Origin of the sequence: Sphaerochaeta sp. (genome assembly GCF_050256055.1) — a bacterium.
Taxonomy (GTDB): Bacteria; Spirochaetota; Spirochaetia; order Sphaerochaetales; family Sphaerochaetaceae; genus Sphaerochaeta.
Map to the genome: position 1 here is coordinate 57672 of NZ_JBFWIJ010000002.1, position 86226 is coordinate 143897.

Below are 86226 nucleotides of genomic sequence, written 5' to 3' on the forward strand. Positions count from 1 at the left end.
CCCGAAGGAATGCAGGCTGAGAATTTGTTCATACGCATGGGTTTTGCTTACCGCCATCAGTTGGACTTCTTCCGGTTTCCTCCCGGCTTTTTCCACTGCTTCTGCCAATGAATCCAACACGGTTTTCCAACGTTCATACAAATCAGTCATGGTTTCTTTTCCTTTTGGCAAATGCTCGTACATCCTGTCTGAATTTCATCCGTTGCTCACGTCGCCGATTCATCCAATCTCTTTGTTCCATCCGCAACAATTCAAATTGGACTCTCCGTTCCTCGATTGCACTGGTGATGGATGGGAATGCATCGAGGATATGATTAGCCGAATCATGCAGGTGACTTCTCAACTGTTCACGGTCTGCGACCAGTTTTTCTTTCAGCAGCTCAATGCCCTGCGATGACGGAAGCTTGGAAAGCAAGGAGAGCCGTTGCTCGATCTCTTGCGTCTTTTCCTTGAATTCAAGCAACTGTCTCTGGAATGCAGTCATCCTGAATACGGAACTGGTGGCATCTATGCCCATCACCAATACGATTGCCTTGGACAGATAGGACAGCATGCTTGCAGAACCATGGGAAAGCAAGCGTTCCATGAATGGTTGGATGCCGTACAACACGACCAGCCCGAGCAATCCGAATAGAGTCGAATTGAGCAGGCATACCCTTCCCTGCAGATTGAACCGATGGGTGCTGTAGTCCCAGAGTTTTGCATGAAAGAACAGTTCCAACGCAAAACTGGTGACGTATTCCAACAAGCTGGTCACCAATAGTGCCAAGAGGAAAACCAACAATGGATGGGCCGTGAATCGGGAAAACAGTTGGATGATCAACAAGGCGCCGAATCCATAGATGGGAAGATAGGGACCATGGAGGAACCCCCGGTTCACAAGCCGTTTCTGAGGTATCGAGCAATAAGCTACTTCCACAACATACCCGAGCAAAGCATAGCAAAAGAAATAGCATACCAAGAGATCAAATTGCATGGCACTCCTCATCCCTGCTCACTATAGCGGTTACCTGGTCTTGGGGCAAGAGATAAAAAAAGCATACCCGAAGGTATGCAAAATGACCGGAGAGGGATTTGAACCCCCGACCAGTTGCGTGTAAGGCAACCGCTCTCCCGCTGAGCTATCCGGCCGACGAACATGAACGTACCATAAAGCATCTTTACCTGTCAACCACCGCTGATCAGTTTCAAAAAAGAGGATTGGTCCATCGGTTGGTTGTACAGAAATCCTTGGACATACTCGCACCCTAGACTGAAAAGTTGTTCCTCCTGATGCTTGGTCTCCACCCCCTCGACCACGACCGGCATGCCCAGGTTCTTCCCAAGTTGCAGCAACGAGGAAAGGATTGGAATGGATCGTGAATTCTCGAAGATATCCTGAATGAACGATCGATCGATTTTCATGATGTCCAGGGGAAGATCTGCCAGCATGTTCAAAGAGGAGTAGCCGGTACCAAAATCATCCATGAGAATGGTAAATCCAAGATCCTGCAGATGTTTGATCACCTGCAGCACCTGCCGGGGATTCTCCATGTAGGCGGTTTCGGTTATCTCCAGCTGGATCAGATGATGGGCAAGTCGGTATTTGTCAATGATCTCGATGAGTGTGGAAACGAATTGACGATTCCCAAGGTCAAGTCGTGAAAGGTTCAAGGCGATCGGGACCAAGGGAAGGCCTGCATCGCGTACAGAGGCGAGGAAGCTGCAAATCATACGAAGCATATACATATCAAAGGTGGTGATAAAGCCGAATCGTTCAAATACGGGAATGAATTGCTGGGGCGGAAGCATCCCCCGTTGTGGATGGTCCCATCGGGCCAATGCCTCCACCGAGACCATTGTCATGGTCGAAAGGTGATAGATCGGTTGCAGGTAAAAAGTGAACTGATTCTGCTCAAGCGCGGCTGACATGTCGTTGAGCACTTCCTGTTCGTTCAGCGTATCGCTCCTGAAGGAAGGTGTGTAGAAAGCGTAGGGCGTTTGGAGATTGAATCGAATCGTTTTTGCCGCACTCATCGCCCGGTCCAATATCTGGTTGATCGGCATGTGCAAATCCTCGATTTCGTAGATGCCGTACACCAGAGAAACCACAAACCCTATCCGATCGGAAATCTCTGAGCAATCCATCGCCGTCGATACCTGAACAAGATCGGAACGGGAGAACGGGATGCATGCGGCAAAATGGTCGCCCTCCAAATGAGCATACACCCCCCTGTTCTGGCAGAACCGGCGCAGACGCTCTGCAAGGTAGAGCAACACCTCATTTCCTGTCTCAAACCCAAGTAGTTCGTTGATGACCGAGAAGCGTTCCACATTCCAGAAAATACAGACAAATCGCTCATCCTCATGGGCATCAAGCAACATTCTGGCTTTGGTGTAGAACCGCTGTCGAGTATAGAGTAGCGTCAATGCATGATGTTCCTGTGCTACATGCAGTTGCATGAGCGCTAGTTCACGTTCCTGTTCAGTCTGCATGGTCTTGGTAATATCGGCAATGAGCAGGCTGAAAGGCTGGCCTATTCCCACCACTCCGGTCTGTCTGAAGGTGATCTCACACCAGATATCGGTTCCATCCTTCCGCCGGAGCCGCAATTTGAAGGCCACGTGCAAGGTACACATACTTTGCAACTCTATTTCCCGCAACAACAAGGCCCTGTCTTCAGGATGGAATATTTCAAGCACGTTCGCACTCAAGCGAGCTGACAAATCCATGCGCGAATATCCCAACATGCCGGCAAGCGTCTCATTGACATACTGTAAGACCAGACGGGCATTTACCATCTGCAGAACCACAATGCCCTGCAGACTCTGCTCAACAAAATTCTGCATTCTTGTATTCAGTTCAAACAATTGGCGTTCCCGACTGATATCCTGCAATGAAATGCTTACAACTTGCTCCGTCCCGAACAAGGGACCGGCTTGCACGTGTGCTGCATAGCACCGATGGTTCACATCCTCAAGCAACACCTCACTTTCAAACACTTCCTCATTGAGTTTTTCCAACAGATGGGATTTGGATGCAGGCGCCAACCAACCCAACGGATCGAATTCTGCTCCATCCTCACAGGATCCTATGGTTTTCCCGAATTCAGCGTTGGCAAAAATGAATCGAGGAGAGGAAGAACGAGTCAGCACCAAAACCGGGATGCAAAGTGCGTTGATCAAGTGTTCCAAGGATGAATAGGCAGTGGTGAAACGGTAATCCAGGAAGGGCACAAGCTCTCCACCTATTCGCTGTATCGCTCCCTGCGCATTTCGTGACAGCATGCAGGTACCTTGATACGGAACATATGTTTGCATCTTCTCTGTTTCCCGTAACCGAAAGAACAGGGTTTCACTTTTTCCGGTCTTTCGGATTGACCGCAGCGCATCCAGAAATGACTTTGCATCCTCACTTTGAAACCAAGTGAGCTGCTTTGGATCATCATGCAAATTGCTGAATAGTAGCGGCATGGCAAATCCGGTAAGGGTCAGGATATCACCTTCACAATCATAATCCCAACTTTTTGCATACAGGAAAAGCCGTTGGAAATAGGTTCCCATGGGAAGTGTAGTCTGTTGCAAGTCTTTTGACTGTTGATTGGCTGAAATATTCTTCGCCTGCTTCACTTGATCGACCATCACCGTCATTTTCGCAGAACGATTGTTCCAGTGGATCAGCTTTTCCTTGAAGAGCAGAGTTTGTCCATCCTCCGTGGTGATGACCCGATGGGTATATGTTTCATAATCCAATTGCCCGAGGCTACAGAAAGGGCAGACACTATCCCTACCAAACAGGCGTGTATGGCATCGTCCCAAACCGATCCCCGGAGGAACAGCAAACCGTTCACGACCTGCTCGATTGAGAAACAGCAGAGCATGGGTTTCTGCATCGCACACATAGATGGAATCAGGCAGATTGTCCAGCACCCATTCAGGATTCATCCAGCCCATGGCTTTCTGCATATCCATGGAAGCTTCGTAATGCAAGCAACGATTTCTGCCAAGTTCCTTGGAGCGATACAAGGCAATGTCTGCATGGTGATACAGTTGGTCGAACGCTGTTCCATCCTCCGGTACCAGACAGAACCCGACCGAGCAATGAACTTCCATGCCAAGGCTGGTATCGGTTGCAATCTGTTTGCAGAAGGAAGTCCCCAATGTCCCAAATTGACCAAACTCATCGGTTTTCGGCACAAAAGCTATAAATTCATCACCACCCAACCGCCCGACTATCGATTCGAACGGGAAGAAGGTATACAGACACGATGCGACCATACGCAATACTCGATCACCCATCTCATGCCCAAATGTATCATTGATCCCTTTGAACCGGTCGATGTCAATCAAATAGAAGCCATAGGCTCCGGCATCGGTCTGTCTGAGTTGGGCCTCAATCATTTCTTCCAAAGAGAATCTATTGAACAATCCGGTCAATGCATCTCGCTGGGAACGTTCCAACAATTTCGCTTCCCGTTTTTTTTCTGCATCAATATCTTTGATGGCGATATAGCCGATGGTATTTCCCCCGGTGGTGGAGATGCTGAGCGTGAACCGAACCCAGGGATATCCTTTCGCCGGGAAGAGCGGATGCTGCATCTTTGCTTCCACTGTAAAGTCCTGGTTAGATTCGGAAATATAGGTTCTCAGCGCATCCTCAGTGCTGATTTGGGCAAACAACCCTAAGAAATCCGCCCTGATGGAACGTTTGAGCAGTTGCTCATACACGTCATACAGGGAAACCGAACCCCCGAGGAGTTTTCGTACCGTGGTATTGGCCAGCAAAGGTCTTCCGTTTTCCAGGTTGAAAGCCGCAAAGAATGCGTAATCTTCACCCAAGGAAGCAAGACGGGTTTCAATCTCATCATGCACATCGCTGAAAATACCGATTGCGCTGGTGCACGCACCATCCGACGTTCTGAGAAAGGAATAGCTGGAACGCAACCATCGATACGAAGCAGGACCGGTCCGTACCAGAAGGATGGAATCAGGTTCCAAACCTTCCTTGAGCATTGAGAAATCCTGTCGAAGTGTCTCACTAAACGAAGGATGGATCAAATCATGTTCCAGCAGATACCCCAATGGATTTTTGGTTATAAGTGAAGGATGCCCTCCAAGGATGGTCCTGGTGAGTGTGGTTACCTGGTCGGTTCCCAATTCATATTCCCAGATTTCCAGATTGGAATGGGAGAAGGCAAAATCCAGTCTGGCATGTTGCTGTTCCAGCTTCAGCCGGGTGAGAAATGCCTCAGTCGTATCACTGACGACCAGATAATAGACGGGAAATTGGCCGTGAAAGCGAGCAAACTTCCCCAAGACTCGAACCCATCGCATTTCTTTGGATGCAATACGGAATTCAACATCAAATTCCCGATGGGTTCGCTTCAGACTGGAAAACAGTTTACCCACACGTTTTCGATCACTCTCATGTACCGATGCCAACAGATTGAGTTCCGTATAGGTATGATACTGCCAGGTTTCGTAGCTCAGCAACTTTGCAAGTCCCCGGCTGAGGTAGGTGGCTCGAATCTCATCACCGAACTCATACACACCCACCCCACCGGGAAGATTATTGATCGAGAGAAAAGCCCGATACTTTGGGACATTTTCCTGCTCTTCTTCCATACCTCGTACACCTCAAACCGATAAATTACCTCATCATAGCATATAGTGTGTACGAAGCAGAAGCGAAGTTTTACTTTTTGGGAAGATCATTGGAGTCCTTCAACAGGACGTCGTGCGCGCCCCCTTCAATGATTGAGGTGGAAGAAACAAGGGTAAGTTTTGCTTTTTGCTGCAACTCCGCGATGGTCAACGCACCGCAGTTGCACATGGTGGATTTCACCTTGCTCAACGACAACTGCACATTATCCTTCAATTTGCCGGCATACGGGACATACGAATCGACACCTTCGACAAAACTGAGCTTGGTATCCCCTCCGAGATCATAGCGCTGCCAATTTCGGGCACGTGCCGACCCTTCACCCCAATACTCTTTCATATACGAACCTTTGATATTCACTTTCTCGGTCGGGCTCTCATCAAATCGAGCGAAGTATCGACCAAGCATGAGAAAATCTGCTCCCATGGCCAATGCCAACGTCATGTGATAATCCAATACGATGCCTCCGTCCGAACAAATCGGAACATAGACACCGGTCTTCTCGTAATATTCATTACGGGCCTTCGCAACCTCGATGAGGGCGGTAGCCTGTCCCCGCCCTATGCCTTTGGTCTCACGGGTGATGCAGATGGAACCACCGCCGATCCCTACTTTGACAAAATCGGCTCCGCTCTCGGCAAGGAAGAGGAATCCTTCCTTGTCCACGACATTGCCGGCTCCTATTTTCACCTGATCGCCGTACTCGGTGCGAATCCAGGCTATTGTTTGGCGCTGCCATTCAGTAAATCCTTCGGAGGAATCAATACAGAGCACATCGGCTCCGCTTTGCAGCAAGGCGGGAACCCGCGTTTGGTAATCCCGCGTATTGATGCCTGCACCCACCAGATACCGTTTTTGATCATCCAGCACTTCAGCAGGGTTTTGTTTGTGGCTGTCATAATCTTTTCTGAATACAAAATACCGGAGCCTGTTTTCTTCATCAACGATGGGAAGACTATTCAGCTTATGCTCCCATATGATGTCATTCGCCTCTGAAAGGCTCACTCCTTCGCGGGCATAGATGAGGTGGTCGAATCCAGTCATGAAGGATGCAATCGGGGTATCCTCGCTCATCCTGCTCGGTCTCCAGTCACGGGAGGACACAACACCGAGTAATTTCCCGTTTGGATTTCCATCATCAGTCACTGCAATGGTGTTGTGGCCCTTCAGCTGCTTCAGTGCAATAAGGTCTTTGAGCGTCTGATCAGGTCTGAGGTTGGAATCAGAGGGAACGAATCCGGCTTTGAAGGCTTTCACTTTCGCCACCATCGCACTTTGGTTCTCTATGCTTTGCGATCCGAAGATGAAGCTCAGCCCACCCTCCCTGGCCAACGCTTTCGCCATCTCTTCCCCGCTGACCGACTGCATGATCGCACTGACCAAAGGGATGTTCAATTGCAATGCACTTTCCTCCCCCTTCCTAAATTTCACCAAGGGGGTTTTCAAGGAAACGTTTGTAGGAACACAAGTGATGTCCGAATACCCGGGAACGAGCAGGTATTCACTGAATGTACGTGAAGGTTCTTCAAAAATATACGCCATTACGCAACTCCTGGGAGGGTTTTGGCACCATATTTTGCCGGTTATCTTACTTTTACACAAGCTTGACGCAACATAAAAACCTAAATTTGTTGCATTATTTATCGTATTCCAACCAAGAGAGCTGATTCCTTACCTTTCAGTATAATCTTAAGTGCATCATCGTTCACCGTACAAACTGTCCCGTAGGTCTTTACCAATGAGGTAATCTGTAACATTTCATTGGGAAGCATCAGTTCCTGCATGGACTCTCTCCGATTGAGGATGCAGACGATCGCTTCCTTGCGGCTGTACCGGGCGAATGCACATACTTGCTCATCTGCATATATGATCGCCCAGCTCCCGTTTCCCAGGGTATCTGCATGCTCTATCCTGAGCGCTCCCAATTCAGTGTACAAATCAAGGAACGAGCAATTCCATTGCCTCTGGTCCCATTGCATGGGGTATCTTGCCTGTTCGACCGAACCATATGGCCCGGCAAGGGCAATTTCCTCTCCATAATAGATGTTCGGCATCCCAGGCAGAATATACAGCAGCCTGACCACCCCCTTGTACAGATTCCAATCGAAGAGTTCAGTGTTGTTATACAGTCTTGCCGTGTCGTGGCTGTTGATCAGATTCATTTGCATGGGCAGCATCTGTCCGTTTACGGCAAGCAAATGGCGCTTGAGCGCCTCAGCCATTTCGATTCCGGTAAACGGCCTGGTAGGCTTGGGCAGATGACCCCAGCCGTCACAAAGGTACCGGTCCGTCTCCCCCATCCACGAACGTATCAGACGGCTGCTTCCGATATAATTCATCGTAGCATCCCACATGTCGCCTTGCAAAAACGGGGTGGAATCGACCCAGTCCTCGCCGACCAGATAGGCTTGGGGATTTTCTGTTTTGACTGCATCTCTGACTTCCCGCCAGACTTCCTCACACAATTGGTCGCTTCCCCTTCTGCCCACTTCACTGGCGACATCCAGACGCCAACCATCCTGTAAATAGGGCTGTTTCAAAAACGATCGCATGACCGAATCCGCTGAACGATACATGATATTCCGCAGTTCCTGATTCGAGTAATTCAGTTGGGGAAGCGTAGGCACATCCTGCCAGTACGCAACCTTTCCCTGTGCATCAGCATAGTAATACGAGGCTTCCTTGCTGAGAGGATCTGTGATCGCCGTTTGGTACCAAGGATGTCCGGTTCCCGTATGATTGATGGATATATCCACCACAATCCTGATCCCGTTCTCATGTAAGCGTGCACAAAGGCGATGGAAGGCTTCATCACCTCCAAGCTTTTCGTCCACATGGAAGAAATCGGTACAGTCATACCGATGGGTGGTCTGGCTTCTTCCGATGGGATTGAGATACAGGACGGTCACCCCCAATCGCTTGAAATGATCGATTGATTGCAAGATCCCATCAAGATCGCCATTGAAGAAATCCAAACATCTACCGCTCTGGTAATCCAAGGGTTCCTCGGTAAAATCATGGACGGTAACCGTACCACCATCAAATTGATATGCTCCATCGGTCGCACCCACGTTCGGATTCCCGTTTCGAAATCGATCAGGGAAGATTTGATAACAGGTGGCCGTCTTCACCCATTGAACCGGCTCAAGATTGGGTTTCAAGCTGAAACATTCGGCAAGCGGCGGCACCGATGCCTTCAATCCGACCTTGCTGTAGCTGTAGGCTCTATCCTTGCATACCAAGAAAAAATACCATTGGATGGGATCATCAAGCACGGCAAGGCGACAGCGATGGAAAGTCAAGGATCCTTTTGGAAATGGTTGCATCAGTATTTGTTTTTCCCGTCCCAATTGAAAACTTACCAGTCTAACCTCGACGATCTCATCCGTTGTCGCTGTTTGGATGGTAATCTCAATGGACTCCCCACGTTTGGGATACAAGGGATATACATAGAGGGGACTGACAGTAAAATCTATTGATCGGACGAGGGATGGTTTGGGCACTTTGTATCTTCCTTTTCAGTAAAACAAACGTTGACTGGGTTAGAAAACCGGTTTAGTATTAAGTTTATACGAGCTTTTGCAAGTATGCAACCGAATTGCTTTCATTTTTTTCAGGAACTGTGCTACGATACCGCCGATTAGCAGAAGGAGAAGAACACGAGTATGAAACGCCCTACGATCAAAGATATTGCTCGGGAGAGTGGATACTCGAAGACTGCTGTTTCCTTCGCCTTCAACGATCCCTCGCGCATCAGCGACAAAGCATGCCAGCAAATCCTTGAGACCGCTGAACGGCTTGGTTATATCCCCGATCCCATGGCCCGCAATTTTTCATTGCGTAGACATCTTTCCATCGGGTTCCTTCTGCCCCAGGTCGTCCAATATTCCTTACAGAATCCCTATACCATGCAAGTCATTCTGGGCATCGGATCGGTATGTGAGAAATATGGGTACACCCTCAACCTGATACCTCCCCTGCACAAGAGCATTACCGAGGCGGTTCGTGCTGCAGCGGTGGACGGTCTGATAACCATGGGCCTGCAAGTTGATATGGATATTGTTTCTGTTATGAAAACGAGGTTGCTTCCGTATGTCACCATAGATGGAATTCCGCATGAGGAAATGCCCAGTGTGAACATAGACGATGAAAAGGCATCCTATTCCTTGATGAAAATGGTATTGGATGCAGGACATACCAAGCTGGTCATCATTGGACTCAGCGACGATGCATTCGCCACCGAGCAGAACAGCAACAGTGTCCCAGCCAATCGCCTTGCCGGGTACAAGCGGGCGCTCGGCGATGCAGGAATTGCTTGTCAGGCGTATCAACAGTTCGTTTGTGAATGCACCTTGGCTGACGGCATACGCATAGGAAAGCAAATCCTCGAACTTGCCGATCGCCCGTCCTGTATAGTAACCATGAGCGACATCGTGGCGATCGGGTGCATCCAGGCATTCAAGGCAGCAGGTCTTCATGTCCCCGATGATATTTCGGTGGTCGGGTTCGACAATATTGATGAGGCATCCTGCATTTCCCCTGCCCTTACCACCGTTGATCAACCGGCGAAAGAAAAGGGGCGACTTGCTGCAGAGGCCTTGTTCAAAATCCTGAACAAGGAATCATTGGCAAGCGCCCATATGCAGATCCCCTATACCGTAATCAAACGGGAATCACTGAAAACGCTCTCCTCTATTTCTTGAGGATTTCGAGTAAGGAAGCGGTCACTTCATCCGGAGATCGGGAAGCATCAATATCAACTAACAGTCCCTTGGAACGATAATAGTCGATCAATACAGCGGTCTGCGCTTCATAGACTTTCAGGCGATTGAGGATGGCCTCAGGCTTGTCGTCGTCACGCTGGATCAAGGGTTCTCCGGTTTCGTCGTCAATACCTTCGGTCTTGGGAGGATTGTACAGGATGTGGTAGGTTCTTCCAGTTGATTTGCATACGCGTCTTCCGCTCAACCTGGCAACGATTTGTTCGCGCTCAAGTACGAAATTGACCACTGCATCCAAACCTTTCATCGATGCAAGGGCATCGGCTTGTACAATGGTACGAGGAAAGCCATCAAGAATGAACCCCTTTTGGGCATCCGCTTCCTTAAGCCGTTCTTTCACCATAGCGATGGTAACGGAATCGGGAACCAGTTCCCCGCTGGCGAGAATCGCCTGTACTTGTTTGCCGAGTTCCGTACCGCCTTTTATATGACTTCGGAACAGGTCCCCGGTCGAGATATGGGGAATGTCAAGCTTGATTTTTGCTTCGGACGCAATGGTCCCCTTTCCGGCTCCCGGAGGGCCGAGAAAAACTAGATTCATGATACACCTCACAACAGAAGATGGGCGTATGGTACCACAGACGGGAAATTATTTACACCACTTGGACAAGAGCCTGTGCGAGGTTTCCTTGTATAAAGGCCGGTCATGGAGTAGAATCGCTAACGAACAGGAGAACAGAACCCATGAACAAGATTATCTTACACGCAACCGACCTTGACGGATATCTGAAGGATACGGACAAGGATAAAATCGCCCATGTAGATGAGCTGTATAAGAAATCACTCAATCATTGCTCAGTCCTCGACAGCGCCAGTGATGTGATGCAACTCGAGGAAGCCAGGAAAGGTTTGGTGGACAGCGCAGCTGAGATCGGAAAATACTTGAAGAACATCTGCGCCGAGGAACCGAACATCCATGTCTATTCCTTTGAAACTCCGCAGGAGCAGCATGGGCAGGCAAGCCGCCTCATAGCCAAACTCAGGGATCCTTCCACCGGGCACGAGGAATTCCTCTACTACATTCAGCGGGCGTATGAAATGCTCTTCTCCCATGTCTGGGCCGATGCTGCACTTCCCACCAAGCGCTCGATCATCACCAAGACTCCGGTAACCAGCCCGGTCAGGAACTATGCGGTCCACCGCATTCCCGACGTCGATTCTCTGATCCATAACAGCGTAATGTGCGTGATGCTCCGTGGGGCGTTGCTTCCCAGTATGATTCTCAGCAAGGAAATCCAGGAATACTCGGCCGATGATTTTGTTACTCCGTTTGCGTTGTTCAAGATCAAGCGGGACGATTCCAAACGTGAATCGAACATGGATTACATCCTTGATTTGGATAAATCATATTTTGACCTGCAAGCACTTGACGGCAAGGACCTCATTTTCGCCGATCCGATGAATGCAACTGGAGGTTCATTGGTAACCATCGTCAAATATTTGAAGGACAACGGAATACATCCAAAATCGGTGAAATTCATCAATGTGATCAGTGCACTCAAGGGCTCGCTCAGGATCGCCCGGGCCATTGAAGGAGCCGAGGTATATACCCTTTGGATGGATCCCGTACTCAATGATGCAGCGTACATCCTTCCGGGTCTTGGAGATGCCGGGGACCGTCTGAACGGACAGGACGAACATGACAATCCACGAAACATCATACAGTTGATCGCTGATTACGGTTCGGCCATCACCAACCTCTATCGTTCACAGGTTCGTGAGATTGAATGCACGGTGCTGGATCGGTGATGAAACGGTTTTTGCTGCTCTTGATCGCATCCCTTTTCTTGTTCAGCTCGTGCCAACTCCAAAAGGCACGGGCTGCTGCATATTTGGGATCAGAGGCCTTCGCCGAAGGCCTCTATAGTCAGGCAGCCTACCAGTATGGAAAAGCTGCATCAGCACAGCATGATTCTGCCGAATACCGTTACAATCAGATACTCAGCCTGCTTTTGGATGCATCGTTGGATGAAGTGATCGTCCAAAGCGACAAGGCTTTTTCCGATTTCCCCTTCCATACGGAATTCCTCCTGCTCAAAGCACGCGCATATGCCACGCAAAAGGCTTACAAGAAAGCGCTTGCCGTCTATCAGCAGGTTTTTGCCTTGGATCCCGGCTCATACACCTTGCAGCAGGCGGTCATGGAGCAGGCTGTCGCATGGAACGAGAACGAAACGGCCAAAAACCTTGCCCTCACACTGCTCTCCCATCCCCAAACCGAACAGAAGGCACTTCAGGTGCTGACCGAATTGGAAGGAAAGCAGAGTTGGTATGCATATGCCCTGAACTATCTTACGAAGGAAGCTGGAACACAAGCCCCAGCAGAGCTCCAACCACAATCCAAATAAAGGGATGCACCTTTTTGAAGGAAAGCACCAAGACCACCATGAGAACAGTGAGGATTGTTTCCTCAACTCGTAATGAGCCTTCCTTGAGAATGATGATCCCCAGCAGCTTCAACGCGGCAAAACTGATAAGACCGACGACCGCAGCCCGCAACCCATAGAATGCATCCTTCACTCGTTGGTTTTTGTCAAACTGGGTCAAGAAACGCGCGATCAGAATAATGATGATGACACTCGGGGTGATTTCCCCCAGGGTTGCGACAACGCCTCCGAGCAGGCCCGACGCCTGATACCCGGCAAATGTCGCCATATTGATGCCGATTGGCCCCGGTGTCGATTCACTGACGGCAATCATATCGGCGATTTGTCGGGCACTCAGCCATTGCGGATGGGTTTCCGCCAAAGCGGAGAGAAACGGAAGGGTCGCCAATCCGCCGCCGATCGAGAACAATCCAATTTTAAAAAACTCCCAGTACAAGGCAAGGTAGATCATCTTTTTCTCCGTTTCCCGGCTTGGACGGACAGGCCGAACAGTATGGACAAGGGAATGATCCATAGGGGAGAGAGCTTGAGCAGCAAGGTTGCCGTGATGGTTGCCAGATACAAGAGGATGGTGGGGATGTCTATGAGACTTTTCTTGGAAAGGGAGATGATCGATTGGACGACCAAGGCACAGACCGCCACTCTGATACCACCGAATGCCCGTTGTACCCATATCGAATCCTGCAGGTGCACCAACAAAGTGGAAAGCAGGGAGATGATCACAAGCGACGGGGTCACTTCCCCGAGGGTCGCCACGATTGCACCGAGGACGCCCCTGGTCCGGTATCCGATCATGGTCGCGGTATTCACCGCAATGATGCCGGGGGTGCATTGGCCGATGGCATAGATATCCAGCACTTCTTCCTCGGTGACCCAACCATGGTTGGTGATGACTTCCCGCTGGAGGATGGGCAGCATGGCATACCCCCCACCGAACGTGAATCCCCCGATTTTCAGAAATGCCGTATAGAGTTGCCAAAGCGTAGCGGTATGGTGGTTCATACCAATGCTTCCATCGCCTGTCGGACCAGTTGGTCGCACCGTTCATTGCCTTCGATGCCAGCATGCCCCTTCACCCAATTCCAATACACGGGGAGCGAAGCATTCAATGCATCCAAGGCCACCCAATATTCCTTGTTCTTCACCGGGTCCTTGGAAGCGGTCCGCCATCCATTGGTTTTCCATTTCTTGATCCAGCTGGTAATGCCGTTCTTCACATACTGGCTGTCGGTATTGATGATGATTTTCTTGGCCTCATACCCTTGACAGGTTTGAAGCGCCTTGATGACTGCGGTTAGTTCCATCCGGTTGTTCGTCGTCGCTTCTTCAGCACCGCTCTCTTCCTTCGCAAACGTACCGTCTACCTGCAAAACATACGCCCAACCACCAGGACCGGGATTCCCCAGACATCCTCCATCGGTGTAAATCTCAATTTCTGTATACATCATAGACCGGATAGTAATATACCCCCGATTTCAGGTCAACCACAGTCAAGCTTGACAGCACCCAAACAACTCCGTACGATAAAGTGTCCAAGCCAAGGGAAAGGGGGAAAAGCCCCTGCGGTCCCGCCACTGTACGGGCTGGGTGGATGCATTATGACACTGCAGGAATGTGGGAAGTCGCAGCTACCGGGTATGCCTGAGCCAGGAGACCTGACTTGGATAATTTCCGACGACCTACGGAGTATAGGCCAGGGTATGTTGCATGCCCGTTGACAAGGGGCTTTATGTTCAATCATCGTCCAGCACACCAGTTCCTCCTGCTTGCAATGTTGCTCAGTCTGCTCTTCTCCCCGTTGAAAGCACAGGCAATACAAGAAAAACCGCACACCGACCATGGCATGCGCATCGTCAGTTTATCTCCGAACGTCACCGAAACGTTGTTTGCTTTGGGTGCTGGTTCGTCAGTCGTAGGACGAAGTGATTACTGCAATTACCCGAATCAGGTGCTCGCCCTACCCTCGGTCGGAACCTTGTACAACCCATCGCTTGAAACCCTGCTTTCCCTGAATCCTACGCTGGTGATCAGCAGCGCATTCGTTGATGACCAGTTTCTTGCTTCCATCCAAAAAGCTGGCATTGCGGTATTGCAGTTGAACACCCAACAGACATTCCAAGGTACATACGACTTGATCAGGGATATCGGTGAAGCAGTGGGTAGGCAGGAACAAGCGGAACTGATGATTCTCTCGATGCAAAACACCGTACACCAAGTGGTGATGAGTGTGCAGAATCTTCCAAAGCCTAGCGTGTATGCCGTCATTGATTTCGGAGGATTCGATTCGACTGCCACCGGTGACACGTTTTTTGGGGATATGATAGAACTCGCTGGTGGATCCAATGTTGCAAAGGATGCAAAGAATTGGACATACAGCAAAGAATTGCTCATGGAGAAGGATCCTGATCTTTTGCTGATCAGCCCGCGCTGGGGTGAAAGCGGTACACAAACCATTGCAGAATTCACCGCTATGAAACCCTATTCAGACTTACAGGGTGAAATACGCCTGATTGATGCCGATTTGATCAGCCGTCAAGGGCCGAGAAGCGCCCAAGCCCTGGCTTCGCTTGCCTCGGTGATTCATCCGGAGCTCGGCAAATGAGATGGACGTTACGTTTTGCCCTGGTTATCGGCAGTATTCTGCTGATGCTTTTCTCCCTTGCGTTGGGGCCATCTCATATCAGCGTGGGGGAAATACTTTCCCTCTTTTCTGGACATGTTTTATCAGGAAACCAAGGATACATCATTTTTCAGCTCCGGCTTCCCCGTATTTTCTCATCATTTCTGAGTGGTGCGGTTCTCGGCCTCAGTGGAGCGGTGTTCCAAGCAGCATTGCATAATCCTATGGCGGACCCCTTCATTCTCGGGGTGAGTTCGGGCGCCTCGTTCGGAGTTGCCGTTGCGCTTTTCCTAGGTCTGGCCCCTGTATTGGGCTTTCCGCTGAGTGCACTTCTCGGCGCCATCCTGACGACCTTGTTCATCTTCGGCCTGGCAATGCGAAGACGAAGCAGCCAAACAACACTACTGCTCACTGGAGTCGCCGTCAATTATCTGCTTTCAGCGGGCATGACGTTGTTGATGTTCCTCCACAAGGAGCAATACCAGCGCATCCTGTTCTGGACGCTCGGCAGTTTCTCTTCCAGTACCTGGAATCAGGTATTCATCCTCGCTTGCACGTCCTTCTTGGTTTTTTCCGTACTCCGTATGCAACACAGCAAGCTGGATATCCTGCTGCTTGATGAAGGCTCGGCACAGAGCACCGGCCTTTCGGTTCGAAAAACACGGCTTGCACTTTTGTTGGTTGCTTCGCTTGCGAGTGCATTATGCACTTCATATTACGGAGTGATCGGGTTCATCGGTCTGATGGCCCCCCATGTCACCCGATTGCTCGTAGGACCGAAACATCAGCGGCTGTTGTTCCCTTCCGCGCTTATGGGAGGATTTCTCTTGCTTGCTAGCGACACGCTTTCGCGTATACTGCTTCCTTCCGGGGAGCTTCCGGTAGGAGTCATTACCAGCATCATCGGAGTACCGCTTTTCATTCATCTGCTGCGAAAAGGGAGGTACTTCTATGGATAGCCTTCAGTTTTCCCACCTGTGGGGTGGATATGAACAGCATCAGGTATTCCGTGATTTCACCGCATCATTCCCCCGTGGCTCCTTCATCGCCTTGACCGGACCCAATGGAAGCGGAAAAAGCACTTTGCTCAAGTTTATTTATAAACAACTACTTCCCGACCAAGGTCTGATCTATCTTGATGGTGAGGCCATAGCGACCATGAAACAGATGCAAATTGCCCGTCATCTTGGTTTCGTGCCCCAGAATGGGAAACTTGACTATGCGTTTACTGTCAGAGAGGCTGTGGCAATGGGAAGATTCGCCTATCAGGGAAAGGACGAGCATCATGCCATCGAGGCAGCCATGGATGCTTGTGATATTTCGCATCTTGCCCATACACTGGTAACTGAACTCAGTGGAGGGGAAATGCAGAGGGTACTGCTTGCCCGTTCGTTGAGCCAGGATGGCAAGCTCCTGTTGCTTGATGAACCGGTGAACCACTTGGATGTGCGTCACCAGCATTCCATCATGCAACTGCTTACCCGATTGGTAGAACAAGGCTATACCGTTTTGTGCGTCTTGCATGATCTTCTTCTGGTTCAGGTATACAGCAGTATTGTCATGGTCCTCAAAGATGGCTCGATCGTCTCCTACGGGAAGACCGAGGAAGTGATTACCGAGGATTTGCTTCACCACGTATATGGCATTGATGCACATCAGGTATATGATGCAACCTTGGACCGCAGCCTGTATCTGCCTTCCTGGCACTGAAATGACGAGGAAGGGTATATGAAACCGGTGAGCCTGCTGCTGCATCGAATCTATCGAAGGGTTGTGAAGATCGTGCTCGCGCTCAACTACGATTTCCAGACCTGGCAGGAACAAAGCCTGCCACCCGGTCCCAAGATTTTCTGTTCCAATCATTTCAGCTCGAGTGATGTCCACTTTGTCACGACTCTCATGCCGGATGCACTGCATATGGTCATCGGACCGGGATTTGGTATTCCGGTCGTCGGATCCTTTCTCGGCTGGACTGAACAGATCAGGGCATTTACCAAAGAAGATAGAAAGACCGTGGTGGATGAAGCCGTACGCTACTTGCGCCAAGGAGACAGCATCTATATCTTCCCGGAAGGAGATCTGAATACCCAGGAGCGGATGATGGCGTTCAAGAAAGGCGTCGCCAATATCTATCTCGCCTATCCTTGTCCGGTCATCCCCATCGGTTTGATCTCCCCGAAACGCAGAGTAAGACATAAATTGAGCAAGACCGCCGGAAGGCCGATGACGGTGGTCAGCCGCAATTATTATGCGAATATCGGCAAGCCGCTTCAGTTTCCCCAAGCCCTTGCCATGCAAAAGCAGGACAAGGACAGCGCATGCCAGATGATTCTCGATGAGCTGTCGTCTACCATTGAATCCTTGATCGATGAGATCAAGACAGATAAATTCTGGAGTTGACCATGGATGAATTACACACCATTTTCACCGATTTCAAAACACAGGTTGAAGAAATCTCGGAACATGCAGAACAGGTGCATTCCCTTGTATTCCGTGCAGAATTGAAAAACGGAACTTCCTTTAATTTTTCCTATAATGCGGAAAAGTTTGCCAAGGAAAGCGGGCCTCGCCTGCCCTATCATCCTGTCTCCATTTTCAATGGAGTGTTCGACATCGTTTCCAGTGCCATCGGCATCGCCCTGTTGGTCATCCTTGCCATGCACCGGTCGTCCCAGCAGTATCTTGCAGTACTTACTTTCTCTGCCTTCATAACCACTTTCATCTGCTCTGCGTTGTATCATTTTTTCAGCATGGAACAAAGAAGCAGCCAAGTATTCGCCACCTTGAAAGAAATCGGGAAAATCCTCTCGATTCTCTTGGTGAATCTCACGTATGCCACACTGCTCTTTCCCTCCAGCTTGGTTCTGGTTCGATCCATCTCCCTGGTGTTGGTCGCACTCAGCCTCCTGTTTCTTACCGGTAGAACCAAACTTTCTCTGCAAGTCAGCCTGCTGGTCTCTCTCTTGCTCCCCTGGGTGTCCTTTGTCTCGCTCTTTTCCTTGGAAACCTTGCTCCGTTGCCTGCTTTTCAGTCTCTGGTCGCTGACCGCGCTGATGAGCGGCAAGGAATCACGCCTGCACAGCAATTCAGTTTTTGCCTTGATGGGGTTGGTCTCCTTCTTTCTTGAACTTGCTCCGCTCTTGATGATTTGACTTTTCTTTATCGCAGGCAGCGCCTATACTACACACAGGAGGCGCACCTATGAAACTTGCAATTTTGGGAGCAGGCAACATTGCCCGCAAGATGGCAGCTACCGTCAACGAGATGGAGCATGTCGAGGCCTACGCCGTTGCTTCACGTGATTTACAGAAGGCTCAGGAATTCGCCCAGAAATGGAATATCCGCAAGGCATATGGATCGTACGAGCAGATGCTCAATGATCCTGAGATTGATCTCGTGTATGTTTGCACCCCACATTCCTTCCATTATGAACATATGATGCTATGCCTTGAGCACGGCAAACATGTGTTGTGTGAAAAGTCGTTCACCATGAATGCCGATCAAGCGAGAAAAGTGCTTGCGTTCGGTAAGGAAAAAGGGCTGCTTGTCGCTGAGGCGATCTGGACACGCTACCTTCCGATGCGTTTGGTGCTCGATCAGATCCTGGATCGGAGGGTCATTGGAGAACCCCATGCCCTTACGGCAAATCTCTGCTACCCCATCAAGGGGGTGCGAAGACTTACCGATCCGGCTCTGGCAGGAGGAGCGCTGCTTGATGTCGGCGTGTACACCATCAATTTTGCCATGATGGTATTCGGCGATGAGATTGAAAGCGTAGAATCCTCCTGTGTGAAGACTGACAGTGGTGTCGATGAATCGAATTCGATTACGTTGACCTTCAAGGGGGGGAAAATGGCTGTGCTCCATTCCTCCATGGTCAGCACCTCTGACCGAAGAGGAGCCATTTTCGGAAGCCGCGGCTACATTGAATTCCTCAATATCAACAACTGTGAGGGAATCAATGTATATGACAAGGATTACAATCTGGTTGAGACCTATAAACCATTCAAATTCATCACCGGCTTCGAACATCAGGTGGAAGCTTGCCGGAAAGCCATTGAGGAAGGTGAATTGGAGTTGAAACAGATGCCGCACAGTGAAATCATCCATGTCATGGAAGTGATGGATACCTTGCGATCACAATGGGGTGTACGGTACCCGGGGGAGTGAGCTATGGAATTGGAAGAGCGATATGCAATCGTCAGTGCACAAGAGGAATTGTTGAAGTTTGAGACGTTTACCCATGAGGATGCATGGGAACTGGGAAAGATTTTTGTCGCCGAGGCTATGGACAAGGATCTGAAGATTGCAATCAGCATCCGCTTGCTCAGTGGAAAAACGCTGTTTCACTATGCAGCGGAAGGAACAGGATTGGGCAATGAAACATGGATAGACCGAAAATTCCGGACTGTCCAACATTTCGAGATGAGCACGCTTCGCTATGCCCTGTCACTGAAAAAACGTGGAGCGACCCTCGCTGACCGCGGACTGGATCCAACAAAATTCGTTGCCTGCGGGGGTGGTTTTCCGATCGTGGTGGAAGGCGTCGGGTGCATCGGGGCGGCCATGGTTTCCGGATTGACCGATGTAGAGGACCATGACGTGTTGATCACGTGCCTGAGCAAGTATCTGGATGTGGAGAGTGTTCCCCGTTATCCGGTAGTCTGAGATTTGAGCAGATGCATGTAGTACCTGCTTTCAATCGACTGGGAATCCAATCCAAACCGAGTGAGCATGTCGAGCAAGAAGGTCCTGGCCAACGGGACCTTCTCTTCTTGCTCGAGGATGAATTCCATTTCCAAAAACCAACCCAAACCAAGCACCTCTACCAATTCGATATGCAATGGTGGCAATACATCATCAAATGCCAATGTGTAGGAATATCCTCTCTTGGTTTTCCGGATGTAGATCTGATATCCCAAGCCGAGAAAGAACTCATGCGCTGAAGGAAATTGATTATCATCAGAAGTGAATTCAGTCTCCCGATTCACTTCAATCCCGTCTGTCAGGCTTTTCTGTTTTCGGGTAAAGACGAGCTTCCCTTTCAAGTTTGAAAAGGAAGGCCCGAAACTCTCTTTTCGAAGGCGGAACAAAGCTTCCCCTTGGTCAAGACAGTAATAGATGTCGTCCTTCAATTCACAGATCGGACCCTCGATGCCTTCCGTCCGATCAAGCAAGGATTTGAGTGAAATTACATCCTTGACATGCGCCTTCAGCTCCACCTCATACCCCATGGCTCAATCCTTCCAGGGGAAAATCATATTCTTCAGCGAACGATGCCCGACACATTCCCGTTCGTCATACAACAATTCTTCCCAAGGAATATGCTTGCGGTCGGCATCGCTGTGCTCTTCCAGATAATCGTACTTGAACATCAAAAGCTTCACGGCATCGCTTTGTGCAAGCAACATGCCTGTCACCCCAGGGGCTAAACCGGCAAGCAGCAGGGAAAACACTAGGTTAACAACCTGATACAATGCAAAGAAAAGGGTGAAGAACAAGTTATCAAAGACCAAAATGAAACTCTTTTTCAAGGTTTTGGTCGGACGGTCACCCTGCATATGGAAAAACAACGGGAGGTAGTAGAACAAGGCAAAGGTCAATCCCAGGAACACCCAGAACAGAATGACACTGAGCAACATACCGAGAGCCGAGCTGTAACTGAGATAGAAAGGGATGACAAAGAAAATCAAAGAGAGATCAAGCACCAAGAGAAACCAATACAGCAACGCATGCCGCCAGGATTCCCTGATTCCTCGTTTGAACCCTTCCCAACCGGGACGTTCATACTTGGCATAGGCATGGGTTGATGCACAGGCGCCTGTGCTGTAGAACGAAAAAAGGCCGAGACTGAGCAGCAAGGCCAGAACACCCAGCAAGGCATTTGATCCGAACAGCGACAGACTGCCCATGAGGGCAAGCAGAATCAACAGGAACCCAAGATTGAGGACAACCATGGAAATGAGGTTGTCCCAACCGTCGAAAAACGCTTTTTTCAGAAAGAATCCAGTCATGGCTTAAGAGTACTCATACTCCGGCTTGGAAGCAAGAGGAATCAGAAGGTTGTTTCATTCTGGTTCTTCAAAAATCACAGCCAAGCATCAAGATTATCTGTATGTGCCGGAAAACCGTGAAAATAATGAACAGAAGAGATGGCTGATGACCTACACCGTATTTTTGGGTGCGCAAAACATGCTTTGATTTCTTCGTCTCAGTTCGTGAAAAAATCGAATATATTCCAGCCTAGCTGCTCACTCTGTTTAAACAGTTCGGTATACCCGCATTGGGTGCACGAAATGGTGATGAACCGCTTGTTCTGCACATCGAAGATCTTGGCGAAATTGCCACCGGTAGCCTGTAAACGGTCGCTCTCATAGTGCGTACAACCGCATTTGGGACACACATACTGTTTCTTTTCCATGGCAGTACTGTAGCATAAAAGCATGGGTGAAAAAAGAGAAAAACCCTCTTGACTAGGATAAGGGCATTAGTTATAGTGCAAGAGTTCTTACGGCGGCATAGCTCAGTTGGTAGAGCAAACGGCTCATATCCGTTCGGTCAGGGGTCCAAGTCCCTTTGCCGCTAAACAGACCCTTCCGGTAAACGGGAGGGTCTGTTCTATTTGGCAGGCTTTGCAGTAAAGTGTACGCATGCGTTTGTTCTATGCCCTTACCTTTCCCCAATCAACGCTCAAAAAGTTGTCCGCAGTGCAGGATGAGCTGCAGATGCGTATGGACACAGGCAAACGTACGCCGGAAAAAAATCTGCATCTTACCCTAAGCTTCCTCGGAGAACAGGATCCAAGTACACTTTCCACACTCAAAGCCATCCTCGATGAGCTTCCTTCAGCCAATCTGTTGGTACACTTCACCCATCTGGGAGTATTCGACAAACCCGACGGAGCCATTCTCTGGGCAGCCCTTGCTCAGAGCCAACCATTGAGTGTACTCCAACGCACTTTGGTACAAGCCCTGAAGCGAGAACACATTGGGGGAGTTGATCCACGGTTCACTGCACATGTTACCTTGTATAGGCGCTCCAGAATCGAAAGAGTGGAACAGCAACTCGATATTTCATCCCCGGCAGAGTGTGTCGCCTTGATGCATTCCCATCAGGTTGACGGAGTACTCACTTACTCTCCAATTAAACGTAAATTTTTACAATAAAATCAGTTGATTTTCCCTTGGTTGCATTGTTCCTCCTTCCATGCTATGGTCGAGGCATGGAACGATATATTGAACAGAATGCCCAAGCATGGGACTGGGAAGTCGGGCGAAAGAATATCTGGACCGACGGATGCACCACAGAACAGCAACAAAAAGCCCGAAGTGGTGAATTGGACATGGTACTTTCTCCCTTTAAGCAAGTCAAACCTTCCTGGGTCGATGACATCCGTGGCAAGAACGTGCTTGCACTCGCCTGCGGCGGTGGCCAGCAAGGTGTCCTGATGGCGTTGGCAGGGGCAAAGGTAACGGTATTCGATATCAGCGAGAAACAGCTGGGACAGGATGCGCAGTATGCAAAAACCTTGGGCATTGAACTGAATTTGGTCAAAGGTGATATGCAGGACCTCAAGATGTTCGACAATGCCTCCTTCGACTTGATTTTCAATCCCACCTCGACCTGTTTCATTCAGGATGTTCATGCAGTATATCGGCATTGTCATCGGGTACTCAAACCAGGTGGATATTTTTTGACTTCCCTGACCAATCCTGTATTGTATATGTTCGATGAAAAGAAGGCGTTGAAAAACAGGTTGCGTGTAAAATATACCATCCCTTATTCCGACCTTACCAGTTTGTCGGAACAAGAACGTGAGAAACGAAGAAGCCGGCATGATACCGTGGAATTCAGTCATACCTTGGAGGATCTTCTCGGTGGCATCACCGATGCAGGATTCTCGATCGTAGATGTGTACTCCGACACCAGCGGTTTTATGATCATGGACAGCTTCGTTCATGATTGCTATCTTGCAGTGCGTGCAGTGAAACAGCTGTAGATGCTTGTGATTTCGCCACTGAGCCGTATATACTGAACGTATGGAAAACTATTTTGCACGTCTGCTGCTGACCAGTGAACTTGATGACCCCATATATTTCGCTAAAATTCACCAGCAGATTGCCGACCTGGAAAAAAAACGGGTAAAGCAATTCAACGAGCAGGGACCGATGAACCAAGCATACCTTTTGGTTCTCAATGCATTGAATATGGCCTATCTCCAAGCTCGGGATACGGAAAAAGAATTGGAAATAGCGCAGCAAATCTATGCAACCAACCAATCCCTTTATGGTGATGAACATGAGTATACGCTCGAGGCACTGCTCGCTTTGGGCCTTTCCTACCTCGACGACGGCCAAGCTGAGGAAGCCCTGGGTATTGCTACTTCGCTGTTGGAGAAACCTTGGACGGAAACCCTCGGCGAATCGTATGACATCTATTTGGATGTCCTGGGATTCCAAGGGGACATCTACCATGCGAAAAAGCTTTATGACAAAGAATTGCTAATCCGTAAGCACGTACTTTCCCTGCTTGAGGAACTTGGGGGATCGACTTCAGAACAAGCCGTTCTTGCCCGATGTGCGGTAGCGTATTGCCAAGAAAAACTGAAGAAATACAAGGATGCGCTCTCTCATTATCTGGTTATTCGTTCTTTCTTGGAGGCAGAGCCCGAATTCGCAACGGAAGCTGAGAAAATCGGATTGCTTGTGCATATCGGTCGATGTTATCGCAAGCTTGGGGACTTCGAGGATTCCAAGGCAATCTATCATTGGGCATATCGGCAGGCAAATACCCATTATGGTCCAGCATCTTCGCTTACCCAGAAAATGAAACGTCTGATGGGTTCACTTGAAACTAATGCGTTTTAATTCCTACTATATTCATAGGTATTGACGAAACCTCACGCTTTGTGTACTACTCTATAAGAGTTAGCGTATGCTAACCCAGTAAAGCAAGAGGTAGGCAGTGGCAGAAGAACTTTTGGTACGTCATGCAGCACCAACCTTGGCAGGCTTGAAAGCAGGGAACCTGATTTCCTGTCGAACTAGCGATGGACTGCACTTGATGCAGCAGATTCAAAGTTGGAATCAGATATTGAATGGGAAAGGAGTCGTGATAACCATCCTCTCGGTGCGTGACAATCTCTATCTTCTGTATGTCCATCGACCGAACCTTGTGACGAAGCACCTCCAGCAGCAGGAGAGCCTCAGAATCCTCTGCCCGCTTGGATATGCAGATTGTCCGGTCCAGGAAGCCATTCTCCATTTGCAGGAACGACTGGCCCAACAGTCAGACTTCCCGCATGAAATCGGGCTTTTTCTCGGCTATCCGATTCAAGATGTTGAAGCGTTCATTCAGCAGAACGGATGCAACGGTCTCTATGATGGCTGTTGGAAAGTCTACACTGACCTTGCACAGGCACAACAAACATTTGCACGGTATAAGAAATGCACTCGTCTCTATCTGGAGCAATATCGTAAAGGAAAAAAACTTGAAGAATTGACGGTGCAAAGGAAGCATATATGAAAAAAATCGCAGTAGTCTATTATAGTGGGACAGGGAATACCCAAGCACTTGCCGAAGCACTCATCAAGGGAGCCGAGCAAACGGGTGCCACCTGCAAGGTCATCAGTGCTGGTATGTTTGCAGCCGACATGCTGGACAGCTTCGATGCATTTGCGTTCGGTTGTCCGGCCATGGGCAGCGAAGGCTTGGAGGACGAAGTATTCGAGCCAATGTTCGAAGCTCTGTTGGGAAACCTTGCAGGAAAGCGTCTTGCGCTCTTCGGCTCTTATGGCTGGGGGGATGGCCAATGGATGCGTGACTGGCAGGAAACTACCGTGGCGAACGGAGCTATATTGGCCGGGGATCCGGTCATAGCCCTCGATACCCCGGATGCAGAAGCACTTGCACAAGCCGAGGAATTAGGAAGAGCGCTTGCTGGCTAAGCCCATTAGGAAATAGGTAAGTTTGCTTGCTGTATAGGATGTATGGTGGAGTGCATTGGGAGCAAGCTCCACCACATCCATCCCGATAATCGTTCGCCCTTGGGTCAACGTCTCCAGCATTGTGATACTATCCCACCAGGATAGCCCTCCTGGATCGGGAGTACCGGTTGCACTCATCAAGGAAGCATCGAGTCCATCAACATCAAAGGTAATGTAGAGTTTCTTGGGAAAGGAATCGGGAAGCCTCAATGTGGTGAGGCTTGTTCCGCCATCTTTTTGCCGATACAGATACGAAGCATCGTAGGAAAGTACGTGAAACGATTGGCGAGCAGCCAAATCTTCCTCGCTGTAGTTGCGGATTCCTACCTGGAACAAGTCGATTCCCGATTCCACCACCCTTCTCATGACGCAGGCATGACTGAGCTCACTTCCTTCGTACGATGAGCGAAGATCCATATGGGCATCAAATTGCAGGACGCCGACTTCCCCCTTTTGGTAACAAGTGTGCAAAAATCCAATGACGGCATTGGTTACGGAATGTTCTCCGCCAAGGAGTACGGGGATTGCATGGCAAGCATGGGCAAATATCATCGCCTTGCTTGCTTCCTCGATGGCAGAGTGGGTTTTCTGTTCTATGTTGACCGCTTCGGCGGTATACATCCCCAACCTGCCAGGATTGCCGTATCCCTCAACCAACTGTTCAAGTTGCGATGAGGCTTCAATGATGGCTTCAGGCCCTTTTGCTGTTCCGCCCATATAGGAAACGGTTTCCTCGAGCGGAAAGGGAATGATATGAAACCGGGCGTTCTCCGGTTTGCTGTTGGGAAATTCAGAATCCAAGAACCAATGCTTCATATCTTTCTCCTACGACAATCTTCGCTGATAGTCATCAAAGCAGAAACGCTTGACCAGTTGGTTCACCCCATCCTTATGGATGATGATGTCCGGCAGTGCAATCCCATTGAACATGGTCGTCTTGACCATGGTATAATGCATCATGTCTTCCAATACCAAATAATCGCCGACTTTTGGTTCATGTTCGAAGGTATATGAACCCACCCAATCCCCGGCAAGGCAACTGCAGCCACCCAACCGATACACTCCGTCGTCGCTCAGGTGTGCTCCCTGTACACGAGGACTGTAGGGCATTTCCAGACAGTCGGGCATATGAGCGGCAAACGAGGTGTCCAGCATCAAGGTGGATATGCCTTGGTTGCTCACGATGTCCAGTATTCTGGTGACTAGATAGCCTGTGTCCCAGACGAAGGCCGCACCGGGCTCCAAAAACAATGTAATCTGAGGATGTCGTGCTTTGAAGGCACGAAGCGTCTTGTACAGCAGTGCATGATCATAGTCTTTTCGGGTGACCAAATGGCCTCCCCCGAGATTCAAAAAACTGATGTCATCCAACAGATGCGCCCAACGCTGCTCGATTGACGCAAGCGTATCAGCCAGCTCCCGTGCACCACTTTCACACAGGTTGTGTGAGTGCAAACCGGTGACTCCCTCTGGCAGGGTCCTCAGGTCGTCCGGGAGGATCCCCAATCGTGAGGCAGGGGCACAAGGGTCATACAAGGCTGTCTCGACGGTGGAATACATCGGATTGATCCGGAGCGCCAATTTCGCATCAGGACATTGCTCACGATGCTTTTGAAGCTGTGCAACCGAATTGAAGGTTATATGGCTGGCAATCCGTGCAATACCCTCAAATTCCCTGTCCTGGTACACCGGTGCATACGCATGGACTTGCTTGAAATACGGAGAAGCCAGCAACGCCTCGTTCAAGGAGGAAGCCGTTGCACCATCGGCGCAAGCCGACAGTTCGGGAAAAACCGCATGCATGGCAAATCCCTTCAAGGCAAACAAGAAGGATACCGGGATATCTTCCTGCAGTTGCCGAATCAAAGAGAGATTTTCACTGAATTTTTCATAGTCCAACACAAAGGCCGGGGTATGTGACAACGTTTTTGGATCGAACATCGCCTAGACTCCGAAAGCCAGGACACCATCGACGACCACTTCCCAAGGAAGGCCCAGTGGCCCCAGTTCCGCAAGGAAGGGATCGGGATCGTATTGTTCCATATTCCATACTCCACTTTGATTCCAGATGCCCCGTGCAACCAGACTCGCGCCCAGCGCAGCGGGAATTCCGGTGGTATAGGAGACGGCCTGCGCATTGGTGTCCTGATAGGCCATCTGATGGCTGCAATTGTTGAAGATGTATACCGTCCGCTCCTTGCCGTCCTTGAGTCCACGGAGTTGACACCCTATGGATGTCTGCCCCTGGTAATTCTGTCCCAGTGAAGAAGGCTCGGGCAATACCGCCTTGAGGAATTGCAAGGGCTGGATCTGGATGCCTTGAAAGTCGATCGGCTGGATGCTGGTCATCCCCACTTCCTCCAAGACACGGAGAAAGGTCAGGTATTGCTGGCTGAACGTCATCCAAAAGCGTGCCCGCCTAAGTGTAGGATAGTGTTTCACCAACGACTCCAATTCCTCGTGGAAGAGGAGATAGCTTTCCTTTGCCCCGATACGCGGATAATCGACGCTTTGATGCAGCGACAACGGTTCGGTGGTTTTCCATTCCCCCTGCTCATAATATCGCCCATGCTGGGTGATTTCCCGGATGTTTATCTCAGGATTGAAATTGGTGGCAAAACTCTTGCCGTGATCTCCCGCATTGCAGTCAACAATATCCAGATACTGCAGTTCATCAAAATAATGCTTTGCCGCATAGGCGGTGAAGACGTTGGTCACCCCTGGATCAAATCCACTGCCGAGCAAAGCGGTAAGATTCGCCTCTTCGAACCGCTTATGGAAAGCCCATTGGTAGGAATATTCAAAATGCGCCTGATCCTTGGGTTCATAATTGGCAGTATCGACATAATGTACACCGGTTTGGAGGCACGCTTCCATGATCGTGAGATCTTGATAGGGAAGCGCAACATTGAGCAGGACGTCCGCCTTGAAGGATTGGATCAGCTTTACCAGGGAAGGTACGTCATCAGCGTCGACTTGTGCGGTTCTCACCGGGACGGGACCGGCAGCCTTTGCAATGGCATCGCATTTTTCCTTTGTTCGGCTGGCAAGCAGGATTTCTTCATAGACATCTTCCATGCGAGCCGACTTGCGTACGGCGACATTGCCGACTCCACCGGCACCTATGATAATCAAACGTTTCTTTTGCATGTGCTTACTCCTCTTGGTCGGTCTCGTAATACGTATAGCCCCTCAGACCGGCTGTATAGGCTGAAATGATTTTCCTGCGCTCCTGGACGGAAATCTTACCATCCTGTACTGCTTTTTCCGCTTTGGTTCGGATCATGGTTTCCAAGCGCTTCGGTTCATACTCCACATAACTCAGCACATCGGCTACGGTATCGCCTTCCAACTCATTGTGCAGGCTGAATGTCCCTGCATCATAGGTTATGGAAACCACATTGGTGTCGCCGAGCAGGTTATGCAGATCCCCAAGAGTTTCCTGGTATGCTCCAACCAGAAACACCCCCAGAATATAATCCTCATCCTCAGGCGGAGTATGCAGCGAGAGCGTATTGGTCACCTCCCGGGTACTGATGAACCGATCGATCTTCCCTTCACTGTCACAGGTGATGTCACTGATGACCGCCTTTCTGTCAGGTTGTTTTTCCAGCATATGGATCGGCATGATGGGAAAGAGCTGATCAATTGCCCAAACATCCGGCAGCGACTGGAATAGGCTGAAATTACCGTAATAGATATCCGAAAGCTGATATTCTAGCTTCTTTATTTCCTGTGGATGGAGATCCCCGTATTTCTGTTTGATCTCGGCTACGATCGACCAATAGACATGCTCGGCCGCTGCACGTTCACGCATATTCACCTTGCCGTAAAGGAATTTGTTGCGGATCTCCTCCCGGTAGTAGTTCAGGTCATTCAGACACTCCTGGGCATTCTTCTCATTGAGCATCGTCCGCACATACAATAGGTTGTCCAAGGCAGGAAGGACAGCAGGGTCCATCTCTTCCTCCTCCTTGTTGCCATCGTAGAAAATATTGGTGTCGAGGATGTTCATCAGAAGAACCGAATAATAGGAAACCAACGCGCGCCCCGATTCACTGAGGATCGTAGGATGGGGGATCTGCTCTTCTTTGCATATGGTCATGATTTCTTCGACCACGTCGTCACAGTATTCCTTGGTCGAATAGTTTCGGCTGTTTGCCGAATCGGAATGCGAGCCATCATAGTCGATGGCAAGCCCTCCTCCGATATCCAACAACCCCATCGGGGCTCCTTCATGGATCAACCCGGCATAGAAGCGTGTGGCTTCCGTGGCCCCGACACGGATGTCATGGATGTTCGGTATTTGGCTGCCCAGATGATAGTGGAGAAGCTTCAGACAATCGAGCATACCTTCACGGCGCAACCGATCCACCACCTTGATGACCTGGGTGGTATTCAGACCGAAGACGCTCCGATCCCCTCCGCTATCCGTCCAATGCCCGCTGGCGACGGTGGAAGGTTTCATCCTCAGTCCAATGTTCGGCCGAATGCCCAAGGCATGGGCCCGTTGGATGATGATCCCAACCTCACCGGGCATTTCCACAACCAAGATCGTCTGGATACCAAGTTGGAGGCCACGCAGCGCAAGATCTATGTATTCCTCATCTTTGTAGCCATTGCAGACAACGTAGGCCTCAGGGTCGTCGATATGAGCAAGGGCGATGATCAACTCAGCCTTACTGCCTGTTTCCAGACCATGATGATACTGCTGCCCATACTTGCAGATCTCCTCAACAACCTGTTGTTGTTGGTTTACCTTGATCGGATATACACCCCGATAGGTACCTTGGTATCCGGCATCCTTGATCGCAGTCAAAAAACTCTCATTGATATGTTGGATGCGGTCATCCAGAATATTGGAAAACCGAAGCAGCACCGGGAGTTTCATCCCTCGTTCCTGCAACCCCTTCGCTATGGCGAGGAGACTGATCGACGACTGCGGCGACTTATCTTTCAATCGCACTTCCACTTCACCGGTTTCCGCTATATGGAAATAACCGTTTCCCCATTCGTTGATGCGATACAAATCCTGTGCATCTTCGATTGTCCATGGTTTCATGTGCTGTTCCTTTTGGTTCATTACGAGCAGTATACCAGAAAAGCCGGCTTCTGCACACAGAGCCTACTGGTTTGCTGGGTAGGTGTACCAAACAAGTCGTATGTTTGTCAGATGTCCTGTTATTCAATAATATTTGTATTTTAATATAATTATTTTTAATACTTTTTTTGTGACATTTCTGTACTTGCTACACACCTTGCACAGTATCACACGAGTGGAAACACCAGCAAAACCCAAAAGAGCGGAAATTGAATACCGTACTTGACAAATCCACAGGATGGGTGCAATATCTAGATGATATCATTTTGATATCCTTATGTTATCCACTTTATGGAGGCACTCCTATGAACGGTCCTGTCTACTCCCAAGAGAAGGTGCTTGTTCGCCCGGCAAACGGCATGGCTTTTCTGATCCTCAACTCGTTGGCGATCCTGCTCTGTTGTTTCCTGTTTGTCATCGGTTTCTTGGTATCATGGTCAACACCGGTTCGGATCCTGGTCATCGTCCTGTCCGCACTCTATGGTTTCGTCGTAGGCCCTATTCTCTATGCAGGCTTGAAGGTCATCAAACCGAACGAGGCATTGGTGTTGACCTTGTTCGGAAAGTATTACGGCACGCTCAAGAAAGATGGCTTTTATTTCGTAAATCCGTTTGTCAGCGCAGTGAACCCGGCAAGTTCCAATGAAGGAGGTACTAGTACTGCAAAACCGGAAACAAAACAGGAGAATGTGAAATTCGGCAGTACTTCCTATACCCTCCAACTACCCAAGAAAAAGATTTCCTTGAAGGCGATGACGCTGAACAACGACAAGCAGAAAATCAATGATGCCCTGGGAAATCCGATCATCATCGGGGTTGTGGTCATCTGGAAGGTGGTCGATACGGCCAAGGCTGTGTTCAATGTGGACAACTATGTCGAATACCTCTCCATCCAATGTGATTCTGCTCTTCGCAACGTAGTACGACTCTTTCCCTATGATTCGGATGAGGATGAGAAATCCTTGCGGGGAAGCAGCAAGGAGGTAGCGCAGGATCTCATGCGGGAATTACAGGAAAAGGTTGAGGTTGCGGGTCTTGAAATCATTGAGGCAAGAATCACCCACCTCTCCTATGCTCCTGAGATCGCTGCAGCCATGTTGCAACGACAGCAGGCTTCGGCTATCATCGCTGCGCGGCAGAAGATTGTCGAAGGTGCCGTCGGTATGGTCGAGATGGCCCTGGAACAACTGAATGATAAGAATGTGGTGAATCTTGATGAGGAGCGCAAGGCTGCAATGGTCAGCAACCTTCTGGTGGTTCTCTGCGGCAACCGCGATGCACAGCCTATTGTCAACAGCGGTTCGATTTATTAAGGGCAAACAGAAAGGAAGATGACGTATGGATGCAAAGGAAAAAGGGAAAAAACAACTATTGCTGCGTCTTTCGTCATCCCTCTGGGAAGAATTGGCTTCTTGGGCGGAAGATGATTTTCGCTCGATCAATGGACAGATTGAATATTTGCTGACTGAATCAGTGAAAAAAAGAAGAAACAAGCATTTTGAAGAGGAAGAAAAGCTTTCTTGATTGCTTAGCAGATTTGTGCAAGTTACAACAACGGGGGCGGCTGAACAGCCGCCCCCTCATCGTGTACACGTTCTTACTTGATTATGCCCTGTTTCTTCAATTCATTGATATTCAAAGACTTTGCATAGGGTACTTCAAGTTTCCCATCATTGACCATCTTGATGACCTGATCACGATACGGAGACGAAAGATTGACACCAACAATCTTCCAGTTGTTGTCCACCTTGGGATATATGGTGCCATGCGCCTTGATATAAGCCACCAACATATCACGGATGGAATTCGGACTCTCCCACTCCTTGGTGCCGGCAACCAACTTCTGTGCTTTCAACGCAGAAGAATAGCGGTAGTTGTTGACCGCCAAAGTAAGCTGTTGCGTGTCGGAAAGCGGTTTGCCCTTGAACATGACGTTCTTGATGCGGCTTCCGGCCGGTTGGGAAAGATCAATTTCGTAATCCACCCCTGCAAACATGTCATACAGGTATCCGGGTTTTTCCGGGTTGAAGCTGATCGAGAGGTCACCGCTAACCCATTGGTTGTAGCAGGCAGCCGACCATTCCATGTAGGCTTTCAGCTCCTTGCCGGTTACCGTCACCCGATACAGGGTGTTGTCATACTTGTAGATTCCGAAGATCGTGCCGTAGTTGATGTCCCCTTTGGGGATGTCGCTGGTATCGGCGAACAACGCTGCCGCAGATACATCGGCTCCGCTGTTCTCCAGTTGCACATCATTGATCAAATCCATGACCGCAGTATCCCTGAGTTTGCCTTCCGGAATTCCCTTGATCTCATTCTTCGGCTGGAAATCCACTGCAGCTTGCCCAAAGATCCCCCCACCGGACGTACCGTCAGCCGAAGGTGCGCCTCCGCTGATAAAGTCCCTGGTCGCTTTATGCGCCTCTGCAATAAACGCATTCTTACGAATCAGATCACTCGGTTCGTAATTCGCCATATCCACAACATCAACACTTCGGTCGATTACTTCCTTCTTCTCATTCAAGGAAAGATCTATGCGGATCACTTCACGACCCAGGTTGCGTGCACCGCCGATTGCGGTGTTGCCTTCGATCTGCTTGACCGTATTATGGTCATGCCCCACGATCAAGGCATCAACTTCCGGACATAGGGCAAGGATGGAGTTCGCGCCATCGCTGCCGCCTTCCTCATCATATTCAGGATACAACCCCACATGGGCAACGACGATGATGACATCCACTTTGTCCTTGATGATGTCTACAACCTTTCTGGCTGCCGGTCCCACTGCGGCAAAGGTGAAGGGATCGACCTTTTCACCATCCCAGCGAGGAGCGTTCGGATTGGTCAAACCAATGATGCCGATCTTGATCCCTGCACGTTTGATGATCGTGTACGGCTGAGCAGCCATGGTCCCATCGACTCGGGCCAGATTGGCTGCAAGCACCGGGAAATTCGCCAAAGTCTCGATGCGCTTGACCAGGCCTTCCCCGAAATTGAACTCATGGTTGCCAAGACTCATGGCATCATAGCCGAGCAGATTCATCGCCCGCATGACCGGATGCTCGCCCTCACGCTTGTTGTACAGGTCGTCGGTCATGATGTTGCCTTGGATGATATCCCCGTTATCAACCAAAATTACATTCGGTTCTTCCTTGCGGACTTGTTCCACATACCTAGCGATCCGCGCCATTCCTGTGTTGGTGGTATCTTTGTCATTTTCATAACTGAAACCCCAGACGTTCCCGTGGATGTCTGTGGTCGCCAGAAGCACCAACTTCTGCGGGCTTTGGATTTCCGCCATGGGTTGGGCGAAGATCATGCCCAAGGAAAGACAGAAAAACAGCAGGAACAGAATCGTTGTCTTCAATCCTTTCGTATGCATCCTACGTACTCCTTTTTCCGGTACAAACCGGTTTGTGATAGCAACAGTGTACCACCGGTTTGTGTGGAGCGAAAGGACAGGACTTGGACAAGAAGAACAGAGTGAAACAAATATCCTATACAGGCAAAGTTGTGGAGAAAAGGGTACATGCATTGCCATGAATCGTGGCATACATTCCGTCCACCTGGACATCCACATACCCCTTGCGCCCGATCGCTTCCCCTTGGCAGATTCGCATCCGATTCTCTTGCAACAACGAGGTATGACGTTTCAGATACAGAGCCAATGCTCCGGCAGCATTGCCGGTAACAGGATCCTCATCAACCCCTGAGCCGGGGCTGAACATTCTCGCATTTGCCGTAACTCCGTCTTCGGTTCCTTCCAAGGTATAGCAATAGAAACCGGGCGTTCCGATCAAATTGCCCAATGCGATGAGCTTTTGCCGATCAGGAGCCAACGAATCGAGCGCCTTTTTGGTCTCTATCTGGACCAATACCTTCGGATTTCCGGTGGATACTACCTGGACGGGAAACTCCGTTTCCTTGAAAGCACCCGCATACTGAAGGGCTTGTCGGAGCAGCAGCAGTTGCTCTCCTTTGAGAACACTTTTCCATTCCACTGCAGCTTGGGTAAGTGCAATTCCCTTCGGATCGCATACAATGGCAAGCCGCCCCGCTTTGCAATCCAAGGTATACCATCCCCAGGGAACATGATGCTGTGTACAGAGCACGAAAAAGGACGCGATCGTAGCATGGGAACACAGAGGCACTTCCTGATTCGGCGTAAAAAAGCGGATGGGTACGACCCGTTCTTCAGGCATGGTGAAGATGAACGCAGTTTCACTGACACGCAGCTCGTTCGCAATCTGTTGCATCATCTGCTCAGACAACCCGTCGGCAGGATAGACGACTCCTGCTGGATTTCCGGTGAATAAGGTGGTGGTGAAGGCATCGACATGATACAGATGCCTCATGAGCGCTCCCATTGGAATGCCAATGATCGTCGGCCAAGGATGGGACCATCGAAGATACAGGTTGCTTGAGTACCTGCCATTCCTTGGCAGACCAACAGCGGAAGCAGATGGTCTTCCCTTGGATGGCAATACCGGGCGAACGGTGCTTGCTCCCAATATACCAACCCAGCTTTTCGTGCTGCTTCATCATCCGTATTGCAGCAGGTCGCAAAGAGGTAATCCTGGAATGCGAGATTCTTCTGGTCATCAGGTTTCCAAAATTGCTGCATGTTGTGGAAGGAGAAGCCGGAACCGATGATCAAAAGATCTTCATCGAGCAACGGCTTGAGTTGCTCACCCATGTGGTAATGCGCTTCACTTGAGAGCGAAGAAAGCAACGAGAGTTGGATGGTGGGGATGCTTGGCTCGGGAAACAGAAGCTTCAAGGGAACGTACATGCCATGGTCAAAACCCCGCTGCTCATCCACACATCCTTCATCCAACAAGGAGGCAACCCGGAATGCCAATTCCCTATCCCCGGGGGATGGATAGCGTATTGTATAGGATTCAGGGGGGAACCCATAATAATCATAGATCAATGGTGGCTGAGGATTTGCGGTGCACGTAGGCCGGGCTTGTTCCCAATGTGCACTGATTACCACGATTGCCTTCGGTTTCTTGAGCTTCGGGCCCAATTCGGTAAGAAATCGTACCATGTCCGCATGCAATCGGTCACCGAGCAACGGCAACGGCCCTCCACCATGAGACAGATAGATGATCGTGGCACTCATATGTTCTCTCCTTGTGTAACGAGATGGGCCAGATGTTCAGCCAATTGCTCCAAAACCGGCAAGGAAATTTGATCGACGGTATCGAGCTGGGTATCGATGAGTCGATACAGACGCTCAGCATCCTCACTGACTATGTGTAGGATAGGAGTCGAATCAGAGTCAGTTACAGGAACCTCGACATATCCTTGTGCCAGCAGATAGGATTTGAGAGCGGTATTTGCTTTCCATTTTCCGCGAAGTTCGAACGTTGTTTTCGAATCTTTCAGTCCTATACAGCCAAGGTCGACCACCAAGGCCTGAGTAGAAAGCGAATCAGGAAGCAGAGCCAGTATTTCTCTAGAGTCATAGGCTTCTCCGTTTCTCAGGTACCAATACACGGACGTAGTGGGCCCAAGACGTTCCAATAATGCTGCAAGCACGACCAAGGAGGCTCCTCTGTCCAGCGCACCTTTCGTCCCATATTTGGTGTCAAGACGGGTGGTGACCACAATATGTTTCGGCTGAATATCCTTTGGTTTGAAGAGCAACGAAAAAGAAGCATTCTGTTTCCGGTTGGAACGGATGCAAAAACGGACTGCCAGCCCATCCTCCTTCGCCTGTAAAAGCGAGCCAAGAATAGACCGGGGGGCATATGCACTGGGAGTGGCAAAGGTTGCATGGGCAATCAAGGGAAATGGCGATCGTCCACTGTGCGAATGGCCGCTGGTAAGACAAAGCAAGGCAGAAGCCTGCGTCTGTTCCAAGGCATGCAAGAGATCGGCATCGCCGATCGGTTTTGCTGCAAGAGAATCTGAAACAACCAACAATCTGTTTTTTGCCATCCCTTTGGACAATTGTTCGGCTTGGGAAACAAAGACCATAGACAACGTACCATTAAAGGGAAGCGAATAAGGGGAAGGCAGTATCGTGTACAGTTCATCGGCGATGCATAACGAGCAACTGTCATGATTCCAGCCGGCGCAATCCAGCGGGATATGTTCAATTTTGTAGCCAGAGGCCGATGCTCTTTGCTCGAACCAGGATAGGAGCTCTGTATTATGTTCCGTGCCTACCGGCCGTTCTTGTGCAAAATAAGTAAGCAGTTGCGCTAGGTCTTCCATACCGTCCTCCTGCCATAGCCGTACCCTATCACAAAGGAATTACTTCGTACATGCCTCTAGATAGGCGATCAGTTTCCCGATGGTAAGCGGGGCACTCCCTTCATAATGATTATTCACATTCACATAGATGATCTTCCCCTGTTGCGCCAATGCCACCAGTTTTGGGGCGATAGCCACCAATTCCTTATCCATCGGTTTGGCCAATGCATCCCAGGTGGAGGCAGTCTGCATTTCGATTCCTTTCCGATCATCTCCATGCAACCTGACACACAGCACAGGCGAAGCATGGTGTGCAACAAGATCCAACGCAGGCATCAAAGGCTCCATCCAATACCCGGAAAGCAGGATTGGATGCAGCATATGTGCGTCAAGAAAGGAAAACCACCGCTCATCAAGCCATGCGGGATTACGGATTTCAATTCCATACGGGAGGTTATCCGGCAGCAACGAAAAAAATGCTGCAAGTCGCTCTTCAAATACATCCCTGCTTTGCATGACGCTCTGGTTCAGGTAGGCAAACTGAAACATAAACAATCCGATCTTTTCCATCAAGGGAGTCAGTCTTTCCAGAAATCGGTAGAAGACCTGTGCATCGAGAAACCAAGGGTTGTCCCGAACAATTGTCAGACTATTGGGGCATTTGATGGTGAAGCGGAAAGTACCAGGAGTGGCAAGGTCGTAGGCATGCACCACCGATGGGTCGGGAAGTGCGTAACTCTGTTTCCCCAATGACCAGAACCACTGGTCGACTTCGACGGTGTCGTACCGATGGGCATATTGGCTGAGGTAGTCTAGATCACTACCCTTTTCATAGACTAAGCCTTCCCAACTTTCGTATTTCCAGGAACAGGTTCCGAGATGCAACGTGTCCATACCCTACTGTACCAAGCTTGTTTCTTTGCAACAAGGCCGGAACACATTGTTTCCGGCCTTGAAAAGGAAGGTATATGATAATCAGCCCTTGTGGGGTGAATCATCCTAGGCTGTTTCGTCTGCCAACCTACCGGTTCTTGCAGAAATCTCTGCCAACGCAGCAAGCCGCGTTGCCAACTCAGCATCAAATTCCTCGGCACCCACGCGCCAACTCCAGTTGACCGCATTACAGGTGGAAGGATAGTTCATTCTTGCTTTCTCATCTTTCTGAAGAACATCCTGCATCGGAATGACCGCACATCGGGCATGGGAAAGGAATAGGATTCTGATCATTGTCCATACCACTGCATCATTCGAGCATCCAAGATAGTCCAGGACCATCTGTTTGGTTGGTTCATCCAGGGAGGAAAACCAGCCCCAGGTAGTATTGTTGTCATGCGTACCGGTATAAGCGACAAAATTTTCATCCCAGTTGTGGGGAAGAAAATCATCGTAATAATTAGGCTCGTGGTTCACATCCACACCAAACCCAAACTGGAAAATCTTCATGCCTGGAAAATGATTGGAATCCCGAAGCTGTTGTACCGAATCGGTCATCAAACCCAGATCCTCAGCAATGATGGGGACTTCCCCAAAATGGTTTTTGATCACCCGGAAGAAATCCATCCCGTCGACCGGGACCCAGGTACCATGTTGCGCAGTCGTTTCTTGTGCAGGGATTTCATAATATGCGTCGAACCCTCTGAAATGGTCGATGCGAAGAATATCGGTGAGATGAAACAAGCGCTCGAGTCGTTTGATCCACCACGCATACCCCCGTTCCTTCATCGCATTCCAGTCATAGACAGGATTCCCCCATAATTGGCCGGTTGCGCTGAAGATGTCGGGAGGTACCCCGCTCACCGAACGGAAATGTCCCTCTTTGTCGGTTTTGAAAAGATAGAGTTTACTCCAGGTATCTGCACTGTCAGCTGCAACAAAAATGGGAACATCCCCGACCAGGCTGATATTCAGACTGTTGACGTATTGCTTGAAGGCGATCCATTGCTGTTCAAAGAAGAATTGCAGGACTTTCCAAATCGCAATATCCGATGCATGTTCCTCCTCAAAAACCTGCATTGCAGCAGGCGTTCGTTTGCCGAGTGGAGTCGGCCAATGGCTGAACCATCGAGCATCCTGAAATTGCTCATACAACACCATGAAAGAAGCGTAGTCATCCAACCAGAACTGCTGTTGTCTGCAGAAGTCCAAGTATGCTTGTTTTCCCTGTGCAGCGGAATGAAGAAATGCCTTGGCTGCTTGCTTGAGCAAAGGCAGTTTCCACCGCTGAACTTGGTCGAAATCGACATGATCAGCGGGAAAATTCGGATGCGCTTCCAAAACCTGAGAAGAGAGCAATCCTTGTTCAGCCAGCATATCCAAACTGATCATCATCTCATTCCCAGCGAATGTCGATCGAGGTGCATACGGGGAATTACCGAATCCTGTCGGACCAAGGGGCAGTATCTGCCAAAGCTGCATACCTGCCTTGTGTATCCAGTCAGCGGCCCGATACGCATGCATTCCCAGGTCCCCGATGCCGTATTCGGACGGCAGGCTGGTAATATGCAGGAGAATACCTGCCGTTCGTACATGCTTGCTATTCATACTCACCCCTGTCCTTTCTCTTGCTCATTGCTCAGCCTTTGACTGCACCAGCCACCACGCCACGGATGATATATTTCTGGGCAAAGAGATAGAAAATGATGATCGGGATCATCGCGAGCACCAACATGGCCATCATGGCCCCCATATCCACAGCTCCATATCCCCCACGAAGATATTGAATGGCAACCGGAATGGTTTTATATTCAGTTCCAATGGTCAGATACGGCAACAGATAATCGTTCCAAACCCACATGGTATTGAGGATGGCTACCGTGATGGCGGTTGGTTTGAGCATGGGCAGCACAATCAAAAAGAAGGTCTTGACCGGACCGGCTCCATCGATCATCGCAGCTTCTTCCAAACTCAAGGGGATGCTCTTGATGAATCCACTGAACATGAAGGTACCCAAACCGGCACCGAAGCCCACATACAACACGATGATTCCTACAGGATTGTCCAAATGTACCAAATTGGCTGTCTTGCTCATGGTGAACATGACCATTTGGAAAGGAACAATCATGGAAAAAACCAGGAGGTAATAGGCGAAACTCGTGAATTTTGTCTTTACCCGAGTCAGGTACCAAGCCAACATGCTGGTAGCCAAGAGAATACTGATCACCGAAAATACGGTGATGAAGAGTGAATACCCGAATGCACTAAAGAATTTGATTTTCTCCGATCCATTGATGTAGTTCTCAGTGCCTGCATAGGTGTCCGGTTTTGGCAATGCGAAGGGTTCACTGGAAATGAACAGCTTCGATTTGAAGGAGTTCATGAAAACCACCAGCATCGGGGAAAGGAAGAAGACAGCAAGCAGTACAAGCAGGATACCGAGGATAAGGTTTCTTTGTTTCGTTTCGCCTTTGATGCTCACGCTTCCACCTCCTTGCTTCTGGTCAGCCTCAGTTGGGTGAGTGCGATGAACGCTACCAAAATAGTGAACAAAACCGCCTTTGCCTGCCCTACTCCCTCAAAACCGCTTCTGCCGTAGAAAGTATTGAAAATGTTCAAGGCAAGCATCTCCGTTTGCTTTCCGGGGTCACCTGCGGTAAGCGCAAGGTTTTGGTCGAATAATTTGAACCCGTTGGTCAGGGTAAGGAAGGTACAGATGGTGATCGAAGGCATGACCGAAGGAAGGATGACGCTCTTGAGCATAATCCATTTTCCCGCCCCGTCGATTTGGGCAGCTTCTATCAGATCATGGGAAATATTCTGGATTCCTGCGATGTAAATAACCATCATGTACCCGATGTTCTGCCAGTTCATCAGAACCACCAAGCCCCAGAATCCATATTTGGGATCACTGACTATGGTCACTCCGCTTTTCAGCAGGAAGCCATTGATGATCACCTGCCAAATCCATCCGAGTACGATTCCTCCGATCAGATTCGGCATGAAAAAGATGGTTCGATAGATATTGGTTCCCCTCAATCCCTGGGTCAACAGCATGGCCAGGATGAAGGCACCGAGATTGATGGTTACCACCGAGACGATGGTGAACTTGATGGTGAACCAAAGGGCCGATATAAAATCAGCATTGATGAAAATCTTCCGATAATTATCCCATCCTACGAATACACCATCGGTTACCGTGGTGAATTTGAAGAAGGAAAGCACTATACCCATCACCATGGGAATCAGGAATGCTATGGCAAAACATAAAAGTCCTGGTAAAGCAAAGAGTGCGAAATATTTCTGGATACTTTTTTGCATAGGGACTCCTATGGGATATACGTCGACCGCCTTGCCTTCGAATGAAGAAAAGGCGGTCAGGTATGTTACGATTCTCTCTTAGTTGGTAAGAGCAAACTCAGTCTTCCAAGCATCAACCGCTACCTTCTTGACTTGGTCCCAAGTCTTTCTGCCAACGCTGTAATCAGCAAGTGCGGCACCAAATTGGTTCTTCCATTCCTCGGAAGGAATCATGGAGAAGGCCCAAGGCACTGAATTTACTCCAGGTTTGTTCATCCAACGAATGACTTCCTTGGCAAGCGGGTCGGTCGGCAATTCATTGTCCTTGAACGTATTGAACGGAGTGATGAACATCAAGTCATTCTTGACAAACTGCTTTCCGGTCTCGCTGCCAAAGAGCCAAGTCAGGAATTGATCGGCCAGGGCCTGCTGGTCTGCACTCACATTCTTGTTGATGCACAGGTAGTTTTCCGTTCCTACGCAAAGACCTGCATTCTCCTCGCCCTTGATTCCCGTATAGATGGGAAGGAACTTGATATCCGAATCGGAAACCTTGTTGCCCTTCACACCCAGAATCTGGCTTGCGCCCCAGTTGCCGTTCTGTACCATGGCAGCCTGGCCAAGCGCGAATTCAGCCATGGAATCGTCAACACTCTTCGAACCAAGCAGGCCGGGTGCAGTGGTGCTGTTGTTCAGGTATAAGTCCCAAATGTTCTTCATCTTATCGCTGTAAGTGAAGGAAATCTCAGGTACCTTGCTTCCCATGGCAATTCCCTTGTCTTTCATTTCATAATACAAGGGAACATTCACCAAGTGCGTCTGCCATCTCCACTGGTTTCCTGCCGCCAGACTGGTAGAAGCAAAGACACCTTGGATGCCAAGTTCGGCCTTGTGCTTGGTCATATCCTCAACCACCGCCTTGAGCGTAGCGAAATTGGTGATCTCATCTGCACTCTTGATCGATACGGCCTTATTGGGAAGTGCAAAATATGCACGCATGATTGCATCATTGTAGATGATACCATAGCCTTCCACTGCGTACGGAATTGCCAATACTTGATCACCATTGGTCAAAGCCATTGATTTATCACTGAGCATCTTGTAGAACCCGGTATTCTTCAGGTCTGCAGTATAGTTCAAGCTGTCCTTCAAACCGATCGGACCATTGGTCTGGAAAATTACAGGAGGATTGCTTTTTGCAATCTCACTTTTCAGCGTCTGGGCGTAGGTTCCACTTGCAGCGGTCACCACCTTCAGTTTGATTCCCGTTTCCTTTTCGAAAGCAGGAGCAATCTTCGATGCATACACATCGGCGATTTCCGGTTTGAAATTCAAAAAGTACACTTCCTTCGCAGCGGCGGTTTCTTGTGTACCGGTTGCGAATACTCCAGAGCTCATCGCCATCAAGACGATCAACAATGGTATAAACATTTGTTTTTTCATGGATGCAGTCTCCTTTGATGTTACCGTGAAACTATGATGACATACATAATTTTCTTTCGGTACATCCTAATACTAAACCGGTTTTATAAACCGGTCAACTAAAAATTAATATAACTTTTGGAATTATTATGAGTACTTTCTGCTATGAATTTATATACTTAGGTTTTGCTCTTCATCCGACGGATCACATCACGGTATAAGCGTCTGAACAGACCATCTGGTTTCTTCCCAGCTGCTTTGCCCGATACAGGCGCTTGTCAACTGCAGCGATCAAAGCTTGGACACTATCCCGTTCCGAGCATCGGATTACTCCGAAACTTGCCGTGAGGTGAATTTCCTGGACATAAGAAGTGGAACTGATGAGCAGCCGCAGTTCCTCGGCCAGTTGGGCACCATCACGTCTACAGAGAAGAATGAACTCCTCCCCTCCCCATCGGCCGACCACTTCATCAGCAAGCATGACCGATTGTACAACTTTGGCCAGTTTCTGCAGTACCTGGTCACCAACTTGGTGACCATAGGTATCATTGACTTGCTTGAACCAGTCCAAGTCGAAGAGGAGAATGGACGTAAATTGTCCTGGGCTTTGGGCCAAACCAGTAAGGAATTCGTCTAGTTTCCGTCGATTATACAAACCAGTCAGCCAATCACGTTCACTGAGTTCCAAGAGTTGGGCATTCTGCAAATTGATGAGCAGGCTCTTTTCCTGGGTATGGAGAAAACTCCGATAGTTCGTTGCGGATACGGCCCAGGCAATCCCACAGTTTACTATGAAATCAGCTCGGAACGGTACATTCGGGGCCAATTGCAGACCATGCTCGACCCCAATGATCGAACAGACGGCAAGAAGACTGTACAATATACCGCTCTGCCAATAGGAAAGCATGAAAATGACAGCTCCCCCATACAGCACAGCGAGATAAATGGTCGGGATATTCACCACCACTCCTTGGAGGTTCATCATCCGGACCAAAGCAAGGCTCATGCCCAGAGCCAAAGGAAGCATTTCATACAAAGCATGAATCCACCGATGCTTTTTTGTGTCATCCAAAGAGAAGAGAAAGGTGGAAAGGAAAAGGAGAAAGATCAACAGGGCACTCAGATAATATATGTGCTGTAATCGCGATCCCTGGATGCTGAAGAACATCCCATACACGGTTTGTTCGACACTCAGTACTGCACAGATAATCCTCGTGGCCCGAACGTTCCGGACAAACTTCCTCTTTGGTATTCCTTCCTTTGGCATAGGTAGAGGTATATCCGAATTTGCCTGCAAAGTCATGGGAATAAAGAGTATTTTAGAAACATTTCCCCATTTTTTCCGTACGCTCGCATCGCAGATGATATCCAAGGTTGCTACTTACCACCTGCGATACGAAAAGGATCAGAACGATCAGATCTGCCGCGCTCCCCTCCTGGTACTTGGAGGCAGTGTTCAAGCCATTGACTGACTGCAAGCATACTGATTGTGTGCAAGTACGCAGTTTCCTACACAGCAGAAACGGGATTTCCCCGTCCCTTTCCGAAGGTTTTGCTGTGCGTATGCAAGGCGTTTGGTGGAAAGCAAATCGTTGATTCTACCAGTTTCTGTGCAAAATCCACTCGGTATATTCATGCAGGAGAAAACAGTTTCTTCTTTTCTTCCTTCTCGCTTTCCCGTCTGGTGGCATAGGTTATCAAAGCATTCTTGTCAGATAGATGTAATTTACTTTTTATGTTTTCCATATGCGTTCCAACGGTACTTACACTGATAGCCAGCTGTGCGCTGATTCTTCGGCTTGGATACCCTTTTCCCAGTAATTCAAGTATGTCACGCTCACGCTTGGTTAGGGTTTCCCAAGTCGGATCCTCCTCGTCTGAAGGATCAACAAGCAAAGCGGAGGCCAGGAGGGAAGGACTGACAAACGTTTTTTTCCTGGCGACCGCATGAATGGCCTGTACAAAATACCGCGTGGCATCCGCTTTGGTCACATATCCTTTTGCACCCATGACCAAGCACCGTTTGACCAGATCGGCATTGGTGAACATGGAAACAACCAGGATGGAAGGATGTTGTTCCTTCCTGCATGCTTTTTGGATGATGTCCAGCCCATCAGTCTGTTGTTCCAGCAACATATCCAAGACCAAGACATCCGATTCCTCCATCAAGGGAAGCAGACATTCTGCTTCATCGACGGTACCGGCTTCCCCCATAACCACGATTTCGGGATCATGGGCAAGCAAGGCTTTCATTCCCTCACGGATGATGGCATGGTCATCAACCAAAACGACTCGAATCATCAATCTTCCTCCGTTGTATCTGAAACCGTACCGTCACCCGATCTTCTTGATCCCGGGAAAGGGAAAAGGTTCCTCCCAGTTGTTCAATGCGATATCGCATGATTGCTATTCCATGCCCTGTATATGAGGGCGACAAGGGAGCATCCAGAACGCCGTCATTTTCAATCGAACCTATGATGGAATCCGCTTTGATGATGAGGAATACCACAATACGCTCCGGTTTTGCATGGGTGATTGCATTCTTGATCGCTTCGCTGTACAGGTAATAGAGTTGTTGTGCTACCAAGTCATCCATTTTGATGGATTCCCCTTCGATGAGGCAATCAACTCTACAACCGTAGATGCTTTGCGTACGCTCTGTCATGGTTCTGAGCAGCGAGGCAAGCCCCATGGTTCCGTACCGCACCGGATTCAGATCGTCGATGATATTCTGCAACTGCCCGACCGCTTCGGCGCTGGTGTCCCTGATCGTTTGAAGGGTGCTCACGTTCACATCCGAAGAACCCAACGCCCCTTGGGAGAGATATTCCAAGGCATGCAGCAATTGGCCTACCCCATCATGCAGATCATCGGCGATCCGTCGCTTTTCCCGTTCGGAAGCACGAATGATCAGATTTTTCGCTTCCTCTGTTTGTTTGTTTGCCAAGACATACTGCTTGGCAAGCACGATCGAATACAGGCCAACGTAGACGTAGATCATCAAAGGAATCATTTGGTATTCATACCTAGCCTGCAGGATGCATATAAAGTCATGCAGCATACCGTAACAAAGCAGTATGTCCGCAAAAAACGGAATAAGGAATTCGATGCGATTTTCCACTTCAATGGAAAAGAATCGCCTGCTTTGCTGCCAAATCCTCGAGAGAAGAAACAGCAGCATGACCGGAAAAAACCCCAGGGCTATTTGATAGATGAGCTCAAAGGGAAAGAGGAAACTGATTGCAGAAAGTACAATGCTGAAGATCAAAAACGCAGTTGAAAGCCGCAGGAATACCTTCGACGGTACGTGTTCGATGAATGCTTGGATGAAAAATCCCGATGCAAGGTAATAGGTGATGATTTGCAGACGTTTCAACAATAGATAATCAATGGAGGGAAACAAAATGTATATGGCGAATGCATTGCGCATCAAAGCACCGAATGCGGCAAAAATGGCACCAAGGGCAAACCAAAGATAGGCATTCCTTTTTCGGGAGAAATAGGAAAGGAATCCTTGCAGGATGGCAAACAGCAATACTTGTCCGAACATCAGGAAATCGAGGGAAATGCTTCTTTGATAATACTCGCAGAGAAGCGGCTTAGTGCCCAACAGGATATGTTCCCACAAACCTGCTCGTGGATGCACGAAATTGCTGACCTCGATCATGATCTGATTGGTTCCGGGAAGCAGATCAAATGAAAAAACAGTCGGTTTTGCACTTGGTCGGCTGCTCGCTTCATCCTTTCCGTACTCTCCGCTGCTTCCTATCACCTTGTCGTTCACCGAAAGCCGAAAACTGGTACCTGCATTGATGGTGTACAACTCAAATGCGGTGCGTTCACCCTGCCAATCAAGGTCAAGCAGATAGGTTCCGAACCCTTCTCCCCAAGCAACAGAAGGAACCTTCTGCATCCTGGCCTCTTCTCCGGGAATGGTGAGCATCCACTCCCCGTCCAAGGCAATGATGGAAAATGCATCTGATGGCCGAAGCACAAGCTTGCCCTGTGAAATGTTTGCCGAATGAGGGGAAAAAGGTATGGGGAGAAACGAAACAGTGCCGAGCAGGACGATCAGCAAGAGAAACAAACCCAGTGCATAGGAGATTTTTTGCCGCATCAAACTCATGTCATACCCACTCCCCCGTTCATCATAAAAGAGGGGCGTAAAATGTACAAGAAAAATACTTTTGGATGTAGAAAAAGCAAGGGGGCCGAAGCCCCCTGATGCGAAAATGTGACAAACCTACAAGCGTTATTTCTTGATCAGACGAGTCAGAAGATCATAGATCTGCTGTCCACCCTGGCTTGCAGTGATCTGACCGAAAGCGACACGCTGGTAGATCAGATACAACGTACTGTTGAACTCTGTATCGTTCGGTACGTGATCAGTCTCCAAGGAGGAGTGAGGACCGGCAACCTGCATGTAATCCAACACTTTCTGGTCGGCTGCAGATGCAGAACCAGCACTTCGTGCCAGCGAGGATGCGGAAGCACCGCGGTCACTGCCGAGGATCAAGGCAGCTTCGGGGTCGTTGACCAGGAAGTCGATGAACTTCACGGTCTCCTCGATGTTCTTTGAATCCTTGTTGATCGTGTAGAACTGGCTGGGGGCCTGCCACAATGCCTTGGTGGCGGCAGCGCCGGGAAGTTCGATCATGGCAAGTTCATCGGTGGTTGCGTTCTGATACCCTGCAAGCTGGTTGGTATACAAGAACCCGATCACAGCCTTTCCTGCAATAACTGCAGAAGAGTCGGCGTTGTTCTCGGCAAAGCCTGCGGCTACATCCGGCGGGGGCACCAAACCATTCTTGCGGTAATCGGCAAACAACTCAAGGTATTTCTGTGCATCGGAAGCCTTGACTGCAGTGGATGCGTCGGCAGCCTTGTACAGCGGAGTACCGTTGAACCGGGTCCAATACCCAAACGGAGTGGAGTTGGTCGGAAGCACTCCGATATCCTGCATCGGATACACACCGCCGGGAAGCTTGCTCTTGAGCACCGTCAAATAATCCTTGAACTCTGCATAGGTCATGGAAGTCTTCGGAAGCGGCGCACCGATGCGCTCAACCATCGACTTGTTGTAAACCAATGCGGGCATGTTGACACCGGTGGAGATACCGATCAACTTGCCGCCGATCGTTCCGCTTGCAAGAGCGCTGGGATCGATGACCGATGTATTGATCAAGGTTCCTTCATACGGTTCAAAGGCCAACAATACATCCTTGTAGTCAGGAATGTTTCCACCCATTTGGATGATGTCCGGGCCATTTCCACCGGCAAGCTGCGTGTCAACCTTGACGAAATGGTCACCGGCACCGCCGCTTACTTCCGGATTGATCTTGATATTGGGATGACGACTCTGGTACAGATCAATCGCCTTCTGACTGATCGTAACCCGTTGTCCACTGCCCCAATACGCCCACCGGATGGTGGTACTTCCATCACCGGATGCAGCAGCCTGTTCCTTGGTACCGGTACCAAAGACCAGGGATGCACTCATTGCTACCAAAAGCAACATCAGAAAACTTTTCTTCATAGGAATAATCCTCCTTAGCACTCAGGGATACGTTCTATCCCTTGATTCCAGTTGTGGCGATACCTCGTACGAAGTACTTCTGCAGGGAGAAAAACAGGATGAACGCCGGGAACAGTGAAAGCACTGACATAGCGAACATCGGTCCCCACGAAGACATGCCCGAGGAGTCCAAGAACAATCTCAGTCCCATAGGGACGGTATAACGATCCGGACTGGTGAGATAGAGCAACTGGTTGAAGAAGTCATCCCACGTCCAGAGAAACGAGAACAAAAGCGTCGTGATCAAGGCGGGAAGCGTAAGAGGCATCAGGATCCTTCGATAGATGCCGAATTTGCTGCAGCCGTCGATCAAGGCCGATTCATCGATATCCCGGGGAAGGCCTCTGATGAACTGAACCAGAAGAAAGATGAAGAACGCATCAGTGGCGAAGAATTTAGGGACTATGATCGGCAGGAAGGTGTTGATCCAACCGAAACTACGGAACATGATGTATCGGGGAATGGTGGTCACATGCGAGGGAAGCATCAGGGTCATCATCATGACGGCAAACCAGAATTTCTTGCCGACAAAATGCAGTCGTGCAAATGCATAGGCGGTAAGCGAACAGAAAACGGCATTGGCGAAGGCACTGAGCAGGCAGATGATGAAGGAGTTTTTGAAGAACGTATCGAAGCCGACGATGCCGATGCCTTTCCAACCTTCGATATAATTCTGGTTGGTGAAAACCTTTGGCCATATGCCGGGATCAGAGAAAATCATATTGCTGGGCTTGAAGGATGCTCCGACCAACCAAAGGATGGGATAGAGCATGCCAAGACCCAAAGCGATGATGAATGCATTGAGCAGCAGATGCCCGGCTACTTCTTTCTTTTTCAACATGGCTTACTCCCCGCTTCCATAGGAAACAAGGTTTCCTGAGAATTTGAATGACAAGGCAGTCAAACCAGCAATGAGGATCAAGAGAATCCAAGCCATGGCTGCTGCATATCCCATCTCGGAGAATCCGAATCCCTTGATGTACAGGTACAAGCTGTAGAACATGGTGGAATCCAACGGACCACCGCTTCCTCCGCTGACGATAAATGCCTGGGTGAAGGATTGGAATGCGCTGATCATCTGCATGACGAAGTTGAAGAAAATGATCGGTGACAGGGCGGGAAGCGTGATGGAAAAGAACTGTCGGATCTTCCCTGCCCCATCAACACTGGAAGCTTCATAGTATTCCTTGGGAATCTGTTGCAAACCTGCAAGGAAGATGATCATGGGAGAACCAAACTGCCATACGGCAAGCAGGATCAGGGTGTACAAGGAATACGTTGGATTGGATATCCATGCAGGAAGATTCTGCAAACCGAATACACCACTGAGGATCATGTTGATCAATCCGTCACCGGCGAAAAGCCGTCTCCACAATACAGCGATGGCAACCGACCCTCCGAGCAGGGTGGGAATATAATACAATGCACGATACAGCGGGATGAGCTTGAGCTTCTTGTTCATCAGCATGGCAACCACCAATGCGAAAACAAGCTTCAATGGTACGGAAATGAACACAAATTTAAAAGTCACGATCATAGAATTGATGAACCGATCGTCACGTGGCAGTGCATCAGTGCCGGTGAACATTACCAGATAATTGTGAAGGCCTATCCACACAGGTGGCGTACGTATATTGAATTGCGTAAACGAAAGGTAGAGTGAGTACATCATGGGATAGAGGGTCAAGACCAGAAAACCCAAAAGCCATGGTACGAGAAAGGCGTACGAGCTTAGGTTGTCCCTCCATACTTTTTTCCGATGCAAAGTATTCATGCAGACTTCTCCAATTTGTGGCGTAAACGTTTGACCGTATACCATACTATCACAGGTTTTTTAAAAATCAAGCATTTGTGCTCGGACACAGTGCACTTTTTTTCTTCACAAAAAAAGCACCAATGTGCCCTTGAAACACTTGATTCAACAAAGAATGCACACAATTCTTGTCTTAGATCCATCAGGTATGAATATGCTCGGCCATCACTGGACGACCTCTGTTTCCTATCGGGAATTGCCGCCGGAAAAACCTTCATAAGCAGAAACGAACAGGTCGGCCATGGCGGGATCGAATTGCAGACCGGCGTTTTGTTTGATCTGCCCAAGCGCCTCGGCTTTGCTCATCGGTTTTTTATAGGAGCGTTCATTGGTCATGGCATCATAGGAATCGGCGATGTTGATGATCCTTGCCTGCAGGGAAATCTGTTCACCCTTGAGCCCTCTCGGATACCCGTTTCCATCCCAACGTTCATGATGCTCAAGGACACAACGCCCCAAATCACTGAATTCGCTGGAAGCCGAAAGGATGCGATAGCCTATCTCAGGATGTCGTCTCATGTGTTTCCATTCTTCTTCATCCAAGGCTCCGGGTTTGTTCAGGATACCCTCTTCCACCCCGATTTTCCCGATATCATGCATCAAACCTGCTACCTTGATACGATTCACCTCCCACTGGGGTAACTTCATACAAGAGGCAAGGTAGCCGCTCAACTCCGATACCCTGCGTGAATGCTGGGACTCCCGGTTGCTCTTGGCGAACAAGGAATTGATGACCAGCGCGATGGACTTGTTCTTAGCACTGGCATTCTCATAAATCTTGTTTCGATTCATCATGTCTTCGGCTTGCTTCATGACCTGTTGCATGTTCTCATCAAGCGAATACCGGGTGGCATACCCGAACGAGAGTGAAAGATGGAAAGACTGGATGGCAACCTGGCTTGCAGCGGCGTCGACTCTCTGCATGTAGACTTGGGCTGCCTGCATGGTTTGACCGAGCATGAGGAATACAAATTCATCACCTCCATACCGGGCGATGATGGTATGTTCTTCTGCTTGTTGGGAAAGCAATTGTGCGGTTTTCTTCAGAATTGAATCCCCCATTTCATGCCCGAATGAATCGTTGACAACCTTCAATCCATTTACATCAACCATACCCATTGTCAAGGGAACAATGTCATTCTGATTGAGCAATTCCGCCTCGAAATACGCCCTGCTGTACAAACCGGTCAAATAATCATGGTTACGTTGGTACAACAATTTGTTCTCAGCTTCCTTTACCTGGGTGATGTCCCTGCAAACCACTACAGCTCCCAGCTGATTGCCGTCTTCGTCGAGAATAGGTGCATAGCTGTAACTGCCGAACCAACGTAAAGCGGTACCAAGTTTATGTACGATGTATTGATCCGTCCCTGTCTCTCCGGCCAAGGCGCGAAACCCCGCCCAATCATGCATCGCCCGTTTCCTGCCGTTTTCCTCAAAGGTTTCAAACAATGCGGAGAACCCATGCAAATCCTTAGGACACAAAGCATCGTCATCAAATCGATAATAGGCAAGAAATGCTTGGTTTATCAGGATGAAATGCGCATGCATATCGAGGATGAACACCCCATCGGTCATACTCTTGATGGCGGCATCCAACGTGGCATTGCTTCGCATGATCGATTGTTGCAACAGCTTCTGGTCCTCCAAAGCACTAAGAATGATTTGTCTCGATTGTTCAGCTTGTTGATTCAGTACCTCAAGCTGTTGCATCGCTTGCTTATGTTCGGTGATGTCAAAAAACGTCACCAATATGTAGTTTGAGAGTGGGGTGCCTGAGATTTCCATGGTATAGGTTTCCCCCGTCTTGGTGGTAATGATGCATTCCAGCGGCTCGATACGGTTGAGTTTTTTTTGCAGGACGGAAGCCACTTCCCGTTCCCACTCTTGTCTGATGTGCGTCCGGTATTCAGGATCGGGATAGGCTTTCTCATACCAGCTTTCGAGGTTGGGAATATCTCCCGGTTCGTATCGGAAATACGTCCTCCATTGTTGGTTGACCATCATCACCTTGCCGTCAAACCCGAGCAGCACCTGCGGCATGGGAGCACTCTCGAACAAGGTCCTGAAGCGTGCCTCACTCCCTTTTTTCTCTCCTTCGGCAACTTCGCGTTTCTTGATTTCCCGTACCAAGGTATACATCCAGAAAATCACCACCAGCAAAACGACAAAAATTGTGGCATACATCAGATTCAGCGTACGTTGGGAGATGACGTGTGCATACATGTTGGGAAGATTCTTCCGGTACAGTTGCTCACGCTGTCCTGCATCAATAAATGCCAAGGCCTTGTCAAGGATGGAAACAAGCAGCGGGTAGTCCTTTTGCACGGCTATCGACAATTCATTGATATACGTAGTGGTGCCCACCACCTTCAGATTGTCGAACAGGCGAAGCTTCTGGATGTAATGATTCGCCACCAAAAGATTTTCCACCATACAGTAGGCATCACCGGTTTTTACGGCGAGCAGGCCTTGTTCCACCGTATCAACCAAAACCAAGGGTATGGAAGGGTATTGGCTATGGATCCACTGCTGAGCCCCATACCCGCGAATGACGGCCACCGGACGGTCGCCAAGCTCTATCAGGCTGCCGATATACCCTACCTGTTGACCGGCAATAATGGACAAAGGAATCGTAAGATACGGTTTGGTGAACAGAAGAAGTGGAATACGTTCGGCGGTAGGGGTAAGCGAGGTGGTCAGATCAATCTTTCCTCCGAGCAGTTGCTCATACCCTTCCTGCCAGCTGGAAACAGGGGCCTGGATGAATTGGATGCCGGTAAGGTCGGAAACGGCATCCAGATAGTCTTTGGAAAGGCCGACGGCCTTGCCCTGTGCATCCTGATATTCAAGCGGTGCCCATGCAGGATCCGAAAGAAACGTAAAACTTGGGTGGGATGCAAGAAATTCTTGTTCCTCCAACGATAAGGACGCCAAAAATGCTTCCTGGCTCACCGAGGCTGCATACAGATACACCGAGCAAACCAAAACCAGCGGCAGCAGCAGGATTTTCAACGTCTTCATCTGTTCTCCTTCACCGAAGGATACCGAATCGCTTTCCCTTCCTCCATGAGCAGTTGATTCACCTCGGTTTTCAGTTCCAGAATTCTGTGCTCACGGTCGTTCATGACCGCATACCAACGTTTCAATTCCTCAAGCTGGGTTTTATTCTGTGCTTCAATGCGGATACGTTCACTGATATCCTGCCCCCGTGCTATGGTTGCCACCATGGTTTTACTGACCGGATCAATGATGGGTGAGGCCTCCCAGAGCAGTGTCACCCGCCTTCCATCACTTTGGGGAATGGAAATTTCTGCAGTTTCAAGATGCCCTTTCTCCTTGAGTTCAGAAAAAAGTGCTCGGCTGACCGAAGGGGGCAAAAAGGAAAATACCTGTGCCATCGAACTTCCGACCAGCTGCTCGACCGTAGTCTTGAGCAAACAGGCCAAGGCGGAATTGGTACGCGTGATTACAGCGTCGACATCCCATACCAGAATCGGTGAATGTGATTGGCTGATCAACGCTTCAAGATACTCATTGGCCTGCCTGAGCTCCCTCTCGATTTGCTTCTGCTTGGTGGTCATCTCGGTATAGACGATGATACCACCGATAGCCCCTCCCTCGGTGTACCAGGGCCTGCATTCCCATCGCGTGTATTCCACCGTTCCATCCGGACGGGTATACGGGTCGTCCTCTCCCTGCAACATCTCCCCCAGCAACGCCCGCTGATGAACAAGTCTCCATTTCTGGGGAAGATCACTGATCACCTCATAATGATGTTTGCCGATCACCTGTTGCATGGAAGGAAGATGGTATTGCTGCAGATAGGCTTGGCTGACATACAAATAGTGGAGATTGACATCATGGATGGCAATGGCACTGCGACTGTGTTCGATGACATAGCGAAGCAATTCATTTCCCTGCAGGGAATCAAGGGTTGCTTCCATCCGTTTCGCTCTATCACGATACACACAATGATACACCCGATTGGGAAGAACGACGGTATTGACCGATACCTCCAAATCCACGGTCGAACCATCCTTGCATCGGTGCCGGGTCATGTGCAATGCTGGCGTACCGGTTTCTGTTCCCGTCAATTCGGGTAGACATGCGGTATTTGCACTCACCTTGGCAAGTTTTGTGCCGACCAAATCGGATCGTTGAAAACCGGTGAGGCGAAGATACGCTGCATTCACCTCGGTGATGCACCCTTGCGCATCCAAGACGAGACACCCGTCCGGCATACATTCCAAAATCGATTCACCATTGGGCAACGCAACAGGTTTTTTTGAACACAATACCGCACGGCATGCCCACCATGCGACTATCCCGATGCCAAGGAACAGAAGCACGATCATGGAAATGGAAATTGAGGAGGAAAGAAGCGCAATCACTAATCCAACCCCTTTGTATACCAACGTCCTGCCTGAACCTTAGCATAGATACAGTCGTTCTTCTAGAAATTTATTTCATACCGAGTCAATGAGGAAACGTATGGTATCCACCAAATCATGGCAGGTTTCGAATTGACCGACAGCAACAGAATCCCTTGCCGTATGCATGATGTAGCCTTTTCCCGCAGAACGAAGCATGGGGATATCGTTCTCATCATCACCGAAGGCATACGTGCTGGACCGGGGAACGGAAAAATAGTCTGCGATGGACAACAATGATTCCCCTTTGCTGGTGGGGCAGATGTCAAACAATTCCTTTCCGGTAGTGACCACCAGATATCGGTTCTCCCATAATTCCCTGCTGCGTCGCAGGATTTCCTGTTTGTCCTGTTTGCATACGGCGGTGATCTGGAGGATGGTATCCTGCACATCTGAGAAGGCATCGAAGGTCTGTGTGTATCCCTTCGCCAGATATCCTTTTTCCTTTTGCTGTTCCCATGCTGAGCGGGGAAGATGAATGGCTTGGATTCCGGAGAGCATGGGAATGGCCCCCCAGTTTTCCAATGTTTCGGTGATCATTCGGGCATCTTGGGGGAGAATGGAATGATTTGGCATCAACTGTCGACCTTGGTAGAGGATCATACACCCGTTGGAAGCGGAAAACACCACCTCCTGGGCCACCGGCGCAAACAGCGGCAACAAGGAACGATGAAACCTGCCGCTTGAAATGCAGATCAGGAACCCAGCCGCCCTCGCTTCGTGGACGACGGCAAAAAAGGATTCACTGATCGTATGCTGCCCATGGGGGAGAATCGTCCCATCCACATCACAGAAAAACATACCTCTGTACGAATTCACACCCACCTCACCTTGTTTGATGCCAGTATGCCAAAGTATCCGCATCGGGACAAGCAGGCAATCGCGCTCGAAGGCGTTCGTTCGACCCGAGCGTCTGCTTTTGCCCTGATGGTATATAAAATAGGTTCGATTGGGGTATACCGTTTGTGCAACGTTGCCGGTTTCATGGTAGACTGATGGGTGGAAACAAAGGAGCATCATATGCCAAACGACACACATGATCTCAGGCCGAAGCTCTTACGGAATCTCCATCCCTTCATGCTTGGCATCGTGCTGATCGCCCTTGTTGCCGTCCTTGCTCCCCTTTCCTATCACAACCCCGACAAAGCAGCCTATATCGTGTTGTTGTCAGCACTCTTTCTTATGCTGCTGGTCTCCATGCTGGTGCTGCGCAAGGATCGGTATCTGCTCAGCGCCTCGCTGACGGTGGCCGCTGCCTTCCTGGGAACCTGGTTCTCCTTTCTCATCAATGCACAGGAGCTTTTTTGCGACTTCTTTCCGTTGGTCTATGTCAGTGGATCGATCCTGCTCTCCAGCCTCTTTTTGCCCCTTGCAGCGACGCTTGTCATTATAGCCTCCCATCTGGTGCTGCTGGTCGTTGTCGTGCTGACCACACCGTTGCTCCAAACCCAGAATTGGCCGAGTTTCTTCATCTTCATCCTTTTTGTCTCCTTGCTCAGCACCATAGCCAACCATCTGATCAAAACCCAACTCAGACAATTGCAGGAAAATTCCATCCGCGACCATCTGACCGGCCTGTTCAACCGCCGTTACTTCGAGGAGACGTTGCAAAACAAACTGAAACGTGAACAAGCTGAAGGATTCTCCATCGGTATGATCCTGCTCGATGTAGACAACTTCAAGCATTTCAATGACAGTTTCGGCCATGATGCCGGCGATGCCGTACTTGTTGCGCTTGCCAACCTGATGATCCACCACTTCTCCATTTCCATCAGTGTCTGCCGTTACGGCGGGGATGAGTTTGCCATCCTCCTGCCCACGACGCAAAACGAGGAACTGGTCGCACTGGCCGAGAACTTGGCGCAAAAGGTACGCACCCGTTCCATCATCCACAACAACAGGCAACTGGGACCGATGACCATTTCCTGCGGCCTCTGCCTCTACGATGTCGGCACAGACACCATGGAACGGTTCATCAAGCACGCCGATCAAGCCCTCTATCAGGCAAAAGAGCATGGCAGGGATCAGGTATGCATGTACGAGCCCTCTTGATTACTTAACATATATATAGTATATCTGAAGTATGAGTACGATACTGATCGGCACATCAGGCTACAGCTATACCGAATGGGTCGGTCCTGTGTATCCGCAAGGGACCAAGCCGGAGGAGTTTCTCGCTTACTATGCAACCATGTTTGCCAGCGTGGAATTGAATTTCAGCTACTATCGGATGCCGGAGGCGACCCAGCTTGCCCTGATGCACCAAATCGCACCTTCCCTACATTTTTCCATCAAGGCACACCAAAGCCTCACCCATACCATCGATCCAACTTCCTGGAAGCGGCAGGCTTCGTTGTTCCGCCGTTCCCTTGAACCACTGCTCGCAGCCTCCGTCCTGGATGCCATTCTCCTGCAATTTCCCTCCTCCTTCCACTATGAACCGGAACAACGGCTCTATCTTGATGCGTTGCTGCGTATACTCTCCCCGCTGCCGCTGGCCGTTGAGTTCCGCAACAGCAAGTGGTACAACAACCGTACCCTCGATTCCCTCAGGGAGCGGAAGGTCTGCTTTGCCTGCCTGGATCTGCCGCAGATCCAAGGCAATCCACCGGTCATGGATGTCACCACATCCTCCCTCGCCTATCTGCGCCTGCACGGCAGGAACAAGGAAACCTGGTGGGGTTCGGATGCAGCCAGCCGGTACGACTACCTGTACAGTGACAAGGAATTGGAAAGCCTGCTCGAACGCTTGCTCTCTCTGTCCATGGGAACCAATACAGTACTGGTGTATTTCAACAATCACCGCAGAGGACAGGCGGTACAGAACGCCCGGCGGCTCAAGGCCCTGTTGTGTGAACGCGGAGGGATAGCATGCAACCTTCCCAAGCAAGCATCATCCATATCAATGTGACCGACTTTGCCGCTGCCGTGGCAATTGCCAAACAACCATCCTTGGCAAACCGGCCGTTTGCCATCGCACGGGAAGGGTCGCGCAGGGTTGTGCTCACTTCCAGCCATCTGGCCTGGAAGGAAGGCATCCGTTCCGGCATGCCGGTCAGTATCGCCCAGCGGATGCTCCCTTCCTTGCTGCTGCTTTCCCCCGATACCCAGGCAACCGCCAAGGCCGACGCAGCGATAGCGGATATCGTGCAGGCCTATTCCCCGCATCTGGAGTGCGACAAGGGTGGACATGTCTATCTCGATATGCAGGGAACCTCCCGGCTGTTCGGCCCTGTGGTGGACAGTGCCGTACGTATCCGCAAGGAAATCCGGGAACGGCTCGGCCTCGAAGGTGCAGTGGCCGTTGCATCCAACAAACTGGTGGCAAAAATCGGCACGAGGGCAATCCGGCCTTCCGGGCTCACCCAGATTAGGGGAGGAGAGGAATCTTCCTTTCTGGCAAGTCAGGATATCAGCCTGCTTTCCGGGGTGGGACCGGCCATCAGGCGATTACTGCATGTAGCAGGCATCAAGCAAATCGGCGAGCTTGCATCCCTTGACGACCAAGCGGTCATTGCTTTTCTGGGAAAGCGGGGGCTTGCTTTGCGTGATGCCGCCCGTGGGCTGGACACTTCGACATTCCATAAAGGAATCGGGGCACAACGCAGCATCGTCCGCAAAGTCAGTTTTGCCGAACCGCGCTTGGAACAGGACGCATTGCGGGCGGCCCTTGTCTCGGCCGTCGAGGACGCCGCCATGCAGATGCGCAGTGAACGGCTGGGAACCTCGATGGTCGGCATCACCTTGTCTTGGAGCGACGGCAGAAGCAACGAAGCTACCCGACGGACCAAAGGGCAGTGGCTGCTCGACAAGGAATTGGAACAGGCGTGCTGGCAGGCGGCCCTGCAGGCTCTCCAGCGGAGAGTCCACCTGTTGGGGTTCACCCTCCGGCTTTCCGCCTTGAATCCGGCCTTGCAGGAAGTGGACCTCTTCCAACCGGAAGACCTGGATAGGCAGACTGCATTGCAACAGACGATCGACGAGGTACGCCGGAGGTTCGGGCCGGGCATCCTCTCCCATGCAACGGCCCTGTATCATGTCCACTAGACTCGCCGTCCAGAGCGCCTATTCCCTGTTGTGGGGAACCTGCACCATACCCACCCTCTTCGACCGGTTCCAACAGCTCGGGGTGGATCGTATTGCCATAGCTGATCGTGACAACCTGTATGCCTATCCCGAATGCAGGCAGGAGGCAAAAGAACGGGGCATCAGCCTGATCTGTGCTGCCTATTTGAGCGAAGGCCCGTCTTCCCTGTTCGCCTTCGTGCAGAACCGGAGGGGATATGAACGGCTGTGCGCCCTGCTTTCCAAACGGGCCGTCGACCCCTCCTTCTCCTATGTGCGGGCGCTTGCAGCCGATGACGGGTCACTGGTGATCGCCACCTGCGATCCCAGTCTGCTTGCAGAGCTTGCCCCATCGGTCGGCCGCCTTTATGGAGCGATTACTCCCACCTGCCTGAAAGCCGTACGCACCTCCCGCTCGCTTTCCTTGCCGCTGCTCGCCCTCGATGATGCGTTTCTGCTATCCGAGGAGGATCGCAAGGTGCATACCATCCTGCGGTGCATCGCCACCGGTACCACCGTAGGGACCTTGGACGAAGAGGAATATGTGCAGACAGGAGGAATCCTGCTCGATGAACGGCAGTGGTCGGAGACCTTTTCCAGTTGGCCGGAAGCGGTAGGTGCAACACAAGATCTGATCGCCTACGATCCCTTCCCCTCCTCGCTGGTCTTTCCCGAGTACCCGGTCGATTCTGCACCAGAAGAGTTGCGCCACCGGGTGCTCCTTGGAGCCGAAATCCGCTACGGAGAACTCAACGACGCCATTCTTGAACGCATTGACTACGAACTGGACATCATCAATGCCAAAGGGTTCGCCCCCTACTTCTTGGTCATGCACGATATCGTACAGATGAGCAGCCGTACCTGCGGGCGCGGTTCGGCCGCCGCTTCCATCGTTTCCTACAGCCTGTTCATCACGAATGTCGATCCCATCGCCCACCATCTTTATTTCGAGCGGTTTCTCTCCCCTTCCCGCAGAGATCCTCCCGATATCGATGTCGATTTCGCCTGGGATGAACGGGACGGCATCTTCGAGCGGGTGATCAAGACCTTTGGAGAGGATCGCTGCGCCCGGGTGGCCAATCACAACCGATTCCGGCTTCGCAGTGCAATCAGGGAAGCCGGTCGTTGCTACGGTTTGACCGACAGCCAGATCAGCGCCGGGGAAAAAGAACTGTTTTTACGGGGACGCACCTCGGTGGATGATCCCCTGTGGCAAACCATCTGCGAAGTGGCAACCAAGTTGGACGGTCTTCCCAAGGAGATTTCGATGCATTGCGGAGGCTTGGTGATAACCCCCAAGGCAGTCGCTGATTATGCCCCCACCTTGGCCAGCAGGGAGGGCTACCCGTTGTTGGCATGGGAAAAGGAAGGAACGGAACAAGCCGGTTTTGTCAAAATCGATCTGTTGGGAAACCGTTCCTTGGCGGTCATCCGCGATACGCTGGCCAATCTTGCAGAGGACGGCATCCACATCGATGAACGAACCTGGCATCCCAGCGAGGACGAACCGACCATCGCAGCCTTGGCGCGAGGCGATTCGATGGGAGTATTCTACCTGGAGTCACCGGCGATGCGCCAATTGCAGAAGAAAACCGGAAAAGGTGATTTCGAGCATATCGTCATCCATTCCTCCATCATCCGTCCAGCGGCCAACAAGTACATCAATGAATATGTACAACGCTTGAAAGGCAAGCGGTGGGAGCCCTTGCATCCACGCCTTGCCTATATTCTTGACGAGACCTACGGCATCCTCTGTTACCAAGAAGATGTATCCAAGACAGCGGTCGCCCTGGCTGGTTTCGATGAAGCGGAAGCGGACAACCTGAGAAAAGTCATCGCCAAGAAGGCGGGAGGGCGAAAACTGAAAGCATATCAGGATACCTTCTTTGCAGGATGTGCCCGAAACAAGGTCCCCACTCAGACCACCGAGGAAATCTGGGCCATGATGCTGTCGTTCGACGGATACTCGTTCTGCAAACCCCACTCGGCAAGTTATGCCATGGTTTCCTTCCAGAGTGCCTACCTCCGTGTGCACTACGGCCCTTATTTCATGGCTGGGGTACTCTCCAACCAGGGAGGCTACTACCGAAGCCAAGCCTATATCAGCGAAGCCCGGAGAATGGGCATTCACATCGAGGGGCCCGACCTCAACCGCAGCAGGATCACCTATCATGCCCACGGCGATACGCTGGTCATCGGCTTGATGGCCATCGCAAACCTTAGCAATGAGGGAAAGCAGCGGATCATTGAGGTACGCAGAAAAGGAGGCCCCTTCGCTTCCCTCAAAGAAGCCGCATCACGCCTGGGACTCTCCCGTGAGGATTTGGTCAGCCTCGTTGGTGCAGGCGCCTTCGACAGCCTTGAGCCCCAGTTGAGACGAAGCGAACAATTGCGGCAGCTTCTCACTACGACACATGCTGACCGAAATCAGGAACAACCCGAGCTATTCGGCGTATCGAACAACCTGGTTCCCACCAGACATGTCGTCCAAACGGCAAAAAGGACCGAGGAAGAGTTGCATCAGGAATTCTCTGCCCTGGGATTTCTCAGAGCACACCATCCGCTGCTGCTCTGGGCTCCCTATCTGGCGCGACTCAAGCGCATCAAGGCATGCGACCTCGGCCGGTATGTAGGGCATTCGGTAACCTTGGCAGGGTATCAGATCACCCAGAAACAGGTTCGCACCAAGGGGGGGGAAAGCATGAGCTTCGTGTCCTTCGAGGATGAGACCGCCTTGTATGAGACGGTACTGTTTCCCCAACTCTTCTCCCGGTTTTATCCGCTGCTTTCCTCACTTTGGCCGTTGGAGGTTTTCGGCATGGTCCAGGAAGATCAAGGGGCCTTGATTCTGGAAGTGCAACAACTGAAGAAGCTGGGAGCTTAGATTTGGATCGCCTCTTGTATGCGGTCCAGATACCGCTGCATGGAGAACTTGCGTTCAAGGCCTTTGTCATTCATATAGCGAATGTTTCCGAACACCGTCCGTTCGGTCCAAGGCCGGTCATGCTTGCCGAAGCACCAAGCCACCCCGGCGTACCCGTTGGGATCGCGCCCATCCAACTGATAGGTGTTGTTCAGATACAAGGCGGTTTGGAAGGCCTCTTCGGGATCGGCGCTCCATTCCAGAATTTTCTTTCCCCAGTACATCCGCATATAGTTGTGCATGGTCCCAAGCGCAACCAACTCCTGTTGGGCGGCATTCCAATATCGGTCGTGGGTATGGGCTCCCTCCAGCTCGGATAGCGTATACAGAACTGGCCTTGGATCCGAAGCATGGCTTTCGAGACTCGCTTTCGCCCAGAGGGGAAGACAGGCGTACTGATCATACAAGGGATTGTAATGGACAAAATTACAGGCAAGTTCCCGCCTGACCACCAACTGTTCCAAAAATGCGGGAACAGAAGAGCAATCCTCATCCTTGATCGCAAGATACACCGTAATCGGGCTGATCTGTCCGAAATGCAGATACCCACTGAGATGGGAGGAAACAGATTCGCCGGGATCATTTCGCTTTTCAGCATACAAGGCAAGGCCATGCTCGATGAAATGGGAAAGAGTGGCCTGTGCGGATTTTTCCCCTCCCCGCATAAGAAGACGATCACCGCCTTTCTTCTGCAGATGCATCGATGCCAGCAATCCGGGAATATCATCCAAATCAACCAAAGCGAAAGGCATCTGAATTGACAGGGAATTCTGTTGCAAATGGACAGGCTCTTGCTTCTGGGCGAAATAACCGATCATCGGTTCAATCTTTCGCCGAAGCGTTGCTGCCGAATATTCCTCTTTGAGGGAAGCCGTTTCCACCGGGACGATGACATTCGCTTCCACCTGGACCATGGCACAGGGAATGCGTCGTGCAACTTCCCGTCTCCACGACTGTTCCAATCTACCGTAGGCACAGTCGGTGACGAGAGCGACAACGTTTTCAGCAAGTTGCATCAGGCCTTCCACCACCCCGTTTCCGTATACCCAGAGGGAAATTCCTTGTTCAAGCAAACCCTCCTGGACATCCTTCAGCCCCTCGAGCAGGAAACGGTAATGCCGTTCATTCGCCTCATTGAAGGCTTCAGCGATGCCGAAATACACCACCAAGGGCTTTCTGAGGGAATTTGCAGTCGCAATAGCATGGGAAAGCGCTTCATTCTGAACGACCCGCTGGGAAGCCTGCATCCAATAGAGTACGTAGGAGCCCTGTGGATTGACCTGCTGTGCATTGAGGTGCTTAATACGTTGTGCATCGATCATAGGCAAAGCTTAGCATATACCTTGACTTTCATGACAGTCTTTTCCATTCAGCTTCCAAAATCGACAGGATCGCCTCTTCATCTTTCCGTGCATCATAGTCACCCACCAATTGACCCGGATAGTGGTAGATCCATCCTGCACACTCCATATGACTGAGCACAGCAAGCAGGGCCGACTCACCATACAGGCCGAGAAATCGGACAAAGGCACGGATGCGGTCGGACTTGAACATTGCCCCTCCACAGGGAAACCGGGTGCATTCCCAACATCCGCTGATCTGCTGTTCCGTGCAGCATGCATAGTGCATGCACCAGAAGTGATCGGAGCATCCTTCCTGGCGGCATCCGGCGCAATCCTGATTTTCATTGCACAGGCAACACGCTAGACCACAATAGGCGAATCCTTTTTCCGCTTGCATGTTTGGGACCTCCTTTCCGGTCCGTTTCATCAGGTCATCGCTTTTTCAAATCCTTGATCGCCCGTTTTGCCGCTAGGTTTCCCGTCATGGCGGAAATCGGGAGACCGGAAGGACTGAACGACCATTGCCCGGCTTGGGACACATGGGCGATCACCGTTTCCACCGATTTGGTGATACGTCGCATCTGATGCACTACCGGCACCTCGCCATCGGTGAACGACCAGCCGGTGATAGCCCCTTCACTGTTGGAGGTCAGCCGTTCAAGCGTGGTCGGTGTGGAGGAAAACACGAATCTGCAGTGTTGGAAGAGATCGGGATACAATTGGTCTGAAAGGACTGCGAGCATGGTCTGTTCGCATATCCGCTTGCATTCCTCATACCAGGCATCCTCCTGTATGCGATGCGCCAGCTCATAGGGGAACAAGGTGCTGACGACAAGGCCGGTGCATCCCTTTGGTGCTAGCGTTGGATCACGGAGCACCGGCAGGGATATTTCATAGGTGGTGGTATGAAAGTAGTCCTTCAGATAAGCTTCGATCATATCCTTATCATGACAGGCGGGGTCGAGTGCACGTCTGTCGATACTGCTTTGTCCTCTGGTATTGGGGGTATAGAACAGATGGGCGCTCGAACGGGAAGAAAAATAGGAAGGCTCCAGATCGGTTGCCACATAGAGCGAGAAGATTGAATCCCCTCCCCGGTGGTGTTCCATGCGTTTTCTTTGGTTTTCGATGGCCGAGGCTTGGCGTTTGTCGTTGCTATGGGCTATCCGGTAGAGGCTCTTCAAATCGGCTGCCCAGATCAAATGCTTATACGTAATCTGTCCATCAATGCAACGTTTTTCCACATCGATGTTTTCCACCCGATGTCTGATCGCGGTATCCAGGCCATGCTCAATCGCATAGTGCGCCAAACAAGTCGGCAATGCACCGGTTCCGCCGAGCGGGTATTGGTAGGCCAGATAGAGCCCGAAATAACTGAGGGCAAAGAATGTGGGGGTATCCTGGAAGAAATGCTGGGCGATCAGGTCGATCAATGCCTGGTTGGACGTGAATCGTTTCAGGTAGGACCCTACCGGTTCCTGCAGGTGTTCAATCGTTTTGATGGTTCTCAGGTAGCGAAAGAACCACGGCAGCAACGTCTTTCTCAGGTAGGTCAGATCCTGATAGGAATCAAGAAACAAGGGATTATCGATGCCATACAGCACATCCATGTAGGAAGTAATCTTTTGTATCTCTTCCATGATGGCCTGGATGTCCGCCTTGTTTTCCGGGAACAAGGAACCAAGCATCTCTTGGTAGTCAGCAAAACTATCCAGACTGTCCACCTTGATTTTCTGGTCCCCCACTGCGAGGGTCACCGGGCTTTTGACCCAGGATAGGCTGATGCCCAACTGTTTGAGCATAGGAAAGATGATACCTGAGTTCTCAATCGCACGGATGCCTTGGTCGAATACAAACCCTTCCCGTTCGAATGAACCGATCAAACCGCCGAGACGCGGTTGTTGTTCGCACAGCAACACGGAATATCCACTACGGGTGCAGTAGGCTGATGCGGTGAGTCCTGCCATGCCTCCTCCGACAATGACGATATCATACTGTGTCTTCATGCTGCTTCCTCCCGTCAAGTTCCAAAACACCAAGCCCAACCAGCTGCAGGCTTTGTGCAAACACCACCTTACCGAGCGTCCGGTCCAAGGCATGGGCTGCCGGTTTCTCCTCCACCGTCTGGTTGTAAAACCGTGCACTGCTCACGGTTTGTTCCTTTGTTGTTGCAAGGTAATAGAGCGCTTCGCCTGAACAGGAGGGATCTCCGAGGAAATGGGAGAGGACATGCTGTGCGTACCATGCGTAGAATCCCCCGTTGTCATGGCCTACACTGCTTTTGACCGCTCCTGGGTGCATGGCCGTAATACGTACCTCGTAGGGTTTTAACATTTCATCAAATTCCCAGATGGTCAGCAGTTGGGCGGTTTTTGCCGCCCCATATCCTTTCAGACCCGTATACCGGTGACATTTCCATTGCAGGTCATCAGGATGCACGGTACTGAACCGATGTCCTTCCGAATTCACATACAGGATCCGACTTTTCGGTGAGCGAACCATGGTAGGCAGAAGCAGACAGTTCAGCAAAAATGGAGCAAGATGGTTTACCAGGAACACTTCATCATAGCCCTCGGCGAGGATTACCTTATGTGTCCTATGAATACCGACATTATGGATGAGTACGTCGATTCGCTGATACTGTGCTGCAATTGCCCGCGCTACGGCCCGTATGCTTTCCAGATCGGTGAAATCGGCGATCAGAACGTTGACGGGAACCTGATAATTCCGTATCAGGTCGTCTTGGAGCGTCCGGGCTTTCGCCGCATTCCTGCAGATCATGACAAGATGTGCTCCGCCTTGGGCGAACCGGATGGCCGCAGCCTTCCCGACCCCGCTGGTCGTTCCGGTGATGACCACGATTTTCCCATCCAAGCGAAGCGTGCTTCGTTTCTGCACTGCGCGAGAATTCTTCATGAACATCAATTCTTCAGGCCATTGCATGCTCGTGTACTCCTATCCGAAAAAGGTACGCATAAACCATCGGTACAAGCGATGGTATACCGGGACATGATCGGCTATATCCCCCCAAAGGTCGTAATAATCACGTTGTTCCACAATCAATTCCTTTTCGTTGAAGGTGAGGCAGGAGCAACCATAGATGGGGGAGCTGGGGAAATGGCGAAACCGCGTAGTCATTTTCCATTGCAGGAAGGCATGGTCATTCTCGCGGACAATGGTGTACAACTCCATATCCATCTGCTTGCACCGTTTGGCTAATCGTTCACACATAGCCATGAATGCCTGCTTGCCTTCGAGGCTCTGGATGGAATCCTGAAACCTGATTTCTTGGTCATACAGCGGGTACAAGTGCGACCAATCGGGTTTGCCTTGGGTATTATAAGTCTGAGACCAGAGCCTTCGGATGGCCTTTGCATCAAGCAATGGGATATCTTGTTTGGTTTCCATAGGTAAGCCTACCATGAAATTGGTACATGGCAAAATGAAAATAGCAGAAAACCGAATTGCATGCATGCCACACGACAAACGGAATCCATAAGACCCTTGGACTTCCAATCTGAGAGAAGCGTTTCAAAAAGGGAAACCCACAGGGATGCGACCGTATTCAGGATAAGGGAATTCGCCTGCAAAAGCCAATCATCGGATTTGGTTCGTCATGAAAATCGGTCAGGAGGATGCCACCTGGGGCTTTCCTTCCAAGGCTCGTACCGGTCTTGCCTCAATATAGCCTCTGTATCCCAAGGGGCAGAGTTGAAAACGAGGGCCATCCTCGTCCGCCCATCGGTACCCGTACAGCGTCGGATCATAGTGTTCCATCACTTCCCATACATCTTGGATTGCCCCGGAAAAAGCAGCATCCTCAAAGGGAGGGCCTTGGAAGACCATCAGAGAACAGGGAGGCAAGGTGATGAGGGAGAACCCATCCGTAACGGGCTTGTCGTATCCCATCGGAACTTCGACGCCCTGCATGTATATACCTGCACCAAGCTTACGCAGAGAAGGGGGCATCCACATCCCTATCGGCTCATAGAGTGCTTCGGGAATCGAAGCCAGGACATCCCATACTGCACACCCCACTTCCTCACAATAGGTGAAATAATCAGTTGCTTTTTGTGCATATTTGACTATGACTTTACGCATCGGTCTTTGGATAACCTGTACAAATACGGTTTGCATATCCTGTGTTCCTTCCTTTGTATGCTGAGTATCAACATATGTATGATATGTTCTGAGCGCTTTCCGAAATGCTGAGGGACTCATGCCGAACTGCTTGGAGAAAGCTCGAGTGAACCCTTCATGCGAATCGAAGACGAATTGCAGTGCTACATCCAAAATCGTTCGGTCCGTCTTTGCCAAGATGTCGGCTGCCGTTGCAAGCCTGCTTTTGCGAAGATAGGCGAACAACGAGGAGCCGGTCTCTTCCTTGAAGATCCGATCGGCATGATAGGGGGAATATCCTCCGGCATGGGCTATCTGCAGAAGAGTTACCTCCGAATCCAGATGGTTCTGGATATAGGAAAGCATCCTGTGAACTGCTTGGCGCCTTTGTGCATCCATGGTCCTGTCTTCACCTCCAATCCGATCATATCATTACTGACCGTTTCGTACTTGATGCTGCTTGCGTTTCTCGTACTGAATTTCAGTTTCCGTGTTGTTCATCCTCGACTGTTCATACTCTGATTGCTGAAAATTCACTTACCGGAAAGGTTTTGTTCATTATTTTATCATAATAAATCATTTTTTGATTTTTCTAGACACCTTTGTATTTCGATGGTACAGTAAAAGCATCACACATCATGGATTCACCACAAAAGGAGTCACGTATGAAAAAAATCACCACGTTCGTCGGCATGCTGGTTCTTACCGCATTGCTCTTCGGAAACGGGGTCAGTGAGGGAAATACTCAGTTCACCGACCCAACCAATGCCCAGTACCTGGATCAATATTTTTCCGTCACACTTCCATCGACGGTCGTCGACCGGTCTACGTTTGCCGCTTCGCTTTCCAAGATCAGCGGAAAGCAGATCGTGCTGAATCAGGATGCAGACCTGTTCAAGGCTCTGGTCCAGGCTTCCGATCTCAACGAGCTGGCCTTGACGTACAGCAATGAGAAAGCGCTCAATCGTCTGCAGCAATACGGCATCTTCACCGCCCTTCCCTCCGATGTATCGCGCTATCTGGCTTGCGCCCTTGATGCCCACCTGCTTCCCGCTTCAGTGGCGATGCAGTTGCTCTCCACAGGAACGCTTGACAGCAAGACGGCGGACAACCTGTTGATGAGCGTTGCCAACGCGAACGGCGAGGCTAGGAACTATATCGGCAAGGTCAGCGACGCAGACATTTTGATGCGTATTTCCAACGCATTCGACGGTTATACACTTTTCAGTGACGGCAATCTGGATAAAATTGGGGCCGCAACTGTCCAAAAGCGTGCATCCACCGGCTATAACCTCAAGAAAGATGCTGATGCTGCCCGGTTCCTCTCTTCCCGTACCATCCAATACGGACACAGCGACGAAGTGCATCTCAAACAGCTGATCGTGTTGCTCAACAGCGAAGGCATCGACGCCAAGATCCAGATTGAGCCGAAGGTTTCCATCTACGAGTACCTGCTTGACTGGGGTCCAGTTCCCGAGCCGAGTCCGTATTACATGGTGCTTGAGTTCAGTGATAATTTCTATCTTGCCTATGCGGTCGAGTACGACGCCAAGTTCGAGTTCAACTCCAAGGAAGATCTGCTACGCTTCGATTCCTTGATCAACACATATGCTAAGAAGAATGACACCAACCAGGCGAAGGGAAGCAACATCCCATTACTCAAGGGTTCCTGGTGGCAGCCGCTGTACAGTACGACCTTCAATGCCGATCCAAAGGCTTATGTGGAAATCGTGGACTGCGTGCTTGAGGACAACGGGTATTCCATCCATCCTTTCTCCTTGCTGGAGAATAAGGCGAACCTCATCAATACCTTGGAAAGCCTGAGTGGCCTTTCGGTGCACGAGCACACCTTGTTCGTGAACAACGCGTTCCATCGGTATCTTACCGGAGCCGATTACCAATAAGGGTTTTCGGCCAGGACAGACGGCGCAGCGGCTGTCTGCCCTGGTCGGGATTTCGGTATACATTTCCTGCAGCTTGCTGCACAATGAAAGAAAACGCATAACGAGGTATGGTGATCCATGATACCCTATGTCCGGCAAAGCCAGATCTATTCCTATATCAAGATGAAGCAGATCGCGTATATCGACGAATTGCTAGATTTGACGAAGGTCTCACTTCCTACGGTCCGACGTGATCTGAAGAAACTGGAGGACGAGGGGAAAATCATCCTCCTCAATGGCGGCGGCGTGAAATTGAGCGAGGAAGCCGAGCATTCGGTGGTCGCTCGGCTGGAGGTCAAGTCAGATGAAAAGTACCTGATCTGCAGCAAAGCCGCCAGGTATATCGAGAACAATGAATTTCTCTATCTTGGTCCCGGTACGACGGAAAATTACCTGATCGGTTTCTTGGCGGGAAAGAATGTGACCGTGGTGACCAACGGGATCTTCCATCTGCCGAAGTTGGTCGAATACAAGATCAAGACCATCGTGGTTGGGGGACAGTTGGACCACAACTACGGTATCACTCACGGTCCGGAAGTGTTTGAGGAGATCGAGCGGATGAATTTCTCATCCTGCATCATCGGAGCCAGTGCGGTATCCGATGAAGGGGTCTCATCCTTCGACCGGGATGTATCGATAATCAACAGGAAGGTCATCAGCCGTTCCCAGCGGAGTCTTCTCATTGTCGACTCTACCAAATTCACCGCCTTTTCCCACCATGTGTTTGCAAAAGCTGAGGATTTTGATGCCATCATCACCACCGCAAAGGTGGAAATCGAACTACGAAACAAGGAAAACATCATCATTGCTGATGTTTCAGATCTCTAATCGGAGGAAGTGAGCAGGCCATGGACAAAGCCATCATCGGAGGAACCGGGGTTGGGTCGCTTCCCAACCTGAAAGGTCCGTTCATCACACAGACACCCTATGGGGACGTACAAACCTATCGCTTTCTGCTTGGGGATGAGGAAATTCTCTTTCTCCCCCGTCATGGACAGCAGCACACCTGTCCTCCGCATGCCATCAATTACCGAGCCCAGATGGCGGCGCTCAAACAGGAAGGAATCGCATATATCTATGCCTTGGCTACCAGCGGATCGATGCGCCCGGAAATCGGGGAGGGATCGGTCGTCCTGATCGAGGACTTCCTGGATTTCACCACCAATCGCAGCAAGACCTTTTTTGATGGTTCCGATTCGGTGGTTGCCCATACCGATATGAGCGATCCTTATTGCCGGAGCCTGCGTTCGGCTTTCGTGCAAGCCGCTCTGCAGCAAGGCCTTGCCGTGCACCAGGGAGGAATCTATGCCTGTACCGAAGGGCCGCGCTTTGAAGGCAAGGCGGAAATAGCCATGATGCGTAAATTGGGAGCCACTCTGGTCGGGATGACGGGCATTCCCGAGGTATTCCTCGCAAAGGAAGCAGGAATTTGCTATGCGGCGATCGCACTCATTTCCAATATGGCCGCAGGCATTACGAACGAAAATCTCGCCCACATAGACCATGGTGCGCGTATTACCCAGGCGAAACAGCAGGTATTGGATACTATATTCCAGGTATTCAGTTCCACTTCGTTGAGCCAGGAACATTGCAGCTGCAACCATTCGGTCCTGTATCTTTCACAGCATTAGGAGTTATGCATGTACACGGTTATTCCAGTCAGTCTTCAATTGCAGCCGCCGGCTTTGGTCCTGCTCGACCAGACCCTGCTCCCCGAAACGGAAACCTTTTTGTTTCTCGATACGCGGGAAGCAATCTATGAGGCGATCAAGAAATTGCGGGTTCGGGGAGCCCCTGCCATCGGCATCGCTGCCGCCTATGGCGTGTATGTCTGCCTGGCAAACGGACAGTATCGCGATTTGGCGGAACTTGTTGCTGATTTTTCTTCATTGAAAACCTATTTGGCAAGCAGCAGGCCGACGGCAGTCAACCTGTTCTGGGCGTTGGATCGCATGGAAAAGCGGTTGCAGCAGGCTGTGTCCGATCCGAATTCCGAACAGGACACGGTTCGCTCAGCACTGCTTGAGGAGGCACATGCCATTTTTGCTGAGGACCAAGCCATGTCCAGGGCCATCGGGGAACATGGGCTTTCCCTCTTTGACAAGGAAAGAGATTGGAGCATCCTGACGCATTGCAATGCCGGCGGGCTTGCTACCAGCGGATACGGAACCGCACTCGCCCCCTTGTACCTTGGATTCGAGCGGGGGTACCGCCTGCGTGTATACGCCGACGAAACCCGACCGTTGCTCCAAGGAAGCAGACTCACCGCCTATGAACTGCAGAAGGCAGGGATGGATGTGACCGTCATTTGCGACAACATGGCCTCGCTGGTCATGAAGATGGGAAACATTGATGCGGTCATCGTAGGAGCCGACCGAATTGCCGCCAATGGGGATGCTGCAAACAAGATCGGAACCAGCGGGGTCGCCATCCTGGCAAAATACTACGGCATACCCTTCTATGTTGCAGCCCCGTCCTCCACCTTCGATCCTGCAACGAAGGAAGGAAAGGACATCGTCATCGAACAGCGTGACGGCGAGGAAGTGGTCAATGGATTCGGAAGACGCACCGGGCCGAAGGGCGTACAGGTGTACAACCCTGCGTTCGATGTCACCGATGCTTCCCTGATTACGGCCATCATCACCGAACGCGGGATCATTGAAAGACCGACCACGGAAAAGGTGCTGAGACATCTGGGAATCAAATCGGTCTGAAAACTTACTTGGTAAACCAGCAACCATCTTTTATAATGGTGTAAGGCTACGTTAATTGGTATAAGGAGAAGATTATGAAAAGAGCAGTAGGATTCATTGCAATGGTTCTGATCGCCGGAACCCTCTTTGCTGCAGGAAGTGCGGAACAGCAGGCCAAGGCAGCGCCCGGATTGAACATTGCCATCATCACCACCCCTTCGGGCGTTGACGACGGTTCCTTCAACCAGGACAACTACAACGGCATTCTTGCGTTTGTGAAGAATCATCCAGAGGCCAAGGTCACCGCAATCCGCGAACCCAGCGGAGATGTCGCAGCAGCACTGAAAGCAGCAGCCGACGTCGTGGCCGAGTATGATGTGCTGGTATGCACCGGATTCCAGTTTGCTGGAATCGGCGAACTCGCCCAAGAGAATCCCGATACCAAGTTCATCCTCGTGGACACCTATCCCACCGATGCAAAAGGCAATACCGTCGAGCTTCCCAATGTCTATGCCATGACGTTTGCCGAACAGGAATCCGGATTCTTCGCCGGTGTCGCAGCTGCTTTGGAGACGAAGACCAACAAGGTAGCCGTGGTCAACGGAGTGGCCTACCCTTCCAACGTCAACTACCAGTACGGGTTTGAATGCGGAGTCATCTATGCCAACCAGAAGCTGGGTACCAAAGTACAGGTAGTCGAGCTTCCCAGCCAGGCCGGCACTGACGTAACGGGCGCCAATGTGGGTGGCAACTATGTAGGATCCTTCGCCGATGAAGCAACCGGAAAGATCATCGGCCAGCAATTACTTGCCCAGGGTGTCGACATCATCTTCGTCGCAGCTGGAGCCAGCGGCAACGGCGTATTCACGGCAGCCAAGGAAAGCAACGGAAAACTTCGGGTCATCGGTTGTGACGTCGACCAGTGGGATGACGGTGTGGTCGGCAATTCGAACATCATTCTCACCAGTGTCCTCAAGGTCATGAGTCTGAATGTTGAACGGACCCTCAACAGGATCCAGGACGGCTCGTTCAAAGGCCAGAATGTATTGTTGAAGGCTGACACCGACTCGACCGGTTTCGTCAAGAAGAGCGGACGCAACCAGTTGCAGAGTTCCACCATCGAGAAACTCGACCAGGCATACAAGCTGGTCCAGGATGGAACCATCGTTCCAGCTTCCAACTTCGGAGGATTCACCCCCGAGCAGTTCAAAGTCAACTGACCATACTTCGACCACCCGTACCATCGGTGCGGGTGGTGTTTCTTGTCAATGGAGTATCATCGTGGAACCTATCGTAGAATTTCGGCATATCACCAAACGATTTCCCGGCATTGTTGCGAATGATGACATTTCCCTTTCCGTCAAGGACGGAGAGATCCTTGCCATCCTTGGCGAGAATGGAGCGGGGAAAAGCACGCTGATGAGCATGCTTTTCGGCATGTACGCTCCCGATGAGGGAGAGCTGTACATCCGGGGAAAAAAAGAGACGATCTCAAGTCCGTTGGTGGCGAACGAACTGAACATCGGCATGGTTCATCAGCATTTCATGCTGGTGGAGAATCAGACGGTCAGTGAGAACATCATCATGGGTATCGAACCGAAGAAACGGGTATTGGGCTTGTTTCCTGTCATCGATCTCGAACGTTCCCATCAGCGGGTGCAGGAGCTTTCCACCCAGTACGGACTGGAAGTCGACCCCCGAAGGAAGATAGAGGACCTTCCGGTTTCTTCCCGCCAGCGGGTTGAGATCCTGAAGATGCTCTACCGCAATGCCCAGATCCTCATTTTTGATGAACCTACCGCAGTGCTTACCCCGCAGGAAATTGAATCGTTGCTTGAGATCATCAAAGGCCTTCGGGAAAGCGGCAAGACGATCATCCTCATCACCCATAAGCTTGATGAAATCAAACGCATTGCCGATCGCTGTGCGATCCTGTGCAAAGGCAAACTGGTATCCGTTCTTGATGTCGAGCAGACCACCATCCAGGAGATGTCCGCCTTGATGGTCGGACGGGAAGTATCGTTGACCTTGCAGACCACCGCCCATCAGAGGGGGGCGGAAGTGCTTCAGGTTGAGAATCTGAATGTGGTCACCGCCGACCATGTGAGTCGGGTCAAGCAAGTCAGCTTCAGCGTCCATGCAGGAGAGGTGCTCTCCATAGCCGGAGTTGCCGGCAACGGGCAGGTTGAGATCGCCGATGCAATCTCCGGTTTGTTGCCGATTCAAAGCGGCACGATCCTGCTCGATGGCAAGGACATCAGCCATGCAAGGATCAGAAGCCGTGTGGAAGCCGGACTCTCCTACATTCCCGAGGACCGCCATTCGGTTGGTTTGATCCTCGACTTCAATCTGCGTGACAATCTTTGTCTGAAACAGTATTACCAGAGCCCGTACAGCGACAAGCGGGGGATTCTGAATCAAGAGGCGATGGATGCTTTGGGCAAGCAACTGATACAAGACTATGACATCCGTACCAGCAAGGCCAATGATACGATGGTCAGAAGCATGAGCGGAGGAAACCAACAAAAGGCGATCATCGCCCGCGAGATCTCTCTCGGCTCGCAGTTGATCATCTTCGTGCAGCCGACACGAGGGCTTGATGTTGGGGCGATCGAATCCATCCATAAGAAGATCGATGAGCTGAGGGCCCAGGGCAAGGCGATCCTTCTCATCTCCTTGGAACTGGATGAGGTGATGGAACTCTCCGATACCATTCTGGTCATGTACAATGGATCGGTGCAGACGATCAGGCAAGCCGACCAGCTGACCAAGCTCGAGGTTGGTGAATATATGATGGGGGTGCATGTTGATCACACATAAGAATGGGAAACGGTTGTTCGTCCGATTGTGCGGACCGGGCAATCACCAACTGCTGCGCATCTCCCTCTTCAGCATATTCCTCAGTCTTTTGGCCGGTACGGTCTTGTTGCTTTCCCTGGGGAAGAATCCATTGGAAGCCTATCAAAGCATTCTCCAAGGTGCAGGCTTACTGCCCAAACTTCGGTATGCGGGAAAGAAGAGCCAGCTCACGGATTTCATGAGCCTGCTCAACTACACCACCCCCATGATTTTCGCTGCATTGTCGGTGGCCGTGGCTTTGAAAAACGGCATTTTCAATATCTGTGTCTCGGGCATCATGGTACTCAGCGGTTTTCTTGCCACGGTTCTGGTAGGATACTCTTCGCTGGATCCAGTCCTCGCCAAGATCCTGGTGGTCGTCATAGGAACTGCTACGGGAGCCTTGGTCGGCATGTTCATCGGGTATTTGAAATACCGCTTCAATATGAATGAGGTGGTAGTGGCCATTATGCTCAACTATATCATCAGCTATGTGGTCAGCTTCTTCATCCAGACCAAGTTCATCGATCCGATCACCCGCCAGTCGGTTGCGGTGGGACAGAATGCCCGGCTGACGTTGTTCGATTATCCGGTGGGGAATCTGAAGATGGAGATCGCCTTGGTATTCCCCTTGGCGCTTTTGGTTGTATTCGCCTTGCGTTTCTTGCTCAACCGCACCCGTTTCGGCTTTGAGTTGCGTGCGGTGGGAAGCAACAGCAAGGCATCCAAGTACGCCGGTATCGAGGTTGGCAAGGTCATGGTCATGACGATGTTGCTCAGTGGGGCTTTGGCTGGTTTGGCCGGTGTTTCCTACTATCTGGGAAGCAACGCATCGATTCAGCCTCGAGTACTTCCTTCGCTTGGCTTCGATGGCATAGCCGTAGCGCTTTTGGGCAACATGAGCGCGATCGGAAGCCTGTTCGCCAGTCTCTTGGTCATGATCTTTGATTGCGGGACTACCTATATGTCGTCCCGCCTATCCGTATTGCGTGAGATCGCAGCCCTGATCATCAGCATCCTGCTGTTGTTCAGTGCGATCGGCATCTTCTTCCGCTCGCTTGCCAATCGGTACGCCCAGCAGCTTGAGGAGGTTTGAGTATGAACAGCATCATCATAGAAGGACTTGCATTTTCCCTCCCCCTTTTCATCATTGCCATCGGAGGCATCTACAGCGAGGGCAGTGGCATCATCAACCTTGCCTTGGAAGGATTGCTTGGATTCGGTGCATTTTTCGGTGGACTCAGCTATGCACTGCTCTCCATCTTCCTCAAGGACAACCCTATGCTGCTCATATACCTTTCCTTGGCCTTTGCCATGGTAGGTGGCGCCTTGCTTGCTGCGCTCCATGCATTGATGTGCATCAAGTTCAAGGCGAATCAAGTGATCAGCGGAGTGGTCATCAATATGCTCAGTGTTGCGCTGACGGCGTTTTTGGCCAATCAGATCAATGCATCGGTATTCGGCCAACCGTCCAACAAATTCCTGCTGGAGGTGTTCCCCAGATTTACGGTTCCCGTGCTCTCCTCACTTCCCGTGCTTGGTTCTCTTTTCACCGATGTGTATACCTTTGAACCCATCATCCTGGTCGTTGCCCTTTTCATGGCATATCTGCTGTATAAGACACCGGTGGGAATGCATATCCGAGCCTGTGGAGACAATCCCCATGCGCTTGCAGCGGCAGGTGGAAAGGTGGACAAGGTCAGGTTCTATTCGGTGATCACCAGTGGCGCTTTGGCAGGCCTCGGGGGCATGTGTTTCGCCTATTCGATCTCCACCACCTTCTCTCCCAACATTTATATGGGCTTCGGCTATCTTGCCATCGCCGCCTACATATTCGGCTCATGGAAGATCGGTCCCACCTTCCTGGCATGTCTTTTGTTCGGGTTTGCCCGGAGTGCAGGGTATGTGTTGGTTCAGAAATTGGCCCTTCCCTCCTCCTATGGAGATCTGGTACTCACCCTCCCCTATATCGTCACCTTGGTGTTGCTCTTGTTCTTCTCTTCCACCAACAGGCCGCCTCGGGCTCTAGGCGAGGTGTATGACCAGGCAAAACGTTAGGCTATAATTTTACTAAGTTTTTACAAGGATTTACGAGTTGCAAGTGATTCTGCAATTCGTAAATCTTTTTTATTTACGATTTATCCTCCATATGTTGATTACTTATCGTGCTTCTCAGAGATTTACCGTTCATCTCTTGGAAATATATTCCTATTATTTTTATAGGTTATTATTGACAATAATACCCCATGGGGGTATGTTGAAGCTATCAAGAAGACAGGAGGATCAACACATATGTTTGAAAATCTCAAACGCAAATGGAATGCCTACCTAGAACGGATGGCTGCGGCGAACGAAAAGACATTCGGAGACCAGCGGCTTGATTGCTGTTCCATGAACAAACGAACTGAACAGAAGAACAATACGCAAAAAACTTCGATGCAAAATCATTGATGCAAAGAGAATTTGCATATTGCCTTTACCTTTTGCGGATGTCCTGCAATACTTAAGGCATTATGCAACAGACTCAGAATACCGACAATCAACTGTATGACACGATTCGACTTTCCCAGTCTCAGCAGATACGAAGAACCATACACATCAGTATGTGGTGTTTGCTCGTTGGTGCCATAGCCGGCCTTGGGGCTGCGTTCTTCAAATACCTGATCGAGTTTTTCCACAACTTGTTTTTCAGTGGGATGTTTTCATTTGCACACAGCAGCAGATCATCCGCTTCCGTCTGGGGACCGTTCATCATTCTGGTTCCTGCCATCGGCATTGCGGTCGCACAGATGATCACCAGCAAATGGGCTCCCGAGGCCAAGGGCCATGGAGTACCGGAGGTTATGGTTGCAGTTGCGGAGAATCGCGGGAAAATCCGGCCGATCGTCGCCTTGGTCAAGTCATTGGCTTCGGCGATCACCATCGGCAGCGGGGGTTCGGTCGGCAAGGAAGGCCCGATCGTCCAGATCGGGGCAAGCTTTGGCTCCACATTGGGCCAATCGCTGAAATTATCCTCTCGCGATACCATCATCCTGGTCGGTGCCGGTGTTGCAGGAGGCATCAGTGCTACGTTCAACGCCCCGATCGGCGGCATCATGTTCGCCCTGGAGTTGATCCTTCCCGAATACAGCATCATGACCATTATGCCGTTGGTCGTATCCTCCATCATTGCCACTACCGTGTGTTCCTTCTTTTTAGGCACCCATCCGGCATTCATAGTTCCTGAATATGCAATGGTGTCTTCTTTTGAATTGGTGTTCTATGTTGTGCTTGGGTTACTTGCGGGACTGCTCTCAGTCCTATTCATCAAATCCGTGTACGGGATGGAAGACTTCTTCGATTCCATCCATATCCATCCCACCCTCAAGGCAATCATCGGAGGGTTGCTGGTTGGCGTCATCGGGTACGTTTCACTGAAAAGCTTCGGCAGTTATCATGTATACGGCGTCGGTTATGATTTTCTGGATCTGGTGCTCAGCAACCAGGTGACATCCTTGGTCATGGCTTTCAGTTTGGTGTTTCTGAAGATTTTGGCCAACTCGCTTACCTTGGCATCGGGAGGCTCGGGCGGCATCTTCGCCCCTTCCCTGTTTTTGGGAGGCGCCTTGGGAGCCGGGGTCGGCATTGTGGTACATATGCTTTTTCCCGGTCATACCGGTCCGATCTCAGCCTATGCAATCGTCGGGATGGCAGCCATTGTTTCAGGAGTAACAGGAGGTGTGTTGACCGCCATCATCATGGTGTTTGAGATGACCAGGAATTATGCGATCATGCTGCCGCTGTTGCTCAGCGGGGTGCTGTCCTATTTCATCTCCCGCCTTCTGTATGGGGAGACGATGTACACCAAGAAGCTTACCAGACGGGGCATACACATCCAATTTGACAAGCGCATTCCCATGCTCAAGGCGATCCAAGTGGGGGAAATCACGAATCGATCCTTCATTTCCTGTCATCCCGATGATACGGTGGAGAAAGTATGGGAAACCATGCATGAGCACGGACTTGGCTTGTTCCCGGTAACCGATGGTGATCAGGTGCTGGGGACCATCGGCTACATCGAATTGCATAATGCTGCTCCTTCCAAGGAGCGGACGATTGCCCCGTTGGTCCATAAAGTGAACATCTGCATTCCCAGCAAGGCGAATCTGTATGATGCGCTGCTGGTCATGGAAGCGTGCAAGAGCAATATCCTGGTGGTAAAGGAACAAGGGAAGATCATCGGCTTTGTCACGCTCAAACGGATCATGCGCAATTATTTGGACAAGCAGCGGATCAGTTGACGGTGATTTTTCACAAGCGTTCCTCTTGCCAGAAGCGCAAAGAACCTGCATTGTTTAAGGAGGAGGAGCAACTATGGACATGGAGTACTATCTGGACCTCTGCAATGAACGGATCGGAGAAGTTGCAACCGTCATCGCCCAAGCCTACGCCGAGTTTGGTGATCTGGTGAGTCTGTACCTTGGACAGACTTCCTCTACCCTGCAGTTGGGTTTGTTCAGGCCGCTTGCTCTGGAAGCTTCCATTTTCCTTGCTCACTTGCTTTCTGAGAACCATCAGGGGCTTTCTTCTGAATTGGTCCTGGACAGTGAGGCTTTGTCCGAGGAGCTTGGTAAAGGAAAAGCCTTCGTAGCTGACCATCTTGGACACTATCGAAGTACAGAGGACTTGCTCTCCCTGTTTGCAGAGAACTGCCAAGAGGTCGTGGCCAACGACACTGCTTGGCTGAATATGCAGAAACGGGATACCGAACCGCAGGATTCGATCAGTGACAAGGGATATGTCGCCATCTGCGAAGGGGCGGCACGCCTGAAACAGGTGGTGGACGAGCTACCTACTGAAGCGTAGCTTCGACGGTCGTATCAATTCCAGCCAACATGTCTTCGATTGTTGGTTCCACAAGCATATCCGGTTGCAGTGAATCTGAAGGGTAATCGGCATCCATGGTGAATCGCTTGGAGGAGATGAAGAGCGGAAGGTGGCTGTTTGGCAGCGTAAATTGCTTCACTTCCCCATAATGATTTACACTTCCTCCGCTCGGAGTTCCCACCAAGGTGCATTCGGTTCGTTGGGTGAGTTGGATCGCATTCATCAACGCTGAGGAGAAGGTTCCCTCCCCGATGAGTACATCCAGGGTAAAACCGAGTTGTTTCTGCAATTTAGAGAGCCCGTCCATCATGGGTTCGAAGAGTCGGGAATCCCCTCCCCCGTTGTATCGCAGATCAATGATGACCTGCTGTATGTGTAGACCGGGCAATTGGGCAAGTACTTCCTTGGTAAAGGTATCAATCGGATAATCCTCGCTGGAGGCGCAGACGTTGTATTGCATGAACAAGGTCTTTCCTTCGTTGATCAGGAAGGCACGGTAATATGAGGAGGAAGGACCTGTCTTGCAGGGGTTCTGGTACAACGTCGCCCAAGCAAATCCCTGGAATGATTGTGCGCTGACCGGTTCCACCCTGAATTCCTGTGCTTGGGTTTCACCCAACCGAACAACGGTGAAGGAAACAGGTTCCAGGGGACCGGTTGCCAAACCCAGGTAGGTGTACAGTTCGGTGATATTGAACATGCCTGCTAGACTATGCCGCAGCCAGACCAGATTGTCGGCGGCGACAAGCGAGGAAGCTCGGGTAACCACCTCGTCAAGAGGAATCCCATTTACAGAGACAACCGTTGCTCCGAGCAAATCCTGATGCTGTTGTTCCACGACACTCAAACGCCACGCTCCTTGCAGGTATTGCAGTTGGAGCGGGACGGCATGCAGTTGGGATACCACCTGGGGTGTCATCCCGATGCCGGTATGGGAATCCGCCCCCAATGAAGAGAAAGCCTTGAGCGCAAAGAAGAAGGAAGGGTCGTCCATGCTAGGGGCCTTGGCGAGCAATTTCTCATAGGCTGCATCGACAAAAGCCTTCCCCTTGGCTTTTTGGAACGCCGGATGCACTTCCTGTAATTGTTCATAGACGAACGCTACATCGATCTGCCTTGGATCGGTATATGTTTGCATAGCCTGAGTCTGCGTACACCCACTCAACAAAGCAACAAGAGACAGAAATACGGTAAAACATAATGATTTCATAAAAACCGAGTATACCACGGACTGTCTCTTCATGCAGTCTTTGTACCGGATATTTGCCCGATATTCAGACGTTTTTACCCTTATCTTCCGTATTTCCTCATATTCTCATCATGCGAGCGTTGTTACATCTTTCCGATGGCATAACGAGCCCGCAACGTACATTCGAGATTGTCCATGGTACTGCCTGCCTGATTCTTGTAGTTGGTGATATGGGTATAATACATATGCAAGCCGACATCCAATGCATTGTTGATGGAATAGGTTCCCACCAACCCTATTTGATGTTGCAGCGCATCAGGCCAGGTTTTTCGATCTCCTGTTGGATCGATGATGGTGTCCCCTGATTTTTGGGGTAGGCGCATGAAAATATCATACGGCCCCTTGATTCCATAATTATAGGACGCGGTCAGCGCATACAAACCGGGTCGGCTGTATCCGATTTCCGTATGAATCAGCTGGTAATCATTGCCTTGGCTGTATCCGAGCATCCGAACCGAATACCCTCCCCTGGTGATGGCTGTGTTTCTCTGGGTCACCGTAGGAGTCTCAAGCCAATACTTATGGGTGTAGAGCCAATCGCTGGTGTATACATACTCGGCACCAATGCTGATATATCCTTTTTGATAGGGAAGCCGGCTGATGCCACCAACCAGAAAGCCGTTTGCAGGAGGATCTGTGGAATCATCCTCATGACTCATGGTGAATTGGTCCATTACTCCTGAGGCATAGAGTTGTCCCCAGGAACCCAATGCCACCTGCAGGTCCACGGACAACAGGGAATTCGTTTGCTCTCCATTGTTGCCGTTATGCCAGAAGGCCAATGGCATGAATGTAAACAATTCAGGAACCGCACGTGCATACACGGCAGCCTCGGTTACTGCTGCATAGAGACGTTCCTGCAAGAACCGGAATTCCATGGAATGGATGAGATACCCTTTGTATGGGTACAAACCGGTGTCCATGAATCCATCAAAGGGGTCGGTCTTTGCAGGATCATCACTTTTATACACATCACTGTTGTATCCTGCAGTCAGATCAGCAAGATCGAGATTCATCCCGCTAAACGATCCATCGCCGGTATAGGCCCCAGAATTACCCAGACCGGGGTTCAGGGAGAGATAGGCGAAATTATATTTGAAATGTTGGTTGTACCAAGACAATCGAACCGCAGGAATGGCATCGGCATCCTTGCTGAGCAAAAGGTTCCCGGTTCTTCCGGTTCCCACCGAATATTCACCACTCCCCAGATAGAAGTTCCAATGTTCCTTGGCATTGCTCAGATAATAGCGATCAGGGAAATGATGGAAGATGTGATCCATTCCCATTGGTATGTTGTTCCAGTTGACATAGGGTTCTCCGGATCCCGGTTGGGTGAAAGTAGCGACAGGATACAACCCTATCCCGGGTTGTTCCTTGATATCCATATCAATTTCGGTAAAAAAGGTATCACCAATATTGAACTGCAGAGGAAGCGAGAGCAAGGGTTTGCGATCGATATACCCGTATGCGTATTTGTTCAGGTAATGCTGGCTTGCGTTATCCCAGATCAGATCCTTGTTGGTATTGTAATACAGTTCAGGGGACAGCACGACAGAATAGGAGAAAGCTGCATCATTTGGATCAACAACCGAAGGGGGCAGTACCTGTTGGATGTGGGCCAAGGTTGCCTTTCCCGACGAGGAAAGCGATCGGGTATCCAGATTAGCGAGAAGGTAGCGGTATTCATTGACCGTGTAGGGTCGTGTAGTGAAAGCTATTACCTTGCCTTCTTCCTGATAGAGGGAGTCCAATCCCTCATAGAGCCAAGAATCGAGGGAAATATATTGAGCCCCGTTGGGTTGGGCTGAAAGAGTAACGAATGAAGCACAGAGCAAATACAAGGCACAAAAAAATGCCTTGTGCACGGAATATCGCATTTTTCTCATGAGATTCTCCCCTTGTGATGAGTTTCATGGTATTGTTCAGTACTATACTATAAAAACCACGCTGTAGGTGAATAAATTGTTCGTCACTATTCGAAGATCATCTCGTTTCCTTGTGTTTCTTCTCGTACTGGGATCAGGTGTTGTGTTTGCAGCGACTTCGCTGACGAATCGCCAAAAGATTGTGCCTACAACCAGCCCGCTGTATGCCGCAATCAAGACGCTTACCCTCCAGCAGGGGCTTGCCAGCCCAAGTTCAGCAGGCCCGTGGTCCATCCAGGAATTGGAGATAATGATTGCAACCATCGATTCGTCAAAGCTCTCCGGTTACGAGAGGAAGCTCTACGATTGGGTCTTTTCCCAGTTGCAGCAAGCAATCCGTTCACCGCAAGCGGGTTTTTCCGGTGATGTTTCCCTGGATTTTGCCCTTGAGACGTACCTGCATGCGAATCCAAATGGCTTTCAGACAGAAGCTGATTGGTATTGGGACAATGAAAAGCGGTCTCCCCTAGCCAAGGTTACCGCAGAAGGTTGGTTCGGTTCACAGGTGTATCTCACTACCGATTTCGGAATCAAGAAAAACCGATTTGCCCAGCCGGAGCAAGATGCTGTGCCAGTTGAACGGATGGTATTCGGTCCTTTCTTCACCACCAACGTGGTTACCATGGGATTACAGGATTTTGATACCCCCGACAGGGCGTTTCTTGCGTTTGGAGGGGATGGTTTTTCGTTTCAATTCGGGAGAGACCTTATTTCCTGGGGATACGGAGCTACCGGGAATTTGGTAATTTCCGATTCCATGAAATATCATGAGTTCACCCGATTGACATTGTTTGCTGAGAAATACAAATTCACCAGTTTGGTCATGTTTTTCGATCCTCCCGGCTATACCACCAAGGATAGGAATCGGTATGTCCCTGCAAATGAAACCGATGCGACGGTTCGTATGTTTCTGGCCCATCGCTTCGAGTTCAACCCGACATCCTCGCTGCATATGGAATTCTCAGAAAATGTCATGTATGAGGATACATATTTCAACATCAAATACTTGAATCCCTTGTTTATTTTTCACAATCTGAGCAATAGAAGCCAATTCAATGCAATCGCCGATCTTACCTTCGCCTGGACGGTCATGCCAAATCTACAGGTGTACGGCACCGTGGTCATTGATCAGGTGGTTGCTCCAGGGGAAGGATCCGACCAACCGAATGCGATGGGATATCAGTTAGGGGTCCTGAAGCAACTTCCCCAGAGAAACGGAACATGGGTGGTTCAGGCGGAATGCGTGTATACCGAGCCATATTTGTATCTGCGTGACTCTGTCGATTTTGTTATCATGAGCAGGGAACGGGACCAGTATTATGGGTATGTGCCGCAGTATTCCTTCCTCGGATACCAGTATGGCGGCGATGCATTGATACTTGATGTACGCCTTGCATGGAACGGATTGGGAAAGCTTTCCGGCGGTATGGAACTGTTTGGGATGGCTCATGGAGCCACGTCCATTGATACTCCATTTGTTTTTGGAGAAACTCCAATCATACAGACACCAAGTGATCCCGTCACGTATACGTTGAGAAACGGCTATTGGGTGTCCTATGCTCTGACTGAGAAATCCCAGCTATGGACGCGTATTGATGGTATCGCCCGGATGCAACAACCTGCATACAAACCTGTTTTCGATATACAAGGAGTGTTCGGGTTCTCCTATACGTGGTAGGAAAGTAACCAAGGCTTCACGTTGCATGGATGCATCAGTCCACTCAACCCCGGTGATCCATATGAATCACCGGGTGGACCTTGCTTCGCATCAAATGCTTGGCTTGATATGACAGAAATAATAGTGGGTATCCGACAGACGCACCATCGGGGGCGCCTCGGTCTCGCAGATTGACCCAACCTGTCGATGACAGCGTCCTGCAAACGGACAGCCCTTCGGCTTTTTCGCCGGATTGGGAAGTTGTCCGAGTAGTTCAATGGGTTTCTTCTGTTTCATCGGATCAACTTCGGGAACTGCAGAAAGCAGCGCTTCCGTATACGGATGGAAAGGAGGCTCCATCACCTCATCCCGTTTTCCGTATTCAGCAATCTTCCCTGCGTACAATACCAAGATATAATCACTGATATAGTTGATCACATTCAAATCATGGGAAATGAACATATACGCCACATCGGTCTCCAACTGAAGGTCGTTGAGCAGGTTCAGTACCGAAGCTTGTACGGATACGTCCAAGGCACTGGTTGGTTCATCACATACGATCAAATTGGGAGAAATGCATAAGGCACGGGCTATGGCAACCCGCTGTTGTTCCCCACCGCTTAATTGACGAGGCTTTTTCACCAGATAATCCTGGCCCAGATCAACCTTGTGCAGGATATCAACGATACGTTTCCGTCGTTCCTGTGCATCCGTAATGTTTGCCAGTTTCTTCATTGCTCTGCCGATGATCTGCTCGACGGTATGGGATGGATTCAAGCTTCTGCCCGGATTTTGGAAAATAAGCTGGATGTGCTTGAGCGTATCCTTGTCCCGCTTGTTCCAAGCAATGGAGATGTCCTGTCCATTGAACAGGATTCTTCCTTTGGTCGGTTTGTACAACCCACTGATCATATGACCGGTGGTCGATTTACCGCATCCACTCTCCCCTACGATGCCAAGCACCGAGTGTGCAGCGACACTGAACTCAATTCCATTGACCGCATACACCTTTTGACGACTCCCATAGACTTTGTGCAGGTCCTCGATTTTCAGCAATTCGGTGGAATCCTGGTCCTTCATGACTATAGGACGTTGTTTCGGGATAAGCCGTTCCTTGATGACATCAGGTACATCGGTTGCGTACGCACGGTCACAGGATGCATAGTGGTTCTTACCTACCTCCCTAACCCCATAGGCTTGTTCACAGGTATCGGTTTTCTTGTCACAACGGTTGGCAAACGGGCATCCCCCCTCGAATGCACCTCGTTTATGGACATATCCGGGAATGGTATTGAGCTTCGTCTTTTCCTTCACCACCCCACCGCGCGGCATGCAGTTGATCAAAGAGCGGGTATAGGGATGGGTCGGGTGTTCGAATATTTCAGTTTTCGGACCGCGTTCCACAATCTCCCCGCTATACATAACCACCACTTGCTCGGCTACTTTGTTGATTACCCCGATATCATGGGAGATGTAGATCAATGACATGTTCAAGGAATCTTTCAACTCCTTGATGGAATCGAGAATAATCGCCTCGGTCGTAACATCCAGAGCCGTGGTTGGTTCATCGAGAATAAGCAGATCGGGCCGGCAGAGCAACGCCATTGCAATACAGATCCGCTGCTGGATGCCTCCGCTCACTTGATGTGGATAGCGCTTCACGATCCCTTCAGGATCACCAAGGTTCATCATCCTTAGCGCTTGCAGGGTCGCATTACGCGCCTCCTGCTTGGAAAGCTTCTGATGATGGACGCCGACTTCATCGAGCTGGCTTCCTATGGTAAGGGAGGGGTTCAAGGACGAATAGGGATTTTGGAATACCATGGCGATTCTATTCCCACGGTAGGTTTCCATTTCCTTGTCCGATTTTTCCAAAAGGTTCTCACCTTTAAAGCGAATCGAACCCTCTACCGAAGCATTCTGTGCAAGATAACACATGATGGCAAAGGACAGCGTGCTTTTTCCGCATCCTGACTCTCCGATGATCCCGATCGATTCATTCTGGCTAAGAGTCAAGGATACGTTGTTCACTGCGGAAAACAGGCCGTCAAAGGTCTTGAACCGGACGTTCAAGTTTTCAATTTCAAGAATAGTCTTATTCATGGATCAACACCTTGCTGACAAAATCAGAGAAAATGGATATGGCAATCACCAACGATGCGATCGCCAACGCAGGAAAGAGCACCGTCCACGGTGCCTGTTCTATGATGGGTTTGTTCTCAATGACCATCATCCCCCAATCAGGCGTCGGAGGCTGCAGTCCCACTCCCAAGAACCCCAGTGAAGCTACCGTCATGATCGAATAGGCAAACCGTGCAGTCGCCTCGACGATGATCGGCCCGGTTGTATTGGGAAGAATCTCGACAAACATGATGTACAGATGCTTTTCCCCCCTGATACGCGCAGCGG

At 50.3% G+C, this 86226-nt stretch carries 78 protein-coding genes, 2 tRNA genes and 1 riboswitch (1 of these 81 cut by a window edge); of the genes, 35 read left to right on the forward strand and 45 right to left on the reverse strand.

The features are described 5' to 3' along the window. From AB7C91_RS01040 to AB7C91_RS01065, 6 genes are all read right to left on the reverse strand, one after another. Positions 1 to 150 carry the beginning of a YggS family pyridoxal phosphate-dependent enzyme gene (locus AB7C91_RS01040; RefSeq protein WP_428588564.1) on the reverse strand. Its footprint begins 537 nt before the window's first position, so the window shows 150 of its 687 coding nt (coding positions 1-150); the start codon lies at positions 148 to 150; its stop codon lies off the left edge, out of view. Continuing rightward, positions 143 to 976 carry a putative ABC transporter permease gene (locus AB7C91_RS01045; protein WP_428588567.1) on the reverse strand — a complete coding sequence of 278 codons (834 nt, stop codon included), beginning with the start codon at positions 974 to 976 and terminating at the stop codon, positions 143 to 145. Before AB7C91_RS01045 ends, AB7C91_RS01040 begins: the two co-directional genes overlap by 8 nt. Before the next feature lie 83 nt (positions 977 to 1059). Continuing rightward, positions 1060 to 1131: transfer RNA gene (locus tag AB7C91_RS01050), tRNA-Val, on the reverse strand. Between the two features lie 36 nt (positions 1132 to 1167). Further along, positions 1168 to 5604: an EAL domain-containing protein gene (locus AB7C91_RS01055; protein ID WP_428588570.1), complete on the reverse strand. Its 4437-nt coding sequence runs from the start codon at positions 5602 to 5604 to the stop codon at positions 1168 to 1170. Positions 5605 to 5674: 70 nt separating this feature from the next. Continuing rightward, positions 5675 to 7183, reverse strand: coding sequence for an IMP dehydrogenase (locus AB7C91_RS01060; RefSeq protein ID WP_332447604.1), 1509 nt, complete (start codon positions 7181 to 7183; stop codon positions 5675 to 5677). Positions 7184 to 7281: 98 nt separating this feature from the next. Then, the gene (locus AB7C91_RS01065; protein WP_332447605.1) at positions 7282 to 8967 is read right to left on the reverse strand and encodes a glycoside hydrolase family 13 protein; all 1686 of its coding nucleotides are present in this window, start codon (positions 8965 to 8967) and stop codon (positions 7282 to 7284) included. A 339-nt stretch (positions 8968 to 9306) separates the two neighbouring features. Here AB7C91_RS01065 and AB7C91_RS01070 point away from each other — a divergent pair, with 339 nt between their 5' ends. Beyond that, the gene (locus AB7C91_RS01070; RefSeq protein WP_332447606.1) at positions 9307 to 10344 is read left to right on the forward strand and encodes a LacI family DNA-binding transcriptional regulator; all 1038 of its coding nucleotides are present in this window, start codon (positions 9307 to 9309) and stop codon (positions 10342 to 10344) included. Here the strand turns inward: AB7C91_RS01070 and AB7C91_RS01075 are convergent. Continuing rightward, the gene (locus AB7C91_RS01075) at positions 10334 to 10963 is read right to left on the reverse strand and encodes an adenylate kinase (RefSeq protein ID WP_332447607.1); all 630 of its coding nucleotides are present in this window, start codon (positions 10961 to 10963) and stop codon (positions 10334 to 10336) included. The genes AB7C91_RS01070 and AB7C91_RS01075 overlap by 11 nt on opposite strands. A 143-nt stretch (positions 10964 to 11106) precedes the next feature. On the opposite strand from AB7C91_RS01075, the gene AB7C91_RS01080 reads away from it, so the two are divergent. Beyond that, positions 11107 to 12171, forward strand: a complete 1065-nt coding sequence (locus tag AB7C91_RS01080; RefSeq protein WP_332447608.1) for a uracil phosphoribosyltransferase — start codon at positions 11107 to 11109, stop codon at positions 12169 to 12171. Continuing rightward, positions 12171 to 12770: a hypothetical protein gene (locus AB7C91_RS01085; RefSeq protein ID WP_332447609.1), complete on the forward strand. Its 600-nt coding sequence runs from the start codon at positions 12171 to 12173 to the stop codon at positions 12768 to 12770. The genes AB7C91_RS01080 and AB7C91_RS01085 overlap by 1 nt, the downstream gene beginning before the upstream one ends. Here AB7C91_RS01085 and AB7C91_RS01090 read toward each other — a convergent pair. Genes AB7C91_RS01090 through rnhA form a run of 3 tightly spaced genes read right to left on the reverse strand, consistent with a single transcriptional unit; the run spans position 12715 to position 14257 of the window. After that, positions 12715 to 13260, reverse strand: a complete 546-nt coding sequence (locus AB7C91_RS01090) for a chromate transporter (RefSeq protein ID WP_428588577.1) — start codon at positions 13258 to 13260, stop codon at positions 12715 to 12717. The two genes, AB7C91_RS01085 and AB7C91_RS01090, sit on opposite strands and share 56 nt — an antisense overlap. Further along, entirely contained in the window at positions 13257 to 13811 is a 555-nt protein-coding gene (locus AB7C91_RS01095; RefSeq protein ID WP_332447611.1) for a chromate transporter, read from the reverse strand. Before AB7C91_RS01095 ends, AB7C91_RS01090 begins: the two co-directional genes overlap by 4 nt. After that, positions 13808 to 14257: a ribonuclease HI gene (rnhA, locus tag AB7C91_RS01100; RefSeq protein ID WP_332447612.1), complete on the reverse strand. Its 450-nt coding sequence runs from the start codon at positions 14255 to 14257 to the stop codon at positions 13808 to 13810. Before rnhA ends, AB7C91_RS01095 begins: the two co-directional genes overlap by 4 nt. Positions 14258 to 14327: 70 nt before the next feature. After that, positions 14328 to 14486, forward strand: a riboswitch (cobalamin riboswitch). 52 nt (positions 14487 to 14538) lie between these two features. Here rnhA and AB7C91_RS01105 point away from each other — a divergent pair. From AB7C91_RS01105 to AB7C91_RS01135, 7 genes are read left to right on the forward strand one after another with little or no spacing between them, the layout of a single operon-like run. Then, on the forward strand, positions 14539 to 15411 hold the full coding sequence (locus AB7C91_RS01105; protein ID WP_428588581.1) for an ABC transporter substrate-binding protein: 873 nt from the start codon (positions 14539 to 14541) through the stop codon (positions 15409 to 15411). After that, positions 15408 to 16388 carry an iron ABC transporter permease gene (locus AB7C91_RS01110; protein WP_332447614.1) on the forward strand — a complete coding sequence of 327 codons (981 nt, stop codon included), beginning with the start codon at positions 15408 to 15410 and terminating at the stop codon, positions 16386 to 16388. The genes AB7C91_RS01105 and AB7C91_RS01110 overlap by 4 nt, the downstream gene beginning before the upstream one ends. Further along, on the forward strand, positions 16381 to 17139 hold the full coding sequence (locus AB7C91_RS01115) for an ABC transporter ATP-binding protein (RefSeq protein WP_332447615.1): 759 nt from the start codon (positions 16381 to 16383) through the stop codon (positions 17137 to 17139). The genes AB7C91_RS01110 and AB7C91_RS01115 overlap by 8 nt, the downstream gene beginning before the upstream one ends. 18 nt (positions 17140 to 17157) lie before the next feature. Then, the gene (locus AB7C91_RS01120) at positions 17158 to 17829 is read left to right on the forward strand and encodes a lysophospholipid acyltransferase family protein (RefSeq protein WP_428588586.1); all 672 of its coding nucleotides are present in this window, start codon (positions 17158 to 17160) and stop codon (positions 17827 to 17829) included. A 2-nt stretch (positions 17830 to 17831) separates the two neighbouring features. Continuing rightward, positions 17832 to 18581: a hypothetical protein gene (locus tag AB7C91_RS01125; RefSeq protein WP_428588589.1), complete on the forward strand. Its 750-nt coding sequence runs from the start codon at positions 17832 to 17834 to the stop codon at positions 18579 to 18581. Between the two features lie 49 nt (positions 18582 to 18630). Beyond that, the gene (locus AB7C91_RS01130; protein WP_332447618.1) at positions 18631 to 19599 is read left to right on the forward strand and encodes a Gfo/Idh/MocA family oxidoreductase; all 969 of its coding nucleotides are present in this window, start codon (positions 18631 to 18633) and stop codon (positions 19597 to 19599) included. Between the two features lie 3 nt (positions 19600 to 19602). Then, positions 19603 to 20097, forward strand: a complete 495-nt coding sequence (locus AB7C91_RS01135; protein ID WP_332447619.1) for a heme-degrading domain-containing protein — start codon at positions 19603 to 19605, stop codon at positions 20095 to 20097. Here AB7C91_RS01135 and AB7C91_RS01140 read toward each other — a convergent pair. Beyond that, the gene (locus tag AB7C91_RS01140) at positions 20082 to 20663 is read right to left on the reverse strand and encodes a CYTH domain-containing protein (protein WP_428588593.1); all 582 of its coding nucleotides are present in this window, start codon (positions 20661 to 20663) and stop codon (positions 20082 to 20084) included. The genes AB7C91_RS01135 and AB7C91_RS01140 overlap by 16 nt on opposite strands. A gap of 3 nt (positions 20664 to 20666) precedes the next feature. Further along, entirely contained in the window at positions 20667 to 21443 is a 777-nt protein-coding gene (locus AB7C91_RS01145) for a hypothetical protein (protein WP_428588596.1), read from the reverse strand. A 25-nt stretch (positions 21444 to 21468) separates the two neighbouring features. Between AB7C91_RS01145 and AB7C91_RS01150 the strand changes: the two genes are divergently transcribed. Beyond that, complete coding sequence (locus tag AB7C91_RS01150) at positions 21469 to 21630, forward strand: hypothetical protein (protein ID WP_428588598.1); 162 nt, start codon at positions 21469 to 21471, stop codon at positions 21628 to 21630. Between the two features lie 10 nt (positions 21631 to 21640). On the opposite strand, the gene AB7C91_RS01155 is transcribed toward AB7C91_RS01150, so the two are convergent. Further along, a complete protein-coding gene (locus AB7C91_RS01155) occupies positions 21641 to 21850 on the reverse strand; it encodes a zinc ribbon domain-containing protein (RefSeq protein ID WP_332447622.1) in 210 nt (69 codons plus the stop codon). A 91-nt stretch (positions 21851 to 21941) separates the two neighbouring features. Between AB7C91_RS01155 and AB7C91_RS01160 the strand changes: the two genes are divergently transcribed. From AB7C91_RS01160 to AB7C91_RS01185, 6 genes are all read left to right on the forward strand, one after another. Then, positions 21942 to 22014: transfer RNA gene (locus AB7C91_RS01160), tRNA-Met, on the forward strand. A 65-nt stretch (positions 22015 to 22079) separates the two neighbouring features. Beyond that, a complete protein-coding gene (thpR, locus tag AB7C91_RS01165) occupies positions 22080 to 22595 on the forward strand; it encodes an RNA 2',3'-cyclic phosphodiesterase (protein ID WP_428588601.1) in 516 nt (171 codons plus the stop codon). 56 nt (positions 22596 to 22651) lie between these two features. Further along, a complete protein-coding gene (locus AB7C91_RS01170; protein WP_428588604.1) occupies positions 22652 to 23428 on the forward strand; it encodes a class I SAM-dependent methyltransferase in 777 nt (258 codons plus the stop codon). 40 nt (positions 23429 to 23468) lie between these two features. Beyond that, on the forward strand, positions 23469 to 24296 hold the full coding sequence (locus tag AB7C91_RS01175) for a tetratricopeptide repeat protein (RefSeq protein ID WP_332447625.1): 828 nt from the start codon (positions 23469 to 23471) through the stop codon (positions 24294 to 24296). A 97-nt stretch (positions 24297 to 24393) separates the two neighbouring features. Then, a complete protein-coding gene (locus AB7C91_RS01180; RefSeq protein WP_332447626.1) occupies positions 24394 to 24954 on the forward strand; it encodes a DUF3793 family protein in 561 nt (186 codons plus the stop codon). After that, positions 24951 to 25376 carry a flavodoxin domain-containing protein gene (locus AB7C91_RS01185; RefSeq protein WP_332447627.1) on the forward strand — a complete coding sequence of 142 codons (426 nt, stop codon included), beginning with the start codon at positions 24951 to 24953 and terminating at the stop codon, positions 25374 to 25376. The genes AB7C91_RS01180 and AB7C91_RS01185 overlap by 4 nt, the downstream gene beginning before the upstream one ends. On the opposite strand, the gene speB is transcribed toward AB7C91_RS01185, so the two are convergent. Genes speB through speA form a run of 4 tightly spaced genes read right to left on the reverse strand, consistent with a single transcriptional unit; the run spans position 25353 to position 30477 of the window. Continuing rightward, positions 25353 to 26231: an agmatinase gene (speB, locus tag AB7C91_RS01190; RefSeq protein WP_332447628.1), complete on the reverse strand. Its 879-nt coding sequence runs from the start codon at positions 26229 to 26231 to the stop codon at positions 25353 to 25355. The genes AB7C91_RS01185 and speB overlap by 24 nt on opposite strands. Before the next feature lie 9 nt (positions 26232 to 26240). Beyond that, positions 26241 to 27356, reverse strand: a complete 1116-nt coding sequence (locus AB7C91_RS01195) for a carboxynorspermidine decarboxylase (protein ID WP_332447629.1) — start codon at positions 27354 to 27356, stop codon at positions 26241 to 26243. Between the two features lie 3 nt (positions 27357 to 27359). Continuing rightward, a complete protein-coding gene (locus AB7C91_RS01200) occupies positions 27360 to 28565 on the reverse strand; it encodes a saccharopine dehydrogenase family protein (protein ID WP_332447630.1) in 1206 nt (401 codons plus the stop codon). A gap of 4 nt (positions 28566 to 28569) precedes the next feature. After that, positions 28570 to 30477 (reverse strand): biosynthetic arginine decarboxylase, encoded by a 1908-nt coding sequence (gene speA, locus AB7C91_RS01205; RefSeq protein WP_332447631.1) that lies wholly within the window; start codon positions 30475 to 30477, stop codon positions 28570 to 28572. Positions 30478 to 30821: 344 nt separating this feature from the next. Between speA and AB7C91_RS01210 the strand changes: the two genes are divergently transcribed. Together AB7C91_RS01210 and AB7C91_RS01215 are read left to right on the forward strand one after the other, a co-directional pair. After that, positions 30822 to 31829, forward strand: a complete 1008-nt coding sequence (locus AB7C91_RS01210; protein ID WP_332447632.1) for an SPFH domain-containing protein — start codon at positions 30822 to 30824, stop codon at positions 31827 to 31829. A gap of 25 nt (positions 31830 to 31854) precedes the next feature. Then, complete coding sequence (locus AB7C91_RS01215) at positions 31855 to 32040, forward strand: Arc family DNA-binding protein (protein WP_332447633.1); 186 nt, start codon at positions 31855 to 31857, stop codon at positions 32038 to 32040. Between the two features lie 73 nt (positions 32041 to 32113). On the opposite strand, the gene AB7C91_RS01220 is transcribed toward AB7C91_RS01215, so the two are convergent. The 18 genes from AB7C91_RS01220 to AB7C91_RS01305 form a co-directional block, all read right to left on the reverse strand. Further along, entirely contained in the window at positions 32114 to 33898 is a 1785-nt protein-coding gene (locus AB7C91_RS01220) for a bifunctional metallophosphatase/5'-nucleotidase (protein ID WP_428588612.1), read from the reverse strand. Between the two features lie 115 nt (positions 33899 to 34013). Continuing rightward, positions 34014 to 34871, reverse strand: a complete 858-nt coding sequence (locus AB7C91_RS01225) for a PhzF family phenazine biosynthesis protein (RefSeq protein ID WP_428588615.1) — start codon at positions 34869 to 34871, stop codon at positions 34014 to 34016. After that, positions 34868 to 35641: a DODA-type extradiol aromatic ring-opening family dioxygenase gene (locus AB7C91_RS01230; protein WP_428588618.1), complete on the reverse strand. Its 774-nt coding sequence runs from the start codon at positions 35639 to 35641 to the stop codon at positions 34868 to 34870. The genes AB7C91_RS01225 and AB7C91_RS01230 overlap by 4 nt, the downstream gene beginning before the upstream one ends. After that, entirely contained in the window at positions 35638 to 36741 is a 1104-nt protein-coding gene (locus tag AB7C91_RS01235) for a hypothetical protein (RefSeq protein WP_428588621.1), read from the reverse strand. The genes AB7C91_RS01230 and AB7C91_RS01235 overlap by 4 nt, the downstream gene beginning before the upstream one ends. Positions 36742 to 36780: 39 nt before the next feature. Beyond that, complete coding sequence (locus AB7C91_RS01240) at positions 36781 to 37614, reverse strand: DUF72 domain-containing protein (RefSeq protein ID WP_332447638.1); 834 nt, start codon at positions 37612 to 37614, stop codon at positions 36781 to 36783. A gap of 105 nt (positions 37615 to 37719) precedes the next feature. Next, positions 37720 to 39261, reverse strand: a complete 1542-nt coding sequence (malQ, locus tag AB7C91_RS01245; RefSeq protein WP_428588624.1) for a 4-alpha-glucanotransferase — start codon at positions 39259 to 39261, stop codon at positions 37720 to 37722. 31 nt (positions 39262 to 39292) lie between these two features. After that, positions 39293 to 40135, reverse strand: coding sequence for a carbohydrate ABC transporter permease (locus AB7C91_RS01250; protein ID WP_428588627.1), 843 nt, complete (start codon positions 40133 to 40135; stop codon positions 39293 to 39295). After that, positions 40132 to 40974: a carbohydrate ABC transporter permease gene (locus tag AB7C91_RS01255; protein ID WP_428588630.1), complete on the reverse strand. Its 843-nt coding sequence runs from the start codon at positions 40972 to 40974 to the stop codon at positions 40132 to 40134. Before AB7C91_RS01255 ends, AB7C91_RS01250 begins: the two co-directional genes overlap by 4 nt. Before the next feature lie 78 nt (positions 40975 to 41052). Beyond that, positions 41053 to 42396 (reverse strand): ABC transporter substrate-binding protein, encoded by a 1344-nt coding sequence (locus AB7C91_RS01260; RefSeq protein WP_428588633.1) that lies wholly within the window; start codon positions 42394 to 42396, stop codon positions 41053 to 41055. Positions 42397 to 42580: 184 nt separating this feature from the next. Continuing rightward, on the reverse strand, positions 42581 to 43642 hold the full coding sequence (locus AB7C91_RS01265; RefSeq protein ID WP_332447642.1) for a GGDEF domain-containing protein: 1062 nt from the start codon (positions 43640 to 43642) through the stop codon (positions 42581 to 42583). 365 nt (positions 43643 to 44007) lie between these two features. After that, positions 44008 to 44676: a response regulator gene (locus tag AB7C91_RS01270; protein WP_428588636.1), complete on the reverse strand. Its 669-nt coding sequence runs from the start codon at positions 44674 to 44676 to the stop codon at positions 44008 to 44010. Next, positions 44654 to 46501, reverse strand: coding sequence for a sensor histidine kinase (locus AB7C91_RS01275; protein ID WP_428588639.1), 1848 nt, complete (start codon positions 46499 to 46501; stop codon positions 44654 to 44656). The genes AB7C91_RS01270 and AB7C91_RS01275 overlap by 23 nt, the downstream gene beginning before the upstream one ends. 126 nt (positions 46502 to 46627) lie before the next feature. Beyond that, positions 46628 to 47911 (reverse strand): ABC transporter substrate-binding protein, encoded by a 1284-nt coding sequence (locus AB7C91_RS01280; protein ID WP_428588642.1) that lies wholly within the window; start codon positions 47909 to 47911, stop codon positions 46628 to 46630. A 34-nt stretch (positions 47912 to 47945) separates the two neighbouring features. After that, entirely contained in the window at positions 47946 to 48791 is an 846-nt protein-coding gene (locus AB7C91_RS01285) for a carbohydrate ABC transporter permease (RefSeq protein ID WP_332447234.1), read from the reverse strand. 3 nt (positions 48792 to 48794) lie between these two features. After that, positions 48795 to 49481 (reverse strand): sugar ABC transporter permease, encoded by a 687-nt coding sequence (locus AB7C91_RS01290; protein ID WP_332447233.1) that lies wholly within the window; start codon positions 49479 to 49481, stop codon positions 48795 to 48797. Positions 49482 to 49949: 468 nt separating this feature from the next. Further along, positions 49950 to 52787, reverse strand: a complete 2838-nt coding sequence (locus AB7C91_RS01295; RefSeq protein WP_428588647.1) for an HD domain-containing phosphohydrolase — start codon at positions 52785 to 52787, stop codon at positions 49950 to 49952. After that, on the reverse strand, positions 52784 to 54157 hold the full coding sequence (locus AB7C91_RS01300; RefSeq protein ID WP_428588650.1) for a PAS domain-containing protein: 1374 nt from the start codon (positions 54155 to 54157) through the stop codon (positions 52784 to 52786). The genes AB7C91_RS01295 and AB7C91_RS01300 overlap by 4 nt, the downstream gene beginning before the upstream one ends. Before the next feature lie 75 nt (positions 54158 to 54232). After that, the gene (locus tag AB7C91_RS01305; RefSeq protein ID WP_332448232.1) at positions 54233 to 55015 is read right to left on the reverse strand and encodes an HAD family hydrolase; all 783 of its coding nucleotides are present in this window, start codon (positions 55013 to 55015) and stop codon (positions 54233 to 54235) included. A gap of 201 nt (positions 55016 to 55216) precedes the next feature. On the opposite strand from AB7C91_RS01305, the gene AB7C91_RS01310 reads away from it, so the two are divergent. Genes AB7C91_RS01310 through dnaE form a run of 4 tightly spaced genes read left to right on the forward strand, consistent with a single transcriptional unit; the run spans position 55217 to position 61145 of the window. Continuing rightward, entirely contained in the window at positions 55217 to 56248 is a 1032-nt protein-coding gene (locus AB7C91_RS01310) for a GGDEF domain-containing protein (protein ID WP_428588654.1), read from the forward strand. A 31-nt stretch (positions 56249 to 56279) separates the two neighbouring features. After that, a complete protein-coding gene (locus AB7C91_RS01315; protein ID WP_332448234.1) occupies positions 56280 to 57107 on the forward strand; it encodes a DUF72 domain-containing protein in 828 nt (275 codons plus the stop codon). Further along, complete coding sequence (locus tag AB7C91_RS01320) at positions 57068 to 58243, forward strand: DNA polymerase (RefSeq protein WP_332448235.1); 1176 nt, start codon at positions 57068 to 57070, stop codon at positions 58241 to 58243. Before AB7C91_RS01315 ends, AB7C91_RS01320 begins: the two co-directional genes overlap by 40 nt. Further along, the gene (gene dnaE, locus AB7C91_RS01325) at positions 58233 to 61145 is read left to right on the forward strand and encodes a DNA polymerase III subunit alpha (RefSeq protein ID WP_428588658.1); all 2913 of its coding nucleotides are present in this window, start codon (positions 58233 to 58235) and stop codon (positions 61143 to 61145) included. Before AB7C91_RS01320 ends, dnaE begins: the two co-directional genes overlap by 11 nt. Here the strand turns inward: dnaE and AB7C91_RS01330 are convergent. The 6 genes from AB7C91_RS01330 to AB7C91_RS01355 all read right to left on the reverse strand — a co-directional run bounded on the left by AB7C91_RS01330 (position 61142) and on the right by AB7C91_RS01355 (position 67045). Continuing rightward, the gene (locus tag AB7C91_RS01330; protein ID WP_428588661.1) at positions 61142 to 62506 is read right to left on the reverse strand and encodes a deoxyribodipyrimidine photo-lyase; all 1365 of its coding nucleotides are present in this window, start codon (positions 62504 to 62506) and stop codon (positions 61142 to 61144) included. The two genes, dnaE and AB7C91_RS01330, sit on opposite strands and share 4 nt — an antisense overlap. Before the next feature lie 28 nt (positions 62507 to 62534). Continuing rightward, positions 62535 to 62924: a DUF3795 domain-containing protein gene (locus AB7C91_RS01335; RefSeq protein ID WP_332448238.1), complete on the reverse strand. Its 390-nt coding sequence runs from the start codon at positions 62922 to 62924 to the stop codon at positions 62535 to 62537. Positions 62925 to 62958: 34 nt separating this feature from the next. Next, positions 62959 to 64533 (reverse strand): phytoene desaturase family protein, encoded by a 1575-nt coding sequence (locus AB7C91_RS01340; protein WP_428588664.1) that lies wholly within the window; start codon positions 64531 to 64533, stop codon positions 62959 to 62961. Then, entirely contained in the window at positions 64517 to 65470 is a 954-nt protein-coding gene (locus AB7C91_RS01345; protein WP_428588667.1) for an SDR family NAD(P)-dependent oxidoreductase, read from the reverse strand. The genes AB7C91_RS01340 and AB7C91_RS01345 overlap by 17 nt, the downstream gene beginning before the upstream one ends. Positions 65471 to 65482: 12 nt before the next feature. Next, on the reverse strand, positions 65483 to 65935 hold the full coding sequence (locus AB7C91_RS01350) for a nuclear transport factor 2 family protein (RefSeq protein WP_428588670.1): 453 nt from the start codon (positions 65933 to 65935) through the stop codon (positions 65483 to 65485). Between the two features lie 219 nt (positions 65936 to 66154). Further along, entirely contained in the window at positions 66155 to 67045 is an 891-nt protein-coding gene (locus tag AB7C91_RS01355; protein WP_428588673.1) for a helix-turn-helix domain-containing protein, read from the reverse strand. 266 nt (positions 67046 to 67311) lie between these two features. Here AB7C91_RS01355 and AB7C91_RS01360 point away from each other — a divergent pair, with 266 nt between their 5' ends. The 11 genes from AB7C91_RS01360 (at position 67312) to AB7C91_RS01410 (ending at position 78965) form a co-directional block, all read left to right on the forward strand. Then, positions 67312 to 68550 carry a hypothetical protein gene (locus tag AB7C91_RS01360; protein WP_332448243.1) on the forward strand — a complete coding sequence of 413 codons (1239 nt, stop codon included), beginning with the start codon at positions 67312 to 67314 and terminating at the stop codon, positions 68548 to 68550. 117 nt (positions 68551 to 68667) lie between these two features. Then, positions 68668 to 69417, forward strand: a complete 750-nt coding sequence (locus AB7C91_RS01365) for a DeoR/GlpR family DNA-binding transcription regulator (RefSeq protein ID WP_332448244.1) — start codon at positions 68668 to 68670, stop codon at positions 69415 to 69417. A 20-nt stretch (positions 69418 to 69437) separates the two neighbouring features. After that, the gene (locus AB7C91_RS01370) at positions 69438 to 70220 is read left to right on the forward strand and encodes an S-methyl-5'-thioinosine phosphorylase (RefSeq protein ID WP_428588677.1); all 783 of its coding nucleotides are present in this window, start codon (positions 69438 to 69440) and stop codon (positions 70218 to 70220) included. Positions 70221 to 70229: 9 nt separating this feature from the next. Next, positions 70230 to 71303: an S-methyl-5-thioribose-1-phosphate isomerase gene (mtnA, locus tag AB7C91_RS01375; RefSeq protein ID WP_332448246.1), complete on the forward strand. Its 1074-nt coding sequence runs from the start codon at positions 70230 to 70232 to the stop codon at positions 71301 to 71303. Positions 71304 to 71377: 74 nt separating this feature from the next. Continuing rightward, on the forward strand, positions 71378 to 72502 hold the full coding sequence (locus tag AB7C91_RS01380) for a BMP family lipoprotein (RefSeq protein ID WP_428588680.1): 1125 nt from the start codon (positions 71378 to 71380) through the stop codon (positions 72500 to 72502). A gap of 61 nt (positions 72503 to 72563) precedes the next feature. Then, positions 72564 to 74102 carry an ABC transporter ATP-binding protein gene (locus tag AB7C91_RS01385; protein ID WP_332448248.1) on the forward strand — a complete coding sequence of 513 codons (1539 nt, stop codon included), beginning with the start codon at positions 72564 to 72566 and terminating at the stop codon, positions 74100 to 74102. Continuing rightward, entirely contained in the window at positions 74086 to 75216 is a 1131-nt protein-coding gene (locus AB7C91_RS01390) for an ABC transporter permease (protein ID WP_332448249.1), read from the forward strand. Before AB7C91_RS01385 ends, AB7C91_RS01390 begins: the two co-directional genes overlap by 17 nt. Positions 75217 to 75218: 2 nt before the next feature. Then, positions 75219 to 76178, forward strand: a complete 960-nt coding sequence (locus AB7C91_RS01395) for an ABC transporter permease (RefSeq protein ID WP_332448250.1) — start codon at positions 75219 to 75221, stop codon at positions 76176 to 76178. A gap of 234 nt (positions 76179 to 76412) precedes the next feature. Next, entirely contained in the window at positions 76413 to 76571 is a 159-nt protein-coding gene (locus AB7C91_RS01400; protein ID WP_332448252.1) for an LDCC motif putative metal-binding protein, read from the forward strand. Positions 76572 to 76633: 62 nt separating this feature from the next. Continuing rightward, positions 76634 to 78400 (forward strand): chloride channel protein, encoded by a 1767-nt coding sequence (locus AB7C91_RS01405; protein WP_332448253.1) that lies wholly within the window; start codon positions 76634 to 76636, stop codon positions 78398 to 78400. Between the two features lie 73 nt (positions 78401 to 78473). After that, positions 78474 to 78965: a hypothetical protein gene (locus AB7C91_RS01410; protein ID WP_428588686.1), complete on the forward strand. Its 492-nt coding sequence runs from the start codon at positions 78474 to 78476 to the stop codon at positions 78963 to 78965. On the opposite strand, the gene AB7C91_RS01415 is transcribed toward AB7C91_RS01410, so the two are convergent. After that, on the reverse strand, positions 78952 to 80124 hold the full coding sequence (locus AB7C91_RS01415) for a hypothetical protein (RefSeq protein WP_428588688.1): 1173 nt from the start codon (positions 80122 to 80124) through the stop codon (positions 78952 to 78954). The genes AB7C91_RS01410 and AB7C91_RS01415 overlap by 14 nt on opposite strands. A gap of 194 nt (positions 80125 to 80318) precedes the next feature. Continuing rightward, a complete protein-coding gene (locus AB7C91_RS01420; RefSeq protein WP_428588691.1) occupies positions 80319 to 82121 on the reverse strand; it encodes a hypothetical protein in 1803 nt (600 codons plus the stop codon). 112 nt (positions 82122 to 82233) lie between these two features. Here AB7C91_RS01420 and AB7C91_RS01425 point away from each other — a divergent pair, with 112 nt between their 5' ends. After that, positions 82234 to 83838: a capsule assembly Wzi family protein gene (locus AB7C91_RS01425; RefSeq protein ID WP_428588694.1), complete on the forward strand. Its 1605-nt coding sequence runs from the start codon at positions 82234 to 82236 to the stop codon at positions 83836 to 83838. Positions 83839 to 83928: 90 nt separating this feature from the next. Here the strand turns inward: AB7C91_RS01425 and AB7C91_RS01430 are convergent, their stop codons facing one another. Continuing rightward, a complete protein-coding gene (locus AB7C91_RS01430) occupies positions 83929 to 85920 on the reverse strand; it encodes a dipeptide ABC transporter ATP-binding protein (RefSeq protein ID WP_332448258.1) in 1992 nt (663 codons plus the stop codon). Next, a partial coding sequence (locus AB7C91_RS01435) for an ABC transporter permease (protein ID WP_428588699.1) occupies positions 85913 to 86226 on the reverse strand: 314 nt, incomplete at its 5' end. The genes AB7C91_RS01430 and AB7C91_RS01435, both read right to left, overlap by 8 nt.

Bases quoted from the DNA above. Each gene is read 5' to 3' on its own strand.
- AB7C91_RS01265 (WP_332447642.1), bottom strand. From the start codon at position 43,642: ATGCCAAAGGAAGGAATACCAAAGAGGAAGTTTGTCCGGAACGTTCGG.
- AB7C91_RS01350 (WP_428588670.1), bottom strand. From the start codon at position 65,935: ATGGAAACCAAACAAGATATCCCATTGCTTGATGCAAAGGCCATCCGA.
- AB7C91_RS01185 (WP_332447627.1), top strand. From the start codon at position 24,951: ATGAAAAAAATCGCAGTAGTCTATTATAGTGGGACAGGGAATACCCAA.
- AB7C91_RS01400 (WP_332448252.1), top strand. From the start codon at position 76,413: ATGTTTGAAAATCTCAAACGCAAATGGAATGCCTACCTAGAACGGATG.
- thpR (WP_428588601.1), top strand. From the start codon at position 22,080: ATGCGTTTGTTCTATGCCCTTACCTTTCCCCAATCAACGCTCAAAAAG.
- AB7C91_RS01410 (WP_428588686.1), top strand. From the start codon at position 78,474: ATGGACATGGAGTACTATCTGGACCTCTGCAATGAACGGATCGGAGAA.
- AB7C91_RS01085 (WP_332447609.1), top strand. From the start codon at position 12,171: ATGAAACGGTTTTTGCTGCTCTTGATCGCATCCCTTTTCTTGTTCAGC.
- AB7C91_RS01095 (WP_332447611.1), bottom strand. From the start codon at position 13,811: ATGAACCACCATACCGCTACGCTTTGGCAACTCTATACGGCATTTCTG.
- AB7C91_RS01110 (WP_332447614.1), top strand. From the start codon at position 15,408: ATGAGATGGACGTTACGTTTTGCCCTGGTTATCGGCAGTATTCTGCTG.
- AB7C91_RS01120 (WP_428588586.1), top strand. From the start codon at position 17,158: ATGAAACCGGTGAGCCTGCTGCTGCATCGAATCTATCGAAGGGTTGTG.
- AB7C91_RS01075 (WP_332447607.1), bottom strand. From the start codon at position 10,963: ATGAATCTAGTTTTTCTCGGCCCTCCGGGAGCCGGAAAGGGGACCATT.
- AB7C91_RS01175 (WP_332447625.1), top strand. From the start codon at position 23,469: ATGGAAAACTATTTTGCACGTCTGCTGCTGACCAGTGAACTTGATGAC.
- AB7C91_RS01155 (WP_332447622.1), bottom strand. From the start codon at position 21,850: ATGGAAAAGAAACAGTATGTGTGTCCCAAATGCGGTTGTACGCACTAT.
- AB7C91_RS01320 (WP_332448235.1), top strand. From the start codon at position 57,068: ATGCAACCTTCCCAAGCAAGCATCATCCATATCAATGTGACCGACTTT.
- AB7C91_RS01270 (WP_428588636.1), bottom strand. From the start codon at position 44,676: ATGATTCGAGTCGTTTTGGTTGATGACCATGCCATCATCCGTGAGGGA.
- AB7C91_RS01345 (WP_428588667.1), bottom strand. From the start codon at position 65,470: ATGCAATGGCCTGAAGAATTGATGTTCATGAAGAATTCTCGCGCAGTG.
- speB (WP_332447628.1), bottom strand. From the start codon at position 26,231: ATGAAGCATTGGTTCTTGGATTCTGAATTTCCCAACAGCAAACCGGAG.
- AB7C91_RS01240 (WP_332447638.1), bottom strand. From the start codon at position 37,614: ATGGACACGTTGCATCTCGGAACCTGTTCCTGGAAATACGAAAGTTGG.
- AB7C91_RS01390 (WP_332448249.1), top strand. From the start codon at position 74,086: ATGTTGATCACACATAAGAATGGGAAACGGTTGTTCGTCCGATTGTGC.
- AB7C91_RS01135 (WP_332447619.1), top strand. From the start codon at position 19,603: ATGGAATTGGAAGAGCGATATGCAATCGTCAGTGCACAAGAGGAATTG.
- AB7C91_RS01275 (WP_428588639.1), bottom strand. From the start codon at position 46,501: ATGAGTTTGATGCGGCAAAAAATCTCCTATGCACTGGGTTTGTTTCTC.
- malQ (WP_428588624.1), bottom strand. From the start codon at position 39,261: ATGAATAGCAAGCATGTACGAACGGCAGGTATTCTCCTGCATATTACC.
- AB7C91_RS01115 (WP_332447615.1), top strand. From the start codon at position 16,381: ATGGATAGCCTTCAGTTTTCCCACCTGTGGGGTGGATATGAACAGCAT.
- AB7C91_RS01420 (WP_428588691.1), bottom strand. From the start codon at position 82,121: ATGAGAAAAATGCGATATTCCGTGCACAAGGCATTTTTTTGTGCCTTG.
- AB7C91_RS01370 (WP_428588677.1), top strand. From the start codon at position 69,438: ATGGACAAAGCCATCATCGGAGGAACCGGGGTTGGGTCGCTTCCCAAC.
- AB7C91_RS01255 (WP_428588630.1), bottom strand. From the start codon at position 40,974: ATGCAAAAAAGTATCCAGAAATATTTCGCACTCTTTGCTTTACCAGGA.
- AB7C91_RS01145 (WP_428588596.1), bottom strand. From the start codon at position 21,443: ATGACTGGATTCTTTCTGAAAAAAGCGTTTTTCGACGGTTGGGACAAC.
- AB7C91_RS01170 (WP_428588604.1), top strand. From the start codon at position 22,652: ATGGAACGATATATTGAACAGAATGCCCAAGCATGGGACTGGGAAGTC.
- AB7C91_RS01415 (WP_428588688.1), bottom strand. From the start codon at position 80,124: ATGCAAACATATACCGATCCAAGGCAGATCGATGTAGCGTTCGTCTAT.
- AB7C91_RS01330 (WP_428588661.1), bottom strand. From the start codon at position 62,506: ATGATCGATGCACAACGTATTAAGCACCTCAATGCACAGCAGGTCAAT.
- AB7C91_RS01045 (WP_428588567.1), bottom strand. From the start codon at position 976: ATGCAATTTGATCTCTTGGTATGCTATTTCTTTTGCTATGCTTTGCTC.
- AB7C91_RS01230 (WP_428588618.1), bottom strand. From the start codon at position 35,641: ATGAGTGCCACGATCATCTATCTGTCTCATGGTGGAGGGCCGTTGCCG.
- AB7C91_RS01125 (WP_428588589.1), top strand. From the start codon at position 17,832: ATGGATGAATTACACACCATTTTCACCGATTTCAAAACACAGGTTGAA.
- AB7C91_RS01315 (WP_332448234.1), top strand. From the start codon at position 56,280: ATGAGTACGATACTGATCGGCACATCAGGCTACAGCTATACCGAATGG.
- AB7C91_RS01105 (WP_428588581.1), top strand. From the start codon at position 14,539: ATGTTCAATCATCGTCCAGCACACCAGTTCCTCCTGCTTGCAATGTTG.
- AB7C91_RS01360 (WP_332448243.1), top strand. From the start codon at position 67,312: ATGAAAAAAATCACCACGTTCGTCGGCATGCTGGTTCTTACCGCATTG.
- AB7C91_RS01090 (WP_428588577.1), bottom strand. From the start codon at position 13,260: ATGATCTACCTTGCCTTGTACTGGGAGTTTTTTAAAATTGGATTGTTC.
- AB7C91_RS01195 (WP_332447629.1), bottom strand. From the start codon at position 27,356: ATGTTCGATCCAAAAACGTTGTCACATACCCCGGCCTTTGTGTTGGAC.
- AB7C91_RS01225 (WP_428588615.1), bottom strand. From the start codon at position 34,871: ATGAGGCATCTGTATCATGTCGATGCCTTCACCACCACCTTATTCACC.
- AB7C91_RS01220 (WP_428588612.1), bottom strand. From the start codon at position 33,898: ATGCATACGAAAGGATTGAAGACAACGATTCTGTTCCTGCTGTTTTTC.
- AB7C91_RS01130 (WP_332447618.1), top strand. From the start codon at position 18,631: ATGAAACTTGCAATTTTGGGAGCAGGCAACATTGCCCGCAAGATGGCA.
- AB7C91_RS01070 (WP_332447606.1), top strand. From the start codon at position 9,307: ATGAAACGCCCTACGATCAAAGATATTGCTCGGGAGAGTGGATACTCG.
- AB7C91_RS01060 (WP_332447604.1), bottom strand. From the start codon at position 7,183: ATGGCGTATATTTTTGAAGAACCTTCACGTACATTCAGTGAATACCTG.
- AB7C91_RS01395 (WP_332448250.1), top strand. From the start codon at position 75,219: ATGAACAGCATCATCATAGAAGGACTTGCATTTTCCCTCCCCCTTTTC.
- dnaE (WP_428588658.1), top strand. From the start codon at position 58,233: ATGTCCACTAGACTCGCCGTCCAGAGCGCCTATTCCCTGTTGTGGGGA.
- AB7C91_RS01310 (WP_428588654.1), top strand. From the start codon at position 55,217: ATGCCAAACGACACACATGATCTCAGGCCGAAGCTCTTACGGAATCTC.
- AB7C91_RS01430 (WP_332448258.1), bottom strand. From the start codon at position 85,920: ATGAATAAGACTATTCTTGAAATTGAAAACTTGAACGTCCGGTTCAAG.
- AB7C91_RS01215 (WP_332447633.1), top strand. From the start codon at position 31,855: ATGGATGCAAAGGAAAAAGGGAAAAAACAACTATTGCTGCGTCTTTCG.
- AB7C91_RS01210 (WP_332447632.1), top strand. From the start codon at position 30,822: ATGAACGGTCCTGTCTACTCCCAAGAGAAGGTGCTTGTTCGCCCGGCA.
- rnhA (WP_332447612.1), bottom strand. From the start codon at position 14,257: ATGATGTATACAGAAATTGAGATTTACACCGATGGAGGATGTCTGGGG.
- mtnA (WP_332448246.1), top strand. From the start codon at position 70,230: ATGTACACGGTTATTCCAGTCAGTCTTCAATTGCAGCCGCCGGCTTTG.
- AB7C91_RS01365 (WP_332448244.1), top strand. From the start codon at position 68,668: ATGATACCCTATGTCCGGCAAAGCCAGATCTATTCCTATATCAAGATG.
- AB7C91_RS01340 (WP_428588664.1), bottom strand. From the start codon at position 64,533: ATGAAGACACAGTATGATATCGTCATTGTCGGAGGAGGCATGGCAGGA.
- AB7C91_RS01355 (WP_428588673.1), bottom strand. From the start codon at position 67,045: ATGGATGCACAAAGGCGCCAAGCAGTTCACAGGATGCTTTCCTATATC.
- AB7C91_RS01055 (WP_428588570.1), bottom strand. From the start codon at position 5,604: ATGGAAGAAGAGCAGGAAAATGTCCCAAAGTATCGGGCTTTTCTCTCG.
- AB7C91_RS01140 (WP_428588593.1), bottom strand. From the start codon at position 20,663: ATGGGGTATGAGGTGGAGCTGAAGGCGCATGTCAAGGATGTAATTTCA.
- AB7C91_RS01235 (WP_428588621.1), bottom strand. From the start codon at position 36,741: ATGGAAGACCTAGCGCAACTGCTTACTTATTTTGCACAAGAACGGCCG.
- AB7C91_RS01065 (WP_332447605.1), bottom strand. From the start codon at position 8,967: ATGCAACCATTTCCAAAAGGATCCTTGACTTTCCATCGCTGTCGCCTT.
- AB7C91_RS01405 (WP_332448253.1), top strand. From the start codon at position 76,634: ATGCAACAGACTCAGAATACCGACAATCAACTGTATGACACGATTCGA.
- AB7C91_RS01285 (WP_332447234.1), bottom strand. From the start codon at position 48,791: ATGTTGAAAAAGAAAGAAGTAGCCGGGCATCTGCTGCTCAATGCATTC.
- AB7C91_RS01280 (WP_428588642.1), bottom strand. From the start codon at position 47,911: ATGAAGAAAAGTTTTCTGATGTTGCTTTTGGTAGCAATGAGTGCATCC.
- speA (WP_332447631.1), bottom strand. From the start codon at position 30,477: ATGAAACCATGGACAATCGAAGATGCACAGGATTTGTATCGCATCAAC.
- AB7C91_RS01380 (WP_428588680.1), top strand. From the start codon at position 71,378: ATGAAAAGAGCAGTAGGATTCATTGCAATGGTTCTGATCGCCGGAACC.
- AB7C91_RS01200 (WP_332447630.1), bottom strand. From the start codon at position 28,565: ATGCAAAAGAAACGTTTGATTATCATAGGTGCCGGTGGAGTCGGCAAT.
- AB7C91_RS01335 (WP_332448238.1), bottom strand. From the start codon at position 62,924: ATGCAAGCGGAAAAAGGATTCGCCTATTGTGGTCTAGCGTGTTGCCTG.
- AB7C91_RS01080 (WP_332447608.1), top strand. From the start codon at position 11,107: ATGAACAAGATTATCTTACACGCAACCGACCTTGACGGATATCTGAAG.
- AB7C91_RS01260 (WP_428588633.1), bottom strand. From the start codon at position 42,396: ATGAAAAAACAAATGTTTATACCATTGTTGATCGTCTTGATGGCGATG.
- AB7C91_RS01295 (WP_428588647.1), bottom strand. From the start codon at position 52,787: ATGAAGACGTTGAAAATCCTGCTGCTGCCGCTGGTTTTGGTTTGCTCG.